General features: G+C 68.6%; 106 protein-coding genes, 1 rRNA gene and 1 riboswitch (1 of these 108 only partly in view). Of the genes, 51 read left to right on the top strand and 56 right to left on the bottom strand.

Annotation, left to right across the window (positions count from 1 at the left end; translation table 11 throughout):
* From ACSFA2_RS20210 to uvrA, 3 genes are all read right to left on the bottom strand, one after another.
* Positions 1-23, bottom strand: the start of a protein-coding gene (locus ACSFA2_RS20210) for a class I SAM-dependent DNA methyltransferase (RefSeq protein WP_435457120.1). Its footprint begins 1,534 nt before the window's first position; the window shows 23 of its 1,557 coding nt (coding positions 1-23); it begins with the start codon at positions 21-23; its stop codon lies off the left edge, out of view.
* 42 nt (positions 24-65) lie between these two features.
* The gene (locus ACSFA2_RS20205; protein WP_435457119.1) at positions 66-1,052 is read right to left on the bottom strand and encodes a tripartite tricarboxylate transporter substrate binding protein; all 987 of its coding nucleotides are present in this window, start codon (positions 1,050-1,052) and stop codon (positions 66-68) included.
* Positions 1,053-1,135: 83 nt separating this feature from the next.
* Complete coding sequence (gene uvrA / locus ACSFA2_RS20200) at positions 1,136-6,901, bottom strand: excinuclease ABC subunit UvrA (protein ID WP_435457118.1); 5,766 nt, start codon at positions 6,899-6,901, stop codon at positions 1,136-1,138.
* A 199-nt stretch (positions 6,902-7,100) separates the two neighbouring features.
* Here uvrA and ACSFA2_RS20195 point away from each other — a divergent pair, with 199 nt between their 5' ends.
* On the top strand, positions 7,101-8,213 hold the full coding sequence (locus ACSFA2_RS20195) for an ABC transporter substrate-binding protein (protein ID WP_435457117.1): 1,113 nt from the start codon (positions 7,101-7,103) through the stop codon (positions 8,211-8,213).
* A gap of 27 nt (positions 8,214-8,240) precedes the next feature.
* Here the strand turns inward: ACSFA2_RS20195 and ACSFA2_RS20190 are convergent, their stop codons facing one another.
* The 7 genes from ACSFA2_RS20190 to cynR all read right to left on the bottom strand — a co-directional run bounded on the left by ACSFA2_RS20190 (position 8,241) and on the right by cynR (position 13,722).
* Positions 8,241-8,390 carry a hypothetical protein gene (locus ACSFA2_RS20190; protein WP_435457116.1) on the bottom strand — a complete coding sequence of 50 codons (150 nt, stop codon included), beginning with the start codon at positions 8,388-8,390 and terminating at the stop codon, positions 8,241-8,243.
* Between the two features lie 125 nt (positions 8,391-8,515).
* On the bottom strand, positions 8,516-10,210 hold the full coding sequence (locus tag ACSFA2_RS20185; RefSeq protein WP_435457115.1) for an MFS transporter: 1,695 nt from the start codon (positions 10,208-10,210) through the stop codon (positions 8,516-8,518).
* 152 nt (positions 10,211-10,362) lie between these two features.
* Positions 10,363-11,004 carry a 2-hydroxychromene-2-carboxylate isomerase gene (locus ACSFA2_RS20180; RefSeq protein WP_435457114.1) on the bottom strand — a complete coding sequence of 214 codons (642 nt, stop codon included), beginning with the start codon at positions 11,002-11,004 and terminating at the stop codon, positions 10,363-10,365.
* Positions 11,001-11,267: a DUF1289 domain-containing protein gene (locus tag ACSFA2_RS20175; RefSeq protein ID WP_435457113.1), complete on the bottom strand. Its 267-nt coding sequence runs from the start codon at positions 11,265-11,267 to the stop codon at positions 11,001-11,003. Before ACSFA2_RS20175 ends, ACSFA2_RS20180 begins: the two co-directional genes overlap by 4 nt.
* 2 nt (positions 11,268-11,269) lie before the next feature.
* Entirely contained in the window at positions 11,270-11,758 is a 489-nt protein-coding gene (locus tag ACSFA2_RS20170; RefSeq protein ID WP_435457112.1) for a YbaK/EbsC family protein, read from the bottom strand.
* The gene (locus ACSFA2_RS20165; RefSeq protein WP_435457111.1) at positions 11,758-12,678 is read right to left on the bottom strand and encodes a hydroxymethylglutaryl-CoA lyase; all 921 of its coding nucleotides are present in this window, start codon (positions 12,676-12,678) and stop codon (positions 11,758-11,760) included. The genes ACSFA2_RS20170 and ACSFA2_RS20165 overlap by 1 nt, the downstream gene beginning before the upstream one ends.
* 132 nt (positions 12,679-12,810) lie before the next feature.
* Positions 12,811-13,722: a transcriptional regulator CynR gene (cynR, locus tag ACSFA2_RS20160; protein WP_435457110.1), complete on the bottom strand. Its 912-nt coding sequence runs from the start codon at positions 13,720-13,722 to the stop codon at positions 12,811-12,813.
* A 147-nt stretch (positions 13,723-13,869) separates the two neighbouring features.
* On the opposite strand from cynR, the gene ACSFA2_RS20155 reads away from it, so the two are divergent.
* The 6 genes from ACSFA2_RS20155 (at position 13,870) to ACSFA2_RS20130 (ending at position 19,548) form a co-directional block, all read left to right on the top strand.
* Complete coding sequence (locus ACSFA2_RS20155; protein WP_435457109.1) at positions 13,870-15,018, top strand: CaiB/BaiF CoA transferase family protein; 1,149 nt, start codon at positions 13,870-13,872, stop codon at positions 15,016-15,018.
* Between the two features lie 36 nt (positions 15,019-15,054).
* The gene (locus tag ACSFA2_RS20150; protein ID WP_435457108.1) at positions 15,055-15,963 is read left to right on the top strand and encodes a dioxygenase family protein; all 909 of its coding nucleotides are present in this window, start codon (positions 15,055-15,057) and stop codon (positions 15,961-15,963) included.
* Between the two features lie 16 nt (positions 15,964-15,979).
* Positions 15,980-16,786, top strand: a complete 807-nt coding sequence (locus ACSFA2_RS20145) for a citryl-CoA lyase (RefSeq protein ID WP_435457107.1) — start codon at positions 15,980-15,982, stop codon at positions 16,784-16,786.
* Entirely contained in the window at positions 16,783-17,745 is a 963-nt protein-coding gene (locus ACSFA2_RS20140) for a Bug family tripartite tricarboxylate transporter substrate binding protein (protein ID WP_435457106.1), read from the top strand. Before ACSFA2_RS20145 ends, ACSFA2_RS20140 begins: the two co-directional genes overlap by 4 nt.
* Positions 17,746-17,856: 111 nt before the next feature.
* Positions 17,857-18,822, top strand: coding sequence for a Bug family tripartite tricarboxylate transporter substrate binding protein (locus ACSFA2_RS20135; RefSeq protein WP_435457105.1), 966 nt, complete (start codon positions 17,857-17,859; stop codon positions 18,820-18,822).
* Between the two features lie 75 nt (positions 18,823-18,897).
* Positions 18,898-19,548: a hypothetical protein gene (locus ACSFA2_RS20130; protein WP_435457104.1), complete on the top strand. Its 651-nt coding sequence runs from the start codon at positions 18,898-18,900 to the stop codon at positions 19,546-19,548.
* Positions 19,549-19,557: 9 nt separating this feature from the next.
* Here ACSFA2_RS20130 and ACSFA2_RS20125 read toward each other — a convergent pair whose 3' ends face one another.
* The 9 genes from ACSFA2_RS20125 to ACSFA2_RS20085 all read right to left on the bottom strand — a co-directional run bounded on the left by ACSFA2_RS20125 (position 19,558) and on the right by ACSFA2_RS20085 (position 29,053).
* Positions 19,558-21,552, bottom strand: coding sequence for an acetyl/propionyl/methylcrotonyl-CoA carboxylase subunit alpha (locus ACSFA2_RS20125; RefSeq protein ID WP_435457103.1), 1,995 nt, complete (start codon positions 21,550-21,552; stop codon positions 19,558-19,560).
* The gene (locus ACSFA2_RS20120) at positions 21,545-22,219 is read right to left on the bottom strand and encodes a DUF4126 domain-containing protein (RefSeq protein ID WP_435457102.1); all 675 of its coding nucleotides are present in this window, start codon (positions 22,217-22,219) and stop codon (positions 21,545-21,547) included. The genes ACSFA2_RS20125 and ACSFA2_RS20120 overlap by 8 nt, the downstream gene beginning before the upstream one ends.
* 2 nt (positions 22,220-22,221) lie before the next feature.
* On the bottom strand, positions 22,222-23,007 hold the full coding sequence (locus ACSFA2_RS20115; RefSeq protein WP_435457101.1) for an enoyl-CoA hydratase/isomerase family protein: 786 nt from the start codon (positions 23,005-23,007) through the stop codon (positions 22,222-22,224).
* Positions 23,008-23,360: 353 nt separating this feature from the next.
* Positions 23,361-23,876, bottom strand: coding sequence for a DinB family protein (locus tag ACSFA2_RS20110; RefSeq protein WP_435457100.1), 516 nt, complete (start codon positions 23,874-23,876; stop codon positions 23,361-23,363).
* 4 nt (positions 23,877-23,880) lie between these two features.
* On the bottom strand, positions 23,881-24,270 hold the full coding sequence (gene vapC, locus ACSFA2_RS20105; RefSeq protein ID WP_435457099.1) for a type II toxin-antitoxin system VapC family toxin: 390 nt from the start codon (positions 24,268-24,270) through the stop codon (positions 23,881-23,883).
* Positions 24,267-24,530: a type II toxin-antitoxin system VapB family antitoxin gene (locus ACSFA2_RS20100; RefSeq protein WP_435457098.1), complete on the bottom strand. Its 264-nt coding sequence runs from the start codon at positions 24,528-24,530 to the stop codon at positions 24,267-24,269. The genes vapC and ACSFA2_RS20100 overlap by 4 nt, the downstream gene beginning before the upstream one ends.
* A gap of 48 nt (positions 24,531-24,578) precedes the next feature.
* Positions 24,579-26,201 carry a carboxyl transferase domain-containing protein gene (locus ACSFA2_RS20095; RefSeq protein WP_435457097.1) on the bottom strand — a complete coding sequence of 541 codons (1,623 nt, stop codon included), beginning with the start codon at positions 26,199-26,201 and terminating at the stop codon, positions 24,579-24,581.
* Positions 26,198-27,862, bottom strand: coding sequence for an AMP-binding protein (locus ACSFA2_RS20090; protein ID WP_435457096.1), 1,665 nt, complete (start codon positions 27,860-27,862; stop codon positions 26,198-26,200). The genes ACSFA2_RS20095 and ACSFA2_RS20090 overlap by 4 nt, the downstream gene beginning before the upstream one ends.
* Positions 27,863-27,871: 9 nt before the next feature.
* The gene (locus ACSFA2_RS20085) at positions 27,872-29,053 is read right to left on the bottom strand and encodes an isovaleryl-CoA dehydrogenase (RefSeq protein WP_435457095.1); all 1,182 of its coding nucleotides are present in this window, start codon (positions 29,051-29,053) and stop codon (positions 27,872-27,874) included.
* Between the two features lie 138 nt (positions 29,054-29,191).
* Here ACSFA2_RS20085 and ACSFA2_RS20080 point away from each other — a divergent pair, with 138 nt between their 5' ends.
* Complete coding sequence (locus ACSFA2_RS20080; RefSeq protein WP_435457094.1) at positions 29,192-30,217, top strand: AraC family transcriptional regulator; 1,026 nt, start codon at positions 29,192-29,194, stop codon at positions 30,215-30,217.
* A 7-nt stretch (positions 30,218-30,224) separates the two neighbouring features.
* Here ACSFA2_RS20080 and ACSFA2_RS20075 read toward each other — a convergent pair whose 3' ends face one another.
* Both ACSFA2_RS20075 and ACSFA2_RS20070 read right to left on the bottom strand, forming a co-directional pair.
* A complete protein-coding gene (locus ACSFA2_RS20075) occupies positions 30,225-30,521 on the bottom strand; it encodes a hypothetical protein (RefSeq protein WP_435457093.1) in 297 nt (98 codons plus the stop codon).
* A 121-nt stretch (positions 30,522-30,642) separates the two neighbouring features.
* Positions 30,643-31,488 (bottom strand): PA4780 family RIO1-like protein kinase, encoded by an 846-nt coding sequence (locus ACSFA2_RS20070; protein WP_435457092.1) that lies wholly within the window; start codon positions 31,486-31,488, stop codon positions 30,643-30,645.
* 113 nt (positions 31,489-31,601) lie between these two features.
* Here ACSFA2_RS20070 and ACSFA2_RS20065 point away from each other — a divergent pair, with 113 nt between their 5' ends.
* Complete coding sequence (locus ACSFA2_RS20065) at positions 31,602-32,273, top strand: hypothetical protein (protein ID WP_435457091.1); 672 nt, start codon at positions 31,602-31,604, stop codon at positions 32,271-32,273.
* Between the two features lie 9 nt (positions 32,274-32,282).
* Here ACSFA2_RS20065 and ACSFA2_RS20060 read toward each other — a convergent pair whose 3' ends face one another.
* Positions 32,283-33,503: an MFS transporter gene (locus tag ACSFA2_RS20060; protein WP_435457090.1), complete on the bottom strand. Its 1,221-nt coding sequence runs from the start codon at positions 33,501-33,503 to the stop codon at positions 32,283-32,285.
* Between the two features lie 233 nt (positions 33,504-33,736).
* Between ACSFA2_RS20060 and ACSFA2_RS20055 the strand changes: the two genes are divergently transcribed.
* Positions 33,737-34,420: a GntR family transcriptional regulator gene (locus tag ACSFA2_RS20055; RefSeq protein ID WP_435457089.1), complete on the top strand. Its 684-nt coding sequence runs from the start codon at positions 33,737-33,739 to the stop codon at positions 34,418-34,420.
* Between the two features lie 44 nt (positions 34,421-34,464).
* Here ACSFA2_RS20055 and ACSFA2_RS20050 read toward each other — a convergent pair whose 3' ends face one another.
* Positions 34,465-35,496, bottom strand: a complete 1,032-nt coding sequence (locus ACSFA2_RS20050) for a Bug family tripartite tricarboxylate transporter substrate binding protein (RefSeq protein ID WP_435457088.1) — start codon at positions 35,494-35,496, stop codon at positions 34,465-34,467.
* A gap of 150 nt (positions 35,497-35,646) precedes the next feature.
* Between ACSFA2_RS20050 and ACSFA2_RS20045 the strand changes: the two genes are divergently transcribed.
* The 5 genes from ACSFA2_RS20045 to ACSFA2_RS20025 are packed head-to-tail and all read left to right on the top strand — an operon-like array spanning position 35,647 to position 39,345.
* Entirely contained in the window at positions 35,647-36,621 is a 975-nt protein-coding gene (locus tag ACSFA2_RS20045) for an NAD(P)-dependent oxidoreductase (protein WP_435457087.1), read from the top strand.
* 8 nt (positions 36,622-36,629) lie between these two features.
* Positions 36,630-37,016 carry a RidA family protein gene (locus tag ACSFA2_RS20040; protein WP_435457086.1) on the top strand — a complete coding sequence of 129 codons (387 nt, stop codon included), beginning with the start codon at positions 36,630-36,632 and terminating at the stop codon, positions 37,014-37,016.
* 32 nt (positions 37,017-37,048) lie between these two features.
* Positions 37,049-37,831, top strand: a complete 783-nt coding sequence (locus ACSFA2_RS20035) for a class II aldolase/adducin family protein (RefSeq protein ID WP_435457085.1) — start codon at positions 37,049-37,051, stop codon at positions 37,829-37,831.
* Positions 37,832-37,841: 10 nt separating this feature from the next.
* Entirely contained in the window at positions 37,842-38,477 is a 636-nt protein-coding gene (locus ACSFA2_RS20030; protein WP_435457084.1) for a glutathione S-transferase family protein, read from the top strand.
* A 43-nt stretch (positions 38,478-38,520) separates the two neighbouring features.
* Positions 38,521-39,345 carry a VOC family protein gene (locus tag ACSFA2_RS20025; RefSeq protein WP_435457083.1) on the top strand — a complete coding sequence of 275 codons (825 nt, stop codon included), beginning with the start codon at positions 38,521-38,523 and terminating at the stop codon, positions 39,343-39,345.
* On the opposite strand, the gene ACSFA2_RS20020 is transcribed toward ACSFA2_RS20025, so the two are convergent.
* The 3 genes from ACSFA2_RS20020 to ACSFA2_RS20010 form a co-directional block, all read right to left on the bottom strand.
* Positions 39,342-40,937, bottom strand: a complete 1,596-nt coding sequence (locus ACSFA2_RS20020) for an MFS transporter (RefSeq protein ID WP_435457082.1) — start codon at positions 40,935-40,937, stop codon at positions 39,342-39,344. The two genes, ACSFA2_RS20025 and ACSFA2_RS20020, sit on opposite strands and share 4 nt — an antisense overlap.
* An 89-nt stretch (positions 40,938-41,026) precedes the next feature.
* Positions 41,027-41,701, bottom strand: a complete 675-nt coding sequence (locus ACSFA2_RS20015) for a glutathione S-transferase family protein (protein WP_435457081.1) — start codon at positions 41,699-41,701, stop codon at positions 41,027-41,029.
* A 96-nt stretch (positions 41,702-41,797) separates the two neighbouring features.
* Positions 41,798-42,259, bottom strand: a complete 462-nt coding sequence (locus tag ACSFA2_RS20010) for a RidA family protein (RefSeq protein WP_435457080.1) — start codon at positions 42,257-42,259, stop codon at positions 41,798-41,800.
* Positions 42,260-42,347: 88 nt separating this feature from the next.
* On the opposite strand from ACSFA2_RS20010, the gene soxR reads away from it, so the two are divergent.
* Entirely contained in the window at positions 42,348-42,818 is a 471-nt protein-coding gene (soxR, locus tag ACSFA2_RS20005) for a redox-sensitive transcriptional activator SoxR (protein WP_435457079.1), read from the top strand.
* 12 nt (positions 42,819-42,830) lie between these two features.
* Here the strand turns inward: soxR and ACSFA2_RS20000 are convergent, their stop codons facing one another.
* Both ACSFA2_RS20000 and thiC read right to left on the bottom strand, forming a co-directional pair.
* On the bottom strand, positions 42,831-43,526 hold the full coding sequence (locus ACSFA2_RS20000) for an HAD family hydrolase (RefSeq protein WP_435457078.1): 696 nt from the start codon (positions 43,524-43,526) through the stop codon (positions 42,831-42,833).
* A 38-nt stretch (positions 43,527-43,564) separates the two neighbouring features.
* On the bottom strand, positions 43,565-45,445 hold the full coding sequence (gene thiC / locus ACSFA2_RS19995) for a phosphomethylpyrimidine synthase ThiC (RefSeq protein ID WP_435457077.1): 1,881 nt from the start codon (positions 45,443-45,445) through the stop codon (positions 43,565-43,567).
* A 78-nt stretch (positions 45,446-45,523) separates the two neighbouring features.
* Positions 45,524-45,631: riboswitch (TPP riboswitch) on the bottom strand.
* 204 nt (positions 45,632-45,835) lie between these two features.
* Between thiC and ACSFA2_RS19990 the strand changes: the two genes are divergently transcribed.
* The 6 genes from ACSFA2_RS19990 to ACSFA2_RS19965 all read left to right on the top strand — a co-directional run bounded on the left by ACSFA2_RS19990 (position 45,836) and on the right by ACSFA2_RS19965 (position 52,385).
* On the top strand, positions 45,836-46,027 hold the full coding sequence (locus tag ACSFA2_RS19990; RefSeq protein WP_435457076.1) for a hypothetical protein: 192 nt from the start codon (positions 45,836-45,838) through the stop codon (positions 46,025-46,027).
* Between the two features lie 20 nt (positions 46,028-46,047).
* Positions 46,048-48,261, top strand: coding sequence for a phosphocholine-specific phospholipase C (locus ACSFA2_RS19985; RefSeq protein ID WP_435457075.1), 2,214 nt, complete (start codon positions 46,048-46,050; stop codon positions 48,259-48,261).
* A gap of 152 nt (positions 48,262-48,413) precedes the next feature.
* A complete protein-coding gene (locus ACSFA2_RS19980) occupies positions 48,414-49,190 on the top strand; it encodes a DeoR/GlpR family DNA-binding transcription regulator (protein WP_435457074.1) in 777 nt (258 codons plus the stop codon).
* Positions 49,191-49,222: 32 nt separating this feature from the next.
* Positions 49,223-50,629, top strand: coding sequence for an ethanolamine ammonia-lyase subunit EutB (locus ACSFA2_RS19975; protein ID WP_435457073.1), 1,407 nt, complete (start codon positions 49,223-49,225; stop codon positions 50,627-50,629).
* Entirely contained in the window at positions 50,626-51,417 is a 792-nt protein-coding gene (gene eutC / locus ACSFA2_RS19970) for an ethanolamine ammonia-lyase subunit EutC (RefSeq protein WP_435457072.1), read from the top strand. Before ACSFA2_RS19975 ends, eutC begins: the two co-directional genes overlap by 4 nt.
* A gap of 95 nt (positions 51,418-51,512) precedes the next feature.
* Positions 51,513-52,385, top strand: a complete 873-nt coding sequence (locus tag ACSFA2_RS19965) for a hypothetical protein (RefSeq protein WP_435457071.1) — start codon at positions 51,513-51,515, stop codon at positions 52,383-52,385.
* Between the two features lie 10 nt (positions 52,386-52,395).
* On the opposite strand, the gene ACSFA2_RS19960 is transcribed toward ACSFA2_RS19965, so the two are convergent.
* The 3 genes from ACSFA2_RS19960 to ACSFA2_RS19950 form a co-directional block, all read right to left on the bottom strand.
* A complete protein-coding gene (locus tag ACSFA2_RS19960) occupies positions 52,396-53,223 on the bottom strand; it encodes a DUF3047 domain-containing protein (protein WP_435457070.1) in 828 nt (275 codons plus the stop codon).
* A 123-nt stretch (positions 53,224-53,346) separates the two neighbouring features.
* Positions 53,347-53,775 carry a YchJ family protein gene (locus ACSFA2_RS19955; protein ID WP_435457069.1) on the bottom strand — a complete coding sequence of 143 codons (429 nt, stop codon included), beginning with the start codon at positions 53,773-53,775 and terminating at the stop codon, positions 53,347-53,349.
* Between the two features lie 61 nt (positions 53,776-53,836).
* Positions 53,837-54,652 carry an IclR family transcriptional regulator gene (locus ACSFA2_RS19950; RefSeq protein ID WP_435457068.1) on the bottom strand — a complete coding sequence of 272 codons (816 nt, stop codon included), beginning with the start codon at positions 54,650-54,652 and terminating at the stop codon, positions 53,837-53,839.
* A 100-nt stretch (positions 54,653-54,752) separates the two neighbouring features.
* Here ACSFA2_RS19950 and ACSFA2_RS19945 point away from each other — a divergent pair, with 100 nt between their 5' ends.
* The 4 genes from ACSFA2_RS19945 to ACSFA2_RS19930 are packed head-to-tail and all read left to right on the top strand — an operon-like array spanning position 54,753 to position 58,922.
* Entirely contained in the window at positions 54,753-55,745 is a 993-nt protein-coding gene (locus ACSFA2_RS19945; protein WP_435457067.1) for a Bug family tripartite tricarboxylate transporter substrate binding protein, read from the top strand.
* A 36-nt stretch (positions 55,746-55,781) separates the two neighbouring features.
* Entirely contained in the window at positions 55,782-57,290 is a 1,509-nt protein-coding gene (locus tag ACSFA2_RS19940) for a class I adenylate-forming enzyme family protein (protein WP_435457066.1), read from the top strand.
* Between the two features lie 31 nt (positions 57,291-57,321).
* Positions 57,322-58,101, top strand: a complete 780-nt coding sequence (locus ACSFA2_RS19935) for a citryl-CoA lyase (RefSeq protein ID WP_435457065.1) — start codon at positions 57,322-57,324, stop codon at positions 58,099-58,101.
* Complete coding sequence (locus tag ACSFA2_RS19930) at positions 58,098-58,922, top strand: SDR family NAD(P)-dependent oxidoreductase (protein WP_435457064.1); 825 nt, start codon at positions 58,098-58,100, stop codon at positions 58,920-58,922. Before ACSFA2_RS19935 ends, ACSFA2_RS19930 begins: the two co-directional genes overlap by 4 nt.
* Before the next feature lie 6 nt (positions 58,923-58,928).
* Here the strand turns inward: ACSFA2_RS19930 and ACSFA2_RS19925 are convergent, their stop codons facing one another.
* The 6 genes from ACSFA2_RS19925 to ACSFA2_RS19900 are packed head-to-tail and all read right to left on the bottom strand — an operon-like array spanning position 58,929 to position 64,447.
* The gene (locus ACSFA2_RS19925) at positions 58,929-60,059 is read right to left on the bottom strand and encodes an acyl-CoA dehydrogenase family protein (protein ID WP_435457063.1); all 1,131 of its coding nucleotides are present in this window, start codon (positions 60,057-60,059) and stop codon (positions 58,929-58,931) included.
* 46 nt (positions 60,060-60,105) lie between these two features.
* Entirely contained in the window at positions 60,106-60,735 is a 630-nt protein-coding gene (locus ACSFA2_RS19920) for a pyridoxamine 5'-phosphate oxidase family protein (protein WP_435457062.1), read from the bottom strand.
* 11 nt (positions 60,736-60,746) lie between these two features.
* Positions 60,747-62,003: a glutamate carboxypeptidase gene (locus ACSFA2_RS19915; RefSeq protein WP_435457061.1), complete on the bottom strand. Its 1,257-nt coding sequence runs from the start codon at positions 62,001-62,003 to the stop codon at positions 60,747-60,749.
* A gap of 4 nt (positions 62,004-62,007) precedes the next feature.
* Positions 62,008-63,192, bottom strand: coding sequence for an acetyl-CoA C-acyltransferase (locus ACSFA2_RS19910; protein ID WP_435457060.1), 1,185 nt, complete (start codon positions 63,190-63,192; stop codon positions 62,008-62,010).
* Between the two features lie 31 nt (positions 63,193-63,223).
* Complete coding sequence (gene can / locus ACSFA2_RS19905; RefSeq protein ID WP_435457059.1) at positions 63,224-63,988, bottom strand: carbonate dehydratase; 765 nt, start codon at positions 63,986-63,988, stop codon at positions 63,224-63,226.
* Between the two features lie 27 nt (positions 63,989-64,015).
* A complete protein-coding gene (locus ACSFA2_RS19900) occupies positions 64,016-64,447 on the bottom strand; it encodes a MerR family transcriptional regulator (RefSeq protein WP_435457058.1) in 432 nt (143 codons plus the stop codon).
* Between the two features lie 153 nt (positions 64,448-64,600).
* Between ACSFA2_RS19900 and ACSFA2_RS19895 the strand changes: the two genes are divergently transcribed.
* The 3 genes from ACSFA2_RS19895 to ACSFA2_RS19885 are packed head-to-tail and all read left to right on the top strand — an operon-like array spanning position 64,601 to position 68,633.
* Positions 64,601-65,665 carry an MBL fold metallo-hydrolase gene (locus ACSFA2_RS19895; RefSeq protein WP_435457057.1) on the top strand — a complete coding sequence of 355 codons (1,065 nt, stop codon included), beginning with the start codon at positions 64,601-64,603 and terminating at the stop codon, positions 65,663-65,665.
* Positions 65,662-66,981: a leucine-rich repeat-containing protein kinase family protein gene (locus ACSFA2_RS19890; RefSeq protein WP_435457056.1), complete on the top strand. Its 1,320-nt coding sequence runs from the start codon at positions 65,662-65,664 to the stop codon at positions 66,979-66,981. The genes ACSFA2_RS19895 and ACSFA2_RS19890 overlap by 4 nt, the downstream gene beginning before the upstream one ends.
* A 14-nt stretch (positions 66,982-66,995) precedes the next feature.
* Positions 66,996-68,633: a phospholipase D family protein gene (locus tag ACSFA2_RS19885; RefSeq protein WP_435457055.1), complete on the top strand. Its 1,638-nt coding sequence runs from the start codon at positions 66,996-66,998 to the stop codon at positions 68,631-68,633.
* Here the strand turns inward: ACSFA2_RS19885 and ACSFA2_RS19880 are convergent.
* Genes ACSFA2_RS19880 through ACSFA2_RS19870 form a run of 3 tightly spaced genes read right to left on the bottom strand, consistent with a single transcriptional unit; the run spans position 68,630 to position 70,499 of the window.
* The gene (locus ACSFA2_RS19880; protein ID WP_435457054.1) at positions 68,630-69,274 is read right to left on the bottom strand and encodes a YceI family protein; all 645 of its coding nucleotides are present in this window, start codon (positions 69,272-69,274) and stop codon (positions 68,630-68,632) included. The two genes, ACSFA2_RS19885 and ACSFA2_RS19880, sit on opposite strands and share 4 nt — an antisense overlap.
* 29 nt (positions 69,275-69,303) lie before the next feature.
* The gene (locus ACSFA2_RS19875) at positions 69,304-69,897 is read right to left on the bottom strand and encodes a YceI family protein (protein WP_435457053.1); all 594 of its coding nucleotides are present in this window, start codon (positions 69,895-69,897) and stop codon (positions 69,304-69,306) included.
* Entirely contained in the window at positions 69,894-70,499 is a 606-nt protein-coding gene (locus ACSFA2_RS19870) for a cytochrome b (RefSeq protein ID WP_435457052.1), read from the bottom strand. Before ACSFA2_RS19870 ends, ACSFA2_RS19875 begins: the two co-directional genes overlap by 4 nt.
* A 118-nt stretch (positions 70,500-70,617) precedes the next feature.
* Between ACSFA2_RS19870 and ACSFA2_RS19865 the strand changes: the two genes are divergently transcribed.
* A complete protein-coding gene (locus ACSFA2_RS19865) occupies positions 70,618-71,388 on the top strand; it encodes an SDR family oxidoreductase (protein ID WP_435457051.1) in 771 nt (256 codons plus the stop codon).
* Here ACSFA2_RS19865 and ACSFA2_RS19860 read toward each other — a convergent pair.
* The 5 genes from ACSFA2_RS19860 to ACSFA2_RS19840 all read right to left on the bottom strand — a co-directional run bounded on the left by ACSFA2_RS19860 (position 71,376) and on the right by ACSFA2_RS19840 (position 77,469).
* Positions 71,376-72,440 carry a serine hydrolase gene (locus ACSFA2_RS19860; protein WP_435457050.1) on the bottom strand — a complete coding sequence of 355 codons (1,065 nt, stop codon included), beginning with the start codon at positions 72,438-72,440 and terminating at the stop codon, positions 71,376-71,378. The genes ACSFA2_RS19865 and ACSFA2_RS19860 overlap by 13 nt on opposite strands.
* Positions 72,376-73,533, bottom strand: a complete 1,158-nt coding sequence (locus ACSFA2_RS19855; protein ID WP_435457049.1) for a serine hydrolase — start codon at positions 73,531-73,533, stop codon at positions 72,376-72,378. The genes ACSFA2_RS19860 and ACSFA2_RS19855 overlap by 65 nt, the downstream gene beginning before the upstream one ends.
* Positions 73,534-73,895: 362 nt before the next feature.
* Positions 73,896-75,725, bottom strand: coding sequence for an IlvD/Edd family dehydratase (locus ACSFA2_RS19850; protein ID WP_435457048.1), 1,830 nt, complete (start codon positions 75,723-75,725; stop codon positions 73,896-73,898).
* Entirely contained in the window at positions 75,722-76,741 is a 1,020-nt protein-coding gene (gene denD / locus ACSFA2_RS19845) for a D-erythronate dehydrogenase (protein WP_435457047.1), read from the bottom strand. The genes ACSFA2_RS19850 and denD overlap by 4 nt, the downstream gene beginning before the upstream one ends.
* Positions 76,738-77,469 carry a FadR/GntR family transcriptional regulator gene (locus ACSFA2_RS19840; RefSeq protein WP_435457046.1) on the bottom strand — a complete coding sequence of 244 codons (732 nt, stop codon included), beginning with the start codon at positions 77,467-77,469 and terminating at the stop codon, positions 76,738-76,740. Before ACSFA2_RS19840 ends, denD begins: the two co-directional genes overlap by 4 nt.
* 223 nt (positions 77,470-77,692) lie before the next feature.
* On the opposite strand from ACSFA2_RS19840, the gene ACSFA2_RS19835 reads away from it, so the two are divergent.
* From ACSFA2_RS19835 to ACSFA2_RS19820, 4 genes are all read left to right on the top strand, one after another.
* Positions 77,693-78,766: an ABC transporter ATP-binding protein gene (locus ACSFA2_RS19835; RefSeq protein WP_435457045.1), complete on the top strand. Its 1,074-nt coding sequence runs from the start codon at positions 77,693-77,695 to the stop codon at positions 78,764-78,766.
* A gap of 41 nt (positions 78,767-78,807) precedes the next feature.
* Positions 78,808-80,136, top strand: a complete 1,329-nt coding sequence (locus tag ACSFA2_RS19830) for an ABC transporter substrate-binding protein (RefSeq protein ID WP_435457044.1) — start codon at positions 78,808-78,810, stop codon at positions 80,134-80,136.
* Positions 80,137-80,203: 67 nt separating this feature from the next.
* On the top strand, positions 80,204-81,112 hold the full coding sequence (locus ACSFA2_RS19825) for a carbohydrate ABC transporter permease (RefSeq protein ID WP_435457043.1): 909 nt from the start codon (positions 80,204-80,206) through the stop codon (positions 81,110-81,112).
* Positions 81,109-81,984 (top strand): carbohydrate ABC transporter permease, encoded by an 876-nt coding sequence (locus tag ACSFA2_RS19820; RefSeq protein ID WP_435457042.1) that lies wholly within the window; start codon positions 81,109-81,111, stop codon positions 81,982-81,984. Before ACSFA2_RS19825 ends, ACSFA2_RS19820 begins: the two co-directional genes overlap by 4 nt.
* Here ACSFA2_RS19820 and ACSFA2_RS19815 read toward each other — a convergent pair.
* From ACSFA2_RS19815 to glyQ, 6 genes are all read right to left on the bottom strand, one after another.
* The gene (locus ACSFA2_RS19815; protein ID WP_435457041.1) at positions 81,974-83,839 is read right to left on the bottom strand and encodes a M48 family metallopeptidase; all 1,866 of its coding nucleotides are present in this window, start codon (positions 83,837-83,839) and stop codon (positions 81,974-81,976) included. The two genes, ACSFA2_RS19820 and ACSFA2_RS19815, sit on opposite strands and share 11 nt — an antisense overlap.
* A gap of 88 nt (positions 83,840-83,927) precedes the next feature.
* Positions 83,928-84,824: a M48 family metallopeptidase gene (locus ACSFA2_RS19810; RefSeq protein ID WP_435457040.1), complete on the bottom strand. Its 897-nt coding sequence runs from the start codon at positions 84,822-84,824 to the stop codon at positions 83,928-83,930.
* A 25-nt stretch (positions 84,825-84,849) separates the two neighbouring features.
* Positions 84,850-85,584 carry a lysophospholipid acyltransferase family protein gene (locus ACSFA2_RS19805; RefSeq protein ID WP_435457039.1) on the bottom strand — a complete coding sequence of 245 codons (735 nt, stop codon included), beginning with the start codon at positions 85,582-85,584 and terminating at the stop codon, positions 84,850-84,852.
* Positions 85,584-86,165, bottom strand: a complete 582-nt coding sequence (gene gmhB / locus ACSFA2_RS19800) for a D-glycero-beta-D-manno-heptose 1,7-bisphosphate 7-phosphatase (RefSeq protein ID WP_435457038.1) — start codon at positions 86,163-86,165, stop codon at positions 85,584-85,586. Before gmhB ends, ACSFA2_RS19805 begins: the two co-directional genes overlap by 1 nt.
* A gap of 22 nt (positions 86,166-86,187) precedes the next feature.
* On the bottom strand, positions 86,188-88,323 hold the full coding sequence (glyS, locus tag ACSFA2_RS19795; protein WP_435457037.1) for a glycine--tRNA ligase subunit beta: 2,136 nt from the start codon (positions 88,321-88,323) through the stop codon (positions 86,188-86,190).
* Between the two features lie 3 nt (positions 88,324-88,326).
* Positions 88,327-89,241, bottom strand: a complete 915-nt coding sequence (gene glyQ / locus ACSFA2_RS19790) for a glycine--tRNA ligase subunit alpha (protein WP_435457036.1) — start codon at positions 89,239-89,241, stop codon at positions 88,327-88,329.
* A 199-nt stretch (positions 89,242-89,440) separates the two neighbouring features.
* Between glyQ and ACSFA2_RS19785 the strand changes: the two genes are divergently transcribed.
* Genes ACSFA2_RS19785 through ACSFA2_RS19775 form a run of 3 tightly spaced genes read left to right on the top strand, consistent with a single transcriptional unit; the run spans position 89,441 to position 92,032 of the window.
* A complete protein-coding gene (locus tag ACSFA2_RS19785; RefSeq protein ID WP_435457035.1) occupies positions 89,441-90,409 on the top strand; it encodes a diacylglycerol/lipid kinase family protein in 969 nt (322 codons plus the stop codon).
* Positions 90,406-91,212: a metallophosphoesterase family protein gene (locus ACSFA2_RS19780; RefSeq protein WP_435457034.1), complete on the top strand. Its 807-nt coding sequence runs from the start codon at positions 90,406-90,408 to the stop codon at positions 91,210-91,212. The genes ACSFA2_RS19785 and ACSFA2_RS19780 overlap by 4 nt, the downstream gene beginning before the upstream one ends.
* Positions 91,205-92,032, top strand: coding sequence for a phosphatase PAP2 family protein (locus ACSFA2_RS19775; RefSeq protein ID WP_435457033.1), 828 nt, complete (start codon positions 91,205-91,207; stop codon positions 92,030-92,032). Before ACSFA2_RS19780 ends, ACSFA2_RS19775 begins: the two co-directional genes overlap by 8 nt.
* A 114-nt stretch (positions 92,033-92,146) precedes the next feature.
* On the opposite strand, the gene ACSFA2_RS19770 is transcribed toward ACSFA2_RS19775, so the two are convergent.
* The gene (locus ACSFA2_RS19770) at positions 92,147-93,217 is read right to left on the bottom strand and encodes a type II asparaginase (RefSeq protein ID WP_435457032.1); all 1,071 of its coding nucleotides are present in this window, start codon (positions 93,215-93,217) and stop codon (positions 92,147-92,149) included.
* Between the two features lie 228 nt (positions 93,218-93,445).
* Between ACSFA2_RS19770 and ACSFA2_RS19765 the strand changes: the two genes are divergently transcribed.
* The 11 genes from ACSFA2_RS19765 to ACSFA2_RS19715 all read left to right on the top strand — a co-directional run bounded on the left by ACSFA2_RS19765 (position 93,446) and on the right by ACSFA2_RS19715 (position 103,702).
* A complete protein-coding gene (locus ACSFA2_RS19765) occupies positions 93,446-94,090 on the top strand; it encodes a TetR family transcriptional regulator C-terminal domain-containing protein (protein WP_435457234.1) in 645 nt (214 codons plus the stop codon).
* A 163-nt stretch (positions 94,091-94,253) separates the two neighbouring features.
* Complete coding sequence (locus ACSFA2_RS19760) at positions 94,254-95,054, top strand: serine/threonine-protein kinase (protein WP_435457031.1); 801 nt, start codon at positions 94,254-94,256, stop codon at positions 95,052-95,054.
* Positions 95,044-96,144 (top strand): TAXI family TRAP transporter solute-binding subunit, encoded by a 1,101-nt coding sequence (locus tag ACSFA2_RS19755; protein WP_435457030.1) that lies wholly within the window; start codon positions 95,044-95,046, stop codon positions 96,142-96,144. Before ACSFA2_RS19760 ends, ACSFA2_RS19755 begins: the two co-directional genes overlap by 11 nt.
* 125 nt (positions 96,145-96,269) lie before the next feature.
* Positions 96,270-96,857, top strand: coding sequence for an NAD(P)H-dependent oxidoreductase (locus ACSFA2_RS19750; protein ID WP_435457029.1), 588 nt, complete (start codon positions 96,270-96,272; stop codon positions 96,855-96,857).
* 7 nt (positions 96,858-96,864) lie between these two features.
* Positions 96,865-98,139, top strand: a complete 1,275-nt coding sequence (locus ACSFA2_RS19745) for an amidohydrolase family protein (RefSeq protein WP_435457028.1) — start codon at positions 96,865-96,867, stop codon at positions 98,137-98,139.
* Between the two features lie 28 nt (positions 98,140-98,167).
* Entirely contained in the window at positions 98,168-99,049 is an 882-nt protein-coding gene (locus ACSFA2_RS19740; protein ID WP_435457027.1) for a creatininase family protein, read from the top strand.
* A 73-nt stretch (positions 99,050-99,122) separates the two neighbouring features.
* Complete coding sequence (locus tag ACSFA2_RS19735) at positions 99,123-100,118, top strand: ABC transporter substrate-binding protein (protein ID WP_435457026.1); 996 nt, start codon at positions 99,123-99,125, stop codon at positions 100,116-100,118.
* A gap of 72 nt (positions 100,119-100,190) precedes the next feature.
* Positions 100,191-101,027: an ABC transporter ATP-binding protein gene (locus ACSFA2_RS19730; RefSeq protein WP_435457025.1), complete on the top strand. Its 837-nt coding sequence runs from the start codon at positions 100,191-100,193 to the stop codon at positions 101,025-101,027.
* Positions 101,024-101,857 (top strand): ABC transporter permease, encoded by an 834-nt coding sequence (locus ACSFA2_RS19725; RefSeq protein ID WP_435457024.1) that lies wholly within the window; start codon positions 101,024-101,026, stop codon positions 101,855-101,857. The genes ACSFA2_RS19730 and ACSFA2_RS19725 overlap by 4 nt, the downstream gene beginning before the upstream one ends.
* A gap of 13 nt (positions 101,858-101,870) precedes the next feature.
* Positions 101,871-103,232 (top strand): FAD-binding oxidoreductase, encoded by a 1,362-nt coding sequence (locus ACSFA2_RS19720; protein WP_435457023.1) that lies wholly within the window; start codon positions 101,871-101,873, stop codon positions 103,230-103,232.
* Positions 103,229-103,702 carry a RidA family protein gene (locus ACSFA2_RS19715; RefSeq protein WP_435457022.1) on the top strand — a complete coding sequence of 158 codons (474 nt, stop codon included), beginning with the start codon at positions 103,229-103,231 and terminating at the stop codon, positions 103,700-103,702. The genes ACSFA2_RS19720 and ACSFA2_RS19715 overlap by 4 nt, the downstream gene beginning before the upstream one ends.
* On the opposite strand, the gene lnt is transcribed toward ACSFA2_RS19715, so the two are convergent.
* The 3 genes from lnt to ACSFA2_RS19700 all read right to left on the bottom strand — a co-directional run bounded on the left by lnt (position 103,687) and on the right by ACSFA2_RS19700 (position 106,972).
* Positions 103,687-105,288, bottom strand: a complete 1,602-nt coding sequence (lnt, locus tag ACSFA2_RS19710; protein ID WP_435457021.1) for an apolipoprotein N-acyltransferase — start codon at positions 105,286-105,288, stop codon at positions 103,687-103,689. The two genes, ACSFA2_RS19715 and lnt, sit on opposite strands and share 16 nt — an antisense overlap.
* Positions 105,289-105,296: 8 nt before the next feature.
* On the bottom strand, positions 105,297-106,175 hold the full coding sequence (locus tag ACSFA2_RS19705; RefSeq protein WP_435457020.1) for an HlyC/CorC family transporter: 879 nt from the start codon (positions 106,173-106,175) through the stop codon (positions 105,297-105,299).
* Positions 106,176-106,243: 68 nt separating this feature from the next.
* Positions 106,244-106,972 (bottom strand): GNAT family N-acetyltransferase, encoded by a 729-nt coding sequence (locus ACSFA2_RS19700; protein WP_435457019.1) that lies wholly within the window; start codon positions 106,970-106,972, stop codon positions 106,244-106,246.
* A 180-nt stretch (positions 106,973-107,152) separates the two neighbouring features.
* Here ACSFA2_RS19700 and ACSFA2_RS19695 point away from each other — a divergent pair, with 180 nt between their 5' ends.
* From ACSFA2_RS19695 to ACSFA2_RS19685, 3 genes are all read left to right on the top strand, one after another.
* Complete coding sequence (locus ACSFA2_RS19695; RefSeq protein WP_435457018.1) at positions 107,153-107,950, top strand: transporter substrate-binding domain-containing protein; 798 nt, start codon at positions 107,153-107,155, stop codon at positions 107,948-107,950.
* Between the two features lie 86 nt (positions 107,951-108,036).
* Entirely contained in the window at positions 108,037-109,734 is a 1,698-nt protein-coding gene (locus ACSFA2_RS19690) for an AMP-binding protein (RefSeq protein WP_435457017.1), read from the top strand.
* Positions 109,731-110,645: an MBL fold metallo-hydrolase gene (locus tag ACSFA2_RS19685; protein ID WP_435457016.1), complete on the top strand. Its 915-nt coding sequence runs from the start codon at positions 109,731-109,733 to the stop codon at positions 110,643-110,645. The genes ACSFA2_RS19690 and ACSFA2_RS19685 overlap by 4 nt, the downstream gene beginning before the upstream one ends.
* A gap of 70 nt (positions 110,646-110,715) precedes the next feature.
* Here the strand turns inward: ACSFA2_RS19685 and rrf are convergent.
* Positions 110,716-110,828: ribosomal RNA gene (gene rrf / locus ACSFA2_RS19680) — 5S ribosomal RNA — on the bottom strand.
* Positions 110,829-110,964: the final 136 nt, after the last annotated feature.

Genomic DNA, 110,964 nt, shown 5'->3' with positions numbered 1-110,964 from the left:
GTTTTCTTGAACGTTTCGATCATCTCGCCCGAGCGTAGCGCAAGCGCTCGGGCGATCCCGCGGGTCTATTGCCCCTTCGCCAGCCCCAGCTTCTCGATGATCACCTTCTCGCGCGCCACCGTGTCCTGCGCGAACTGGGCGTACTGGGCGCTGCTCTTGTAGTCGGGCAGCATGTCGTACTTGCCCAGCGCGGCGACGTAGCTCGGCTCCTCCATCGCCTGCTTGAAGGCGTCGTGCAGCTTCTTCACCACCTCGGGCGGCGTGCCCTTGGGGGCGCCAATGCCGAAGGGCGAGTTCTGGACGATGTCGTAGCCCAGCTCCTTCAGCGTGGGCGCGTCGGGGAACTTGGCCAGGCGCTTCTCGCCCCAGGTGTTGAGCACGCGCAGCTTGCCGGCCTCGACCAGCGTGGCGAAGCCGGTGCTGTCGGCGCCGGACATCAGCTGCCCGCTCTGCAGCGCGAGCATCAGGTCGGCGCTGCCCTTGTACGGGATGTGCTGCAGCTGGATACCGGCCTGCTGCGCGATGCGCTCGGTCGTCAGGTGCGGGCTGGTCAGCGTGCCGGTCGAGCCGTAGCTCAACTTGCCCGGGTTGGCCTTGGCGTAGTCGACGAAGTCCTTCCAGGTCTTGAAGGGGCTGTCGGCCGGCACCACGATGCCGAAGGCATAGCCGGTGACGTTGATGACGTAGCTGATGTCCTTGATCGGGTCCCAGTTGATCTTGGTCGTGTAGCCGAGCCGGAACACGCCGAGCGGAATCTGCGCCACGGTGTAGCCGTCGGCCGGCGTGCCCTGCAGCGCCTGGGCGGGCAGCGTGCCGCCGGCGCCGGGCTTGTTGTCGACGATGACCGGCTGGCCCAGGATCTTGCTGGCGTTGTCGGCCAGCTGGCGCATCGTGATGTCGGTCGGGCCGCCAGCCGGGAAGGCGATGACGAGCTTGATCGGCCGGCTGGGAAAGGCCTGCGCCTGGGCCGCGAACGGTGCGAGCAGCGCCGCGGCGCCGCCCAGCGCGGCTGTACCGATGGAGATGAGGGAAACGAGGGAACGACGTTGCATGAAGGGCTTCCTGGAGAAATATCCGAAGCCCTCCATTGGGCCGAGCGGGGCCTCACCGCGCAATCGGTGAAGTCCCGTGTCGGTCACCCCCGCGCCAGCACCGGCGCCAATGCCACGCCGGTGTGCGTGCCGAGCTTGACCACGTCCTCCGGCGGCGCCGCGGCCACGATGCGCCCGCCGCCGTTGCCGCCTTCGGGGCCGAGGTCGATCAGCCAGTCGGCTTCGGCGATGACGTCCAGGTCGTGCTCGATCACCACCACGCTGTGCCCGCCGTTCACCAGCCGGTGCAGCACGTGGATCAGCTTCTCGACGTCGGCCATGTGCAGGCCGACCGTCGGCTCGTCGAGCACGTAGAGCGTGTGCGGCGCCTTCTGGCCGCGGCGCGTGATGTCGTCGCGCACCTTGGACAACTCGGTGACCAGCTTGATGCGCTGCGCCTCGCCGCCGCTGAGCGTCGGCGAGGGCTGGCCCAGCGTGAGATAGCCGAGTCCCACGTCCTTCAACAGTTGCAGCGGGTGGCTGATGTTGGGCATGGCGGCGAAGAAGTCGACCGCCTCGTCGACCTCCATCTGCAGCACGTCGCCGATGCTCTTGCCGCGCCAGGTGACGGCCAGCGTCTCGGGGTTGAATCGCGCGCCGTGGCAGACCTCGCACGGCACCTTCACGTCGGGCAGGAAGCTCATGCCGATGGTGCGGATGCCAGCGCCGTCGCAGGCCGGGCAACGGCCTTCGCCGGTGTTGAAGCTGAAGCGGGCCGGCGCATAGCCGCGTGCCTTGGCTTCCAGCGTGTCGGCGAAGAGCTTGCGGATCGTGTCCCAGAAACCGATGTAGGTCGCGGGGCAGCTGCGCGGCGTCTTGCCGATGGGCGTCTGGTCGACTTCGAGCACGCGGTCGATGCTCTCGTAGCCATCGACCGAGGCGCAACCCGACCACGCGGCGCGCTTGCCCGCCGCGTCCTTGTCGCGGCCGGCCTTGGTCATGCGCTGGATGACGATCGCCTGCACGTTCGTCAGCAGCACGTCGCGCGCCAGCGTCGACTTGCCCGAGCCGCTGACGCCGGTGATCGCCACCAGGCGGTGCAGCGGCAGCGTGGTCGTCACGTCCTGCAGGTTGTGCAGGTCGGCGCCGTGCACTGTGAGCCAGTCCGGTGCGCCGGGCTCGGGTGGCGGCACGGGGCGACGCGCCTGCAACGGGTGCTTGATGGCATCGCGCAGGTAGCGCCCCGTCTGCGAATCGGCCGCCGCCTCGATGTCGGCCACCGTGCCCTCGGCCACCAGCCGGCCACCGCGCTTGCCCGCGCTGGGGCCGATGTCGATGATGTGGTCGGCACGGCGGATGGTGTCTTCGTCGTGCTCGACCACCACCAGCGTGTTGCCCTTCTCGCCCAGCTTGTGCAGCGCGTTGAGCAGGATGCGATTGTCGCGCGCGTGCAGGCCGATGGTCGGCTCGTCGAGCACGTAGCACACGCCCTGCAGGTTGCTGCCGAGCTGTGCGGCCAGGCGGATGCGCTGCGCCTCGCCGCCGGAGAGCGTGGGCGCGCCGCGGTCGAGCGTGAGGTAGCCGAGGCCGACCTCTTCGAGAAACTCGAGGCGGCTCTTGATTTCGGGCACCAGGTCGCGTGCGATCTCGGCTTCGCGGCCAACCAACTCAAGACCTTCGAACCACTGCCGGATGTCCATCACGCTCATGCGCGCGATCTCGGTGATGCCGATGCCGCCCGCACCGAAGGGGCCGGCGTGCGCGGCCGGATGCGTCGCGGGGCCGAAGCTCACCGCGCGCGCCGTCGCGTTCAGGCGCCGGCCTTCGCAGGTCGGGCAGGCCGTCTCGCCGACATCCTCCGCCTCGGGTTCCGCGAAGGTCTGTTCGCGGCCCTTCTGGTCGTCGGCCAGCACCGAGTCGTCGTAGACCTTGCGCTGGTCCTTGGTCAGCTTGACGCCCGTGCCCACGCAGTCGGGGCACCAGCCGTGCTTGCTGTTGTACGAGAAGAGGCGCGGGTCGAGTTCGGCGTAGCTGGTGCTGCAGATCGGGCAGGCGCGCAGCGTGGAGAAGACCTGCGTGCGGCCGATGCCGGCAGTCGGCTCGCCCGCTTCCATCGCGGGCTTGAGCGCATCGATGTCGCTCAGCACATGCACCACGCCCTTGCCGAGCTCAAGCGCCTTCGTCAGCGCCTCGCGCAACGCCGCTTCGTTCGACGGCGACACGTCGAGGCTCGCCACCGGCAGCTCGATGCTGTGTTCCTTGAAGCGATCCAGCCGCGGGAAGGGTGTGACCGGCAGGAAGCCGCCATCGACCCGCAGGTGCGTGTAGCCGCGCGGCCGCGCCCAGTCGGCCAGCTCGGTGTAGACGCCCTTGCGGTTGCTCACCAGTGGCGCGAGCAGGCCGATGTGCTGGCCCTTGAAGTTCTTCAGCAGCTGCGCCGCGATGCTGTCCGGCGTCTGCGGCTGCACCGCAGCGCCGTCGTGGATGCAGTGCTGCGTGCCCAGCTTGACGTACAGCAGCCGCAGGAAGTGCCAAACCTCCGTCGTGGTGCCGACCGTGCTCTTGCGCCCGCCGCGCGACAGGCGCTGCTCGATGGCCACCGTCGGCGGAATGCCGTAGACCGCATCGACCTCGGGCCGGCCCGCCGGCTGCACGATGCTGCGTGCATAGGCATTGAGCGATTCGAGGTAGCGCCGCTGCCCTTCGTTGAACAGGATGTCGAAGGCCAGCGTCGACTTGCCCGAGCCGCTGACGCCGGTGACCACGCTGAACTTGCCGCGCGGGATGTCGACCGAGAGGTTCTTCAGGTTGTGCTCGCGCGCATTGACGATCTGGATCGCCTCGCGGCCGAAGGCCGGCAACGCGCGCCGCGCCAGCTCGGCGCCGCTGCGTTCGCGCACCACATGGCGCGACGGACCGAGCGACAGTTCGTAGTCGCGCAGCGCATCGCCGGTGAGTGAACCCTTCATCTCGCGCACGTGCTCCGGTGTGCCGACGGCGACGACCTGCCCACCGCCATCGCCGCCTTCGGGGCCGAGGTCGATCAGCCAGTCGCTGGCCCGGATCACGTCGAGGTTGTGCTCGATGACGACCAGCGAATGGCCCGCGTCGAGCAGCTTGCGCAGCGCGCGCATCAGGCGCGAGATGTCGTCGAAGTGCAGGCCGGTGGTCGGCTCGTCGAACAGGAAGAGCGTGCCGCGCCGCGCCACCGACTGCTTGCTGGCCGTGCCGCTCTTCGCGGCCTCCGCCAGAAAGCCCGCGAGCTTCAGGCGCTGCGCCTCGCCACCCGACAGCGTCGGCACCGGTTGGCCCAGCTTCACGTAGTCGAGCCCGACGTCGACGATGGGCTGCAGCACGCGCAGCACGTCGCGGTCGTTCGCAAACGTCGCGGCAGCCTCGGCCACCGTGAGGTCGAGCACGTCGGCGACGTTCAGGCTGCGGCCGCCGCGTTCGATCTTCACCTCGAGGATCTCGGGGCGATAGCGCTGGCCATCGCAGTCGGGGCAGCGCAGGTACACGTCGGACAGGAACTGCATCTCGACGTGCTCGAAGCCCGAGCCGCCGCAAGTCGGGCAGCGCCCATCGCCGCTGTTGAAGCTGAACTTGCTGGCGGTGTAGCCGCGCTGGCGCGACAGCCCGGCGGTCGCGAAGATCTCGCGCACGGCATCCCAGGCGCCGACGTAGCTCGCCGGGTTGGAACGCGCCGTCTTGCCGATCGGCGACTGGTCGACGAAGACGACGTCGCTCAGATGGTCGGCGCCCAGCAGGCGGTCGTGCTCGCCGGGCGATTCGGTCGCCTTGCCGAAGTGGCGCATCAGCGCCGGCGCCAGCACGTCCTGCACCAGCGTCGACTTGCCCGAGCCGCTGACGCCGGTGACGACCACCAGGCGCTGCAGCGGGAAGTCGACGGTGATGTTCTGCAGGTTGTGCTCGCGCGCGCCTTCGAGGATGAGGCGCGGCGTGCTGTCGGTCACGGCGCGCTTGAAGCCCATGCCGATCTGCTTGCGGCCGCCGAGGTAGTCGCCGGTCAGCGTGTGGGCGTTGCGCAGTTCGTCGGTGGTGCCGTCGAACACGATCTGGCCGCCGCGGATGCCGGGGCCGGGGCCCATGTCGATCACGCGGTCGGCCGCCAGCATCACGGCCGGGTCGTGCTCGACCACCACCAGCGTGTTGCCCGCATCGCGCAGGCGCAGCATGGCCTCGGTGATGCGGTTCATGTCGCGCGGATGCAGGCCGATGCTGGGCTCGTCGAGCACGAAGAGCGTGTTGACCAGCGAGGTGCCGAGCGCCGTCGTGAGGTTGATGCGCTGCACCTCGCCGCCACTCAGCGTGCGGCTCTGGCGGTCGAGCGTGAGGTAGCCGATGCCCACGTCGTGCAGGTAGCGCAGGCGCGTGGTGATCTCTTCGAACAGCAGCTTGAGCGCCTGGGCGTCGCCTTCGTTGGCGTTCGCGCTGTTGCCGCGGTGCTCGATGCCGTCGAAGAACTTTCGCAGCCGCTCGATGGGCAGCAGCATCAGGTCGTGCAGGCACAGGCCGGGCAGCGCCTCGAGCTGCGCGCGCGACCACTTCGTGCCCGCCGGCAGGAAGCGCCTGGCCGGCGCCAGCACGCCGTCGGCGTCGTCCTTGCTGCCGATGCGCCACAGCAGGCTGTCGAGCTTCAGGCGCGCGCCGGCGCAGGTCGGGCATTGCGTGTAGCTGCGGTACTTCGACAAGAGCACGCGGATGTGCATCTTGTACGCCTTGCTCTCCAGGTAGCCGAAGAAGCGCTTGATGCCGTACCACTGCTGGTTCCACTTGCCGGTGTAGTTGGGCGAGCCGTCGAGCACCCAGTCCTTCTGTGCCTGCGTGAGCTTGGCCCACGGCGTGTCGCGCGGAATGCCGGCGTCTTCGGCGTGGCGCATGAGGTCGTCCTGCGCCTCTTTCCACGCGGGTGTCTGGATGGTCTTGATCGCGCCGGCACGCAGCGTGAGCTTGTCGTTCGGAATGACCAGGCCGAAGTCAACGCCGATCACGCGGCCGAAGCCGCGGCAGGTGTCGCAGGCGCCGACCGCCGAGTTGAAGGAGAACATCGACGGGATCGGGTCGCCGTAGCGGATGTCGCTCTCGGGGCAATGCAGGCCGGTCGAGAACTTCCAGATGGTTGGTTCAGCCCCCTCTTCCGCCGGCACCGCATAGACCGTGAGCCGGCCCACGCCGCGCTTCAGCCCGGTTTCGATCGCCTCCAGCACGCGGGCACGCTCGGCCCCGGCCAGGCGGAAGCGGTCGGCCACGACGTCGAGCACCTTGCGCGGGCCGGTCGGCGTCGCGACCTCGCGCTCGGCCTGCACGCGGGTGAAGCCGCTGGCCGACAGCCATTGCGTCACCTCGTCCGGCGTGGTCGTCGCCGGCAGCTCCACCGGGAAGGTCACGACGATGCGCGGGTCGCCGGCCGCAGCGGCGCGCTCGACCATCGTTGCGTAGATGGTGTCGGGCGTGTCGTGGCGCACCAACAGGGCCGTGTCGCGGTCGAACAGCTGCGCGGCGCGCGCGTAGAGCAGCTTCAGGTGGTCGTTCAGCTCGGTCATCGTGCCGACCGTGGAGCGCGAGGAGCGCACCGGGTTGGTCTGGTCGATCGCGATGGCCGGCGGCACGCCTTCCACCTTGTCAACCGCCGGCTTGTCCATGCGGTCGAGGAACTGGCGGGCGTAGGCGGAGAAGGTCTCGACGTAGCGCCGCTGCCCCTCGGCGTACAGCGTGTCGAACACGAGGCTCGATTTGCCCGACCCGCTGGGGCCGGTGACCACGGTCATCTCGCCGGTGCGGATGTCGAGGTCGAGGTTCTGGAGGTTGTGCTGGCGTGCGCCGCGAATCCGAATGGAGCCCTGTGTCATGCGTGCCTTGGGGGTGGGGCAGACATTCTAGGGAGGGGTCTGCAATGCTTTCCGGCCCGGCGTGACATGGCGCACGGCGGCTAAGGGTTTCCCCCGTGGAGTCTAAAAGACATTTAGTAACAAATGCGATCCACATCGGCGCTGCCTTCGGCGTTCTCTCGCGGTCATCTTTTCCCGTCATCTTTTCCGGAACTCCCTCATGAAGCATTTCCGTCAGCTCTGCACCGCCGGTCTCGTGTCGATCTGCGCACTGCCCGCATGCGCCCAGATCCTGATCGGCCAGACCGCAGGCATCTCCGGACCGGTCGCTGCCGGCGTTGCCGAGGCGATCACCGGCGCCCAACTGGTCTTTGACAGCGTGAACGCCCAAGGCGGGGTCAACGGCGAGCAGATCGAGGTGATTCGCCTGGACGACGGCTTCGACGTGAAACGTGCCGGAGAGAACGCCCGCGTGCTCATCGAGGAAAAGAAAGTGGTCGCGATGTTCCTGAGCCGCGGCACGCCGCACACCCAGGCCATCCTGCCTTGGCTCGACAAGCATGGCGTGGCGATCGTCGGCCCTTCGACCGGTGCGATGGTGCTGCACAAGCCGGTACAGAAGCATGTGTTCAACGTCCGCCCCACCTACCAGCGCGAAGCGGAAAAGGCGGTGCAGCACCTGCGCACCGTCGGCATGGAGCGGATCGCGGTGGTCCATGCCGCCGACTCCTTCGGCAAGGACGGGCTGGACGGTGCCAACACCGGTTTTGCCAAGGCCAAGCTGCAGCCGGTGGCGGTGATTCCGGCCGATCGCGAGAAGCCCGACTACACCGCCATCCTGCAGGCCCTCGCCAAGGCCAATCCGCAGGCGGTGCTGTGGATCGCCTCGGGGGATGCGGTGGTCGACGGCGTGAAGGGCTTGCGCGCTGCGGGTTCGGCGGCCCAGGTCGTCACCCTGTCGAACAACGCGTCGAGCGGCTTCATCAAGCAGCTGGGCACCGCCAGCAGCGGTGTGATCGTCACGCAGGTGTTTCCGTCGGAGCGCTCGAGCGCGCAGCCGATGGTGAAGGAAGCGATGGCGCTGGCGAAGGCGAAGAACCAGACCGAACTCTCGCCCCAGATGCTCGAAGGCTTTGCGGCCGCCAAGGTCATGGTCGAGGCGCTGCGCCGCGCCGGCCCGAAACCCACGCGGGCCAAGATCGTGGCGTCGCTGGACGGGCTGCGCAACTACGATCTGGGCGGCGGGCTCGACATCAACTACTCGCCCACCGACCACTCCGGCATCGACTTCGCCGACCTGTCCATCATCAGCGAGGGGAAGTTCAAGCGCTGAGCGACCGAAGACAGCGCTCGGGCGCCATCACTTCGGCGCGCTGGCCGCTGGCTCCGGCGCATGCACCGCGTCCCCCCCATGCTTCTCCCCCGACATGTCGACCTTGTCCCCCGCCATGTTGATGAAGTAGAGCGATACCGCGGCGAAGAGGATGAAGCCGACGACGAGTTTCCACATGGGTTGAGTCTCCTATTGAGGTAATGCGATGTTCAGGAAAAAGGCTTCATGCGGCCCCTCGGCTGGCATGAAGCCTCTGTGCTGAACAGCCTCGCCGCGCAGCCGCGGTCGAGGCCTGGTGTCGATCAGTCGTTCGCGTAGATGTCGACGTCCTTCGTTTCCTTGATGAACAGCGTGCCGATCACCAGGGTCATGCCCGCAATGATGATCGGGTACCAGAGCCCGTTGAACATGTTGCCGGTGCTGGCCACGATCGCGAACGAGATCGGTGGCAGCAGGCCGCCGAACCAGCCGTTGCCGATGTGGTACGGCAGGCTCATCGAGGTGTAGCGGATGCGCGTCGGGAACATCTCGACCAGCATGGCGGCGATGGGGCCGTAGACCATGGTCACCAGCAGCACCAGCCAGAACAGCAGCGCAACCATCATGCCCTTGTTCATCTTGGCGGGGTCGGCCTTCGAAGGGTAGCCGGCAACCTTCAGGTCATCGCCCACGACCTTCTTGAACGCGGCAATTTCCTTGACGGAGCTTTCGTCGAACTTGGAGCTGACGACATTGCCGACCGGCGCCTCGACGAGCTTAGTGCCGATCTTGACGACGGCCTTCGAACCCGGCGCACCCGCAATGTTCTCGTAGCTCACCGAGTTCTGCGACAGGTAGCGCTTGGCAATGTCGCACGAACTGCGGAAGTCGATTTCGCGGGCCACCGGGTTGCCCTGGAACGAGCAGGTCGCCGGGTCGGCGGTGACAGTCACCGCAGCGGTCGACTGCGCCTTCATCAGGTCGGGATTGGCGGCTTCGGCCAGCATTTTGAATACCGGGAAGAAGGTCACGATCGCCAGCAGGCAGCCAGCCATGATGATCGGCTTGCGGCCGATCTTGTCCGACAACGTTCCCCAGATCACGAAGAACGGCGTGCCGAGCAACAGCGACGCCGCGATCATCAGGTTGGCCGTGGTCGCGTCGACCTTGAGCTGTTGCGTCAGGAAGAAGAGCGCGTAGAACTGGCCCGTGTACCAGACCACGGCCTGGCCGGCGGTCAGGCCGACCAACGCCAGGATCACGATCTTGAGGTTCTTCCACTGCCCGAAGGACTCGGACAGCGGTGCCTTCGAGGTCTTGCCCTCGGCCTTCATCTTCTGGAAGGCGGGCGATTCAGACAGCGAAAGACGGATCCACACCGAGATGCCCAGCAGCGCGATGGACACCAGGAACGGAATGCGCCAGCCCCAGTCGCCGAACGCCTGTTCGCCGAGCCAGGTACGCACGCCCAGGATCACCAGCAGGCTCAGGAACAGCCCGAGCGTGGCCGTGGTCTGGATCCACGAGGTGTAGGCACCGCGCTTGCCGTGCGGCGAGTGCTCGGCCACGTAGGTGGCCGCACCGCCGTACTCGCCGCCGAGCGCCAGGCCCTGCAGCATGCGCAGCGCGATCAGGATGACCGGCGCGGCGACGCCGATGGTGGCGTAGCTGGGCAGCAGGCCGACGATGAAGGTCGACAGGCCCATGATCAGGATCGTGACCAGGAAGGTGTACTTGCGGCCGATCATGTCGCCCAGGCGGCCGAACACGATGGCGCCGAACGGACGCACCAGGAAACCGGCGGCGAAGGCCAGCAGCGCGAAGATGAAGGCCGCGCCTGCATCCAGTCCGCTGAAGAATTGCTTGGCGATGATCGCCGCGAGCGAACCGTAGAGGTAGAAGTCGTACCACTCGAACACGGTGCCCAGCGAGGAAGCGAAGATGACCTTCTTTTCCTCGGCGGACATGGGCCGGGGGGCCGGATGCGGCACCCCCCTCGAATCTAGTGTGGCTGCCATATCGATCGTCTCCTGTTGATGTACTGCGGCCCGGATTTCCGAGCCGTGGGGCATTCTTGGAGGACCGACTGACCGGAGCCTTTCGCGAAACTGAACCGTCGCTGACGATTTAGGGTGAAACCCGTGCCCGGGGTTTCAGGATGCAGGAAACGTCAAGAAATGTTGCGCGACGGGCCCGGGCGCTGGTCGGCGGTGGACCACTGCGGTCCGTCGAACCACGGGTCCTGCTGCGCTGCGGCACGCAGCATCGCCAACCCGTCGAAGCCCCAGAACAGGCGGCCATCCAGGGCGTAGGCCGGCACGCCGAAGGCACCGCGCGCGATGGCCTCGTCGGTGTTGGCACGCAGCGCCGCCTTCGCGGCATCGCTGCTGCCATCGCGTACCGACGTCAGCTGCGACGCCAGTGCCGCCAGCCTGCCAGCGTCCCCCGCGTCAGCACCGCCGCGCCACACGTCGCGAAAGATCGTCTCGGCCGCGTGGCGGCTGATGGCGCCGTCGTGCGTGGTCGACAACGCCAGCCGCAGATGCGGCAAGGGGTTGTAAGGGTGCGTGGCCGGCATCTCGATCGGAATCCCGTGCGCATGGCCCAGCCACAGCACCTGACGGTAGGTCCAGGCGCGCTTGCTCGGCACTTCGGCCGGCCCTTTCTGCCCGTGGTGCTTGAGCATGGCGCCCAGCAGCACCGGCTTGTAGGTCACGCTGTAGCTCAGCCCCTCGAGTGCTTCGGGCAGGTGCTCGAAGGCGAGGTAGGCATAGGGCGAGATGAAGTCGAGGTAGAAGTCGATGTGCTTCATGGCGGGATGTCTCCGGTCGTTGTCACACCGACGGCATGCGCTGCGGTACGCAGTTCGATGGCGCGCCACACGCTTCGCTTGCTGGCCGCGTCGGAGCGGCTCCATGCAGAGATCTCGGGGATCGTGCGCAGGCAACCGATGCAGAACACGCGCTCGGCGTCCATGCGGCAGATCGACACGCAAGGCGATGGCACGTCGTCGCCTGTGGTGCCGGCCACGTCGGCGGCACGTTGCGCGAGCGCGAGGGCGTCGAGCACGTCCATCGTCACACCACGTCCGCCACCGGCGCACCGGTCAGGCGTTCGAGGTCGTGCGGCGACAGCTTCACCACCGCATGCGGATGGCCGGCCGCGGCCCAGATCTCGTCGAAGCGAAACAGCTCGCGGTCGATCAGCGCGACCGGCGGCGTGACATGCGCGAAGGGCGACACGCCGCCGATCGAGAAGCCCGTCTTCGCCTTCACGAACTCGGCATCGGCGCGCCCCGTCTTGCCGACCAGGGCATCGACCTTCTTCTCGTCAACCCGCTTGTCACCCGAGGTGACGACCAGCACCGCGACGCCGTCACTCTTGCGACGGAACACGATGCTCTTGGCGATCTGCCCGACCGCGATGCCCAGCGCATCGGCCGCCTGCTGCGCGGTGCGGGCGGCGTCGTCGAGCATCTGCGGCGCATGCGCGTGGCCGGCGTTCTGCAGCAGCCGCGCGACGCGCTGGACGCCTTCAGGTAGTGCGTGGAGTTCAGAACCGCACATCAGCCGGCCCGCTTCGTCCGGATCGCCTTGGACACGCGCGAGCTCGGCTCGCGGCCCAGCGCCTGGCTGATGTACACGCCGGCGTCGATCAGCGCGTCAAGGTCGATGCCGGTCTCGATGCCCATGCCGTGCAGCATGTAAACCACGTCCTCGGTCGCGACGTTGCCGGTCGCGCCCTTGGCGTACGGGCAGCCGCCCAGGCCGGCCGACGAGGTGTCGTACTGCCACACGCCCATCTCGAGGCTGGCCAGCGTGTTCGACAGGGCCTGGCCGTAGGTGTCGTGGAAGTGGCCGGAGATGTCGTCGATGCCGTAGTGCGCCAGCGTGGCCTCGACGGCGCGCTGCACCTTGGCCGGCGTGCCGGTGCCGATGGTGTCGGCCACGCCGACGTGCTGCACGCCGATGCCCTTCATCAGGCCTGCCAGCCGGCCGACGGCCTCGGGCGCGATCTCGCCTTCGTACGGACAGCCCAGTGCGCACGACAGCGCACCGCGCACATGGATGCCCTTCTCGCGCGCCGCGGCGACGACCGGCGCGAAGCGCTCGATGCTCTCGGCGATGGAGCAGTTGATGTTCTTCTGGCTGAAGGCCTCGCTCGCCGCACCGAAGACCACGATCTCGTCCGGCCACTCGTTGCGGGGTGCCGAGAGCGCAGCCTCCAGGCCCTTCATGTTGGGCGTGAGCACCGAGTAGGTCACGCGCGGGTTGCGGCGGATGCCGTGCATCACCTCGGCGTTGTCGGCCATCTGCGGCACCCACTTCGGGCTGACGAAGCTGGTCACCTCGATGGCCGTGAGGCCGGCGTCCTGCAGGCGGTGCACCAGCTCGATCTTCACCGCGGCGGGCACGGGTTGCTTTTCGTTCTGCAGGCCGTCGCGCGGGCCGACGTCGACGATCTGGACCTTGGAGGGGAATTTCATGGGGTGTCTCTTGCTTCGCGGAGGGAAGGGATGCCGCCCTCGATTGTCGGCGACCCCGCAAGAGCCTGCGCGCCGCGCGGTCGGGCGGACGGTGGCAATCCCCGCCACCGCGGTTGCAAATGCCGACAGCCCTCAGGCCTTGGTGTCTTTCCGCTCCAGCAGGCTGGTGCGAAAGGCCACCTTGCGCACGATGGCCGAGAAGGCGCGCGTGGCCGCGGATTCGCGCGCTGGCGGCGACCACAGCATGCCTGGCGTGCGCACCGGCGTCGGGCTCTCCAGGCGCACGATGGCCAGCCCCGAATGCGGCAGCACGGCATTGGCCGCGACGATGGCGGCCAGCCGCGTCTTGGCGACCAGGCCCATGATCGGCGCCAGCGCATTGATCTCGGCCACCACCTGCGGCTCGGCGCCGCAGGAGCGGAAGCACTCGTCGAGCATCTGGCGCGTGACGAAGCTCGCCGGCAGCAGCACCATCGGCAGGCGGTGCAGTTCCACCATGCGCACCCGCTTGCGGCGCGCCAGCGGATGGCCCTGCGCCACCACCAGCACCATCTCCTCGTTGTAGAGCGGCTCGAACTGCAGCGCCCCGGGCGCCGCCGGCCGGTAGGCAATGCCCAGGTCCAGCGTGCCCTGCTGCAGCCGCTGCGCGATCAGGTCGGCCGCCAGCTCTTCCACCACCACGCGCACGCCGGGGTAGCGCGGCTGGAAGGCGGCGATGCAGTCGGGAATGAAGCCGAGGTTGAAGGTCGGCGTCGAGCCGATGCGCAGTTCGCCCGCGGCTTCCTGCGGGTTGTCGCGCAGCGCGCCCAGGCCGCGGTCGATTTCCTGGAGCGCCCGTGTGGCGTGGTGCAGGAAGGCCTCGCCCGATTCGGTCAGCGCCACGCGCTTGCCGCTGCGGTCGAAGAGCTGCGTGCCCAGCTCGTCTTCCAACTGCTTGATCTGGTGCGACAGCGTCGACTGCGTGACATGCAGCCGCTCGGCCGCGCGCGTGAAGTTGAGCGAACCCGCCAGGGTGCTGAAGTAGCGCAGGTGCCGCAGTTCCATGGGTGTCTCCGGGTGCCGTGGTGCATGCGCCCACGATCGATGCCGTCGATGGTATCCATGAAAAACCATCATTGTTAAAAATCGCCCGGCCTGCCTAGAGTTCGCACCCAGCCCCTCGACGGGCGAACGAACACAGGAGACAACGCGTTGCAAAAAGTCCTCAGCGGCATCAAGGTGCTGGAGCAAGGCACGTTCATCACCGGCCCGGCCGCCGGCATGTTCCTCGCCGACCTGGGTGCGGAGGTGATCAAGGTCGAGCAGCCCGGCAGCGGCGACCCGTTCCGCGCCTTCCGCGGCGGCCTCTACAGCCCGCACTTCCAGACCTACAACCGCAACAAGCGCAGCATCACGCTCAACCCCAAGCTGCCCGACGACGCGGCGGTGTTCGACGCGCTGGTGAAGGACTCGGACGTCTACATCCAGAACTTCCGCCCCGGCGCGGCCGAGCGCCTGGGTGCCGGCGCGGCCCGCCTGCGCGAGCTCAACCCGCGGCTGGTGTACTGCGCCATCAGCGGCTTCGGCCAGACCGGCCCGGCCGCCGGTCGCCCGGCCTACGACACCGTGGCCCAGGCCGCCAGCGCCTTCCTCAAGCTCTTGGTCAACCCGGCCAACCCGCGCGTCGTGGGCCCGGCGGTGGCCGACGCGATGACCGGCTTCTACGCGGCCTACGGCGTGATGGGCGCGCTGATCGAGCGCGGCCGCACCGGTGTCGGCCGCACGGTGGAGGTGTCGATGCTCGAGGCCATGTGCCACTTCAATCTCGACGCGTTCACGCACTACTTCTCCGAGAACGAGATCATGGGCCCCTTCAGCCGGCCCAGCGTGTCGCAGTCGTACGTGCTCGAATGCGCCGACGGCCTGTGGATCGCGCTGCACATGTCGTCGCCCGAGAAGTTCTGGCAGGGCCTGGCCAACGCCATCGAGCGGCCCGACCTGTTCCAGGACCCGCGCTTCGCCAACCGCGAAGGCCGCATCGCGCACCAGACCGAAATGATCGCGCTGCTCGACGGCCTGTTCCGCGAGCGCACCCGCGCCGACTGGTGCGCCCGGCTCGAAGCCGAAGACGTGCCGCACGCACCCATGTACGACACGCGCGAAGCGATGGAAGACCCGCAGGCGCGGCACCTCCAGCTGGAGGTGAGCGCACCGCATCCGGAAGGCGGCGAGTGGCGCACCATCCGCTCGCCCGTGAGCTTCGACGGCGAACGCCCACTCGACGTCACGGCACCGCCCACGCTCGGCGCCGACAACGACGCCATCGTCGAGCCGCTGCGACGGCGGCTGCGCGAGGCCTGAGCCCGCATCCCCCACAAGAAATCGGAGACAAGACCCATGACCCCCTCGAATGAAAACGAACTGACCCAGGCCGCGCTGCAGCGGCTCGAAGGCGCCACCGACCCGCGCTTCGCGCAGGTCATGACGTCGCTCATCACGCACCTGCACGCCTTCATCCGCGAGGTCGACCTGAAGCCCGACGAGTGGATGCGCGGCATCGAATTCCTCACCGCCACCGGCAAGGCCTGCGACGACAAGCGCCAGGAGTTCATCCTGCTGTCGGACACGCTGGGCGCCTCGATGATGGTCGTGATGCTCGACCAGCTGCGGGCAGCACGCGACGCGAAGCAAGCAGGCGCCACCGGCGACCTGCCCGTGACGCCGACCACCGAAGCCACGGTGCAGGGCCCCTACTACTGGGCTGGCGCACCGGAGATGCCCTGCGGATCGGACATCGCCCAAGGCACGCCGGGCGAACCGACCTTCTACAGCGGCCGCGTCACCGACACGCGCGGCCAGCCGATCGCCGGCGCGCTGCTCGACATCTGGTCGGGCGACGGCGAAGGCGTGTACGACATGCAGGTCGAAGGCGCCGGCATGGCCGCACGCGCCCGCATCCGCACCGACGCCGAAGGCCGCTACTGGTTCTGGTCGATCCGGCCGTCGTACTACCCGGTGCCGGTCGACGGCCCGGTCGGCCGCATGCTCGACGGCATGGGCCGGCACCCCAACCGACCCGGCCACATCCACATGATGGTGTCGGCCCCGTCGCATGTGCCGGTCACCACCCACCTCTTCGTGGCCGGCAGCCCGTACATCGACTCCGACGCGGTGTTCGGTGTGCGGCCCAGCCTGATCGTCGACTTCGAATCGCACCCCGCGGGCCGCGCGCCCGACGGCCGCGCGCTGGACACGCCCTACTGGTCCGCGCACTACGACTTCCACCTGCAACCCACGGCCGCCTGAGCGCGAAGAAGACACCATGAAGATCGGCAAATCCACCGTTCCGCGCACCGCCATCTGCACGTCGAACGAACACACCATCGTCGTGCGTGGGCAGGACCTGTGCAACGACCTGATCGGGCACGTCAGCTTCGCGGACTACTTCTTCCTGCTGCTGACCGGCAAGCGCCCCACCGCGGCCTGCAGCACGGTGCTCAACGCCACGCTGGTGGCCATCGCCGAGCACGGCCTGGTGCCGAGCGTGCAGGCCAGCCGCATGACCTACGCCGCCGCGCCCGATGCGCTGCAGGGCGCGGTGGCCGCGGGCATCCTGGGCTGCGGCTCGGTGATCCTGGGCGCATCGGAAACCGCGGGGCGGCTCTTCACCGAGGTCGCGGCCCGCGTCGATGCGGGCGAGGCGCTCGACGATGTCGCGGCCGACGTCATCCGCACGCTGAAGGCCGAGCGCCGATCGATTCCCGGCTACGGCCATCCGCTGCACAAGAGCAACGACCCACGCGTCGACCGCCTGATCGCCGTCGCCACCGAAGCCGGTGCCGACCTGCGCTTCGTGCACATCGCCCAGGCCATCGAGCGCGTGATCCCCGGCATCGTCGGCAAGGAACTGCGGCTGAACGTCTCGGCCGCGATCCCCGCCGTGCTGCTGGGCGTGGGCTTCCCGGTGGCGTCGCTGCGCGGCGTGCCGATCCTCGCGCGCACCGCGGGGCTGATCGCGCACCTGGCCGAAGAGGCCGAGACGCCGAGCGGCTTCGCGCTGTCGTACCAGGCCACGCGCGAGCTGCAGTACGAGGGCGAGGTGCCCGCCGGCTTTGGAGCCTCGACATGACGCGGCGCCTCATACGCCGTGTGCTGATCGCGAGCACGCTGCTGGCCGCCGGTGCAGCCATCGCACAGACGCCGTCGTCGCGTCCCCTCAAGCTGGTCGTGCCCTTCGGCGCGGGCACGACGACCGACATCGTCGGCCGCACGCTGGCCGACGCGCTCGGCCGGCAACTCGGCCAGGCCGTGATCGTCGAGAACAAGCCCGGCGCGGGCGGCGCCATCGGCAGCGAGCAGGTCGCCAAGTCGGGCACCGACGGCCAGACGCTGCTGCTGGGCACGGTGGGCACGCACGCGATCAACCCGACGCTCTACAAACGCCTGGGCTATTCGCCGCTGCGCGACTTCACGCCGCTGGGCTTCATCGGCGCCACGCCGACGCTGCTGGTGGTGCCGACCGCGTCGCCGTGGAAGAGCGTGGCCGACCTGCGGCAGGCCGGTGACGCGGCGGTCAACTTCGCTTCCGCCGGCAACGGCACTTCGGGCCACCTGGCGGGCGAGCTGCTCAACGTGCGGCTGGGCAAGCGCTTCGTCCACGTGCCCTACCGCGACGGCGCGCAGGCCATGACCGAGCTGGTGGCCGGCAACGTGCAGTTCATGTTCTATCACCCGGCCGCCGTACTGCCGCAGGTGCGCGCCGGCCGGCTGCGCGCGCTGGGTGCGTCGAGCGCCAAGCGCAGCGCGGCGGCGCCGGACGTGCCCACGCTGATCGAACAAGGTGTGGCCGACTTCGACCTGGTCGCCTGGTTCATGTTGTATGCACCGGCCACCATGCCGGCCGACCAGCGCGACCGCCTGCGCGAGGCCACGCGCCAGGTGCTGGCCCAGCCCGAGGTGCGCGAGAAGCTGTCGCAGCAGGGCATCGAGCGCAGCGACATGACCGGTGCCGCGCTCGATGCCTTCGCGAGCGCAGAGATCGCGAAGTGGGGCGAAGCCGTCCAGCGCTCCGGCGCGCAGATCGACTGAGGAGACACCCACCACCCACGGACACGATGAACTTCGGCGCGGCCACGCGGCCCGGCGAAGCGACGCGATTTTTCAAACAAGCGGGCAAGCGCCCGCCATAAGGAGACAGACATGCGTTCGAGAATTCAATGGTTGACGGCCCTCTGCCTGGGCCTGGCGTGCAGCCTCGCCGCCGCACAGCCCGCGGCCTGGCCCAGCAAGCCCATCCGCATCGTGGTCGGCTTCGCGCCGGGCACGCCGCCGGACATCTTTGCCCGGCTGTACGGCGACTATGCGTCGAAGCAGCTCGGCGTGCCGGTGGTCATCGACAACAAGCCGGGCACCGCCGGCAACCTGGCGGCCGACACCGTGGCCAAGGCACCGGCCGACGGCTACACCTACCTCTACAACCTCTCGACCGGGTTCACCATCAACCCGTACATCTACAGCAAGCTGCCCTACGACACGCAGAAGGACTTCGTGCCGGTGGCGACAACGATGCGCCAGGGCCTGGTGCTGATCGCGCCGGCCAATTCGCCGATGAAGTCGGTGAAGGACTTGATCGCCGCCGCGAAGGCCAAGCCGGGCACCATCTCGCATGCGTCGTACGGCGCCGGCAGCCCGTCGCACCTGATCATCGAGTGGCTCAAGGACGAGACCAAGACCGAGATGCTGCACGTGCCCTACCGCGGCAGCCCCGTGGCCGACCTGATCGGCGGGCAGGTCGACACGCTGATGGAACCCATCGCCACCGGCTACCCGCAGATCAGCGGCGGCCGCGTGCGGGCGCTGGCCTATTCCGGCGAGACGCGCCACCCCGCCATGCCCGACGTGCCGACGCTGTCGGAGGTGGTGCCCGGCCTCACCATGATGTCGTGGCACGGCCTGTGGGCAGCGTCGGCGACACCCGCGCCGATCGTCACGCGCTTCAACGCGCTGATGGTCCAGGCCAGCAAGGACCCCGACCTGGCCAAGCGCATCCGCGACCTCAACAGCGAACCGCTGGGGCTGACGCAGGACGAGATGGTGGCGATGGTGCGCCGCGACGCCGACATCTACAGCCGCATCGTCAAGGCGAAGAACATCCGCGTGGACTGACGGCGCTGTCATGCGACGGAAGGGTCGCTGCTAGGATGGAAAACACCTGTCGTCCATCCCTGCCCGAGAGCCTCCGTGCGCCCACCTGCCCGCTTCCCTGTCCTCTGGACGATCGCCGCCATCGCGGTCGGGGTCGCGGGTGCGCTGCTCTACATGCGCGGCCTGCCGTGGGGGTCGACCGAAGAACAGGTGCGCATGCTCGACCCGGCACAGGTCGTCGTGCTGCGCACCCCCGGCGGGTTCCTCGAAGTCTCCACGCTGGTGAAGACCGAGGAGTTCCGGTGGCGCTCGTCGTACACCTGCCTCGGGCAGGATTGCGGGGCGCTGGTCGGCGAACGCATCGGCCAGATCCGCGTGCCGGTGCACTACACCTACCGCCTTCCGCTCGCCGACACCTGGACGCTGACGCTCGACGGCGACGTCTACGTGCTCAGCGTGCCGGCCCCCAAGCCGCTGCTGCCGCCGGGCATCGACACGCAGAAGGCGCAGATCACCAGTGAACGCGGCGGCCTGCTCGCACCGGGTGCCGCCGCCAATCAAGAAAACCTGCTGAAGAACCTCGGCCCCGAACTGGCCCAGCGTGCGCAACGCATCGAGTACCTGCAGCAGCAGATGCCGGCGGCCGAAAAGACCGTGCGAGAGTTCGCCGAGAAGTGGATGAAGGAGCAGCGCACCGAGCCCACCCGGCCCGTGCGCGTCGAATTCCGGATGGGTGACAGCGGCTGAGGCCTGCGCTCAGGCGGCGATGCGCAGCAGTTCCGCGCCTTCAGTGACCTGGTCACCCGGCGCGTAGAGCAATTCCTCCACCGTGCCGTCGGCCGGCGCGGCGATGGTGTGCTCCATCTTCATCGCTTCCATCACGGCCAGCGGCTGGCCCTTGGCGACCTTGTCGCCGGCCTTGACGGCGAAGGACACGACCTTGCCCGGCATCGGTGCCGTGAGGCGCCCGCCCTCGGCCTGCGTGTCGCCCGCATGCGCGAGGCGGTCGATGGCGGCGATGCGCGTGGCGCCCTTGTCGGCGAAGACGTGCGCTGCGCCCTGGCGCTCGTACACGTCGAGCGTGTGGCGTGCACCGTTGAAGGCCAGCTCGATCTGCCCGTCCGGGAGGCGTCCGATGACGAGCGGACCGCTCGTGCCGCCAACGTCGAGCGTCAACGCGCCGTCGTGCAGGTAGCGCAGCGTCGCGGTCTGAGTCTCGCCGCGGAACTCGAAGGCGAAGATGCGCGCGGTGGTGCCGAGCGAGCGCCAGCCGTCGCGGCGGCTGAAGGGGTCGGGCGTGCCGATCGCATGCTCGTCGAGCAGCGTGCGGGCGATCGATGCGGCCGCAGCCAGCGGCAGGCCCAGCGGCTCGCGGTCGAACAGCACCGCGCGCTCACGCTCGATCAGGGCGGTGTCGAGGTTGGCCTTGGCGAACGATTCGGTGGCGAGGATGCCGCGCAGGAACTGCACGTTGGTCTGCACGCCGACGATGTGCGTCTGCGCCAGGGCCGCGTCGAGCCGGGCCAGCGCCTCGTCGCGCGTCGCGCCGTGGACGATCAGCTTGGCGATCATCGAGTCGTAGAAGGGCGAGATCTCGCCGCCCTCGCGTACACCGTCGTCGATGCGCACGCGGCTGCGCTGGAAGGCCGTCGCTTGCGGCTTGCGGTAGACGTGCAGCGTGCCGGTGGCCGGCAGGAAGTTGTTGTCGGGGTTCTCGGCGCAGATGCGCGCCTCGATGGCGTGACCGTGGATCTTGAGTTCGCTCTGCTTGAGCGGCAGCGGCTCGCCCGACGCCACGCGCAGTTGCCACTCCACCAGGTCGAGGCCGGTGATGGCTTCGGTCACCGGATGCTCCACCTGCAGGCGCGTGTTCATCTCCATGAAGAAAAAATTCATGGCGCCACCGTCGCGCTGCTCGACGATGAACTCGACCGTGCCAGCGCCGACGTACTTCACCGCCTTGGCCGCAGCGACCGCTGCCGCGCCCATCTGCTGGCGCATCGCCTCGGTCATGCCGGGCGCCGGCGCTTCTTCCAACACCTTCTGGTGGCGGCGCTGCACCGAGCAGTCGCGCTCAAAGAGGTAGACGCAGTCGCCCTGCGTATCGCCGAAGACCTGGATCTCGATGTGCCGCGGGCGCTGCACGTACTTCTCGATCAGCACCGCGTCGTCACCGAAACTGTTGATGGCCTCGCGCTGGCAGGACGCGAGTGCCGCCGCGAAGTCCGCCGATTTCTCGACCGCGCGCATGCCCTTGCCGCCACCGCCCGCGCTGGCCTTGATGAGCACCGGATAGCCGATGCGATCGGCCTCGCGCTGCAGCAGCGCCGGGTCCTGGTCGTGGCCGTGGTAGCCGGGCACCAGCGGCACGCCGGCCTTCTCCATCAGCTGCTTCGATTCGGCCTTCAGGCCCATGGCCTTGATCGCCGACGGCGGCGGGCCGATGAAGACCAGGCCCGCGTCGGCGCAGGCCTGCGCAAACTCCTCGTTCTCGCTCAGGAAGCCGTAGCCCGGATGGATGGCCTCGGCGCCCGTCGCCTTGGCGGCCTCGAGGATCTTTTCCCAGCGCAGATAGCTGTCCTTCGGCGCGCTACCGCCGATGTACACCGATTCGTCGCAGGCGCGCACGTGGTTGGCGTTCGCGTCGGCGTCCGAGTAGACGGCGACGGTGCGGATGGCCATGCGGCGTGCGGTCGCGGCGACACGGCAGGCGATCTCGCCTCGATTCGCGATCAGGATCTTCTTAAACATGGGGTGGGTCTCCGGGGACGTTCTTGGTCTTGAATGAGAAGGCGGACTGCACGCCCGGATCGGGCTTGCCGCTGAAGATGCGCGTGACGCGGTTCACCAGCCCGCGCAGAAAGCGCCAGCTTTTGCGGATGAGCCACACGCTGAGGATCAGCACCAGCACGAAGAGCACGACGAACACCAGCGGGTGCGCGACGGCCAGCCACAGGCCGGCCGGCACCATGCTGTCTTCGACCAGCGACGCGCCGACGTTGCTGAACGGCTCGGGCGATGTGTTGATGGCCGCGCGCGTCGTCGCCTTGGCCGCATGCGCCGTGGCCGCGAAGCCGCCGCCGAGCAGCGCCGCGACCAGCGCCATCACCGCATGGTCGCCGCCGAACACGCCGGCTGCGAGCGCGGCACCCGCCGGGATGCGGATGACGGTGTGCACCATGTCCCACAGCGAATCGAGCCCGGGAATCTTGTCGGCGAAGAATTCGATGAACACCATGAAGCCGCTGACCGCGAGCACCACCGGGTTGGCCAGCAGATGCAGGCCGCTGGGCAGCGGCACCCAGCCGAAGTAGCCCGCGAGGCCCGTCAGCAGCACGACGAGGTACAGCCGGATGCCGCTGGCCCAGCCGAGCGCCGCGGCCAGCGCGAGCAGTTGGGGCATGTCGAGTTCAGGCATGGTCATCCCAACCAAGCGGGTTTGCGCTTCTGCAGGAAGGCCTGCACGCCTTCGCGGCCTTCGTCGCTGGCGCGGATGTCGGCGATGCCTTCGACGGTCTTGGCGATCAGCGCGTCGTCGATCTCGCGGCCGGTGACGTCGGCGATCAACTGCTTGCACGAGCGCACCGCTGCCGGGCTGGCACCCGTGAGCGCCTTCAACAGTTCGTCGACCTTGGCGTCGAGCGCATCGGCCGCGACCACCTCATGCACGAAGCCGATACGGTGTGCCTCGGCCGCGGTGAAGCGCTCCGCGGTCAGGAAGTAGCGCTGCGACGCACGTGCGCCCATCGCGCGGATCACGTACGGGCTGATGGTCGCGGGGATCAGGCCGATCTTCACTTCACTCAGGCAGTACCAGGCGGTGTCGGCGCTCACCGCCATGTCGCAGGCCGCGACCAGGCCCATGCCACCGGCGTAGACGTCACCCTGCACGCGCGCGATCGTCGGCTTGGGACACTCGGCGATGGTTCGCAGCATGTCGGCCAGCTTGCCCGCATCGGCGAGGTTCTCGTCGCGCGTGTAGTCGGCCATGCGACGCATCCAGTTGAGGTTGGCACCCGCGCAGAAGGCGGGGCCGTTGGCACCGAGCACGATGGCTTTCACCTGCGTTGCACTGCCGGCCTCGAGGAAGGCCCGCGTCAGCTCGGCGATGACGGTGTCGTCGAAAGCGTTGCGCGTGTCGGGCTGGTCGAGCCAGATACGGGCGACGGGGCCTTCGGTTGTCAGTTTGAGTTTGGTGAAGGTCATGTGTCAGTGAATGCTGTGTGGATGCGCGCGTTCGGGGTGCGTGCACAGGCCACCGGGTACTCCCCTCCGCGAATGTCCCCCGGCTTCGCCTCCTCCTTTATTTCGCTGCGGGGAGCACCCGATACCCTGCACACGTGGACGCGTTCGGCGGGGGTGACCGTCGAGCACCACAGGCGCGTCCCGATCTCGTCGATGGGGTGCCTTGCGCAGCGAAATAAAGGAGGAGCCCGAAGGGCGGGGGACATTCGCGGAGCAAGGTACCCCGTCGGCGTGATCCCGTCCCGAATGCCGACTCGCATCGTTTCGATGCATGAAGCGGCAAGCGTCAACGCCAGCACAGGCCGTGTGTTCCATCATGCTTGTGGTCTCGCTTCGATCTGCAGAAGATGCGCCCAGTCGAGCGATGGGCCGGGATGACCCATCGCCGTCACGCCCGCCGTGATCTGGCCACGGTGATGCGTTGCGTGGTTGAAGACATGGCCAAGCGCCGGCGCGTAGGGAATGCGCACAGCCTCGCCGTCGGTGCGGGTGTAGATGAGATCGCCGTTCAGTCGCGTGGCATCCATCGCCTCGGCCCACGGCACCCAACGGCCCGCCGCTGCGGCCAACGCGGCGCAGAGCTCGGCACGGTCGGCGTGAAGCTCGGCATCGAGCGCGATGCGCAGTGAGGTGCTGTCCGCAAAGCGCGCGTACCAGATCGTGTCGGCCACCAGCAAATGGTTCACGGTGCGATGCACCGAGCCGAAGAGCAGGCGAAGGTCGCGGTGCCACTCGTCGTCGCTGAGCTGCGCGAGGTCCTGGGCCAGCAGCTTGTGGGTCGCCCATGCGTGGTAGCGCGTAAGGCCGGCGAAGTAGTGGCTCAGAGTCATGGCGTTACGACACCTCGGTCAGGCCGTCGATGCCGTGGAAGTCACGGTCCGCATGCACCAGCGCGCAGCCGTGCTCCAGGCACCAGGCAGCCACCATCAGGTCGATCGGGCTGCGGATGGTGATGCCCCGGCGGCGCTGCTGGCGATAGAGGTCGGCGGCGCGCAAGGCCACGGCCTCGCCACCGGCGGTGGCCAGGGGCAGATTCGCAAAGGCATCCCGGGCCAAGCGCCATTCATGATCGTGCGCAAAGCCGCGCAGCACTTCCATGAGGACCAGGTCGAGCACCACCAGCTGATCCTCGTTGCCCTCCATCAGCGCGCACAGCGTAGCCGTCTGCGGGGTGCTCCTGTTACGGAAAAAGTCGATCCAGACGCTGGAGTCCACGGTCATCATGGCCGTACCCGCCTCGTGTGTCCGTACGGCGGCGGCGCAGGCTCCTGAACGGTCTGCGGCTCGGCGGGCAAGCGCGTCCAGTCGATGCTTTCGTCGCCCATCCAGTGCAGCTTGCCGCGCAAGGCCAGGAGCTTCTGGTAGGCCTCGCGCCGCGCCAACAGCCGAAGGCCCTCTTCCACGGCTTCCTTCTTGGTCTTGAAGCCGCCTGCCCGCATGGCCGCTGCCATGAGGTCGTCGTCGATCACGATATTGGTTCGCATGGCACGCTTTATGTGTATGAAAATCAGAAATCATACACATTCATCTGATCACATGCGGAAGACGCCGAACTTCGGCTCCGGGATCGGCGCATTGCGCGCAGCCGCCAACCCCAACGCCAGCACCCGCCGCGTGTCCGCCGGATCGATGATCCCGTCGTCCCACAGCCGCGCCGTCGCGTAATACGGGTGGCCCTGGTCTTCGTACTGCTGGCGCAGCGGTGCCTTGAAGGCCTCTTCCTCCTCCTTGCTCCAACTGCCGCCCTTCAACTCGATGCCGTCGCGCTTGACCGTGGCCAGCACGCTCGCGGCCTGCTCGCCGCCCATCACGCTGATGCGCGCGTTCGGCCACATCCAGAGGAAACGTGGGCTGAACGCGCGGCCGCACATGCCGTAGTTGCCGGCGCCGAAGCTGCCGCCGATGATGATGGTGAACTTCGGCACGTTGGCCGTGGCCACCGCCGTCACCATCTTGGCGCCGTGGCGCGCGATGCCTTCGTTCTCGTACTTGCGGCCCACCATGAAGCCGGTGATGTTCTGCAGGAACACCAGCGGGATCTTGCGCTGGCAGCACAGCTCGATGAAGTGCGCACCCTTCTGCGCCGATTCGCTGAAGAGGATGCCGTTGTTGGCGACGATGCCGACGGGCATGCCCTCGATCTCGGCGAAGCCGCAGACCAGCGTGGCGCCGAAGCGCTGCTTGAACTCGTGGAACTCGCTGCCGTCGACGATGCGAGCGATGATCTCGCGCACGTCGAAAGGCTTGCGGGTGTCGGTGGGGATCACGCCGTACAGCTCCTCGCGCGGGAACTCCGGTGCACGCACATCCGGGTGCGGCGCCTCGGTCGCATCCTTGCGGTTGATGTTGGCGATGGCCGAGCGCGCGAGCGACAGTGCATGCAGGTCGTTCTGCGCCAGATGGTCCACCACGCCCGACAGCCGCGTGTGCACGTCGCCGCCGCCCAGGTCTTCGGCCGTGACGACCTCGCCGGTCGCGGCCTTCACCAGCGGCGGGCCGCCCAGGAAGATGGTGCCCTGGTTCTTCACGATGATCGACTCGTCGCTCATCGCCGGCACGTAGGCGCCGCCTGCCGTGCACGAGCCCATCACCACCGCGATCTGCGCGATGCCCTGCGCGCTCATCTGCGCCTGGTTGTAGAAGATGCGGCCGAAGTGGTCGCGATCGGGGAAGACCTCGTCCTGGTTCGGCAGGTTGGCACCGCCGGAATCGACGAGGTAGATGCAGGGCAGGCGGTTCTGCTCGGCGATCTCCTGCGCGCGCAGGTGCTTCTTGACGGTGAGCGGGTAGTAGGTGCCGCCCTTCACCGTCGCGTCGTTGCAGACGATCATGCAGTCGACGCCGCTCACCCGGCCGATGCCGGCGATCAGGCCCGCGCCGGGTGCCGACTCGGCGCCCTTGGCATCGAGGTACATGCCGTAGGCCGCGAGCGGCGCGATTTCAAGGAACGGCGTGCCCGGGTCGAGCAACTCGGCGACGCGGTCGCGCGGCAGCAGCTTGCCGCGTGCGACGTGCTTGGCGCGTGCCGCTTCACCGCCGCCGGCCTCGACCTTGGCGAACTGTGCGTGCAGGTCATCGACCAACGCCCGCATCGCTGCGGCATTCGCCTGGAAGTCGGCCGAACGTGCGTTGAGTTTGGTTTCGAGTTTGCTCATGCGGTCTTTACCTCGTCCAGCCCGAGCTGGGATTTCATCGCGTCGCGAATCTTGAATTTCTGGATCTTGCCGGTCACCGTCATCGGAAACTCGGTGACGAACTGGATGTACTTCGGCACCTTGTAGTGCGCGATCTGGCCCTTGCAGAAGTCGCGGATCTCGTCTTCCGTCGCTGTCTGCCCCGGCTTCACGATGACCCAGGCGCACAACTCCTCGCCGTACTTCTTGTCGGGCAGGCCGACGACCTGCACGTCCTGCACCTTCGGATGGCGGTAGAGGAACTCCTCGATCTCGCGCGGGTAGATGTTCTCGCCGCCGCGGATCACCAGGTCCTTGATGCGGCCGACGATGTTGACGTAGCCCTCGTCGTCCATGGTGGCGAGGTCGCCGGTATGCATCCAGTGCTCGGCGTCGATGGCTTCGCGCGTCTTCGGCGCGTCATCCCAGTAGCCGTGCATCACCGAATAGCCGCGGGTGCAGAGTTCGCCGGACTGGCCACGCGGCACGGTGGCGCCGGTCTCGGGGTCGACGATCTTGATCTCGATGTGCGGCTGCACCTTGCCGACCGTGGCCACGCGCTTGTCGAGCGGCGTGTCGGCCGCGCTCTGGCAGCTGACGGGGCTGGTCTCGGTCATGCCGTAGGCGATGGTGATCTCACCCAGGTGCATGCGGTCGACCACGCGCTTCATCACCTCGATCGGGCAGGCGGTGCCGGCCATGATGCCGGTGCGCAGCGTGCTCAGGTCGAACTCGGCGAAACGCGGATGGTCGAGCTCGGCGATGAACATGGTCGGCACGCCGTGCAGCGCCGTGCACTTCTCCGCCTGCACCGTCTCGAGCACGCTCAATGCATCGAAGCCGTCGTTCGGGAACACGATGGTGCTGCCGTGCGTGAGGCAGGCCAGGCTGCCCAGCACCATGCCGAAGCAGTGGTACATCGGCACCGGGATGCAGAGCCGGTCGGCTGGCGTGAGGCGCATGCACTCGCCGACGAAGAAGCCGTTGTTGAGGATGTTGCGGTGCGTCAGCGTCGCGCCCTTGGGGAAGCCGGTGGTGCCGCTGGTGAACTGGAGGTTGATCGGGTCCGTCGCCTTCAGCGTGGCGCCGACCTCGGCAATGCGGGGATCTTCCGGGTCACCGCTGGCGAGCAGTTCCGAGAAGCGCTGCATGCCGGCCTGGTCGGCATCGCCCGCCTTGTCGATCCACACCGTGTGCTGCAGCAGCGGCAGTCGCTCCGGGCCCAGCTCGCGCAGCATGCTGAGGTAGTCACTCGTCTTGAACTGCGCCATGGTCACGAGCAGCTTGCAGCCAACCTTGTTCAGCGCGTACTCGACCTCCGACGTGCGATACGCCGGGTTGATGTTGACCAGCACCAGCCCGACCTTCGCCGTCGCAATCTGCATCAGGATCCATGGCGCGTTGTTGTGCGACCAGATGCCGACACGGTCGCCGGGCTGCAGGCCCAGGTTCAGCAGCGCGCTCGCGAGACGATTCGATGCCGTCTGCAGTTCGCGGTAGGTGAAGCGCCGGCTTTCATGTCGGCTCACCAGCGCCTCGTGGTCCGGCTGCTTGCCCACCATGTCGTCGAAGAAGGCGCCGAGCGTCTGCTCGATCAGCGGCGTGTCGGTGGCGCCTTGGGCGTAGCTGAGGTTCGCGGCCATGGCGTGGCCTCAGGCAGTCTCGTTGAACAGCTCGCGGCCGATCAGCATGCGCCGGATTTCGCTGGTGCCGGCGCCGATCTCGTACAGCTTGGCATCGCGCCACAGCCGCTCGACCGGGAAGTCCTTGGTGTAACCCACGCCGCCCAGCGCCTGGATGGCCTCGCCGGCCATCCAGGTCGCCTTCTCGGCCGAGTACAGGATGGCGCCGGCCGCGTCCTTGCGGAAGGTGCGCGCGTGGTCGTTGCGGTCGCAAGCCTTGCCCACCGCATAGACGTAGGCGCGCGTGGCTTGCCACGTCGAATACATGTCGGCGATCTTGCCCTGCATCAGCTGGAACTCGCCGATGCTCTGGCCGAACTGCTTGCGCTCGTGCACGAAGGGGAGCACCGCGTCCATGCAGGCGGCCATGATGCCGAGCGGGCCGCCCGACAGCACCGCGCGCTCGTAGTCGAGCCCGCTCATCAGTACCTTGGTGCCCATGCCCTCACCGCCCAGCACGTTCTCTTCGGGCACCTCGCAGTTGTCGAAGAAGAGCGGGTAGGTGTTGCTGCCGCGCATGCCCAGCTTGTCGAGCTTGGTGCCGGCGCTGAAGCCCGCGAAGCCTTTCTCGACGATGAAGGCCGTCATGCCCCGCGCGCCCATCTCGGGATCGGTCTTGGCGTAGATGACCAGCGTGTCGGCGTCGCCGCCGTTGGTGATCCACATCTTGCCGCCGTTGAGCACGTAGCGGTCGCCCTTCTTCTCGGCGCGCAGCTTCATGCTCACGACGTCGGAACCCGCGTTGGGCTCGCTCATGGCCAACGCGCCGACATGCTCGCCACTCACCAGCTTGGGCAAGTACTTCTTCTTCTGCGTCTCGCTGCCGTTGCGATGGATCTGGTTGACGCACAGGTTCGAGTGCGCGCCGTACGACAGGCCCACCGAGGCCGAGGCGCGCGACACCTCTTCCATAGCGACGATGTGCGCCAGGTAGCCGAGCTCGGTACCGCCGTATTCTTCCTTCACCGTCATGCCGTGCAGGCCGAGGTCCCCGAGCTTCTTCCACAGGTCGTGCGGGAACAGGTTCTCGCTGTCGATGGCGGCGGCGCGCGGCGTGATCTCGTGGTGCGCGAAGTCGTCGATCGCCTCGCGCAGGGAATCGACGGTGTCGCCGAGGTCGAAGTTCAGGCCGGGAAGGCTCGGTGCGGGCATGGGCGTTGTCTCCTCTGGGGGCTGTCGCGCGATGCGCCACGGGGCGGCAACGCGCGCAAAAGCCGCAGCTTACGCCCGCCCCCGGCGCATTTGGCGCCACAATGGTTGCAAATCGCGCCAGCCCTTCTCTACCTCAGCATGACATCGCCCGCTTTCCTCAAGCCCGGTCGCGCCGCCACGCCGATGGCCTTCGTGCGAGCGATCGTGCAGGGCTACGCACGCTACGGCATGGACCCGTCGAAGGCCCTGCGTTCGGCACAGATCGCGCCGCGCGAAGTCGCACGGCCGAACGCGCACGTGACCGCGCTGCAGTTCGAGGCACTCAACGCGCATGCCATGCAGGAACTCGACGACGAGGCGCTCGGCTGGTTCACGCGGCGCCTGCCGTGGGGCAGCTACGGCATGCTGTGCCGCGCCTCGCTCACCGCCCCCGACCTGGGCGTCGCCATCAAGCGCTGGTGCCGCCATCACCGCCTGCTGACCGACGACATCGTGCTTGACCTGCAGGTGGCGGGCGGCGTGGCGACGGTGTCGATCACCGAGCACCGCGACCTGAGCGTGTTCCGCGAGTTCTGCTTGGTGTCGAGCCTGCGCTTTTTGCACGGCTACGCCTGCTGGGCGATCGACTCGCGCATCTCGTTGCGCAGCGCGCACTTTCCCTTCGCGCCACCACCGCACCGCGATGCCTATCCGCTGATGTTCACCGGCGAGCTGCACTTCGACGCGGCGCAAGCGAGCTACAGCTTCGACGAGCGCTACCTCCACCTGCCGCTGCAACGCGACGAGCCCGCCGTGCGCACGATGCTCAAGCGCGCCCTGCCGCTGACGGTGCTGCAGTACCGACGCGACCGTTTGCTGGGCGAGCGTGTGCGCGAGCTGCTGCGACTTCGGCCGGTGGAAGCCGCCACGGCTGATGCCATCGCCACGCTGCTCCACATGTCGAGCCGCACACTGCATCGGCAACTGCAGGAAGAAGGCGTGCCGCTGCAGGCCTTGAAGGACGAGGTGCGCCAGGCGCAGGCGGCCGACCTGCTGCGGCGCACAAGCCGCCCGATCAAGCAGGTCGCGCTGGCCGTGGGCTTTCGCAACGAGAAGAGCTTTTCACGCGCGTTCCGCGAATGGACCGGCACGACCCCCGGCGAGTTCCGGCGCGAAGGTCGCTGAACGCTGATCAGTGGCGGTACGGGTTGTTGGGCCGGCGGTCGTAACGGTTGGGCACGCCGTCGCGGTCGTTGTCGCGCCAGCCACCGCGGGGACCATGGCGGTCGTAACGGCGATGGTCGTAGCGGTGGTCATAACGATGGTCGTAGCCGGGGCGCACCACATGGCGCGGCGGTGGCGGCGGGACCACCACCACACGCGGCCGGTAGTCCGGCCGATGGTCGTAATGCTGGGCCTGGGCCGGCGCGCTCAGGGCGGCCAGTGCCAGAAGTGCGGCGGCGCCGATCGCAAGAGACATCTTCTTCATCATGGCAACTCCTTCGTGGCGTTGTGTTCAGGAGCCTCGATGTTGAAGGCCCGATGTGAACGCCACGTAAGGCTGCGACGAATTCTGATGAACAGGTGCAACGCGTCTGCACCACGGCGAATCAGCCGCCGGCCATGCGCACACGGCGCGCCGACTCTTCGGCCCGCGCATCGTCCACCTCGCGCAGCACGCCGCCCACGTCCACCGGCCCGGTGGCTCGGACGAACTGCCCCGTCAGCACCGTGCCGGTGTCGAGCTCGCCGCGTTCGTAGAGGTTCCACATCTCCTCGCCGTAGCGGCTTTGCAGCAGCTCGGGCGCGAACTGGCTGAAGAAGACCTTGAGGTTCTCCACGTCGCGCAACAGCATGCGCTTGGCGTGGTTGTTGCCAGCGGCGTCGACCGCCTGCGGCAGGTCGATGATCACCGGGCCGTCGGCCGCCAGCAGCACGTTGAATTCGGAGAGGTCGCCGTGCACGACGCCCGCGCACAGCATGCGGACGACCTCGGTGAGCAGCGAGGCGTGATGGCGGCGCGCATCCCCGGGCGTGAAGACCACGTCGTTCAGGCGCGGTGCGGCATCGCCCTCGGCGTCGGTCACCAGCTCCATCAGCAGCACGCCGTCGCAGAAGTTGTAGGGCACCGGCACGCGCACGCCAGCGGCGGCCAGACGGTAGAGCGCATCGACCTCGGCGCTCTGCCACGCGGCCTCGGTGGCCTGCCGGCCGAATTTCGTGCCCTTGGCCATGGCGCGCTGCAGGCGGGTGTTCTTGACCTTGCGGTTCTCGGTGTAGTCGACCGCCTGGCGGAAGCTGCGGTTGGTCGCTTCCTTGTAGATCTTCGCGCAGCGCGTTTCGTCGCCGCACCGCACCACATAGACCATCGCTTCCTTGCCGCTCATGAGCTGGCGCACCACGGTGTCGATCAGGCCTTCGTCGACGAGCGACTGCAAACGGGGAGGGGCTTTCATGGGGGCATTTTGCGCTGCGGCCGGGTCACCCCCATTGCCATGCCCCTCGGCCGCGCGTACCGTCCAGCCGGTTTCGCCCCGTCCCCGCCTTCCCACTTGCCCAGGAGCATCCCATGATCCGTCGTTCATCCTTCGTCGCCCTCTCCGCAGCCACCGCGGCCCTGCTGGCCGCGTGCGGTGCCATGGGGCCGTCGACGCCACAGGCCGGCATGGGCTTCTTCGTGACCAGCACCAACCCGGGCAAGGGCGCGGACTTCGGCGGCCTGGCCGGCGCCGACCGCTACTGCCAGTCGCTGGCCGCGAGCGCCGGCGCCGGCAGCCGCACCTGGCGCGCCTACCTCAGCGCCAGCGCCACGCCCGGCAGCCCGTCGGTCGATGCGCGCGACCGCATCGGCAGCGGGCCGTGGCGCAACGTCAAGGGCGACGTGATCGCCACCAGCGTGGCCAACCTGCACAGCGACACCAACAATCTCACCAAGCAGACCGCGTTGACCGAGCGCGGCAGCACCATCAGCGGGCGCGGCGACCCGGTCAACCTGCACGACATGCTGACCGGCTCGTCGCCCGATGGCCGCGCGGTGAACGACGGCAAGGACAACACCTGCGGCAACTGGACCAAGAGCGGCGACGGCTCCGCGCTGGTCGGCCACCACGACCGCATGGGCCTGCGCGACGACGCACCGTCGAAGTCGTGGAACTCGTCGCATCCCACGCAAGGATGCAGCCTGGATGCGCTCAAGAAGACCGGCGGCGGCGGTTTGCTCTACTGCTTCGCGCAGAACTGATCACTCGGATCAGACGACGGCTTCGGGCAGCCGCTGCAGCGTGCCGACCTGCGACCGCACGATCAGCAGCGCCTGCAGCGCGAAGCCCGCGAGCGCCAGCCACAGGCAGGCGGACTCGCCCCAGCGCGCACCGACCAGCCCGCCCAGCGCAGCCCCCACCGGCCGAGCACCCGCGTTGACCGTGAGGAACAGCGCGCCGACACGCCCGAGCATCGCGCCGGGCGTGAGGCTCTGGCGCAGCGTCGTCGACGTGATGGTCCAAACGATCGGCCCCGCGCCGAAGAGGAAGAAGGACAGCCCCGCGACCCAGGCGCTCGGCACGAACAAGGTGGCGACCATGGTCGCGGCCGCGGCCACCGACACCACCGGCCCCAGTTGGATCGCGCGGCCGAAGGGCATGGCGCGCACGAGGCGCGGCGCCAGCAGCGCGCCCACCACCATGCCCGCGCCGAAGGCGCCCAGCGTCACGCCGACCAGGCCGGCGCCCAGGCCGAGCACGCGGATCGCATACGGAACGTAGGCCGCCTGCAGCACGAACCACGCGATGTTCCAGGCGACGGCGGTCAACAGAATGGGCCGCAGCATCGGGTTGTGCCAGACGAAGGCCGCGCCGTCCTGCACCTCGCGCAGCGGGTGACGCGGTGCACGCGGCACCATCGGCGGCTCGACCAGCCGCCACAACAGCGCGATGGCTGCGATCGACAGCACCGTCGCCAGCACGAAGGCGGCCGACGCACCGGCCCACGCCACCAGCGCCCCACCGATCGCCGGCCCGCCGGCGTAGGCCGCGCTGCGGGCGAGCTCCAGCCGCCCGTTGGCTTGCGCCAAAGCGGCGCGCGGCACCAGCGCGGGCACGAGCGCAGGCGCCGCGACACTGAAGGCCACCGTGCCCACCGCGCCGATGAAGCCCAGTACCGCGAGGCCGCCGATCGACAGCCGACCGGTCGCCACCGCCGCGAGCAGCCCCACCAGCGACGCGGCGCGCAGCAGCTCCGCACCCACCATGAGCCGCCGCCGCGGCAAGCGGTCGGCCATCCAGCCGAGCGGCAGCGACAGCAGCAGGAAAGGCAGCGTCTGCAGCGCCGCGAGCAAGCCGATCTCGCCCGGCCCTGCGCCGAGCAGCAGGACGGCGACGAGCGGGACGGCCGCCAGGCTCAATTGCTCGGCCGACTGCGCGGCCAGGTTGGCGCCGGTGAGCGCGGCGAAGGTACGGGGAAGAGGGGCGGTCATGCGGGCCGTGGGAAAGCGTCGATCATCGGCGTGCCATCGCGTCTAGGCTGGCCATTTGCGGACATGGAAATTCACCGCACGCAATTGAATTAATAAAGCCATTGATTAGCGAAATCCCAATTTATTTGGGTTGAATTTAAAGCAATTATTTCAATATACATGCCTGCACTTAGGCTGGTATACTCACGCCCCACACACTTCGGCCCATCCGCGCCGCAATCAAGAGGCACCCGGTGACAGAGACATCCGACAGCATCGTCGCGCAGGTTTACGAAAAGTTGAAGTTGATGAGCATCGACTACAGCTTCAAACCGGGAGAGCGACTGAATGAAGGCACGCTCGCGCGCTCGCTCGGCGTGAGTCGGACGCCATTGCGCGAAGCCTTGACGCGGCTCTATACCGAAGGCCTTTTGCAATTCGTCTCCGGCAAGGGTTTCTATTGCCGCAACCTCGACGTGCAGGAAGTCTTTTCGCTGTACGAATTGCGAAAGGTGATCGAAGTCGAAGCACTGCGAATTTCCATCGACCGCGCCAAGGACGAGGACATCGATGCCCTGCTCGCCTTCCTGGACGGCACCGGCCCCGAGCCCGGTGACCGCACCGTCGACGAATTGGTCCGCCTGGACGAAGTCTTTCACGAGCGGCTGATGCAGATGTCGGGCAACGCCGAGATGCTGCGCGTGCTGGTCAACATCAACGCCCGGATCCGCTTCGTCCGCTGGATCGACATGGAACGCTGTGACCGCCCCCTAAGCCAGAAGGACCACCGCGACATCCTGCTGGGCCTGAAGGCGCGCGACCCGGACCGGTGCATTCCCATCATGAGCAAACACATCAATCGCCGCCTCGACCAGATCACGTCCGCCCTGAAGGAGGGCTACGCGCAGATCTACATGAGCGCCACGCCGGTTGCCTGAAGCGGCACCGGAGCGGGCCACCCGACCCGCTCCATCGCCGCGCGTCAGTCCACTTGCGCGCCCGAATCCTTCACGATCTTCGCCCAGCGCACCAGGTCGGCCTCGTGCACTTTCTTGAAGGCGGCCGGCGAGCCGTCCTCGATGGGCGCGATGCCCTGGCTGACGAGCCAGGCACGGAAGCTGTCGGTCTGGATGGTCTTCAGAACCGCCTGCGACATCTTGGTCTGGATGGCGGCCGGCAAGGCGGCCGGGCCGAAGAGGCCGTACCAGGTCGTGCTCTCGAAGCCCGCGAGGTCGCAGGCTTCGGCCGCCGTCGGCACGTTCGGCAGCGCGGCGATGCGCTGCGACGAGGTCACGGCCAGCGCGCGCGCCTTGCCCGACTGGACCACCGGGATGCTCGGCGAGCTTTGGTTGAAGAAGAAGTCGACCTCGCCCGACAGCAACGCCGTCATGGCCGGGCCCTGGCCGCGGTATGGCACGTGGGTGTAGCGGGTCTGCGATGCCCCGCCGAACTGCACGGCCGCCAGGTGGCCGGAAGCACCGTTGCCGGTCGACGCGTAGTTCAGTTCGCCTGGCTTTTTCTTGGCCAGGGCCAGCAGGTCCTTACAGGTCTTGATGTCCGGATGCTTTTCCGGGTTCACCAGCAGCACATTGGGTAGATTGCCGAGCAGCGCAATGTGCGTGAAATCCTTGACCGGGTCGAAAGGCAATTTCTTGTAGAGCGCCGGATTGATGGCGTGCGTGCCGGCCGTTCCCAACAGGAAGGTATAGCCGTCGGGCTTGGCCTGCGCCACGATATTCGACGCGATATTTCCGCCGGCACCCGTGCGGTTATCGGAAATGAACGACGTACTCAGAACGGGCGTCAATTCGGCGCCGAGTTTGCGTGCATAGATATCGGTAGCGGCGCCGCCCGGGAAGCCGCTGACGAAGGAAATGGGCTGGCTTGGCCAATTGGCATCTTGCGAAAATGCCGGTACGCCCACAAAGGCAACCAGAGACGCCAGAAGACAACGCAACTTCATACGAATTTCCTCGAAGAGTGGTGCGACGAAAGCGGCCTTTGCAACACGCAAAGCCTGCGCTCCGTCCTGTATACAGACTATAACTATTGCCTTGTATGCTGACAAGCGATATGCTTTCCGCACGTTTTCAAGAGGATGCGCACCGAGTTGGGTCGCATCTTTCTCCCTGTCCAGATTCCTCTTTTTTCGGAGAACCCGCCCGTGACGCCTTCTGTTTCCAACGCCACCGCCACGCCCGCCAATCCCCAATTTGGGGAATGGAAGGCCACCTTCGTCGACGCCAATCCCACGCTGTCCGCAGTGTTTTCGGGCCTGCATCGGGTCGACGACCTGCCGCTGCATATCAACCGCCAGCCCGACATCACGTCGGCCGAGCTGCCCGCCCTGCTCGCGGGCACGCCGATCGCCATCGTCGACCACACCTTCCTGCCGACCGCGATCGCGCGTGAATGCACGAGCCTGAAGCACGTCGTGTTCCTCGGAACCGGCCCGCGCAGCTACATGGACGTGGAAGAACTCGCGGCGCTCGGCATCAGCGTGCACACCATCAAGGGCTATGGCGACACGGCTGTGGCCGAGTGCGCCTTCTCGCTGATGTGGTCGGCCGCCAAGGGCTTCGCGTTGATGGACCGCGGCATGCGCGCCGGCCAGTGGCTGCGCACCGAGGCCGTCCAGCTCACCGGCAAGACCCTGGGCCTGATCGGCTTCGGCGGGATCGCCGAAGAGCTGGCGCGCCTGGCCATCGGCGCCGGCATGAAGGTGATCGCCTGGAACCGCTCGCCCAAGCAGCACGCGGGCGTCGAGTTCGTCGGCATCGACGAACTGCTGGCGCGCAGCGACGTGGTGTCGCTGCACCTCTTGCTCAACGACGAGACGCGCGCCTTCCTGTCGCGCGAGCGCATCGCCGCGATGCGCGACGGCGCGATCCTGGTGAACACCGCCCGCGGTGCGCTGACCGACGAGGACGCGCTGGTCGACGCCCTGCGCGCCGGCAAGCTCCGCGCCGCCGGCCTCGACGTGTTCATCACCGAGCCGCTGCCCGCCGACCATCCGTTCACGACGCTGCCCAACGTCACGCTGTCGGCGCACTCGGCCTTCCGCACGCCCGAAGCCAATGCCAACCTCGGCGAAGCCGCGCTGGCGCACTGCCGCCGCATCGTCGCGCAGAACACCTGAGGAATCGAATGACCACGTCTACACCCACAACCGAATCGGTCGCGCGCGAGATCGTTCGCCTCGACCAGAACGCCCGCCGCAGCCGCGCCGTGATCGCCGGCGGCATGGTCTACCTCGCCGGCCAGGTCGCCGACGACAAGTCGCTCGACATCGGCGGCCAGACGCGCCAGGTGCTGCAGAAGATCGACGACCTGCTCGCGCAGGCCGGCACCACCCGCGACCGCCTGGTCACGGCACAGATCTGGCTCGCCTCCATGAGCGACTTCGCCGGCCTCAACGCCGTGTGGGACGCCTGGGTCGTGCCCGGCGAGACACCGACGCGCTGCTGTGGCAAGGTCGAACTCGCCGACCCGGACTTCCGGGTCGAGATCGTGGTGACGGCGCTGCAGCCCTGAACCGACCTGCCTCTCACCGAAGGACACCCACCATGATCTCCACCACCGACCCCCATCGCAACCGCAAGCCGCGCAACATCAGCGACGAAGAATGGGCCGTGCGCACCCAGCTCGCCGCGTCGTACCGGCTGGCCGCCAAGTTCGGGCTGACCGACCTCATCTACACGCACATTTCGGTGCGCGTGCCGGGCCGGCACGACCAGTTCCTGATCAACCCGCACGGCTGGTTCTTCGACGAGATCACCGCATCGAGCCTGGTGAAGATCGACGTCGACGGCAACCCGATCGGCGACGACCGCTTCGAGGTGAACGCCGCCGGCTTCACCATCCACAGCGCGCTGCACCAGAGCCGGCCCGACGTCGAATGCGTGGTGCACCTGCACACCAACGCCGGCATGGCCGTGGCCGCGCTCGAATGCGGGCTGCTGCCGCTCAACCAGATCAGCATGCAGTTCTACAACCGCGTGAACTACCACGACTACGAAGGCATCTCGCTCGACCTCGACGAACGCGAGCGCATCGTGCAGTCGATGGGCAACGCGCACTATCTGATCCTGCGCAACCACGGCCTGCTGACCACGGGGCGCTCGGTGGCCGAGGCCTTCACGCGCATGTTCTACCTGAACCGCGCCTGCGAGATCCAGGTGCAGACACTGTCGATGGGCCAGAAATACGTGCTGCCCTCGCCCGAGGTCTGCGAGCACGCCGCCAAGCAGCACGACGACTACGCCTACCTCGACACGGTGCACCTCGACCGCGAATGGACCGCGCTGCTGCGTTTGCTCGACCGCGACGGCGGCGACTACAACTGCTGAAGGCATCGGCATGCTGAAGGTCTGGGGACGGCGCAGCGCGTTCAACGTGCAGAAGGTGCTGTGGCTGATCGACGAGCTCGGCCTGCCGCACGAACACGTGCCGGCCGGCGGCAGCTTCGGGGGGATCGACCAACCCGACTTCCTGGCGCTGAACCCGCACGGCCGCGTGCCGGTCATCCAGGACGTCGACGGCACGGTGGTGTGGGAGTCGCACAGCATCCTGCGCTACCTCGCGGCGACGTATGGCGCGGCTCACGGCGACGGCGTGCTCTGGCCGGCCGACGCGGCGGGCCGATCGCAACGCGACCGCTGGATGGACTGGTCGCTGAGCCGCCTGCAGCCCGCCCTCATCGACGGCATCTTCATGCCGCTGTGCCGCACGCCGGAGGCGCAGCGCGACCCCGCCCTGATCGCGCGGAGCATCGCGCAGTGTGCGGCCTCGTTCCAGGTGCTCGACACGGTCCTGCAGACGCGCGACTACCTCGAAGCCGACCGGCTCACGCTGGCCGACATCCCGGCCGGCACCTGCCTGTACCGCTACTTCGAACTCGACATCCCACGCCCGCCGCTGCCGAACGTCATGGCCTGGTACCGACGGCTGCAGGCGCGGCCGGCCTATCGGGACCACGTGATGATCGCGTTCTAGACGGCCCCTCCTTCGCCGTCGTTCCTCAAACACGAAAGCCACCATGTCATTGCCGCTGGACCACGTCGTCATCGCCGTCCTCGACCTCGAAACCGCCATCGCGGACTACACCGCGCTCGGCTTCCAGGTGCTGCGCGGCGGCGACCATCCCGGCCGCCCGACGCACAACGCGCTGGTCGTCTTCGCCGACGGCAGCTACCTCGAGCTGATCGCCTGGAAGTCGCCCGCGCCCCAGGAGCGCTGGTGGCCGCTGCTGCAGCGCCACGGCGAAGGCATCGTCGACTTCGCGCTGCTGCCGCAGGACACGGCCGAGACGGTGGCGGGCGCCGCGCGTCGCGGGCTGGTGCTCGAAGGCCCGCTCGCCGGCGGCCGCCTGCGGCCCGACGGCGAGCGCCTGCAGTGGCAGACCGCGCGCCCCTCTTCGGCCGACCTGCCCTTCCTGTGCGGCGACATCACGCCCCGCGTCCTGCGCGTGCCGGAAGGCGCGGCGCGCGTGCACCCCAACGGCACCGTCGGGGTAGCGCGACTGGACATCGCAGTGCGCGACCTCGACGCCAGCCTGGCGCGCTACCGCGCTCTGTTCGGCGAAGTCGCCTCCGCCGCGCAGATCGGTGCCGTGGCCACCGAGCCCGGCAGCGGAGTGCGCCATGCGCGGATCACCATCGGCAGCAGCACGCTGGTGCTGTCGTCGCCGACCGATTCAGGCGCCGCATCGTCGAACGTGGTCGCCCAGCGCCTCGCATCGCGCGGCGAAGGCCCCTCGGCGCTGGTGCTGCGGCGTGGCGACACCGCACGGGCCGGCCAGATCCTCGACATCGCACGGACGCACGGCGCGCCGATCTGCTTCGAAGCGAACGACGGCGCCTAGGATTTTTCCGCAGCGCCCGGCGCCGGCTTGCCGCCGATCCACAGCCACGCGCTCACCGCACTCAACACGGCCAGCAGCGCGCTGATGCCCATCACCCACCGGAAGCCCGCGACGAAGGCAACCTGTACCGCCGACTTCACGGCCTGTGCGCTCGCTGCGTCGATGCCGGCGGGTGCCTCGGCGGCGGCAAGCCGGCTGCGCTGCGCCTGCAGGTGGGCGACGAGCTCGGGCGAGGCCTGCATGTCGCGCAGGCCCGTCGCCAGGCTCGCATCGAAGGCCATCGCCATGACCAGACCGAACACGGCGACGGCCAGCACGGCCGCCGTGCGCGACACCGCGTTGTTCACGCCCGAAGCGATGCCCGCCAGGTCGGGCCCGACCGCGTTCATCACGGTGGTGGTGAGCGGCGCGACGGTGATCGTCATGCCGATGCCCAGCACCACCACGGCAGGGAAGAAGGCTGTCCAGTAGTTCGCGCCCGTGCCCGGCAGCGCGAACAACGCGAATCCGACACCGGCGATGACCGGCCCGACGACCAGCGGCAGGCGCGGGCCGAAGCGGTCGACCAGCTGCCCTGCCTTGGCGGAGAACAGGAATATGATGACGATGAAGGGCAGCAGCGCCGCGCCCGCCACCGTGGCCGAGTAGCCCTGCACCTGGATCAGGTTGAGCGGAAAGAAGTACAGGCCGCCGCCGAGCGCCGCGTAGAGCAGCAGCGTGAGCACGTTGGCGCCGCCAAAGTTGCGGCGTGCGAACAGGTCGAGCGGCAGCATCGGCGCACGGGCGCGCGACTCGACCCCCACGAAGGCCGCGCTGGCCGCGATGCCAATGACCAGTGCCGCGATCACCGCGGGTGCATGCCATTGCTGCACCGGTGCCTCGATGAAGGCGTAGACGATGCCGCCCAGGCCGACCGTCGCGAGCACCGCGCCCCCCACATCGAGGCCGCTGGCCGACGGGCTGCGGCTTTCGGGCACGCGGCGCCACACCACCCACAACACCACCGCCGCCATCGGCACGTTGATGAGGAAGGCCCAGGTCCACGAATACTGGTCGACCAGCCAGCCGCCGATGACCGGACCGATGGCTGCCGTGATGCCGCTCGCGCCCGACCAGGTGCCGATCGCCTTGCCGCGCTCGCCTTCTGGGAAGGACGCGCTGATGAGCGCCAGGCTGCCTGGCACCAGCAGCGCGGCGCCGATGCCCTGCACCGCGCGCGCGGCGATCAGTTGCTGCACCGTGGCCGATGCGGCGCACGCTGCCGACGCGACCGCGAAGAGCGCGACGCCGACGGCGAAGATGCGGCGCCGACCGAAGTGGTCGCCGAGCGACCCGCCGACCAGCAGCAGCGCCGCGAGGAAGAGCGCATACGACTCCACCACCCACTGCGCCTGGAAGGCATCGGCGTGCAGGTCGCGCTGGATGGCCGGCAACGCGACATTGACCACGGTGCCGTCGATGAAGGCCATGCTCGAGCCGAGGATGGCGGCCAGCAGGATGCCGCGCTTGGCCGCGTCGGAACAGGGTGCGGCGACATCGTGGCCGCTGCGGATGATGGCGTCATCGCAGGGCGGTTTTCCGATCTGGGTCATGGGGCTCCTGGGTGCGCCGCACGAAGACAAAGCGATGGCGCCCGCGCACTGTGGTGCGAAGCGCCGCGCGCGTCAATCGCCTGTCGGGGTCAGACCTGGCCGGTCGCGGGCGCCACCGACACGCCCTGCCCGATCGCCGCGGTCGCCTGAGCGGCCATGGCGCGTCCGAAAGCGTCACGCTGCTGCAGGCGCCCCCAGTAGGCGGCCACGTTCGGCGGGAAACGCGGGACCAGATCAAGGTGGCTCGCGAGCAGCAAGGCATAGCCGACCGAGACATCGGCCGCAGTGAAGCGGCCCGCACAGAGCCAGTCGTTGCCGCTCACTGCGGCTTCGATGCCGCGCAGGCGTGCGATGAACCACTTGGCATAGTCGTCCGCCGCTTGCGGCAGGCGGCGCTCGACGGGCTCGAAGCGGCCGTAGCGCAGCACGATGGTCTGCGGAAAGGTCAGCGTCGCTTCGCCGTGGTGCAGCCAGTTGAGCCACATGCCGTAGGCCGGCTCGTCGCGCCGCACGGCGAGGCCCGTCGTTCCTTCGGGGTCGCAGCGTTCGGCAAGGTACTGGCACATCGCTGCGGATTCGGTCATGCGGGTGTCGCCATCGACCAGCAGCGGCACGGTGCCGAGCGGATTGAGATCGAGGTAGGCGCGCGCCTGCACGCGCGGTGGAAAGGGCAGCATGCGCAAGTCGTACGCCGCGCCGAGCTCCTCGAGCATCCAGAGCGGACGAAAGGACCGGGCGCTGACGCAGTGGTGAAGAACGATCATGCGGCGAATCTAGCCGACCACATGCAACGCCGCCACGATGGCATTCCCCATGTGCCCGGTACCGACGACGCCTGCCTTGCGCATCATCACGCCGGCTCAAGCGCCGCGTGCCATCCCCTTCACCGCCGTGGCCTCGATCTCGAACAGCATGCCGTCGAGCGCCAGCCGCGGCACCGGGATCAACGTGCAGGCCGGTGGCGGCTCGTCACCCCACGCGGCGGCCAGTGCGCGGCCGAGCACCGCCAGGCGCGCCTCGCTGTGGTCGACCACCAGCACGACGAGGCGCACCACGTCGAGGGGTTCGGCGCCCGCGGATTCGAGGGCGATGCGCAGGTTGCGCAGGGCCTGGTCGACCTGCGCGGCAAAGTCTGGCGACAGCGCACCCGACGCGTCTTCTCCGCCCTGACCCGCCACATAGATGAAGCGTGCCGGCGCGGTCGCCACGGCCACGTGCGAATAGCCGTTGGGGCGCGGGTCGTAGAGGCGCGGCGGGTTGATGAACAACGGCAGCGGCCGAGCTGCCGGTACGGTGGCCGTGAAAAAGGACAAGGTGGTCATGGCGAGAGGACGAGCGATGGAAAGGCGCTAGTATCAAATCTCAACTTAACTTGAGGTCAAGCGTTTTCGACACGCCTTCCTCCCCGCCATGACGTCTGCCATCGACCCCTTCTCCAACGCGCACGCCCCGGCGCCCGAACTGGCCGTCGGCGAAGTCGCGGCCCGCAGCGGTGTCGCCGTCTCGGCGCTGCACTTCTACGAGAGCAAGGGGCTGATCCAGGCGGCCCGCAGCGGCGGCAACCAGCGGCGCTATCCGCGCGCGATCCTGCGCCGCGTGGCCTTCATCAAGGTGGCGCAGCGCGTGGGCATCCCGCTGGCCGAGATCGCGCAAGCCCTGCAGGCACTGCCCGAAGGACGCACGCCAACGGCCACCGACTGGCGGCGGCTGTCACGCGAATGGCGCACCGAACTCGACGAGCGCATCCGCACGCTGACGCAACTGCGCGATCAGCTGGACGGCTGTATCGGCTGCGGCTGCCTCTCGCTCAAGGCCTGCCCGCTGCGCAATGCGCAAGACGCGCTCTCGCAGGAAGGGCCGGGGCCGCACTTCGAGGATTAATGCGTTGCGCTGTCAGGCCGCAGGCGGGCGCCAGGCAGCCAGCACCGCCGGCAGCTCGGCCATGTCGGTGAAGACCTCCGCCACACCTGCCGAACGCAGCGCGTCGGCCCCGCTGTGGCCCAGGCCGCCAGGGCTGTAGCCGAACACGGTGGCGCCCGCAGCAACACCGGCGGTGGCGCCGGTCACCGTGTCCTCGACCACCGCGCAGCGCGTCGGGTCAACGTCCAGCGCGGCGGCGGCTGCGAGGTACACGTCCGGGTAGGGCTTGGAGCGCGGCGTCTCGTGGCCGCTGAAGATGCGGCCTTCAAAGGCATCGAAGAGCCCGATCTTCTGCAACTGCAGTTCGACCTTCCTGCGGTCGGCACCCGACGCGCACGCGATGCGCCCGCCCAGCGCGGCATGCAACGCGCGCACGGCAGCCGGCGCACCGGGGATCTCGACCAGGTAGCGGTCGAGCTGCACGTTGCGGCGCGCCCAGAAGCTGCGCAGCCATTCGTCGGTCACGGGCGCACCGGTTTGCGCCTCGATCAGCGCGCGCTCGTCCTTGACCGCTTTGCCGACGAAGATGCGCATGCATTCGTCGGGCGTGAGCACCCAGCCACGCTCCTCGAGCATGTCGCGCAGCACGCCGTTGGTGATGGGTTCGGAGTCGACCAGCACGCCGTCGCAGTCGAACAGCACGGCATCGAAAGGAATGGAAAGCGTCATGGGGCGATCGTAGCAACCGCCCAAGGCACCTCACACCGCTACGAGCGCTCGGTCCGGATCGGGATGTACATCTCCCCCCCGCCCGCCTTGAACTCCGCCGACTTGGCGTGCATGCCGTCGAACACCGCCGTGCCTTCGTCGAGCCCGCGCTGCGCGGCGTACTCGCGCACTTCCTGCGTGATCTTCATGGAGCAGAACTTCGGGCCGCACATGGAGCAGAAGTGCGCGGTCTTGCTGGCGTCCTTCGGCAACGTCTCGTCATGGAAGTCGCGCGCGGTGTCGGGGTCGAGGCCGAGGTTGAACTGGTCCTGCCAGCGGAACTCGAAGCGCGCCTTGCTGAGCGCGTCGTCGCGCGAGCGCGCACCCGGGTGGCCCTTGGCGACGTCGGCGGCATGCGCGGCGATCTTGTACGCGATGATCCCCTGCTTCACGTCGTCGCGGTCGGGCAGGCCCAGGTGCTCCTTGGGCGTGACGTAGCAGAGCATCGCGGTGCCGGCCCAGCCGATCATCGCGGCGCCGATGGCGCTGGCGATGTGGTCGTAGCCCGGCGCGATGTCGATGGTCAGCGGGCCGAGCGTGTAGAACGGGGCCTCGTGGCAGTGCTTGATCTGCTCGTCCATGTTGGCCTGGATCATGTGCATCGGCACATGGCCCGGCCCTTCGATCATGGTCTGCACGTCGTGCTTCCAGGCCACCTGGGTGAGTTCGCCCAGCGTGCGCAGTTCGGCGAACTGGGCCTCATCGTTGGCATCGGCACCGCTGCCGGGCCGCAGGCCGTCGCCGAGCGAGAAGCTCACGTCGTAGGCCTTCATGATGTCGCAGATGTCCTCGAAGTGCGTGTAGAGAAAGCTCTCCTGGTGGTGCGCGATGCACCACTTGGCCATGATCGACCCGCCGCGCGAGACAATGCCGGTCATGCGGTTCGCCGTGAGGTGGATGAAGGGCAGGCGCAGCCCCGCGTGGATGGTGAAGTAGTCGACGCCTTGCTCGGCTTGCTCGATCAGCGTGTCGCGGTAGATCGCCCAGGTGAGGTCCTCGGCCACCCCGCCCACCTTCTCGAGCGCCTGGTAGATGGGCACCGTGCCGATCGGCACCGGCGAGTTGCGCACGATCCAGTCGCGCGTGGTGTGGATGTTCTTGCCGGTGGAAAGATCCATCACGTTGTCGGCACCCCAGCGGATCGCCCACACCAGCTTCTCCACCTCTTCCTCGATGCTGGAGGTGACGGCCGAGTTGCCGATGTTGGCGTTGATCTTCACCTTGAAGTTGCGGCCGATCGCCATCGGCTCGACCTCGGGGTGGTTGATGTTGGCCGGGATGATGGCGCGGCCACGCGCCACCTCGTCGCGCACGAACTCGGGCGTGATGAGGCGCGGAATGCTCGCGCCCATGGGGTTGCCGGCCACGCGCTTCGCGCGCTCTTCGTTCGCCAGGTACTCGGCCATCCATTCGCGCTTGCCGTTCTCGCGCAGCGCCACGTATTCCATCTCGGGCGTGACGATGCCGCGCCTTGCGTAGTGCATCTGCGTGACGTTGGCACCGCGCTTCGCGCGGTGCGGCGTGCGCTGCAGCGCGGCCGCATCGGCCCGCAGCTGCGCGACGCGCGCGTTCTCCTCGCCCTTGACGCCATCGTCGAGCGCGGCCAGCTGACGACCTTCGTAGCGCTCGGTGTCGCCGCGCTCCGCGATCCATGCGCCGCGCACATCGGGCAGCCCGAGGCGCACGTCGATGGCAACCGCCGAATCGGTGTACGGCCCCGAGGTGTCGTAGAGCGACACGCACTCGCCATTGGTCAGCGCCACGTCGCGAACCGGCACGCGCAGGTCGGGCCGGCTGCCGACGATGGCGGACTTGGTGGAGGCGGGGAAGGGCTCGCGCGTGAGCGTGAGCAGCGAGGCGAACTTGTCGATGGCGTTCATGGGGCACTCCGGTGGGATGAGGGTGCTCCGCAATCGCTCGACGGACCCATGGCCCGAAAAGAAACGGGACCTGTGGATCAGGGGAACTGCAGCTCTTCTTCCGCCGGTACTAACCGGTTCAAGTTCGCGGGTTCGGCGATTCGATCGCCATCTCAGCACGTCACACGTGCGCCCCGGAGCGGGTTGGATTCTAGGGGCCGAGCAAGGGCCGACGCAAGGGCCGTGATGGGCGATTCGTGCATCGGTTGCCCCTCGTCGGCTGTCAAAGGCTTGTCATGCATGCGGATGAAGATCGTGGCACGAATGGTAGTTGTGGATTTGGTTGCACTTTCGACGCAACTGCAATTCGCCGGATTCACCGCATCGACCCACCCCTTTGAAAGCCCCCCGATGAAACCTCTCTCATCTTCGCTGCGTGCAACGCCGCGTCGGCTGGCCGCCGGCGCCGCGCTGGCCCTGTTGACCCTCGTGCTGACCGCTTGCGGCGGCGGCAGCGACAGCACGCCGACCACCCCCACGACACCGACCGCGCCCACCACGCCTGACACCACCGTCAAGCCCGAGATGCGCTGCGCCCCCTGACCCTTTAGCGAGCACACACCATGACGACATCCCGCCGCAACTTCCTGCGCAACACCGCCACCACCGGCATCGCCGCCGCCACGCTGGCGGCCTTTCCGCCGAGCATCCGCCGCGCCCTGGCCATCCCCGCGAACAACAAGACCGGCACGATCAACGACGTCGAGCACATCGTGATCCTGATGCAGGAGAACCGTTCCTTCGACCATTACTTCGGCACCATGAGGGGCGTGCGCGGCTTCGGTGACCGCTTCACCATCCCGCTGCCTGGATACCGAAGCGTCTGGGAGCAACTCGACGACACCGGCAAGCCGGTGCTGCCCTATCACCTCGACGGCACGCAAGGCAACGCTCAGCGCGTGTCCGGCACGCCGCATTCGTGGAACGACGGCCAGAACGCCTGGGACGGTGGCCGCATGTACCAATGGGCGCGGTACAAGAAGACGGGGACGGCGCCTTTCACGCAGTCGATGGGCTACCTCCAGGAAGCCGAGCTGCCGTTCCAGTTCGCGCTGGCCAACGCCTTCACGGTCTGCGACGCCTACCACTGCGCGATGCACACCGGCACCAACTCGAACCGCATGTTCCTGTGGACCGGTACCAACGGCCCGACCGGCGCCGGCGTCGCCACGGTCAACAACGAATGGGACGACATCGGCCCCTCGACGCTCGGCTACGAATGGAAGACCTACCCCGAGCGCCTGGAGGCAGCCGGCGTCAGCTGGATCGTCTACCAGAACATGCCGGAGAACTACACCGACAACTCGCTGTCCGGCTTCAAGCAGTACCGCAAGGCGAACGAGGATTCGGGCAAGCCCGTGAGCCACAACAGCAACGTCGTGTCGCCAGCCTACGACCCGGCCAGCGACAACACCGGCAACCCGCTTTACAAGGGCATCGCCAACACCATGCCCGACGGCGGCTTTCTGCAGACCTTCAAGCAGGACGTGCTCGCCGGCAAGCTGCCGAAGGTGAGCTGGGTGGTGGCGCCGTCGACCTACTCCGAGCACCCCAGCCCGTCGAGCCCGGTGCAAGGCGCCTGGTACACCCAGGAGGTGCTGGACGCGCTGACCGCCGTGCCCGAGGTGTGGAGCAAGACGGTGCTGATCGTCAACTTCGACGAGAACGATGGCTACTTCGACCATGTGCCGTCGCCGGCCGCGCCATCGCTCAACCTCGACGGCACAACCGCGGGAAAAACCACGCTGCCCGATGCGGACATCGCGGTCGAGCGCTTCACGCACCCGGCTCCGGCCGGCACCACCAAACAGCCGCAGCCCGATGGTCGCGTCTATGGCCCAGGCGTGCGCGTGCCGGCCTATGTGATTTCGCCGTGGAGCCGCGGTGGCTGGGTCAACTCGCAGGTGTTCGACCACACCTCGGTGCTGCGTTTCATCGAGCAGCGATTCGGCGTGAAGGAGCCCAACATCGGCGGCTACCGCCGCGCGATCTGCGGTGACCTGACGAGCGCTTTCAACTTCGAGACGCCGAACGCCGAGGTGCTGCCGACGCTGGCCGGCCGCAAGAGCAAGAGCGACGCCGATGCACTGCGTGTCCAGCAGGAGTCGCTGCTGCAGATCTTTCCGCCCACGACGCAGCAACGGCCACAGCAGGCGACCGGAACGCGCCCCTCGCGTGCCCTGCCCTATGAGCTGCACACCAGCGCCCGCAGCGACAGCGTCGGCGGCAAGCTGCAACTGCTGTTCGCCAACACGGGCAAGGCGGGTGCCGTGTTCCACGTGTACGACCGACTCAACCTCGGCCGCCTGCCGCGCCGCTACGCGGTCGAAGCCGGCAAGACGCTGGACGACACGTGGAACGTCGTGACCGACAACGCCGGCCACTACGACCTGTGGGTGCTCGGCCCGAACGGTTACCACCGCCACTTCAAGGGCGACCTGAACACGCTGCGCGCAAGCACTGCGGCTGCCCCGGAGGTGCGCGTCTGCTACGACATCACCAACGGCAACGTGTACCTGAGCATGATGAACACCGGCAAGAGCGCGGCCACGTTCACCATCCGCGCCAAGGCGTACCGGGCGGATGGACCGTGGACGGCGACGGTCGCCGCCGGCGCGACGGCCGAGCAGCACTGGGAGCTGGCGGACAGCGGGCGCTGGTACGACTTCGAGGTGACCTGCGACGCCGACATCAACTACTACCGTCGCTTCGCCGGCCGCGTCGAAACCGGCAAGCACTCGGTGAGCGACCCGGCGATGGGTGTGACCGACGTCTGAGCCCGACCTGAAGCCAGCGGTCCGCCCCGTGCGGACCGTTGCCGTTTCAAGCGCGGGCGTTCGGCGCGTCGGCTCGCGGTGGCATTGCTATTGCATCAGCCCGTCCGACAATCCATGCTGTACGCGCATCTGGTGCACGCAACCATCGACCCATGCTCCAAGAAGAACGATTCCTCCGCATCCGCAGCCTGCTGGCGACCTTCTCGCGGGTGAGCGTCGACCGCATCGTGCAGGACCTCGCCGTCTCGCGCGAAACCGTGCGGCGCGACCTGCTCGAGCTCGAAGGCAGCGGCGAGCTGCGCCGCGTGCACGGCGGCGCGGTCGCCACCGGCCCCGAGCCCGAGCCGCCGCTGTCGGTGCGGCTGGTGGCACGCCAGAAAGAGAAACGCGCCATCGCCAAGGCCGCGGTCGGCCTGCTGCGCCCTGGGCAGACGCTGTTTCTCGACGCGGGCAGCACCACGTCGACGCTGGCCGAAGAGATCGCTACGCTCAGCGGCATGACGGTCATCACCAATTCGCTGACCATCGCGCTCAAGCTGGCCGGCGCCGACGAGGGCCGCAGTTCACGCAACGACGTGCGCCTGCTCGGCGGCCAGATCGACGTGAAGACGCAGGCAACGCACGGCGAAGGCACGCTGGAGGACATCCGGCGTTTTCGCGTCGACGTGGCGCTGATGTCGCCGGTGGGCCTGCACGCCAGGCACGGCGCCATGAGCTTCGAGCACCACGAGGCCGCCGTGGCCCGCGCCATGGCCGAGCAGGCGCAGCAGGTGGTCATCCTGGCCGACCACAGCAAGATCGGCCTGGCGAGCCGCGTGACCTACGCGCGCGGCGCCGACATCGACATCGTCGTGACTGACGCCAAAGCGCGCGACGTCGCTGGCCTGGCCGCGCTGCGCAAGGCCTGCGAACGCCTCGTCATCGCCTGACGCACTGACAGACATACAGAGGCCGACACCCCATGCCCTACCGCCACGCCGCCGGCGACACCACCTGGCACTTCGCCGACCTGCGCACGCTGATGGCCAAGGCCACGCCCGCGCGTTCGGGCGACGTGCTGGCCGGCGTCGCGGCAGAAACGGCGGTGGAACGCATGGCCGCGCGCATGGCGCTGGCCGACGTGCCGCTGCGGCGTTTTCTCGACGAGGCGCTGGTGCCCTACGAAGACGACGAGGTCACGCGCCTCGTCATCGACACGCACGACGCCGCCGCCTTCGCACCCATCGCGCACCTGACGGTCGGCGACTTCCGCGACTGGCTGCTGTCCGACGCGGCCGACAGCGCCGTGCTGGCGCGCGTGGCGCCCGGCATCACGCCCGAGATGGCGGCGGCGGTGAGCAAGCTGATGCGCAACCAGGACCTGATCCTGGTCGCGCGCAAGTGCCGCGTGGTCACGCGCTTTCGCAACACCCTCGGCCTGCCCGGCCACCTGGCGGTGCGACTGCAGCCCAACCACCCGACCGACGACCTGCGCGGCATCGCGGCGTCGATGGTCGACGGCCTGCTCTACGGTGCCGGCGACGCGGTGATCGGCATCAACCCCGCCACCGACAGCGTGCCCGCGCTGACGCGGCTGGTGCACATGCTCGACGAGGTGATCGTCAAGCTGGGCATCCCCACGCAGTCCTGCGTTCTGACGCACGTGACCAACACCGTGCAGATGATCGAACAGGGTGCGCCGGTCGACCTGGTGTTCCAGTCGGTCGCCGGCACCGAAAAGGCCAACACCAGCTTCGGCGTGAATCTGGCGGTGCTGAAGGAAGCGCACGAGGCGGCGTTGTCGCTGAAGCGCGGGCCGCTGGGCGACAACGTCATGTACTTCGAGACGGGCCAGGGCAGTGCGCTGTCGGCCGGCGCGCACCACGGCGTCGACCAGCAGACCTGCGAAGCGCGCGCCTATGCGGTGGCACGCGCCTTCCGGCCGCTGCTGGTGAACACCGTCGTCGGCTTCATCGGGCCGGAGTACCTGTACGACGGCAAGCAGATCATCCGCGCGGGGCTCGAGGACCATTTCTGCGGCAAGCTGATGGGCCTGCCGCTGGGCTGCGACGTCTGCTACACCAACCACGCCGAGGCCGATTCCGACGACATGGACACACTGATGACGCTGCTGGGCACGGCAGGCCTGACCTTCATCATGGGTGTGCCGGGGGCCGACGACATCATGCTCAACTACCAGAGCACCTCCTTCCACGACGCGCTCTACCTGCGCGAGGTACTCGGCCTGAAGCGCGCGCCCGAGTTCGAGGCCTGGCTGCAGCAGATGCAGCTGGCCGATGCACAGGGCCGCGTGCTGAGCGTGACGGCGCAGCACCCGGCGTTGCAGCAGCTGCGGCAGTTGCGCCTGGGTGACGGGAGCAAGAAATGAGCACGCCCGACCCCTGGGACGACCTGCGTGCCTACACCGCCGCCCGCCTCGCGCTCGGCCGCGCCGGGTCGAGCATGCCGACCGCCGAGCTGCTGCGCTTCGGCTTCGCGCATGCCCAGGCGCGCGATGCGGTGCACATTCAGCTCGACACGCAGGCGCTGGCCGACGCGTTGGCCGCCGACGGCCTGCCCACGCTCCAGGTGCACAGCGCCGCGCCGGACCGCGCCAGCTACCTGCTACGCCCGGACCTCGGCCGCCGGCTCGACGACGCCAGTGCAGAGCGGCTGCGCGAAGCCGCCGGCCCGAGCCCCACGGCGGGTTGCGACCTGTTGCTGGTCGTTGGCGACGGGCTCTCGTCGCTGGCCGTCGAGCGCAACGCGCGCGCCATGGTCACGGCCATCCGCGCCGGCCTGCCGGCGGGCTGGACGCTCGGCCCGGTGGTGATCGCGCAGCAGGCGCGCGTCGCGCTGGCCGACGAAGCGGGCGCGCTGTTCGGCGCGCGCCTGGTCGCGATGCTGATCGGCGAACGCCCGGGCCTGAGCTCGCCCGACAGCCTGGGCCTGTACCTCACCTGGGAGCCGGCCGTCGGCCGCCACGACGCCGAGCGCAACTGCATCTCGAACATTCGCCCCGAAGGCCTCGCGCCCGCGGCCGCCGCCGGCCGCTTCTGGTGGCTCGCGCAGGAGGCACGGCGCCTGCAGCTCACCGGCGTGCAGCTCAAGGACCGCAGCGACGCCGTGGTCATCGCGGCCCCGCCATCGACCGCTTTGCCGGCCGGGCCGGACTGAACGCCCACGTTCCCTGCCGGCACGGGAATTCGCCCGGGCCGGCCCTTGTCGTCGGTGGCCTCGCGCCACCTTGTTCCCTGAAAACTGGAGTTGCCATGATCCGCACCCTTCGACCCCTGGTCCTCACCGCCTTCGTCGGCTCGTTGCTGACGGCCTGCGGGACCACCGGCCCCTCGGCGCCCGCCATCGACAACAGCGCCATCGGCCAGCCCGATTTCCGCGCGCACAAGACCACCTACGGCGTGGTCTACAAGCTGCCCAAGGACGTGAACGACGTGCTCGACGCACGCGTGTACCCGACGCTGCGGCAAGATCTGGTGCGCCTGGGCCTGCAGGCCGAAGCGCAGAACGTCAACATCCCGCACGTGACGGTGGTGCACATCCACAGCGCCGATCCGACGACGCCGCAGAAGATGCTCAAGGCGCTGCCCAAGCCGCCCGCGCCGATCCAGCTCACGCTGAAGAACTTCTACACGACCGAGGCCGCCAAGGACGCGGGCCGCCCGTGGTGGCTCGACCTCGGCATCGTCAAGACCGGCCCTGGCTTCGAGTCCCTGATGGCCTACAACACCGTGACCACCGCCGCCATGGCTCCGCTGCGCGACGGCCCGCTGCCGCGCGTGACCGGCCCGGTCTACGCCAAGATGGGCGACGCCGGCAAGGATCTGGTGAAGACGGTGGGCGTGAGCGGCGTGAACGTGCTGAAGGACGGCAAGGAACTGCGTTCGCACAACCCGCACAACACGCTGGTCTACAGCATGACGCCGTTCACGCCGGCGCTGCAGGCCTCGATGAACCAGGTGGCGGCCAAGTTCAACACCGTGCTGCCCAACGGCATCGACACCACCTTCCGCAACGTGTCGATCGTCGAGCTGGCGTTCTCCGGCAACGTGACGCGCGAGATCTACCGCGTGAGCCTGGTCGACGGCAGCGTGCTCGACGTGGCGACCGGCCAGGTCATGAAGTAGCCACGCCGGCTCAGGGCGCGTGCGTCGCCTGCATCTGCGGCACGGCCGGCGTGCCCTGCATGTCCAGATCGGAGAAGAAAGCGAGCCCGTGCCCTTCGGTGTTGTCGGCGTCGGCAGAGATGGCGACACCGACGATGTCGGGCTGCAGGCCGCCGGCCTCGTCGCCGAAGGCACGTTGGTAGTCGGCCAGCAGGTTGCGGCGCTCGCCGCGCCAGCTGTCGATGCCGGCACCGGCCGGGCCCGACTCGAGCACCAGCATGCGGATGCGCCGGGTGAAGGCGTTCGGCAGCAGCGTGCTCTTCGCCTCCTTCGCGTCCCACACGTAGCACAGCGTTTCGCTCGGCACGTCCTCGCCGGTGGCCGAACGCGCCAGTGCCAGACGGGTGCGTTCGCCGAAGGGCAGCCGGTCGGTCGGCAGCGCGAAGAAGACGCACAGCTTGGCCGCGCCGTCGTCGCCGCTGCGGCTGCGCAGGTCGGTGCCTTCGACGAAGCGCTCGACGCGCCAGCGCCAGGCGAGCGAAGCGGCGCCATCCAGCGCCACGCGCACCGGATGCACCAGGTTGCCGTAGGAGTCGTCGGCCTGGACCTTCAGCACCGACTTGCCGTCCTGCCGCACCACCTCGAAGCTGGTCGGGTTCTTGTGCGGCAGGGTGGTGAAGTGCCAGGATTCGGGCACCGCGCCAGGCGCGGCGCTCGAGAAGCTGGTCAGCCAGGCCCGGGCCGTGGCCTGTGCCTGCGCCGGGCCGGCCACGGCCCAGGCCAAGGCGCCGGCCAGCAGCCAGGCAAACCCCGACCACGCGCGGGGAAAGGACCGATTCGCCGGGGGTGCGGATGGCATGGGGCAGCTCCTGTGCCGTCGGACGGCTGGAAAGTGGCCAGTGTGCCGCGGCGCCGCAGGCAGATAAATACGCCGAAAGGAACCGCGGTGTCTCTCTCCTCGAGACAATGCCGCGCCGTCGTCCTACCCGGCCTCGCCGTCGACGTAGTACCAGCGCGCCAGCTCGCCGTCGGGCTCGCGCTGGAAGTTGCTGCGCTCGTGCAGCCGGCTGGCGGTGCCGGCGGCATCGCGCTGGCGGGCGACGAACTCGACCCGCGCATGGTCGGCGTCGAGCACTGAGCGCGAGCGCACGTCCAGGCCGAGCCACTTGGTGCCGGGCTCGAAGGTCAGCGCGGCCGGCCGGGTCGACGCATGCCAGGTGGCCAGCAGGTAGTCGGCCTGCTCGCGCACGAAAGCGGTGTAACGGGAGCGCATCAGCGACTCGGCATCGGGGGCCGGCGTGCCCGCGAAATCCTCGAGATAGCGTCCGCAGCACAGCGCGTACTGGAGCGGACGCGCACGCTGGTCGGTGCGTCCGCAGGGGCAGGGGCCGGGGAGTGGTTTGGTGCTCATCGAAGCCTCCATTGGAACACCTGCGGCGGCACGGCCGCCCGAAAGCGTGCGCTGGGGCCTCTCATGCGCCGTCCGGGAGCAGTTCGGCGAGGCTCTCGCGGATGGTCCGCGCGATGAGCTGCTGGCGCTCACGCGGCATGCGCGGCAGGGTCGACGCCACGCTGATGGCGGCCACCGGCTCGCCGCCGGCGTTGCGCACCGCCATGCCCGCCGCGAGCACGCCACGGGTGGCATGGTTGCCGATGACCGACCAGCCACGCTCCCGGGTGGCGCGCACCAGGATCCGCATCCGCTCGGGCGTCATGCCACCGTAGGCATGCAGCCGGGGCGCGTTGGCCGTGACGATGGCGTCGACCTGCGCGTCGGGCAGCGCGGCCAGCAGCGCCAGCCCGGCGGCCCCGACGCCCAGCGGCTGCTGCGTGCCCACCTGGATCACCAGCACCTGCACCGGGTGCGTGCCGACCTGCCGGGCGATGCAGTGCGACAGCGGCCCCTCGCGCACCACCGCGAAAGCCGCATCGCCGCAGGCCGCGCTGATGCGGGCCAGCACCGGCTGCAGCCGCACCGCCATGTTGGGCAGCGCGTCGGCCGGGGCCAGGGCCGCCACACGCGGGCCCGGCACGTAGCGGAAGCGGCCCTGCGGCGCGACGTAGCCGCGCTCGACCAGGGTGGCCAGCAGGCGGTAGACGGTGGCGCGCTCGAGGGCGGCCGCGCGGCACAGGTCGACCACGCGCACGCCGTCGCGGCCGCCCGCCAGCACCGCATCGAGCAGCTGCAGGCCGCGGCGCAAGGTGCGGCTGCCGGCGTCGTCGTCCGCGGCAACGGAGCGCAAAACGTCCGCTGAACGAACGTTTGAATTGGAGGTGCGCGCGGTCATGGCGAAGAATTTGGGCGTCGACGAGGTCATCGCCAGTGTGCCGCAGGCTCACCGCGGCGCAGCCCCGGGACATTCTCGATACACAAAAGGAGACATCGCCATGCGCCTCGAAGGCCCCCTCTCGCGCCGGCATCTGCTGGCCCTCGCGTCCGGCATCGCCTGCGCCACCGCCCTGCCGCTGCAGGCCCAGACCGACGCCTGGCCGACCCGCCCCATCAAGCTGGTGGTCGGCTATGCCGCGGGCGGCGCCACCGACGTGATCGCGCGCCTGGTGGCCGTGAAGCTGGGCGAGCGGCTCGGCCAGCCCGTGGTGGTGGACAACCGTGCCGGCGCCAACAGCAACGTGGGCGCCGAGGTGGTGGCGAAGTCGCCGCCCGACGGCTACACGCTGTACGTCTTCACCATCGCCAACACCATCAACGCGTCGCTCTACGCCCGGCTGGGCTACGACCCGCAGAAGGACTTCGAGCCGATCGGCCTGATCGCCAAGATCCCGAACATCCTGGTGGTCAACAACCACCTGCCGATCAAGAGCATCGCCGACTACCAACGCTTCGCCAGGGAATCGAAGGACGGCATCACCTTCGCGTCGTCGGGCAGCGGCTCGTCGATCCACCTGTCGGGCGAGATGTTCAAGATGCAGGCCAAGCTGAACATGCTGCATGTGCCCTACCGCGGCAGCGCCCCGGCCGTGACCGATCTGCTGGGCGGCCAGGTGCAGTCGATGTTCGACAACACGCCCTCGGCGCTGCCGCACGTGCAGGGCGGGCGGCTGCGCGCGATCGCCATCACGAGTGCCAAGCGCTCGCCGCTGCTGCCCGACGTGCCGACGGTGGCGGAATCGGGCTTCCCCGGCTTCGACGTCCAGTCGTGGTTCGGTCTGGCCGCGCCGGCTGGCACGCCCAAGCCCGTCATCGACCGGCTCAACGCCGAGCTGAACAAGGTGCTGGCCGCACCCGAGCTGCGCCAGCGCTTCCAGGACCTGGCGGCCTCGCCCGAGCCCGGCACGCCCGAGCAGATGCGCAGCTTCGCCGCGGCCGAGACCCAGCGCTGGCGCGAGGTCGTGAAGACCTCCGGCGCCAAGGCCGAATAAGGCCACCCGCACCCATCACCAGGAGCCTCCTCGCCCATGTACCCGATCGATTTTTTCTGGCGCGCCGCCGAGCGCTGGCCCGAGCGCATCGCCATCGACGCCCCCGAAGGCACGACGCGCTACGACACGCTCGCCGCGCGCGTCGCGGCGCTGGCGGCCGCGCTCGTCGCCATCGACCCGGCGCCGCAGAGCCGCGTGGGCATCTGCGCGAAGAACAGTGCCGAGCACATCACGGCGCTGCTCGCGGTGCTGGCCTGCGGCAAGGTGTGGGTGCCGCTCAACCCCAAGAGCACGCGGCCCGAGATCCGGCGCATCGTCGACGCGACCGCGCCGTCCATCCTGGTGCTCGACGGCGACTGCGCCGGGCTGCTCGACGGCGCACCGGGCGAGCGCATCCACACCCACGGCCCAGACGGGGATGGCACGCACACGGTGGCCGGCCTGGTGGCGCGCCATGCCGGCGCGGCGCGGCCGGTGTTCGCCCTGCCCGACGACGCCACGCAGGCCATCAAGTTCACCGGCGGCACCACCGGCGCGCCCAAGGGCGTGATGCAGCCCTACCGCGCCTGGATGGCGAACATCGCCAACCAGATCCATGCGTGGGGCTTCGACGAACACGAGCGCTACATCGTCGCCGCGCCGATCACGCACGGCACGTCGACCTACATCGTGCCGATCCTCGCGCAGGGCGGCTGCCATGTGGTGCTGGCCGAGGCCGGCGCCGAGGCGGTGCGCGCGGCGTTCCGCGAACGCGGCGGCACCGTGTGCTTCATGCCGCCCACGCTGGTCTACATGCTGATGGCGCTGCCGGGCGCGAGCCGTGCCGACTTCCCGCAGCTGCGCCGGCTGATCTACGGCGGCGCACCGATGCCGCCGGAAAAGATCCGCGAGGTGCGCGCCTTCTTCGGCCCGGTGCTGGGCACGACCTACGGCCAGACCGAGGCGCCGCAGATCCTCACCGTGATGCGTCCCGAGGACTTCGAGGACGAGCGCAACTGGGCCGCGGTGGGCCGCACCGCCTGGTTCAGCGACGTGGCGGTGATGGCGCCCGACGGCCGCCTGCTGCCGACCGGCGAAGTGGGCGAAGTGGTGGCACGCGGCGACCTCGTCATGACCGGCTACTGGCGCCTGCCCGAGAAGACGGCTGAGACCCTGATCGACGGCTGGCTGCACACCGGCGACCGCGGCCTGATCGACGCGCGCGGCTACCTCTACCTGAAGGACCGGCTCAAGGACATGGTGATCACCGGTGGCTTCAACGTCTACCCGGTGGATGTCGAGAACGCGCTGGGCCAACACCCGGCGGTGCACGAGTGCGCGGTGTTCGGCATCCCCGACGACAAGTGGGGCGAGACGGTGCAGGCCGCCGTGCAGCTGCGCCCCGGCCAGCAGGCGACCGAGGCCGAGCTGATCGCCTTCGTCCGCGAGCGGCTCGGCCCGGTGCAGACGCCCAAGCGCGTGCACTTCCACGACAGCCTGCCGCGCTCGCCCGTCGGCAAGGTACTCAAGACCGCCGTGCGCGAACAAGCCCTGGCCACCGCCTGACAACCTCTTTCACGAACACGGAGACATCCCCATGGCATCGACAACGAACCCGCCCGTCACGCGCCTGTGCACGCACACGCTCACCAGCCTGCACTACCGCGACGCCGACCTGGTCGAGGACCTGATGGGCAAGCGCACCTTCACCGAGGTGATGCTGATGCAGATCCTCGGCCGCACGCCGCGTCCGGTTGACCTGCGCATCACCGACGTGGTGCTGATCGTGCTGATGGAGCACGGCCTCACGCCCAGCGCCATCGCCACGCGGCTCATCTACATGAGTGCGCCGGAGAACCTGCAGGGCGCCGTGTCGGCCGGCCTGCTGGCGGTGGGCAGCTCCTTCGTCGGCACGATGGAGAACTGCTCGCGCCTGCTCGACCGGATCACCGCCGCGGCCGACCCTGCCGCCGAGGCGCTGGCGATCGCGCGCGAGCACAAGGCCACGAAGAGCGCCATGCCCGGCTTCGGCCACCACCTGCACAAGCCGGTCGATCCGCGCGCCTACAAGCTGCTCGAACTGGGCCGCGCCGAGAGCGAACTGGCGGGCGACAAGATCCGCGCGCTGGAGACGCTGTCGAAGGCGGTGGACGACGTAGCCGGCCGGCCGATCACCATCAACGCCACCGGCGCCGTGGCCGCACTGCTGGGCGAGATCGGCGTGCCGACGAACGTGATGCGCGGCTTCGCCGTGATCTCGCGCGCGGCCGGCCTGGTGGCGCACATCGTGGAGGAGCAGCAGAGCCCGTCGGGCCGCTTCATCTGGGACACGGTGGAGCACGCCATCCCGTACGTGGGCGAAGGCGGCAAGGCATGAGCAATACGCGCGCTCCGGCGCTGCCACTCGACCTGAGCGGTCGGGTCGTGTTCGTCGCCGGCGGTGGCTCGGCCGGCCCGGGCTGGAGCATCGGCCGCGCTTCCTGCGTCACCTACGCGCGCCAGGGCGCACGCGTGTGCGTGGCCGACCGTGACGCCGCCTCGGCCGAAGAGACCACCGCGTTGATCCGCGCCGAGGGCGGCGAGGCCGCGACCTTCGTCGGCGACGTGGCGCTGCCTGCGGAGGTCGAACGGCTCTTCGGCGAAGCCCGCGCGCACTTCGGCGGCATCGACGTGCTGCACCACAACGTCGGCATCGGCCAGACCGGCGGCCCGATGGAGACCAGCGCCGAGGATTTCGACCGCATCCACGCCGTGAACGTGCGCAGCCTGCTGCTGTGTTCGCAGCAGGTGCTGCCGGGCATGGTGGAGCGCGGTCGCGGGGCGCTGATCGCCATCTCGTCGGTGGCCGGCATGCGCTACATCGGCTACCCGCACCTGGCCTACAGCGTGACCAAGGCCGCCGTCACGCAGTTCACCCGCATGGTGGCGCAGCAGTACGCGCCACACGGCATCCGCGCCAACACCGTGGTGCCGGGGCTGATCGACACGCCGCGCATCGCCACCACGGTGGCGAAGATGTTCTCGGACGGCAGCCTCGACGACGCACGCGCCGCCCGCGCGCGCCAGGTGCCGATGGGCCGCATGGGCACGGCCTGGGACGTGGCGCATGCCTGCGCCTTCCTGGCCTCCGACGCGGCGGCCTACGTGACGGGCACCGAACTCGTCGTCGACGGCGGCATCACCGGAAAGTACGTCTAGCGGCGTTCAGGCCAGCGCGCGCTGGATCAGCAGCTTCTGGATGTCCGAGGTGCCTTCGTAGATCTGGCACACGCGTACGTCGCGGTAGATGCGCTCCAGCGGGAAGTCGTTGACGTAGCCGTAGCCGCCGAGCGTCTGGATGGCGGCGCTGCACACCTTCTCGGCCATCTCGCTGGCGAAGAGCTTGGCCATCGCGGCTTCCTTCAGGCAGGGCCGGCCGGCGTCGCGCAGGGCGGCGGCGTGCCAGATGAGCTGGCGCGCGGCCTCGAGCTGCGTCGCGCATTCGGCGAGGCGGAAGCCGACCGCCTGCTGGTCGAAGATCGATCCGCCGAAGGCCTGGCGCTCCTTGGCGTAGGCCAGCGCCACGTCGAAGGCGCTGCGCGCCATGCCCACGCTCTGCGCCGCGATGCCGATGCGGCCGCCTTCGAGCGCACCGAGCGCGATCTTGTAGCCCTCGCCTTCGGCACCGATCAGGTTCTCCACCGGAATGCGGCAGCCGTCGAAATTGATCTGCGCCGTGTCGCTGCTGTGCTGGCCGAGCTTGTCTTCGAGCCGGGCGACGTGGTAGCCGGGCGCATCGGTCGGCACCAGGAAGGCGCTCATGCCGCGCTTGCCGGCGCCCTTGTCGGTGACGGCGATGACGATGGCGACGTGGCCGTTCTTGCCGCTGGTGATGAACTGCTTGACGCCGTCGATCACGTAGGCGTCGCCGTCCTTGCGGGCGGTGGTGCGCAGGCTCGACGCGTCGCTGCCGGCCTGCGGCTCGGTCAGGCAGAAGGCGCCGAGCATCCGGCCCTGCGCCAGCGGCCAGAGCCACTGCTTCTTCTGCGCGGCGTTGCCGTAGCGCATGAGGATCGCGTTGACGGGACAGTTGGTCACGCTGATGGCGGTGCTGGTGCCGCCGTCGCCGGCCGCGATCTCTTCCAGCACCAGGGCGAGCGTGAGGTAGTCGAGGCCGGCGCCGCCGTCTTCCTCGGGCACGCAGATGCCGTAGGCGCCGAGTTCGGCCAGGCCCTCATGGGCGGCCTTCGGGAAGGCGTGCTCGCGGTCCCACGCGGGGGCGTGCGGCCACAGTTCCTTCTGTGCGAAGTCGCGCACCGCGTCGCGGATGGCTTCCTGGTCGGGGGTCAGCAGCATGGTGTGTCTCTCGTTCTTGTAGGTCTGATGTCGGCAGTGCAGCGGTTCAGCGCGACGGCGTCTGCTCGTCGGCCAGCTGCTGGCGGTAGCGCACCGCCATGTCGGCCGCCGGCTCCGGGGCTTCGGCCAGGCCCAGCTGGTCGTGCAGCATCTGGTTGAGCGACGGCAGCAGGTCGCGTGCGGGCCAGTCGGCCGGCTGCCACAGCTGCGAGCGCATGAAGGCCTTGGCGCAGTGCAGGTAGGCCTCTTCGACGTGGACCTCGATCACCAGCTTGGGACGCTGGCGTTCCGCGGCGAACGGATCGATGAACGCTGCCTCGTCACGCAGGCGCGCGGTGCCGTTGATGCGCAGCGTCTCTTCGAAGCCCGGGATGACGAACAGCAGGCCGATGCGCGGATCGACCAGCAGGTTCTCCAGCGTGTCGAGCCGGTTGTTGCCGCCGGAGTCCGGCAGCAGCACGGTGGACGGGTCGGTGACCTTCGCGAAGCCCGGCGCACCGCCGCGCGGCGAGGCGTCGAGCAGTTGACCCGACGGCCCGGCGCTGGCGACCACGCAGAAGGGCGACAACGTGATGAAGCGCGCGGCGTGCCCATCGAGGCGCGGGAGCTGCTTTCGCACCGCGCGCTCGCCGGGTTGCGCATAGAGCGCGCGAAGCTGGTCGCGTGTTTCGATCATCGTCTTGCTTCCTACTTTCCAGATCCCAAGTCCATGATCAGCCGCGCCGCCATGTAGAGCCGGCGCGGGATCGCGTCGATCATCACGTACTCGGCCTTGTCGCTGTGGTACCCGAAGCCCGGCAGGCCCAGGCCTTCGATCACCGGCTTGCCGGCCAGCGCGGCATAGGCTGCATCGGTGCCGCCGCCGCTGCGCTCGTCGACCTCGAGCGAACCACCGGCCTCGCGGTAGAAGGCGCTGGCCTTGTCGATCAGCTTGCGGCCCTCGGCGCCGGCGTTGAAGGCCGGGCGGCCGCGCGTGACGGTGAGCTTGACCTCGGCGGCCGGCAGCTTCTTCTGCTGGGCGCGTTCTTCCAGCGTCTTCAGCATGGCCTCGAGATCGTCGTTCTGCGCGTAGCGCACGTCGGCATTGACGGTGGCGCTGTCCGGGATGATGTTCGACACGGTGCCCGCCTTGGCCACCGTCCAGTTGAAGCGCAGGCCGCGGGCCTTGTCGTCGAGATCCATGGTGCGCAGCACCAGGTCCGACGCCTCGACCAGCGCATTGACGCCCGCCTCGGGCGCGGCGCCCGCATGCGAGGCCTTGCCCTTGATGTCCGCCTGCACGTAGGCGATGCCGGAGGTGCCGAGGTAGAAGCTCTCGCGCTCGGCGCTGGTGGGCTCGAAGGACAGCACGTAGTCGGCTGCGCGTGCCTCCTGCTGGATCAGGTCGCGCGAGCCGAAGGAACCCTTTTCCTCGTCGACGTTGAACAGCACGGTGATCGATGCGAAGTCACGGAAGCCGTAGGTCGTGAGCAGCTTCAGCGCATGCAGGATGACCGCGCTGCCGCCCTTGTCGTCGGCGATGCCCGGCCCGTAGGCCTTGTTGCCGTCGACGCGGAACGGCGCCTTCGCGAGCATGCCGCGCGGGTAGACCGTGTCCATGTGCGACAGCAGCAGCAGGCTCTTGCCGCCGCGGCCCTTGAGCCGGCCGACGATGTTGTCGCCGACCACGTTGCCCGCGGCCTTCTGCCGCGTGACCGTGAAGCCCAGTGCCTTGAGTTCCCCTTCCAGCAGCGCGCCCGCCGCGGCAATGCCCTCGGCATCGCCGGTGCCGCTCTCGATCTTGACCAGGCGCTCCAGCGTCTTCACGACCGCCGGCTGCTCGCTCGTGGCCGCATCGAACAGCACGTTGTCGCGCTTCTGCGCCCAGGCCGCGGGCGCGAACCCGGCGCTGCCCAGCAGCAGCGCGGTGGTCAGGGCGAGCGCGTTCTTCTTCGAAACGATCATGCGGTCAGACGAGTTCGATGGCGACGGCCGTGCCTTCGCCGCCGCCGATGCACAGCGTCGCGACGCCACGCTTCTGGCCGCGCGACTGCAGCGCGTGCATGAGCGTGACCATGATGCGGGCGCCGCTGGCGCCGATCGGGTGGCCCAGCGCGCAGGCGCCGCCGTGCACATTGACGATGTCGTGCGCCACGCCCATCTCCTTCATCAGCGCCATCGGCACCACGGCGAAGGCCTCGTTCACCTCCCACAGGTCGACGTCCTTCACGCCCCAGCCGGTCTTGGCGAAGAGCTTCTGCACGGCACCGACCGGCGCGGTCGAGAACCACTCGGGCTGCTGCGCGTGCGTGGCGTGGCCGACGATGCGCGCGAGCGGCTTGGCGCCGATCTTCTTGGCGTGCGAGGCGGTCATCAGGACCAGCGCTGCGGCGCCGTCGTTGATGGACGAGCTCGACGCAGCGGTGATGGTGCCGCCGTCCTTCTTGAAGGCCGGCTTGAGCGTGGCGATCTTGTCCAGCTTGACCTTGCCCGGGCCTTCGTCGATGGCCACCACCGTTTCGCCGCTGCGGCTCTTGACCGTGACCGGCACGATCTCGGCCTTGAACAGGCCATCGGTCGTGGCGTGCCTGGCGCGCTCGACGCTGGCGGTGGCGAAGGCGTCCTGCTGCTCGCGCGTGAAGCTGTACTTCGCGGCGCAGTCCTCGCCGAAGGTGCCCATCGAGCGACCTGGCTGGTAGGCGTCTTCAAGGCCGTCGAGCATCATGTGGTCGAAGATACGGTCGTGGCCCATGCGGTAGCCGCCGCGGCCCTTGAGCATGAGGTAGGGCGCGTTGGTCATGCTTTCCATGCCGCCGGCGACCATCACGTCGTGCGTGCCGGCCATCAGCATGTCGTACGACAGCATCGCGGCCTTCATGGCCGAGCCACACATCTTGCTGAGCGTGACCGCGCCTGCGCTGTCGGGCAAGCCGCCCTTGTAGGCCGCCTGGCGGGCCGGTGCCTGGCCCTGGCCGGCCATCAGGCAGTTGCCGAACAGCACCTCACCGACAACCGCCGGGTCGATGCCCGCGCGCTCGACGGCGGCCTTGATCGCGGCACCGCCGAGGTCATGGGCCGAGAGGGAAGCGAAGTCGCCCTGGAACGCACCCATGGGGGTGCGGGCGGCGCCGACGATGACGATGGATTCGGACATGCGGGTCTCCTTCGAAGTGAAATGAAATGACTCAGGCGGTGGGGGACATCGAATCGGCGGCACCGTCCAGCGCGGCGGGCTGCGACGGCGAACCTTCGGCCTTCGAGCGCGGCGCGATGGTCAGCGCCTCGCCCGGCTTGCTCCACTTGTAGCGGATGCGCTGAACCGCGGCCTTGTAGATGGCGTCGAGCGGCTTGCTGCCGTCGACCGACATCTGCAGGTCCTGCAGCAGGCCGTCGTGCACGCCGAAGCTCCAGCCGTGGATGCGCACCTTCTGGCCGCGGCTCCAGGCGTCGACCATCACGGTGCTGACGGCCACGTTGACCACCTGCTCGGCGACGTTCAGCTCGCACAGCGCGTCGACGCGCACCTCTTCGGGCAGCGATTCGAGCATGGCGATGTGGCGGTCGCGCACGTCCTGGATGTGGCGGATCCAGTTGTCGGCCAGGCCGATGCGTGCACCGCTGAGTGCCGCCTTCACGCCGGCGCAGCCGTAGTGGCCGACCACCATGATGTGCTCGACCTTCAGGTGCTCGACGGCGAACTGGATGGCCGACAGCGCGTTCAGGTCGGAATGGACCACGATGTTCGCCACGTTGCGGTGCACGAACACCTCGCCGGGCTCCAGGCCGGTGATCTGGTTGGCCGGCACGCGGCTGTCGGAGCAGCCGATCCACATGTACTTGGGCGTCTGCTGCTTCACCAGGCTGGTGAAGAAGCCGGGGCGGTCGCGCTCCATCTGGGCCGACCAGGCGCGGTTGTGGGCAAACAGGTCTTCGAGGGATTCGTTGGGCATGGTCGTTCTCGGCTTCGTTAGGTGCGCTCAGTGCGCACGGGTCTTTTTCGGGGCGCGGGGCGCCTTCGTGGTCTTCAGGGCGCGCGCCAGGGCGGTGCGCGCCTGCTTCTCCTGGGCCTGCACCTCGGCGAGGTTGGCCTGCAATTCGGCCATCTGCGCTTCGAGCTGCCCGCGGTGGACGCCCAGGACATGGAGGAACTTCTGCAACTGTGCCGCGGTATCGCGCGGGCTGTCGTAGATGTCGAGGATATCCTTTGCCTCGTCCAGGCTCAGCCCCAGCCGCTTGGCGCGCAGGGTGAGCGCCAGCCGCGTGCGGTCGCGCGCGCTGTACACCCGCTGCAGGCCGCCCGCGCCCGAGCGTTCGGGCGCCAGCAGGCCCTTGTCCTCGTAGAAGCGGATCGCCCGGGTGGTGAGCTCGAACTCCCGGGCCAACTCGCTGATGGAATAGGTCGATTGCATGGGCACGAAAAAAACGATGTTCCTGGTGCGTCCACCCTGGCGGGCCAATGGTCTTCGAGGGCCGTTGCGGGCGCGACAGCGGGCTTGGGCTGCGCTGCCTACAATGAAGGCCTCTCCTGTGACGTTGACGTTAACGTCAACCTCCAATCCTACATGAACCTCCTCGAACGCGAACTCCATTACCCGCTGGGCGACCAGTTGCCGGCGCCCGGCGAGACGATCGAGGTGGCGCCCGGCGTGCGCTGGATCCGCATGTCGCTGCCCTTCGCGCTCGACCACATCAACCTCTGGCTGCTGCACGACCGCATCGACGGCGTCGAGGGCTGGACGGTGGTCGACTGCTGCATCGACCGCGGCGAGGCGCGCGAGCAGTGGGAGCGCATCTTCGAGACGCAGCTGCAGGGCCTGCCCATCCTGCGCGTGATCGTGACGCACATGCACCCCGACCACATCGGCCTGGCCCACTGGCTGTGCGCGCACTGGAAGGCGCCGCTGTGGATGAGCGCCACCGACTTCTACGTGGCGCGCAACATGACCAGCGCCGGCGGCATGGACAACGCCGCGGGGGGCGACTCGGCAGCGCGCTTCTACGCGTCGCACGGGCTGGTCGACCCGGAGGCGGTCGCGAAGATCCGCGAGCGCTCCGGCTACTACCGCCACATGGTGCCCGCGCTGCCGAGCCAGTACGTGCGCCTGATGGAAGGCACCACGGTGCACATCGGCGGGCGCGCCTGGCGCTGCATCAGCGGCTACGGCCATGCGCCCGAGCACATCGCGTTGTACTGCGACGAGATCAACGTGCTGCTGGGCGGCGACATGATGCTGCCGCGCATTTCGACCAACGTGAGCGTGCACGCCGACGAGCCCGAGGCCGATTCGCTGCGGCTCTTCCTCGACAGCATCGCGCGCTTTCGCGAACTGCCGGCCGACGTGCTGGCGCTGCCCTCGCACGGCAAGCCCTTCACCGGCGTGCACCGCCGCATCGAGCAGCTCGAAGAACACCACCGCGACCGCCTGGCCGAGCTGCTGGCCGGTTGCCGCGAGCGGCCGCTGTCGGCGGCCGATGGCGTGCCGATCATGTTCAAGCGCGCACTCGACCTGCACCAGCTGACCTTCGCGATGGGCGAGACCATCGCCCACCTGCACCTGCTGTGGCATGCCGGCCAGCTGCGGCGTACGCGCGGCGACGACGGCATCTACCGCTTCGCCACCCGATGACGACCGGGCCGGAGGGGACCCTCGCGCGCCTGCGCCGCGGCGCCCTCGCCGGCACGCAGCGGCTCGACCTGCGCGATGCCGGGCTCACCGAATTCCCGCGCGAGATTTTTGCGCTGGCCGACACGCTGGAGGTGCTCGACCTGTCGCGCAACGCGCTCGACACGCTGCCCGACGACCTGTCCCGGTTGCACCGCCTGCGCGTGATCTTCTGTTCCGACAACCGTTTCACCGACCTGCCTGCGGTGCTGGGCCGCTGCCCGCAGCTCGAGATGGTCGGTTTCAAGGCCAACCGCATCCACACCGTGCCGGGCCATGCGCTGCCGGCACGTCTTCGCTGGTTGATCCTCACCGACAACGCGGTCGAATCGCTTCCGCCAGCGCTCGGCCAGCGCCCGCGCCTGCAGAAGCTGATGCTGGCAGGCAACCGCCTGAGCGCGTTGCCCGACACGATGGCGACCGGTAGCACGTCGCTCGAGCTGTTGCGCATCGCGGCCAACCGCTTCGGCGCCCTGCCCGACTGGCTGGGCGAGCTGCCGCGGCTGGCCTGGCTGGCGCACGGCGGCAACCCGCTGACCGCGGCGCGGGAAGCGCGCGCACTCGACGGCCATGCGCTGCCGGACATCGACTGGTCGCGCCTGGACACCGGGGCCGTGTTGGGCGAAGGCGCGTCAGGCGTGATCCAGCAGGCCGCGTGGCAGCAGCCCAATGGCACACGGCAACCGGTGGCGGTCAAGCTCTTCAAGGGCGCCATGACCAGCGACGGCTCGCCGTCGAGCGAGATGGCGGCCGGCATCGCCGCGGGCCTGCACCGCGGGCTGATCGGCGCGCTGGGCCGCGTCGTCGGCCATCCCGAGCGCGCGCAGGGCTTGGTCATGCCATTGATCGACCCGGCCTTCCGCGTGCTGGCCGGGCCACCGAGCCTGGACTCGTGCACGCGCGACGTCTATGCGCCCGACACCCGCTTCACGCCCGACGCGGCGCTTTCGCTGGCCGCGGGCATCGCGTCGGCCGCGGCGCACCTGCATGCGCAGGGCCTGATGCACGGCGACCTGTACGCGCACAACATCCTGCACGACGGCGCGGGCGGCGCGCTGCTCGGCGACTTCGGCGCGGCGTCCTTCCACCCGTCGCCGATGGCCGACGCGCTCGAACGCATCGAGGTGCGCGCCTTCGGCTGCCTGCTCGAGGAACTGCTCGCGCGCTGTGGCGCCGCCGACCCGGCACTCGGTGCGCTGCAAGCCCGTTGCGTGCAGCCGACGGTCGCGCTGCGCCCCGGCTTCGCCGAGATCAGCGCGCAGATCGACGCACGGCTCTGATACAAACGGCGCCGATGCCGCCGTCTGCCCTTCACGCCCCGAACGCCCGCGCCGCCACGGCATTGCAGCGCCTGATGCGCCGATGTGCCGCGGCTCTGCTCTTGCCGCTGCTGCTGATCGCCGGTGGCTGCGCGAGCCTGCCGGGCGGCCTGCAGGGCGCGCCATCCGCGGCGCTGGCCGCCTCGAACACCACGGCGCTCGGCCGCCTGGCGCTCGCCGTGCAGCCCGACCCCGACCTGAGCGGCTTCCGCCTGATGCCCAGTGGCGACTTCGCGCTGCACGCGCGGCTCGAACTGGCCCGGCGCGCCCAGCGCACGCTGGACGTGCAGTACTACCAGATCGAGAACGACGAGACCGGCCGCTACCTGCTGCGCACGCTGCGCGACGCCGCGGCGCGCGGCGTGCGGGTGCGCCTGCTGATGGACGACCTCTACACCTCGGGCGAGGACGAGTTGCTGCTGGCGCTGGCCGCGCACCCGAACGTGGAACTGCGGCTGTTCAACCCCTTCCCGGCCGGGCGCGACAGCATGAAGCAACGCTTCGCCGCTTCGCTGCTGGACTTCGGCCGGGTGCAGCGGCGCATGCACAACAAGCTGTTCATCGCCGACGGCGCCATGGCGGTGGCCGGTGGACGAAATATCGGCAACCAGTACTTCACGCGCACCGCCGGCGAGAACTTCATCGACCTCGACACCTTCGTGGCCGGCGCGCTGCTGCCGCGGCTGGGCACGCTGTTCGACCAGTACTGGAACAGCGACTACGTGCTGCCGGTGCAGGCGGTGGCGCGCACGGCGCTGTCGCCGGACGAACTGCGCGCGCGCTTCGAGGCGCTCACCGCGCCCGCCACCACGCCGCCGCCGCCGCGGCCCGCGCCGAACGACGTGCTGGGCTACAGCCCGATCGCCGAGGAGATCGATGCCGGCCGGCTCGGCCTGATCTGGACGCGCGCCGAGGCCTATGCCGATTCGCCCGACCGCGTGATCGGCAAGACCGCCTCCTACGGCGGCGTGCCGCTGCTCGATGTCGACAGCGTGCGCTACAACGTGGTCGAACAGATGCGCCGCGCACGCCAGGACATCGTGCTCAGTTCGCCCTACCTGATCCCCGGCCCGGCCGGGCTCGAGGTGATGCGCGAGGCGCGCCAGCGCGGCGTGACGATGAGCCTGGTGACCAACTCGCTGGCCGCCACCGACGAGCCGCTGGTGCACACCGCCTACCGGCGCTACCGCGCCGAGATGCTGCAGCTGGGCATCCGGCTGTACGAGCTGAGTTCGGTGCGCACGCGGCGCAGCGTGCGGCTCGGGCTGTTCGGCACGTCGACCGGGCGGCTGCATGCCAAGACGGCCGTGATCGACGGCCAGACGCTGTTCGTCGGCTCGATGAACTTCGACCCGCGCTCGGACGTGCTCAACACCGAGATCGGGCTGATCATCCGCAGCCGCGAGATGGCACAGCAGGTGATCAAGCTGCTGGAGGTGCTCAAGAACCAGGGCGCCTACCGGCTGCGGCTGGACGACGACCGCCGCATCGAATGGGTCAGCGACGAGGACGACGGCCGCGAAGAGGTGCTGCGCCAGGAGCCCGACTCGAGCCTCTGGGAGCGCCTCATGCTCGAGCTGCTGGCACCGCTGATGCCCGAGAGCCTGCTCTAGCGCGTCGGCGGTGCAAGGTTGATCGCCTCCACCTGCACCAGCAGCCGCACCTTGTCCTCGAAGCCGAAGTTCAGCCCCCAGGTCAGGCCCCAGCGGCTGCGCTCGATGGTGGTCTCGAAGTCGCCGCCGCACACCTGCCGGTTGATGAGCGGGTTCAGGTAGCAGTTGAAGCGGTCGGCCTTGAGCACGACGGGCAGGCTCTTGCCCATGAGCGTGAGCGTGCCGGGCACCTCGGCCACCTTGTCGCCCGTGAAGGCGATCTGCGCGGCCGTGAAGCGGGCCGTGGGGAAGTCGGCGACGTTGAAGAAGTCCTTGCTCTGCACATGCCGGTTGAGCAGGTCGACGCCGGTGTTGATGGAGCTCATGTCCATCACGATGTCGATCTTGCCGTTGCGGGCCGTGGCGTCGAGCGTCACCGAGCCGTCCTTGGTGCTGAAGCGACCGCGGTTGGTGGTGGTGCCGTAGTGGCCCATCTCGTAGTTGACGAAGGTGTGGGTCGGGTCGATCACGTAGCTGGCGTTGGGGACCGGCCCGCCCGAGGCCACGGCAGCCACCGGCGGCGCGGTGTACTCGGGCGCGGTCTGGGCGAAGGCCGAGGTGGCGAGCAGCAGGGCCGTACAGGCCGGGAGGCGAAGGTTCATGCAATGGCTTTCGATGGGGGCGACGTGGCTCAGAGGGGCCCGAGACCCGTGAAAAGAAGTTTGAAGCGAACCTGCACGTCGTTGGCGACGACCGAGGTGTCGGCCCACTCGCCCTCGCCGACCTGGAAGCTCAGGCGCTGCAGCACGAAGCTGCCGGTCGCCACCGACTGGCCGCCGCTCTGCGCGATGCTCACCGGCACCGTCAGCGGCTGCGCGCGGCCCTTGAGGGTAAGGGTGCCCGCCACGTCGAAGCGCCCGTTGCCCAGCGCCTTGATGCTGGCGGCGTCGAACCGGGCCGTGGGAAATCGGGCCACGTCGAACCACGGCGGCTTGGGCAACTCGGCATCGCTCATCGGCACGCCCAGGGTGGCACTGCCGATGTCGATCTGCAGGGCCACGGTGCCGCCTTCGGGCTTGCGTGGGTCGAAGGCCACCTGCGCGGCGAAACGCGTGAAGCTGCCGTCGACCGGCACGCCCATCTGCTTGCTTGTGAAGACGATCTGGCTTTGCGCAGGCAGCAGCGTCGCGGGCGGCTCGGCCAGCGCGGGGGCCCGCATCGCCAGGGCCAGCAACCCGGCCGCGACAGCATGCGCCATCACCCGGCCGAAGACGGCGACTCTCATGGGCTTTCCTTCTTGCGCGGTGCCGGCCACATGCGGGCCAGCAGACCGTCATGGTCGATGAAGTGGTGCTTCAACACGGCGGCCAGGTGCAGCAGCACCAGCCCGGCCAGCAGGAAGGCGCCGGCGCGGTGCAGCGGCCCGAACACCTGGTCGGCCAGGCCGCGGTCGACCGGCACGAAGTCCGGCAGCGGCCACACGCCGAACCACACGACCGGATAGCCCCGCGCGGAGGTGGCGGCCCAGCCCATCAGCGGCACCGCGATGAACAGCACATACATCGCGCCCAGCGTGGCCTGGTGGGCCCAGCGTTGCCAGCGCGGCATGGCCGCCTCGATGCGCACGCCCAGCGGCGGCGGCCGGTGCGCGAGGCGCCAGAAAAGGCGCAGCGCCGACAGCAGCAGGATGGTGACGCCCGCCCACTTGTGCCAGTTGTAGAGGCGCAGCCGCGTCATCGAGAACGGCAGGTCGACCATGTACAGGCCGACGAAGAACGAGGTGGTGAGCATCAACGCCAGCACCCAGTGCAAGGCCATGGCCACGCGGCCGTGGCGCAGGACGGAAAGGGTGGCATCGGCGGCAGGCATCGGCGGGGTCGGCAGCATGGGCCCAGGAAGAAGCATCGATCGTACCCGCGCAGGCCGGCGCGTGGCGCCTTGGTGACGGCGGCTGCCGGCAGCGGCCACTAAGCTGGCGCGGCACGCACCCACCCGGAGACACACCATGGACACCACCCACCTCTTCTCGCTCGAGGGCCGCACCGCGCTCATCACCGGCGGCTCGCGCGGCATCGGCCGCATGATCGCCGAGGGCTTTCTGGCGCAGGGCGCGAAGGTCTACATCTCGGCGCGCAAGGCGGCCGCCTGCGACCAGACCGCGAAGGAACTGTCGGCCTTCGGCCCCTGCGTCTCGCTGCCGGCCGACGTGTCGACCGTCGAAGGCGCGCATGCACTGGTCGCGGCTTATGCCCAGCACGAGGAATCGCTCGACATCCTGGTCAACAACGCCGGTGCCGCCTGGGGCGCGCCCTACGACGAGTTCCCCGAGAGCGGCTGGGACAAGGTGGTCGACCTGAACATGAAGGCGCCCTTCTTCCTCACGCAGGCGCTGACGCCGATGCTCCGCAAGGCCGCGACCGACCACCTCGCCAAGGTGATCCACATCGCATCGATCGACGGCCTGTCGGTGAACCCGTGGGAGACCTACTCGTACGCCGCGAGCAAGGCCGGCCTCATCCACCTCACGCGGCGCATGGCGCTGCGGCTGGCACCCGACCGCATCGCGGTGAGCGCCATCGCCCCGGGCGCCTTCGCGTCGGACATGAACAAGGAAGCGCGCGACCACGGCGACGAGGTCAAGGGCCGCATCCCGGCCGGCCGCATCGGCACGCCGGAGGACATGGCAGGCGCGGCGATCTTCCTGGCCTCGCGCGCTGGCGACTACGTGATGGGCTCCACGCTGGTGGTCGACGGCGGGGCCGCCTACGGGCGCTGAGCCTTCGCCTGCAGCACGTTCGCCGTGATGGCGCGGCCGACGCGCTCGAACACCTTGCCGGCCTCCTTCTGTTCGTCGAGGCCGGCGGCGCAGGCGACGACCACGATCGCGTCGCGGCCGCCGCTCCCGGGGTTGATCACACCCGAGTGGCAGGCCGTTCGGTACTGCGTGCCGGTCTTGTGGATGAAGCGCACGCTGCGCGGCAGGCCGGCCTGCAGGCGGTAGTTGGTGAAGACGTCGATCTTCATGTCCTTGAAGATGCGCTGCGTGCTCTGTGGCGACAGCAGCTCGCCACGCACCAGCTTCTCGAGCAGGCCGCCGTAGGCCACCAGCGTGGCCGAGTTCGCCCCCGTCTTGTAGTAACGCGCATACGCCTCGTCGATCGTCTTCGCCTGCAGCGCCGACGCCGGCACGCCGAGCGCGCGCCGCACTGCGTCGACACGCTGCGGACCGAGCGGGGCGGAGGCCACGCGCACCAGCTGGTCGTTCGTCAGCTTGCGCGCATCGGGATGGATCTCGGCGTACACGTCGTAGCGCACCTGCGCCAGCGACGTGAGCCGCTTGAGGCCGTCGGCGCCCATGGCGGCGCGCGCGCTCTCGTTCATCCGGTCCTCGCCGACGATGCGCACCAGCATCGTGGCGGCCGTGTTGTCGCTGTCGACGAGCATGCGGTTGAGCAGGAAGTCGATCGTCATCGGCGTGCCGACCGGTCGCCACACCAGTTGCCCGGCCTCGATGCGGTCGGTGGGCTCGAGCTTGCGCGTGTCCGACAGCTTCAGCCGGCCGGCATCGACGGCCTGCAGCGTGGCGATGGCGATCGGCACCTTGGCGGTCGAGCCGAGGTACCAGAAGCGGTCGGCGCCATAGGAAAAGGCCTCGCCGCCGTTCAGCCGCTTGACGTACACGCCGAGCGTGCCCGGCGAATCGCGGTCGATGCCTTCAACCGCACGCGCAAGCGCATCGGACCAATCGGCGGCACGCGCCGCATCAACGCTCAGCAGGAACGGCAGGCAGGCGATCAGCGCCCGGAAGCACAGGGCAGGACGACGCATGGGTGACCCCTTCGTTGAGCAGGCCGGACCTGCAGATGGCGGCCCCGACTTGCGCCAGGGCCATTTCGGAACGTTCGAGCGACGGCTCGTCGCGCGTGCAGGCGACGACCAGAATGCGGCGCGGAGTCGACGCGGCGGCCTGCGTGCGAATGAGCCCGCCGTCGCAGATGCGGCCACGCTGCGTGCCGGTCTTCTGCGCGAAGCGCACGTCTTTGGGCAGGCCCAGCTGGATGCGGCGCTTGCCGGTGACGACGCGTTCCATCATCGCCAGCAGGTAGCCGGTGTAGGTGGGCCGCAGCGCCTTGCCGTCGACCAACGCCTCGAGCAGCTCGCCGTAGGCGTCGAGCGGTGCGGCGTTCAGGCCGCTCGCGTAGTAGACGGCGTAGGCCGCGTCAAGGCTGGGCTGGCGGAATTCGGCGACGGGCGTGCCTGTGAGATGCGACAGCAGCTTGAGCCGCTCCGCATCGTTCGCCTGACGGCGCAGCGCGAGCAGGTCTCGCCCTTCGAGCCGCTCCGCACGCGGCGTGAGCTGCCCATAGATCGCGCGACGCACATCGGACAGGCGCGTGATGCGGCCGAACCGGCCGGGCACCAGCGACTCGACCACCGCATTGACCTCGGCGATGCCCACCAGGTCGATCAGCATGTCGCTCGCGGTGTTATCGCTGTAGAGAATCATCTGCTCCAGCAGCGCGCGGATGCGCACCGAGGCGCCCACCGGCCGGTGGTTGGTGCTGCCCGCGCCGTCGACGTAGTCGGACGCGCGAAGCGTCACCGGCGTGTCGAGCGTGAAGTCGCCGCGCTCCACGCCGCGCAGCACGGCGATGGCGACCGGCACCTTGACCATGGAGGCGAGGTACCAGCGCTGCGTGGACTTGTGCGACACGGTCTCTCCCGTGTCGAGGTCGCGCACATAGACGCCGATGCGGGCCGAATGGTCGGCGTCGATCTGCGAGAGCGAAGCGGACAGGCGCGTCGCCCAGGGCGAAGGCGCCGATGTCTGCGCCGTGCCGACGCCGTGGAGGCCCAGCGAGAGCACGGCGGCGACGGTCAGTCGGCGGCGAGGAAAAAGAGTCTGCAGGATGGAAGTCACTGCGTGACCTTGCCGCAAGACGGCGGCGGGTCACCGATGAATGCGCCTACATCGCTTGCAGGCGGATGCCGGGGATTCTTGGACTTCGCGCTGGGATCAGGGCGCCACGGTGCACTGCTCCGCGAATGTCCCCCGGCCTGCGGCCTCCTCCTTTATTTCGCTGCGCAGTACACCGCACCGCCCTGATCCGGGTAGCGGCGGTGGTGCCCCCCTGAACACCTACAGCGCGTCCCCGGGCCGCGGGTGGTGGATGGCCCCTGCAGCGAAGTCAAGGAGGAGCCGCAGGCGGGGGACATGAGCGGAAGGGGCCACCCGCCGCCCGTGGCCCGCGCCCCACCACGCAGCCAACGAAACAACAAAAATCAGTGGTTGTCCCGCGGCACCCCAAACGTCGCATGGATCTTCTGGTACTTCACCGCCGGCTTGAGCACCATGCCTTCGGACAGCTCGTCGACCACGGCGCGCTGGATCTCCTGCCACGGCGTCTGACTCGGCGGGTAGGGGTATCCGCCGGCGGCATCGAGCTTCGCCCGGCGCTTGGCCAGCTCGTCGTCCGACACCAGCATGTTCGCCGTGCGCTTCTTCAGGTCGATGCGCACGCGGTCGCCGGTGCGCAGCAGCGCCAGTGCGCCACCGGTCGCGGCTTCGGGCGAAGCATTCAGGATCGACGGCGAGCCCGAGGTGCCCGACTGCCGGCCGTCGCCGATGCACGGCAATGCGGTGATGCCCTTCTTCAGCAGGTAGCTCGGCGCGCGCATGTTCACCACCTCGGCCGCGCCGGGGTAGCCGACCGGGCCGACGCCGCGCATGAAGAGCACGCTGCGTTCGTCGATCTTCATCTTCGGGTCGTCGATGCGCGCGTGGTAGTCCTCCGGCCCGTCGAACACCACGGCCGTTCCCTCGAAGGCCATCGGGTCGTTGGCATCGTTGAGGTAGCGCGCCTGGAACTCCGGCGTGATCACGCTCGTCTTCATGATGGCCGAGTCGAACAGGTTGCCCTTGAAGTTCAGGAAGCCGGCGTTCTTCTTCATCGGCTTGGCGTACGGGAAGATCACCTTCCGGTCTTCGGTGAAGCGGCCTTCGCAGTTCTCGACGATCGTCTTGCCGTTGGCCGTGAGCGCGGGCTGGATCAGGCCCTTGGCGATCAGCTCGGCCACCACCGCCGGCACGCCGCCGGCGCGGTAGTAGTCCTCGCCGAGGTATTCGCCGGCCGGCTGCATGTTCACCAGCAGCGGGATCTTGTAGCCGTACTTTTCCCAGTCGGCCGTGTGCAGCTCGACGCCGATGTGGCGCGCGATCGCGTTCAGGTGGATCGGCGCGTTGGTCGAACCGCCGATGGCCGAGTTCACGATGATCGCGTTCTCGAAGGCGGCGCGGGTCATGATGTCCGAGGGCTTCAGGTTCTCGCGCACCATCTCGACGATGCGCTTGCCCGTCATGTACGCCATCTCCTGGCGGTCGCGGTACGGCGCGGGGATCGCGGCGCTTCCCGGCAGCGTCATGCCGAGCGCTTCGGTCAGCGAATTCATCGTCGACGCGGTGCCCATGGTGTTGCAGTGGCCGGTCGACGGGGCCGAGGACGCAACGAGTTTCAGGAAGCCCTTGTCGTCGATCTCGCCGGCGGCGAGCAGCTCGCGCGCCTTCCACACGATGGTGCCCGAGCCGGTGCGCTCGCCCTTGTACCAGCCGTTGAGCATGGGGCCGGAGTTGAGCGCGATGGCCGGGATGTCGACCGTGGCGGCCGCCATCAGTTGCGCCGGTGTGGTCTTGTCGCAGCCAGTGGTGAGCACCACGCCGTCGATCGGGTAGCCGTAGAGGATCTCGACCAGCGACAGGTACTGCAGATTGCGGTCGAGCGCGGCGGTCGGGCGCTTGCAGGTCTCCTGGATCGGGTGGATCGGGAACTCGAAGGCGATGCCGCCCGCATCGCGAATGCCTTCCTTCACGCGCTCGGCCAGCACGATGTGGTGGCGGTTGCAGGGCGCGATGTCCGAGCCGGTCTGCGCGATGCCGATGATCGGGCGGCCCGACTGCAGCTCGTCGAAGCCCAGGCCGTAGTTCATCGTGCGCTCCAGGTAGAGCGCGGTCATGTCGGTGTTGGCCGGGTTGTCGAACCAGGCCTGCGAGCGCAGTTTCAGTGCGCCCGCAGGCTTCTTGGGTTGGCTGCGGGGCGTGGGGCTTTTCTTTTTCACAGGGAGAGTCCCTTCAGGGTTTGATCGGCGTTCGGCTGCGCCTTGCAGTCGTCGATGTACAGCCGAATGATGTCGGCGAAGTTGTCGTGCGGGTGCAGGCCGAGCCGGCCGGCACGCACCGCGGTCGCACCGCTCGGCCAGTTGGCCACGATGCCGGCCACGCGCTCGTCGCGCTCGAAGCGCACCAGCGCGCGCACCTTGGGGCCGGCGACTTCTTCCAGCGCGTCGAGCATGTCGGCCACGCGCACGTTCAGGCCGGGCAGGTTGAGCGCGGTGCGGCCGACGAAAGCCTCGCGCGTGGCTTCGTAGACGGCGATGAGCCCTTCGACGGTGCGGGTGGGCGAGGCCATCGGGTGTGACACGTCGGGCGACACCGGGCAGATCGATTCCATGCCCGCCAACGGCTCGCGGATGATGCCGCTGAAGAAGGACGAGGCGGCGCCGTTGGGCTTGCCGGGGCGCACCGTCACCGTCATCAGGCGCGCCGCGCGGCCGTCGAGGTAACCCTTGCGCGTGTAGTCGGCGATGAGGTGTTCGCAGATCAGCTTCTGCGTGCCGTACGAGGTCTGCGGCGTGGGCAGCGTGTCGTCGGCCACCAGCTTGGGAAAGGGCACGGCCGGGTCGGGCCCGAACACCGCGACCGAGCTCGAGAAGACGAAGCGCGTCACCTTGCCGCCGGCGTTCACGTGGGCGCGCAACGCGTCGAGCAGCGCGCGCGTGCTGTCGAGGTTGGAGCGCAGGCCGAGGTCGAAGTCGGCCTCGCATTCGCCCGATACGGCCGAGGCCAGGTGGAACACGCCGTCGAAGGCCTCGGTCTTCAGGGCGTCGGTCTGCGTCAGCAGCGGGCCGGTACGGGCCTCGACGCGCGGGTCGGCCACGAGGTCGGCCGGTGGCGGTGCGATGTCGGTCAGCACCAGGCGTTCGATGCGCTGGCCGTCGAGGGTGCCGCGGGCCAGCAGGGTGCGCGCGAGCCGCGCGCCGAGAAAGCCGCCGCCGCCGGTGATGAGTAGTTTCATGGGTCAGTCTCCTTTGAGGTTTTTCGTTTGCGGCGCCCCGAGATGACGCCGCCTTCGACCAGCCGCTGCTCGCCATGCAGGATGTGGTGCGTGGCGCAGCGGCGGGCTTCGTCCGGGTCGCGCGCGGCGATGGCCTCGACGATGGCGCGGTGCTCGTGCTGCACCGCTTCCATGAAGTCGAGCCGCCGCGCTTCGTTGCCGCGCGTGATGCGCATGCCTTCGCGCAGGTACTGCTCGAGAAAGCCGAGCAGCAATCGGAACTGCGGGTTGCCGCTCGACTCGCCGATGACGCGGTGGAAGGCCAGGTCTTCGGCCACGCCGTCCTGGCCGGCCGCGACTGCGGCATCGATGGCCTTGAGGGCGCGCCGAAGCGATGCGATCTGCGCACGCGTGGCGCGTTCGGCCGCGAGCGCGGCGATCTCGCCTTCGAGCACGCGGCGCACCTCGACCACGTGCACCACGGCCTGCACCGAATCGAGCACCGTCGGGTCGAAGGCCAGCGGCTGGTGGGTGGGCGTCTGCGCCACGAACACGCCCGAGCCCTGCCGTGACACCAGCAGCGCACGCGAGCGCAGCTGGTGCACCGCCTCGCGCACGACCGTGCGCGACACGCCGTGCGCGACGGCGAGTTGCTGTTCGGTGGGCAGGCGGTCGCCGGGCCGCAGCGCACCGGAATCGATCTGGTCGCCCAGGCGCTGCGCGAGGCGATCGGACAGCCGATCCGCCATGAGGCGGAGCGGTTCGGCGGAAGGGCGGACAGGAGAGCGGTTTGCCTGCACGGCAGCGGAGTTTTGGCGCACGGTTATCGGGTGATCATACAAATCACCGGGGGTTTTCTCCTACCGGTTTGCCCTGATACCGGTTGCATGAGAGCGGCAGATACTGCGCGGGCTGCTGCGACGCGGAGGTCTCCACGTCGCCTTCCCTCGCGAACCCACAGGATTGCATTGCATGGCCAGTGTCACGATTCAGGCGGTCAAGAAGAGCTTTGGCGACGTCCCCATCCTCCATGGCGTCGACATCGATATTCCCGACGGTTCGTTCACGGTGCTGGTCGGCCCGTCGGGCTGCGGCAAGTCGACGCTGCTGCGGATGATCGCGGGGCTCGAAGAAATCCACGGCGGCGAGATCCGCATCGGCGAGAAGCGGGTGAACGACCTGCCGCCAAAAGAGCGCGACATCGCGATGGTGTTCCAGAACTACGCGCTCTACCCGCACATGACGGTGCGCGACAACATGGCGTTCTCGCTGACGCTGGCCAAGGCCGACAAGGCGACCATCACGAGCAAGGTACAGCGCGCGGCCGAGATCCTCGCGCTCACGCCGCTGCTCGACCGCTACCCGCGCCAGCTCTCGGGCGGCCAGCGCCAACGCGTGGCGATGGGCCGCGCCATCGTGCGTGACCCGCAGGTCTTTCTCTTCGACGAGCCGCTATCGAACCTCGACGCCAAGCTGCGCGTGGCGATGCGCAGCGAGATCAAGGAACTGCACCAGCGGCTCAAGACCACGTCGATCTACGTCACGCACGACCAGATCGAAGCGATGACCATGGGCGACAAGATCGTGGTGATGCGCGACGGGCGCATCGAACAGACCGGCACACCGCTGGATCTGTACGACCACCCGGCCAACCAGTTCGTGGCCGGCTTCATCGGTTCGCCGGCGATGAACTTCCTGCCGGGCACGCTGCGCCGCAGCGGCGGCGCGGCGCGCGTTGAATTGAAGGACGGCACGCAGCTCGACGCGCCGCTGCACGCGGGCGGCGCCGACGGGCAACCGGTCGTCTACGGCACGCGGCCCGAGCACCTCGCCCTGGCGTCGAGCGGCGGCATCCCGGCGCGCGTGGCGGTGATGGAACCCACCGGCATGGACACCTTCGTCGCGTGCCGGCACGAAGGCACCGAGCTGTCGGCCGTGTTCCGCGAGCGCCACGACTTCGCGCCCGGCAGCACCATCCACCTGCAGCCAGACCTGCAGCGCGCCCACCTCTTCGACGCGGCCAGCGGGCAAAGACTCGCGGCTTGACTTTCGCTTCCCGGTTCGTTCAACAAGACAGGAGACATCGAATGAGTGATTTCAATCGCCGCAAGTTTCTCGAAGGCACGGCCGGCGTGGCCGCAGCCGCGTCGGTCGGCGCCGGCACCGCTCTCTTCGCGCCCTTCGCCCATGCGCAGAACATGACGTTCAAGCCCGAGAAGGGCGCCAAGCTGCGCGTGCTGCGCTGGAGCCGCTTCGTGCAGGGCGACATCGATGCCTACATGGCCAACGTCAAGAAGTTCACCGAGGCCACCGGTGTCGAGGTGCGCGTGGACAACGAAGGCTGGGAAGACGTGCGCCCGAAGGCGGCCGTGGCGGCCAACACCGGCGCCGGGCCGGACATCATCCTGTCAACCAACGACGACGCCAACCTCTACCCCGACAAGCTGCTCGACGTGACCGACCTGGCCGAGTACCTGGGCAAGAAATACGGCGGCTGGTACCCGGCCGGCGAGACCTTCATGCGCCCCGACGGCAAACGCTGGCTGGGCCTGCCGCTGGGCGCCTCGGGCTCGCTCATCGTCTACCGCGAGAGCATGGTGAAGGCGGCCGGCTTCGCGACCTTCCCGAAGAACACCGACGACTTCCTCAAGCTCTACAAGGCGCTCAAGGAAAAGGGCACGCCGGGCGGCATGGCGCTGGGCAACGCGACCGGCGACAGCACCTGGTGCAACTGGCTGATCTGGTCGCACGGCGGCAAACTGGTGGACAAGACCAACAAGGTCGTGATCGACAGCCCCGAAACGCTCAAGGCGCTGGAGTACGGCAAGGAGCTGTACGCCAACTTCATCCCCGGCACGCTGTCGTGGCTGGACCCGAACAACAACAAGGCCTTCCTCGACGGGCAGATCAGCGTGACGAACAACGGCATCTCGGTGTACTACGCCGCCAAGAACTCGGCCGACCCGAAGATCAAGGAGATGGCCGCGGACATCAACCACGCCGTGTTCCCGATCGGGCCGGTGGGCGTGCCGACCGAGTCGCACCTGTTCTTCAACCAGATGATCATGAAGTACACGAAGTTTCCGCAGGCCTCCAAGGAGTTCCTGCGCTTCATGATGGAGAAGGAGCAGTTCGACCCCTGGCTGCAGGGCGGCGGCGGCTATGTGGCCCAGCCGCTGCGCTACTACGAAAACAGCGTGATCTGGAGTTCGGACCCGAAGAACACGCCCTACCGCGACTCGGTGAAGAACCTGCGCCCGGGCGGCTACGACGGCAAGCTGGGCTACGCCTCGGCCGGCGCCGCAGCGGACTTCATCATCCCGAACATGGTGGCCGAGGCCGCAAGTGGATCGAAGACGCCGAAGGAAGCGGCCGAGCGCGCGCAGAAGCGCGCCGAGCGCTACTACAAGCTCTGAGCGTCCCCGCCCGTCCGGCATCGCGGTGCCGGGCGGGCGCCCCTGTCTCTCGACCACTCCTCGTCCCATGAACCTCCTGGTCCGATTCCAGAACAGTCGCAACGCGCTCGGCGCCATGTTCATGCTGCCGGCGGCGCTGTTGCTGCTGGTGTTCCTGACCTACCCGCTCGGGCTGGGCACCTGGCTCGGCTTCACCGATGCCAAGGTCGGCCGGCCGGGGCAGTGGATCGGCCTCGAGAACTACGAGTACCTGTGGGGCGACGCGGTCACGCGGCTCGCGTTGTTCAACACGCTGTTCTATACCTTCGTGGCGAGCGTGTTCAAGTTCCTGCTCGGGCTGTACCTCGCAATCCTGCTGAACAAGAACATCCGCTTCAAGACCTTCTTCCGGGCGGTGATCCTGCTGCCCTACATCGTGCCGACCGCGCTGTCGGCCATCGCCTTCTGGTGGATCTACGACTCGCAGTTCTCCATCGTCAGCTGGGCGTTGGTGAAGATGGGGCTGATCGACCACTACATCGACTTCCTCGGCGACCCGTGGAACGCGCGCATCTCGGTGATCATCGCCAACGTCTGGCGCGGCGTGCCCTTCGTGGCGATCACGCTGCTGGCCGGGCTGCAGACGATTTCCCCTTCGTACTACGAGGCGTCCGCCATCGACGGCGCGACGCCCTGGCAGCAGTTCCGCCACGTGACGATGCCGCTGCTCACGCCCATCATCGCGGTGGTCATGACCTTCTCGGTGCTGTTCACCTTCACCGACTTCCAGCTGATCTACGTGATCACCCGCGGCGGCCCGCTGAACGCGACGCACCTGATGGCCACGCTCTCGTTCCAACGCGCCATCTCCGGCGGTGCCCTGGGTGAAGGTGCAGCGATCGCGATCGCGATGGTGCCCTTCCTGCTGGCCTGCGTGATGTTCAGTTTCTTCGGCCTGCAGCGTCGTGCATGGCAACAAGGTGGGAGCGACAAATGAGCAATCCGAGCCAAGCCGACACCGTCGGCATGAGCTACCTGGACTCGATCCCGCGCAAGGCGGTGACGGTCTACATCCCGCTCGTGCTGTTCCTGATCGTGCTGCTGTTCCCGTTCTACTGGATGGCCGTGACCTCGGTGAAGCCCGAGGCCGAGCTGCTGGCGCGCGACGGCAACCCGTTCTGGGTCATCAAGCCGACGCTGCAGCACTTCTACAAGCTGCTGTTCGAGACGGCCTACCCGCAATGGCTGTGGAACACGGTGCTGGTGTCGGTGGTGTCGACCTTCGTGTCGCTCGCCGCTTCGGTGTTCGCGGCCTACGCCATCGAGCGGCTGCGCTTCAAGGGGTCCAAGCAGGTGGGCCTGTCGATCTTCCTGGCGTACATGGTGCCGCCGTCGATCCTGTTCATCCCGCTGGCCAACGTGGTGTTCAACCTTGGCCTGTTCGACACGCGCTGGGCGCTGATCCTCACCTACCCGACCTTCCTCATCCCTTTCTGCACCTGGCTGCTGATGGGCTACTTCCGCTCCATTCCGGCCGAGCTGGAGGAGTGCGCGCTGATCGACGGCGCGAACCGCTGGCAGATCCTGGTGAAGATCGTGCTGCCGCTGGCGGTGCCCGGCCTCATTTCGGCGGGCATCTTCGCCTTCACGCTGTCGTGGAACGAGTTCATCTACGCGCTGACCTTCATCTCGTCGTCGGAAATGAAGACGCTGCCGGTGGGCGTGGTGACCGAGCTGGTGCAGGGCGACGTGTACCAGTGGGGCCCGCTGATGGCCGGCGCGCTGCTCGGCTCGCTGCCGGTGGCCTTCATCTACTCGTTCTTCGTCGAGTACTACGTGTCGGGGATGACGGGGTCGGTCAAGGAGTGATCACCTCCCGCGCCGCCTGCTGCGCGCGCATCACCTGATGGCGGTGCCAGTATTGGCTGACCACCGCCTTGAATGTGGCTTCGTCCTTCCCCAGGCCGCGCAGTTTGATCTTGGTGGTGCGTGAACCCAGCACGCCCTTGTCGAAGTGGGTCACCACCAGCGTGTTGCCGAAACTGCTGTTGCTGAAGGCCAGGCCCTTGACCTCGTCCCACCCGATGGGCTGGCCGCCGTCAGCGGTCGCGTGCATGCCCTGGTAGCTCACCTCGATGCGCGCGTCGTTCTTGAGCGCGAACGCGACCGGCGGGAAATGGCGCAGCACCACCGCACGCTCCTCCTCGTTCGCGGGTTCGTAGCGGTAGGCCAGGCTGCGTTCGTGCGATTCCGAGAACTGCTGCTCGTAGCGGGCCCAAAGTCGCTGCTCGATCTCGTGCGCCGTCGGCATGTCGTCGACCCATGACGCCTCCGGCACGGTGGTGACGATGGCGCCATAGTCCTGCTCGCCCACCGTGTGCCCCACGTTCCGCATGCGCTCGAGCAGCGGGGGGTGGCTGTCGTACGGATGCGGCACGCCGGCCGTCTGCATGGTGGCGATGAACGCGTCGGACCGCGCGTAGGGCTGCAGGCCCTCGGCCACGTAGCCGGCGATGCCGAGCGAGGCGCCATGCTGGCGATCTTGCGCGAACAGCCGATGTTCCACGTCGTTGCGGTAGCTGGCATACGCCGATATCTTGATGAGGGACTGCACGATCGCGCGCGGTGCGGTCAGGCCCGCCGCCACCCGGTCGGCGGTGTACTCGCGCTCCCGGCTGTCGCGTGACAGCGCAAAGGAAAAGATCATGCGGTAGAGCCGCAGCACGTAATGCGCAACGATCGTCAGGCCGCCGCCGCGCATTTCCCAGGTGTACTGGTCGAACTGCTGCAGCTTCGGTCCGAGCATGGCGCTGCTCTTCGTGTCGCCACCGCCCAAATGCGCGAGTTCATGCGCCAGCACGGCGTCGGCCTCCTGCGTGTCGAGCACCCGCAACAGCGGAATGCTGATGAAGAGCGTGCGGCCCTGAACCGCCTGGCCCTGCACCACGCAAGGCGCCTCGGTCACGAAGAAGTTGGTATCGATGCCGGCGATCACCTGGTCCGGCGGCGCCGTCTCGACCTGTGCGGCCAGCGTGCGGATGCGCTGCCAGAGCCGTGGTGCGGCCTCGGGCGTGAGCAGGTCTCCCTCGATCTCGTTGGCGCTGGCCGACTTCTTGAACAAGGTGTAGATCGCGAAGAACACGGCGGCCGCCGCCGCGACGCCGGCGATGCCCACCAGCTTGATGTAGTAGCGCTCCCAGAAATAGGCGGTGACCCAGAACGACAGCCAGACCACCATCGCGCTCTGCAGCACCACCTCGACCGCGCTGCCGACCGTGATCACCCGCCAGCCGGCGACGAAGCTCGCGTAGCGCAGGCCGCGGTTGACGAAGGCCAGCGCGCCCAGGGCGAGCGCGGTCAGCAGCAGCGCGACACCGAGCCACAGCGTTGCCCGGGCCGCGCGCTCTGCCCCATGGAACTGCCAATGCATCGAATAGGTTTCGCAGACCTGGTCGTGGAATGCCTGCTCGTCCGGCCCCGACGCGCTGCAGGCCGCCGAGAGCGGATGCGCACGGTAGAACCCGATCAACTCGCGCTTCTCGTCGGGAGAACGGCGGGTGTCGGCGGCGACCCGCTGCTCGACCCGCTCGAGGAAGGCCGCGTCCTGCGTGCGCAACGCGTAATCGATAAAGAAGAGCGTGGCTGCGGGAATGACGAACAGCCATGCCACGGTCAGCAGGAAGACCTTCACAAGGTCGGCCCGAACAGTCGATTCAGCTGTCATTCAGCACTCCATCTGGTCGTTGTTGTGACCAGATGTTGCCAGAACTCGATGACGGTGTGCGCCGTCGACCTGGGCGCGATGGCGCCGATTACCAGCGCGGAACCGGCTCGTCCTTGAGTTGCTGCCGCAGCGCGCCGTAGTCCGGCACCACGCTCTCGACCGTTTCCCAGAAGCGCGGGCTGTGGTCCATCACGCGCAGGTGCGCGAGCTCGTGCACCACCACGTAGTCGATCACCGGCATGCGGTAGTGCACCAGCCGCCAGTTCAGGCGGATGGCGCCGTCGGCGCTGGCGCTGCCCCAGCGCGTGGCGGCGTTCGACAGCGACATCTTGGTCCAGCGCACGCCGAGCTGCGGCGCATACAGCGTCAGCCTTTCCTGGAAGATGCGCTTGGCCTGGCGCATGAGCCAGGCCTGGGCGGCGTCGCGGATCTGCGCCGTGGTCGCATTGTTCGCCACCGACAGGTGCAGCGCGCGCGCCCCGCTCTCGCCCGGCTCGGCGTCGAGCATCGCGCCGACGCCGTCGAAGGCATGGCGCGGGTCGAGCCGCACCGTGACCTGTTCGCCGAGGAACGGGATGCGTGCGCCGTCCTTCCATTCGATGCGCGCGGATTCGAGCCGCTCGTGGCGCTGCTGCGCCTCGTCGAGCTTGCGCACGATCCAGTCGGCCTTCTCCTGCAGCGCCGCGTCGACGTCGCGCAGCGCGACCCAGCGCGGCGCACGCACCGACAGGCCTTCGGCACCGACCACGAAGCCGATGGTGCGACGCTTGCCGCGCGCGAATTCGTAGGCGACCTGCGCATGGCCCAGCACCGCTTCGCGTGTGGCGCGCGGATGGACGAAGCGCTGGAGGCGCAACGTGTCGGACAGCGGCACGGCGGGCAGCGACGGGCCGTGGGGCTCGACGGCCTTCGGCGCTGCAGGCGCCGCCGCGGGCGCAGGCACCTCGGCGCGCAGCTCGTCGAACAGGTCCAGGGTGAATTGCATCAGGCCGCGCATCGCACGCACCCGCTCAGCGGTAGGCCTCGGGGTCGAGCCGGCGCATCTCGGCTTCGATCCACGCTTCGACCTCGCGCATCAGTTCGTCGGGCTTGCGGCCGACGCTGGAGATGGCCGGGCCGATCGACACGTCGACGATGCCGGGCCGCTTGACGAAGGCCTTGCGCGGCCAGACCTTGGCCGAGGTGACGGCGATCGGGATCACCGGTGCGCCGGTCTCCACCGCGAGGCGCGTGCCGCCACTCTTGTAGGTGCCCTGCTGGCCGCGTGGGATGCGGGTGCCTTCGGGGAACATGATGATCCAGATGCCTTGCGCCAGCAGCGCGCGGCCCTGCTTCACCACCTTGTTGAACGCCTGCGCGCGCTGGCTGCGGTCGATGTGGATCATGTCCAGTCGCGCCATCGCCCAGCCGAAGAAAGGCACGTAGATCAGTTCCTTCTTGAACACGTAGGCCAGCGGGTGCGGCATCAGCGTGGGCATGAGGAAGGTCTCGAGCGTGGACTGGTGCTTGACCAGCAGCACCGCGCCCGCACGCTGCTCCTGCGGCAGGTTCTCCATGCCGGTGACGCGCGTGCGGATGCCGAGGATGACCCGCGCCCCGCCGATGGCCCAGCCGAGCCAGCGCGCGGCCATCCAGTACAGCGGCTCGCCGCGGCGCCAGATCGACGCCACGCACATGATGATGCCCCAGGGAATCACGGTGACCAGCATCCACCCCATGTGGAGCACCGAACGCACGAAGGCCATCAGACGGCCACCTGCAAGGCCGCCTTCTGCGCCTCGCGCGCGAGCAGGAAATCGACGAAGGCCGACAGGTCGTCGTGCACCCGCGTGTTGGCCGGGTAGTCGGGCGGCAGCGGGTCGACGTTGCGGCAGGCCGCGCCCATGCCGGTCAGCAGCAGGTGCGGCTCGCAGCCGGCCGCCGCCCCGGCCTGCAGGTCGCGCAGGCTGTCGCCGGCGGTCGGTACGTTGGCCAGGTCGACGCCATAGCGCTCGCCGATCTGCAGGAACAGGCCGGGCTTGGGCTTGCGGCAGCCGCAGTCCTCGTCGGGGCTGTGCGGGCAATAGAAGATCGCGTCGACCCGGCCACCGACGGCGGCCAGCATCTTGTGCATCTTCGCGTGCATGGCGTTGAGCGAGACCACATCGAACAGCCCGCGGCCGAGGCCCGACTGGTTCGACGCGATCACCACATGCCAACCCGCATGGTTGAGCCTGGCGATGGCTTCAAGGGCCTGCGGCAGCGGCGTCCACTCGACCTCGCTCTTGACGAAGTCGTCGCGGTGCAGGTTGATGCTGCCGTTGCGGTCGAGGATGACGAGTTTCATGATGGGCCTCGCGTGGATTCGATCAGGCTGCCAGCCGCTCCAGCAGCGCCACGCGGTTCATCGCCGCGTGCAGCAGCTTCAGCAGCCCGAGGCGGTTGAGGCGCAAATCGACCTGTTCGGCGTTCACCATCACATCGTCGAAGAAGGCGTCGACCGGCGCGCGCAGGGCGGCCAGGGTCTGCAGCGACGCGGTGTAGTCGCCAGCGTCGAACTGGGCGTCGGCCGCGGGCACGATGCGTTCCATCGCGGCGTGCAGCGACTTTTCGGCCGGCTCCTGCAGCAGCACCGGGCTGACGTGCGCGTCGGCCTCCGGGGATTTCTTCAGGATGTTGCCGATGCGCTTGTTGGCGGCGGCCAAGGCCGGCGCCTCGGGCAGTGCGGCGAAGGCGCGGACGGCCGCCAGCAGCTTGGGCACATCGCCCAGGCGCTGCGGCTGCGGGGCCAGCACGGCGTCGACTTCCTGCGCGCTGGCGCCCTGCTCGCGCAGGCTGCCGGCGAGGCGGTCGAGGATGAAGCCTTCCAGGTCGACCACGGCGCGGTCGCGGTCGAAACCGTCGATGCCCTGGAACACGGCGGCGGCGCCGGTCAGCAGCGCTTTCAGGTCCAGCGGCAAATCCTTCTCGATCAGCATCCGCACGACACCCAGCGCATGCCGGCGCAGCGCGAAGGGGTCGCGGTCGCCGGTGGGCAGGTTGCCGATGCCGAACATGCCCACCAGCGTCTCGAGCTTGTCGGCCAGCGCCACCACCACGCCGACTTCGCCGCGTGGCAGGGTGTCGCCGGCGAAGCGCGGCTTGTAGTGGTCCTCGATGGCGTCGGCCACGTCGACGGCCAGGCCGTCGTGCAGCGCGTAGTAGCGGCCCATGGTGCCCTGCAGCTCGGGGAACTCGCCGACCATGTCGGTCACCAGGTCGGCCTTGGCGAGCTGCGCGGCCTGGGTCGCCTGCGCGGCGAGCGTGCCGTCGCCCAGTTGCTCGGCGATGGCGCGCGCGATGTGCATCACGCGCGTCACGCGTTCGCCCTGCGTGCCCAGCTTGTTGTGATAGACCACCTTGCCGAGCGACTCGACACGCGAAGCCAGCGACTTCTTGCGGTCCTGGTCGAAGAAGAACTTGGCGTCGGCCAGGCGCGGGCGCACCACGCGCTCGTTGCCCTGGATCACCGCGCTGGCGTCGTCGGGCGTGATGTTGCTGACGACCAGGAACTGGTTGGTGAGCTTGTCGGCCGCGTCGAGCAGCGGGAAGTACTTCTGGTTGGCCTTCATCGTGAGGATGAGGCATTCCTGCGGCACGTCGAGGAACTCGCGCTCGAAGCTGCAGACCAGCACGTTGGGCCGCTCGACCAGCGCGGTGACTTCGTCGAGCAGCGCGTCGTCGTCGATCGGCTTGGCGCCACCGCCGACCTTCGCGGCGGCCAGCGCCAGTTGGCGGGCGATCTCGGTGCGGCGGGCTTCGAAGCCGGCGATCACGGCACCCTCTTCTTCCAGCTGCAGCGCGTAGCTGCTGGCATCGCGCAGCACCACCGGGTCGACCTTGGCCTCGAAGCGGTGCCCGTGCGTCTCGCGGCCGGCCGCAAGGCCCAGCGCCTCGACCGGCACCACGTCACCGCCGTGCAGCGCGACCAGGCCGTGCGCCGGGCGCACGAAGCTCACGCTGGTCCAGCCGGGCAGCTCGCCGTTCTCGAGCTGGTAGCTCATGACCTTGGGGATCGGCAGCTTGGCGATGGCGTCGGCCAGCGCCTTCTGCAGGCCGTCGGCCAGCGTGGCGCCCTGGGCGGTGCTTTCGTAGAACAGCGCCTCGGCCTTGCCGTCGAGCGCCCGCTTGAGCGTGGCCACGGCCGACGCGTCGGCGCCCAGCGCACCCAGGCGCTTGAGCAATGCCGGCGTGGCGTTGCCGCCCGCATCGAGGCCGACCGTGACCGGCATCAGCTTCTGCGACACGGCCTTGTCGGCGGCCTGCGCCACGACGTTCGTCAGGTGCGCACCCAGGCGGCGCGGTGAGGCATAGGACGTGAGCACCGAGTTGGCATCGGCCAGGCCAAGTGCGACGAGCTGGTCGCGCAGCACGCCGGCGAAGGCCTCGCCCAGCTTCTTCAGCGCCTTGGGTGGGAGTTCCTCGACGAACAGTTCGACGAGCAGGTTCTTGGAATTCGTGGTCATGGATCAGGCCGCCTTCTTCGTGATGGGCGCCATCTGCGCCACCCACTCGCGCGGGGCCATCGGGAAACCGAGCCGTTCGCGGCTTTCGTAGTAGCTCTGCGCCACGGCGCGTGCCAGGTTGCGGATGCGACCGATGTAGGCGGCGCGTTCGGTCACGCTGATCGCGCCGCGCGCGTCCAGCAGGTTGAAGCTGTGCGCGGCCTTGAGCACCTGCTCGTAGGCGGGCAGCGCCAGCTGCTCGGTCATCAAATGCTTGGCCTGCTTCTCGTGCGCGTTGAAGGCGGTGAAGAGGAAGTCGGCGTCGGAATGCTCGAAGTTGTAGGTCGACTGTTCGACCTCGTTCTGCTTGTAGACGTCGCCATAGCTCAGGCCATCGGTCCACGTCAGGTTGTAGACGTTGTCCACGCCCTGCAGGTACATCGCCAGCCGTTCCAGGCCGTAGGTGATCTCGCCGGTGATCGGCTTGCAGTCGATGCCGCCGACCTGCTGGAAGTAGGTGAATTGCGTCACCTCCATGCCGTTGAGCCAGACCTCCCAGCCCAGGCCCCAGGCGCCGAGCGTCGGGTTCTCCCAGTCGTCCTCGACGAAGCGGATGTCGTTCTTCTTCAGGTCGAAGCCGAGCGCCTGGAGCGAGCCGAGGTACAGCTCGAGGATGTTCGACGGCGCGGGCTTGAGCACGACCTGGTACTGGTAGTAGTGCTGCAGGCGGTTCGGGTTCTCGCCGTAGCGGCCGTCCTTGGGGCGGCGGCTGGGCTGCACGTAGGCGGCCTTCCACGGTTCCGGGCCGAGGGCGCGCAGGAAGGTGGCGGTGTGCGAGGTGCCGGCACCGACCTCCATGTCGTAGGGCTGGAGCAGCGCGCAGCCCTGGTCGGCCCAGTACGACTGCAATTTGAGAATGATTTGCTGGAAGGTCAACATGGAAGCTGGCCGGCGCAGGCCGGACATTGGACAGTCGGCGGGCCGGGGCCCGCGAGGCGCCGATTTTACGGGCCGGGCGGCTGCGGCTTTGGCGTCTCTCCCACACGAGGCCGGGCGCTTGCCCGCCGGCTCGTCGGCCGCGACGATGCGATAACGCGATATGCGCCCGCCATGGGCGTCCATCCGCCCTCCGATGCCCATGACGCCACCCGACCTCGCGCCCGACGCGCCCCTCTTCATCGTCCTGAACGCCGGGTCGGGCAAACACGCGACCGCGCCGGTGCGCGCCGCGGTCGAGCAGGCCTGCGGCGCGGTGGGGCGGCGGCACCGCATCTTCCTGGTCGAGGCGCCGGGCCAGTTGCAGGCCTTCGCGCGCGAGGCGGTGGAGCGGGCGCGTGCCAACGGCGGCATTGTGGTGGCGGCCGGCGGCGACGGCACCATCAACGCGGTGGCGCAGGCCACGCTGGGCAGCGGCTGCGCTTTTGGCGTGTTGCCGCAGGGCACCTTCAACTATTTCAGCCGCACCCACGGCATTCCGGCCGAGAACGAGGCGGCGCTGCAGGTGCTGCTGAACGAGCCGCCGCGTGCGGTGCAGGTCGGGCTGGTGAATGACAAGGTGTTCCTGGTCAACGCCAGCCTCGGGCTGTACGCGCAGTTGCTGGAGGAGCGCGAGGCCTTCAAGCGCGACTACGGGCGCAGCCGGCTGATCGCGCTCGGCGCGGCCGTGGTCACGATGCTGCGCGGCGGGCATCGCTCCTGGCGGCTGCGGCTGGCGCTGCGCGGGCAGGAACGCGACGTGCGCACCCGGTCGCTCTTCGTCGGCAACAACGCACTGCAATTGCATCAGGTCGGCATCGACGACGCCGACGCGCCGGAGGAAGGCCAGCTCGCCGCCATCGCGGTCAAGCCCGGCCGCTGGTGGTCGCTGCCGGGCCTCTTGGTGCGAGGCGCGCTCGGCAAGCTGGGCGACGCCGACCACATCGTGACCTTCCCCTTCGCCTCGCTGACCGTGAAGCCGGCCGGCACGCATGGCCGGCGCCGCATCAAGGTGGCGACCGACGGCGAGCTCAACTGGCTGGACATGCCGCTGCTGTTCCGCGTGGCACCCGAGCCGCTGTGGCTGATCAAGCCGGTCGTGGCGCCGGAGCTGGAAGCGGCGCGGGCATGAGCGTATTGATCCAAATCTCCGACACGCACTTCGGCACCGAGCAGGCCCCCGTGGTCGCGGCGCTCGAGGCGCTGGTGCACGACACGCAGCCGGCGCTGGTGGTGCTGTCGGGCGACATCACCCAGCGCGCGACGCGGGCGCAGTTCGCCGCGGCGCGCGCCTTCATGGACCGGCTCGGGGTGCCGTGGCTGGCCATTCCGGGCAACCACGACATTCCGCTGCTTCAGGTGGGCGCGCGGCTGTTCGACCCCTACGGCCGCTACGCCGACGCCTTCGGCGCGAATCTGGAGCCCGAGTTTTCGTCGCCCGACTGGCTGGTGCTCACCGTCAACACGACGCGCTGGTACCGGCACGCGGACGGCGAGGTGTCCGAAGCGCAGATCGCGCGCGTGGCGCAACGGCTCGCCAGCGCCACGCCCGGGCAGCGACGCGTGGTGGTCACGCACCAGCCGGTGCTGGTGACGCGGCCCGAAGACGAAAGCAACCGACTGCATGGCGCCGACGCGGCCCTGCGCCGCTGGGCCGCGGCCGGGGCCGACCTGGTGCTGGGCGGCCACATCCACCTGCCCTTCGTGCGGGCGGCGCACGAGGCCGACGCCGGCGTGTCGCGCGCGCTCTGGGCGGTGCAGGCCGGCACGGCGGTGTCGTCGCGCGTGCGCGGCGGCCAGCCCAATTCGGTCAACCTGCTGCGCGGCGCTGCGTCGGCGCTGCGCAGTTGCACGGTCGAACGCTGGGACCATGCCGCCGCCGAGGGCCGCTTCGTACCGGGCAAGGTGCACACGCTGGCGCTGGCCGATGTCTGAAGCGTCCGGAACGCCGCTGCTGATCTGGGTCGCGGGCGCCGCGGCGCCGCGTGCCTTGCCGATCTTCCTGCTCGTGCTGCTGACGGCCGTGGTGGCCGGCGGCCTCGCCTGCGGGGGGCTTCAGCGACGGCGCGCCGCCCTCGCGGCCGAGACCGAAGCTCGACCGCCGCGGCTCGTGCTCAGCCTGGCACTCGGCTTCGCTGCCATCGTCACCGCCGCCGCCCTGTTCGCAGGGATCGCCGAGCGGGCGACGCCGACGCACACGCTCGGCCGCGCCGACCAGGTGCTGGCCGACGGCATCGCCGCGACGCTGCCCTGGGCCGCGCTGCGCGCCTTCAGCCTGCTCACGCACTTCGGCGACCGCGACGTGCTGGTCGCGATCGGCGTCGGCGTGGCCGTGTGGCTGCTGTGGCGCCGCCACACCGGCCTGGCGCTCGGCTGGATGCTGGCGCTGGGCGGCAACGCCGTGCTCAACCCGACGCTCAAGAACCTCTTCGCGCGGGCCCGGCCGGTGCACGAGCACGGCCTGGCCTTCGAGGAGAGCTACAGCTTCCCCAGCGGCCACAGCTCCGGGTCGATGGTCGTCTACGGGATGCTCCTGTACCTCGCACTGCAGCTGCTGCCGCCGCGCTGGCATGCGCCGGCCGTGATGGCCGCCATCGCGGTGATCCTCACGACCGCCTGCAGCCGCATCTTCCTGCAGGTGCATTTCGCGAGCGACGTGGCGGCCGGGCTGCTGTCCGGTGGCACCTGGCTGCTCGTCTGCGTGAGCAGCGTCGAACATGCGCGCTACCGCAAGCGCCGCCACGCCCCCCGCTGACCCCATCCACAGCATCCCCTTCCAGAAACACCGCGGAACCGGCTTCGCCGGGCCGCCGGTGTTGCCCCCTTGAGGGGGAGGCGGCCACACGCAGTGAGCCGCATTGGGGGTGGGTCAATACTCCCAGAAGATGCGCTGGAGTTCTTTCGTGTCGCTTGTCTTAGTGAGGGCCACCATCGCCAGGATGCGAGCCTTCTGCGGCCGCAGGTCGTGCGCCACGACCCAGTCGTACTTGTCGTCCGGTTGCTCGGCATTGCGGATCACGAAGCCGTCGGGCACGCGCGAACTGCGGATCACGACGATGCCGTCGGCACGCACCTTCTGCAGGCTGGGCACGATGCGGTCGGCCACCGAGCCGTTGCCCGGGCCGCCGTGGACCAGCGCCTTGATGCCGCTCTTGCCCAGTGCGTCGATGGCCGTCGAGGCCACGCCCTCGTAGCCCATGGCGATTTCCACGGGCGGCAGCGACTTGATGGTGTCGATGTCGAACTCCGAATTCATGGTGTGGCGCTTGACCGGGGCGCGGAACCAGTAGTTGCGGCCTTCGACCACCATGCCGAGCGACCCCCACTGGCTCACGAAGGCGCTGGGCTTGATGTTGAAATTCTTGCTGACGTCGCGGCCGCTCTCGATGCTGTCGTTCATGGTGAGCAGCACACCCTTGCCCATGGCGTCCTTGCTGCCGGCGACGCTGACGGCGTCGTAGAGGTTCAGCGCGCCGTCGGCCGACAGGGCCGTGCCCGGGCGCATCGACGCGACCATCACGATCGGCTTGTTGGTGTGCACCGTGAGCGTCAGGAAGTACGCGGTTTCTTCCACCGTGTCGGTGCCGTGCGTGATGACGATGCCGTCGACGTCCGGCTGCTTGGCCAGTGCCGAGACGCGCTGGGCCAGCACCAGCAGGTTGTCGTTGGTCAGGCTTTCCGATGCCACCTGGAACACCTGTTCGCCGCGCACGTTGGCGACCTTGCCCAGCTCGGGCAGGCCGGCAATGAGCTTCTCGACGCCGACCTTGGCCGCCGCGTAGGTGGCGCTGTTGACGGCCGATGCGCCAGCCCCGGCGATGGTGCCGCCGGTGGCGAGGATCACGACATTGGGCAACGCGGCCTGGGCGTGGGCCACGGCGGCGGCGGCCAGCAGCACCGCGGAAGCGGCGAAGCTGCGCAGGCGGGAAGAGGAGATCATGGTGCGTCCTTCTGTGGGTTGGGAGAAATCGGAAAGCCGCCATTGGGATACAAGAACGGTGCCCGTTGCGACACCCGTCCATGCAGAGACGACATCGGCCCATGCGCCGCCTGCAACACAGGGGGCGTCGATGCGGGGCGGTACCATCGCCATCACGCCGCGCCTGGCGCCGCCGCTCACCTGCCTACTGTGGAAACTCCTGCCGACACCGCCCTGCCCCCCGTGGACATGCCTGCACCCGACGGGCCGCTGTCGCGGGCCCGCCCCGGGCGTGAGCGCATCATGGCGGCGATCCGCGAAGCGGCCATCGCCGAGTTCAGCCTGCACGGGCTCAAGGGCACGTCGACCCAGGCCATCGCGCTGCGCGCCGGCATCACCAAGCCGCAGCTGCACTACTACATCGCCGGGAAGGAAGAGCTCTACGAAGAGCTGCTGATGCAGGTGTTGCACGCCTGGAAGGTGGTGTTCTCCTTCGACCAGGCCGCCAGCGGGCCGGCCGCGGTGCTGAGCGACTACATCCGCAAGAAGCTCGACCACGCCTTCGACCATCCGGAGATGTCGCGCATCTTCACGCGCGAGGTGCTCGACGGCGGCAGGAACCTCGAGGGCTACTGGCCCAACTCGCAGGCCTGGACGCAAAAGAAGATCGACATCATCAACGGCTGGATCGCGCGCGGGCTGATGCGCCCGCTCGACCCGCGCCTGCTGCTGCAGCACATCTGGGCCATGACCCAGTACCACGCCGACTACGCACTGCAGGCGCGCGTGATGATGGGCGTGGGCACCGAAACGGCGATCGACCGCGAGCAGGTGGCGCGCGAGCTGATCGCGTTCGTGCTCGGCGGCTGCGGCATCCAGACCGCGCCGAAGTAGCCTCGCCGACCCAGCACGTCGTGGCACCACGGCCGCTGCCGCGGCTTTCACCTTGAAACATCTGCGGCGGCCCCTCTATGGGTAGTCCCTGATGACCGCCCCGGGCAAAGGGCGAAGGATGCATTCTTTTCTACTACTTCCGTTCACACGCGAAGGGTCGAAGATGTCCACCTCACCCACCGGTATCCTGTCGTACGGATGGATGCCCGGCCCGCACCCGGCGGACGAGCCGCGTGACGATGCGGCGTTGGCGCAGTCGTTGCGCGACCTCGGCCAGAGCGCCGCCGACGCCCCGGACACCGTGCTGCCGCTCGACGATGCGGACGAGCCACCGCAACAAGCCATGCCGCCCGCGGCGGTGGTGACCTACCTTCCCGCCGCATCGACGGCGCACCCCGTCCTGGAGCGCGGCGCCACGCCGGCCCGCGACGCGTCGTCCGGCTGGTCCGCCGACGCCCAGGCCACCCGGCGCCTGATGGTCAGCCTCGCGCTCGTCCTCGGCCTGTTCGGCATGGGGCTCGCACTCGACTACGTCTATTCCGGGCGGCAGGGCCACGGCGCGGCGCAGCATGCGTTCGAGACCCGCGTGACGCAGATGCAGGCCGCCGTGGCACGCGGCGACTTCGCTGCGGCGAAACAGGCGCTCGGCCTCGTCGGCACCGCGCACGCCGACGACCCGCGGGTGCAAGCGGCGCGGCAGGCCCTCGGCCAGCACGAACAGGCACAGGCGCAGCGGCGCGAGCGCTTGCACGAGGCGGCACGTCGCGCGTCGCTGGCGCTCGGTTTCCATGCGCCGGCGCGCCCCGAACCCGAGCCGGCGGCTGCCGACGACACCGTGCACATCGTCGGCGCCATCACCGCGCCACCCACCACCGCGGCGCCGCCGGGCGCCTGCAATGCCGCCCTGGTCGCGCTGGCGCTGTGCCAGCCGACGAACACCGCGAGGAGCGCGTATGCCCCTTGATGTCCGCATCCTGCTCCGGCGCATCGCACGGGCCGCATTGCTGCCGGGCCTGGCGCTGATCGGCGCCCTCGGGGCTTCGGCCGCCGACTACAAGATCGTCACGGCATCGAGCGCCGGCACGTACATCCAGATCGGCCGCGACCTGGCCAAGTGGGTGGCGCCGCCGGCCGGCATCGGGCTGGAGGTGCTGGAGTCGAAGGGCTCGGCCGAGAACGTGCTGCGCATGCGCTTCGAGCCCGGCGTGAAGCTCGCGCTGGTGCAGTCCGACGTCTACCAGGCCTTCCTCGACGAGGCCAAGGCAGGCAACGCGGAAGCGGGCAACATCATTCGGCCGCTGCGGCTCGTCATGCCGCTGTACGAGGAAGAGATCTACTTCGTGGTGCGGGCCGATTCGCCGCTGAACGCCATCCACGAGATCCGCGACAAGAAGATCGGCGTCGGGCCGATCGGCAGCGGCACGGCCCTGACCGCGCGAACCCTCTACCAGCGCATGTTCGACGTGCCGCTGCCGGCGAACAGCGCGCAGTACCTCGCCAACGAGGAGGCGCTGGCCCAACTGACGGTGGAAAAGAGCATCGACGTGGCGGTCATCGTGGCCGGACAGCCCGCGAAGCTCTTCACCGAGATGAAGCCCGAGGCGCGCCGCTTCATCAAGCTGCTTCGGCGCGACGACGCCGCCCCCGAGAGCGGGCGCGCCCTTGGCACCTACCAGGCCGCGACCATCCGCGCGGCCAGCTACGCCAGCTGGCTGGGCGCCGACGTGCCGACGCTGAGCGTGCAGGCCTACCTGGTCACCTACGACTACGGCTTGCGCGCGACGGTCGGCGACCTCACGCGCTTCGCCGATGCGCTGTGCGCCAACTTCGACCAACTGCAGGCGCAAGGCCACCCCAAGTGGAAGCAGGTGCGGCTCGAGCTGCCGCCGCTCGGCCCGGGCTGGCGCTATTTCGCGCCCATGGAAAAGCGCCTGCGGGCCTGCGCGTCGCAGCGCGCGGTGGCGTCGGTCGGCCTGCCGCCCCTGGGCATGACGCCGGCGCGCACCAAGCCCTGCACCGAGCAGGAAGTCGTGCTCGGCATCTGCCGCCGCTGAATCCGTCGACCGGCTGAAGCGGCCGACCCATCCGCACCCGGGCAGCCGCTCCGTTTCGGTGCGTCCGCCCTGGCACGCCCTTTGCATGAATCTGACCACTTGCTCTGATTAAGTGGTCAAACACCATGCGCGTGCTCGTCGTCTACTGCCATCCGGTCGAAACCAGCTTCGCTTCCGCCCTGCACCAGGAGGTGCTGGCCAACCTGCGCGCCGCCGGGCACGAGGTGGACGACTGCGACCTGTACGCGGAGGGTTTCAACCCGGTGCTCTCGCGCGAGGAGCGGCTGGGCTACCACGAGGTGCCGAGCAACCGCATTCCGCTGCAGCCCTACATCGACCGGCTGAACCGGGCCGAGGCCATCGTCTTCTGCTTCCCGACCTGGTGCTTCGGCCTGCCCGCCATGCTCAAGGGCTTCTTCGACCGGCTCTTCATGCCGGGCGTGGCCTTCGACATCAGCGACCCGGCCAACGTGAGGCCGATGCTCACGCACATCAAGCGCATCTCGGCCGTCGTGACCTACGGTCGCCCGCGCTGGGTCGCCTGGTACATGGGCGACCCGCCGCGCAAGATCGTCACGCGGTACATGAAGCGGCTCACCGGCCAGGCCGCACGTGTCGACTACCACGCGCACTACCACATGAACATCGCGACCGAGCCGCAGCTGACACGCTTCAAGGCGCGCGTCGGGCAGGCGATGGCGCGCTTTGCCTGAACGCCCCATGCACACGCCGACGCTGATCGACAACCTGCGGCTGCCGCGCTGGCTGCTGCCGACGGACTGGCCGCAGCCAGACGGCGTGCCCGTGCTGGCGCGCCTCGCGATCGAAGCGGGCCGCGTGCAGTCGGTGCAGCCGGCCACGCAGGCACCCGCACCATCGGCCACGACCTGGGACGCCGCCGGCACGCTGGCCCTGCCCGGCTTCGTCGACGCCCACACGCACCTCGACAAGGCCTTCACGCTGCCGCGCATGAAACAGGTGCAGCCGGGCCTGCTCGGCGCCATCGACGCGATGCTGAACGACCGCGTGAACTGGACGCCTGCCGACGTGCATGAGCGCGCCGCGCGTGGCCTGCAGTGGGCCTGGGAAAGCGGCACCACGCACCTGCGCACGCATGTCGACTGGTGGGAGCCCGACGCGACGCCGATGGCCTGGCCCGTGATGGCCGCGCTGGCGCAGGAGTGGGCGGGCCGGGTGCGACTCGAACAGGTCAGCCTGATCAAGCTGCCGCTGTTCGAAGACGCCGACCAGGCGATGCGCCTGGCGAAGCAGGTGAAGGCCACGGGAGCGCACGCGCTGCTGGGCGGCTTCGTGCATTCCACCAACTGGAGCGAGACGGCGCTGCGCCACCTGCTGGTGGCGGCGCAGGCCTGCGAACTCGACATCGACCTGCATGTCGACGAGGAACTCAACGCCGCGGCCGTCGGCCTTTCGACCACCGCCCGCCTGCTGCGCGAGATCGGCTACGAAGGCCGCGTGGTCTGCGGCCATGTCTGCGCGCTGGCGGCGCAGCCCGAGTCGCAGGCCCTGGCCACGCTCGACGCGGTGGCGCGCGCGCCGATCACCATCGTCTCGCTGCCTGCCACCAACCTGCTGCTGCAGGACGCCGTCACCGGCCGCACGCCGCGCCTGCGCGGCATCACGCTGGTGAAGGAGGCGCGCGAACGCGGCATCCCGGTGATGTTCGCGAGCGACAACGTGCAGGACCCGTTCTGCCGGCTCGGCAGCTTCGACCCCGTCGAGGCGATGGGCACGGCCGCACTGGTGGCGCAGCTCGACGAGCCCTTCGACACCTGGTCGGAGGCGCTGTGCCGCAGCGACTGGCTGTCGCGCGCGCCTGCAGCAGTGCGCCCGACGCTGGTCGGCGCGCCGGCCGACCTGGTGCTCTTCACCGACGCCGACCGCCACGGCTGGCCCTCGCGCAGCGCCAAGCGCGTGGTGCTGCGCGACGGCCGCGTGGCCCAAGGCGACGCCACGCCCTTCCTCCCCCGATAGCGACACGACACGAACGACAAGGACCCCCATGCTCCACGGCTACATCCCCCCGCACCGCTTCCTGCCCTACCTGAGCTGGACCGAAATCGACGCGCTGCCCGACCGCGAGAACACCGTCATCGTGCTGCCCTGCGGCGCCATCGAGCAGCACGGCCCGCACCTGCCCTGCTCGGTCGACAGCGTGATCAGCTCCGGCGTGATGGGCAAGGCGCTCGAGAAGCTGCCTGCCGAGGTGCGCGCCTTCGCGCTGCCGACCATCACCTATGGCAAGTCGGAAGAGCACCTGCACTTCCCCGGCACCATGACGCTGACCGGCACCACGCTGCTCTCGACCATCATCGAGATTGGCGAATCGGTCTACCGCTCGGGCTTTCGCAAGCTGCTGTTCGCCAACGGCCACGGCGGCCAGCCGCAGGTGCTGGAGATGGCCGCGCGCGAACTGCGCCTGCGCCATGGCGACTTCGTCGTGGTGCCGCACGGCGTGTCGCGCCTGCCCAATGCGTCGAGCAAGCAGATCAGCGATCAGGAGAAGCGCCTGTCGATGCACGCCGGCCATTCCGAGACCGCATTGATGCTCGCGCTGGCGCCCGACACGGTGCACATGGAACGCGCCGCCGCCAACTTCCCGCCGCCCTTCCCGATCAAGCTGCTGTCGCCCGACGGCCGCCCGGCCTGTGCCTGGACCGCGCGCGACTTCGGCCCGAGCGGCGTGATCGGCGACCCGACCAGCGCCACGCGCGAACAGGGCCTGGAGATCCTCGACACGCTGTCCGACAGCTGGGTGCAGGCGCTGACCGAGCTGTACGCGCTGCGCTGGATCGTGCGCGACGAGCCCACCTGGGGCCGCGGCCACGAGACCGGCTTCATCCAGACCGCCGAGGGGCTGCCGACCCAGCGCGAGCCCGCCTGAGGCGCGCTCCTTGCATTGCTCCTTCGTCTTTCCCTTGCATTTCCTTCACCCCGCACTTCGAGAGGTCCACTCCATGCGCCAACCTTCCGTCTTCCGTCTCGCCTCCCTCGCCGGCGCCGCCGCGCTGGCCTTCGCCGCCGCAGCGCCCGCCCAGGCGCAGGACAAGTTCACCTACATGACCAACTGGTACGCGCAGGCCGAGCACGGCGGCTTCTACCAGGCCGTGGCAGAAGGCATCTACCAGAAGCACGGGTTGGACGTGACCATCAAGATGGGCGGCCCGCAGGTCAACATCACGCAGATGATGGCCGCCGGCCAGGCCGACTGCATCATGGGATCGAGCGACATCCAGATGATGCAGGTGCGTGAGGGCGGCGTGCCGGTCGTCACCGTGGCCGCTTTCTTCCAGAAGGACCCGCAGGTGCTGATCGCGCACGAGGACGTCAAGAAGTTCGAAGACCTCAAGGGCAAGACCCTGCTGATCGGCGCCCAGGCGCAGCGCGGCTACTGGCCGTGGCTGAAGGCCAAGTTCGGCTTCACCGACGAGCAGACCCGCCCCTACACCTTCAACATCCAGCCCTTCGTGGCCGACAAGAACGCCGCGCAGCAGGGCTACCTGACGTCGGAGCCTTACGCGATCCAGAAGGCCGGCGTGAAGGCCAACGTGCTGATGTTCAGCGACCACGGCTTCCCCGCGTACGCCACCACCGTGTCGTGCATGGACAAGACCGTGAAGGACCGCAGCAAGCAGGTCGCCGCCTTCGTGAAGGCCTCGGCCGAAGGCTGGAAGAGCTACCTGGCGAACCCGGCGCCAGCCAATGCGCTGATCAAGAAGGACAACCCCAACATGACCGACGACCAGCTGGCCTACAGCGTGGCGAAGCTCAAGGAGATGGGGATGATCACCGGCGGCGACGCGGCCAAGCTGGGCATCGGCGTGATCACCGACGCACGGTCGAAGGCGAGCTACGACTTCCTCGTCGCCTCGAAGCTGCTCGACCCGGCCAAGATCGAACTGGCCAAGACCTACACGACCGAGTTCATCAAGGACGCCAAGGTCCTGCCCTGAGCGCGCTACGCCCCACGCCCTGAAACCCAGGGGCCGGCCGCACGCGGCACGGCCCCCTCGAAAGGCTCTTGAATGAACCGCGTCGAACCCGACACCCTCGCACCGCCGACCGCGTGGGCCCACGCCACGCCGGCGGTGGAGATCCTGTCCGCCGAGAAGACCTACCCAAACGGCACACAGGCCCTGCTGCCGGTGGACCTGAAGATCGCCGAGGGCGAGTTCATCACCCTGCTGGGGCCCTCGGGCTGCGGCAAGAGCACGCTGCTCAAGATGGTGGCCGGCATGCTGGAACCCACCGACGGCCGCCTGCTGCTGTGGCGCCGGCCGGTGGCGGAGCTGCACACCTGTGCCCACAAGATGGCCTTCGTGTTCCAGTCGCCCACGCTGATGCCCTGGGCCAGCGTGCAGACCAACGTGCGCCTGCCGCTCGACCTGGCCGGCGTGCCCCGCAAGGAGGCCGACGCGCGCGTGACCGAGGCGCTGGAACTCGTCGGGCTCGACAAGTTCGCCGGCGCGCTGCCGCGGGCGCTGTCGGGTGGCATGCAGATGCGCGTGTCGATCGCGCGCGGCCTCGTCACGCAGCCCGACCTGCTGCTGATGGACGAGCCCTTCGGCGCGCTCGACGAGATCACGCGTCACAAGCTCGACGCCGACCTGCTCGACCTGTGGCGCAAGAAGAAGCTCACGGTGATCTTCGTGACGCACTCGATCCACGAGGCGGTGTTCCTGTCGAGCCGCGTGATCATGATGGCCGCGCGACCCGGCCGTGTGGTGGAGCAGTTCACCATCGACGAACCCTATCCGCGCACCCCCGACTTCATGGTGTCGCCGCAATTCAGCCGCTACGCCAAACAGCTGCAGGACAGCCTGCTGCGTGCGAGCAACGCCCACGAGGAGTTGAGCCGATGAGCGCCGTCGTCACCCGCACGCGCCCAGCTGCGCGCGTGCCTTTTCTCCAGCAGCCACGCGTGCAGCGCGTTTTCTATCCGCTGCTGGTCGGCGTCGTGCTGGTCGCGATCTGGCAGGGTCTGGTGACCGGCATGGAACTGCCGCCCTACCTGGTGCCGTCGCCCTACCTGATGATGGAAACGCTCATCAAGGACTGGGTACCGCTCGGCAACGCCCTGCTGGTCACGCTGAAGATCACGCTGCTGTCCTTCGTGCTGGCGACCGTTGCGGGCGTGCTGATCTCCTTCCTGTTCGTGCAGAGCAAGCGCATCGAGACCGCCCTGTTCCCGTATGCGGTGCTGCTGCAGGTGACGCCCATCGTGGCGGTCGCGCCGCTCATCATCATCTGGGTGAAGAACCCGGTGGCGGCGATGACGGTGTGCGCGGCGCTCGTGGCGCTGTTCCCGATCATCGCCAACACCACGCTGGGCCTGCGCAGCATCGACCCCGACCTGCAGAGCTACTTCAAGCTCAACCGCGCGAGCCGGTGGCAGCAGCTGGTGCGGCTGCGCATCCCGAGTGCGCTGCCGTATTTCTTCGGTGGGCTGCGCATCTCCAGCGGCCTCGCGCTGATTGGCGCGGTGGTGGCGGAATTCGTCGCCGGCACCGGCGGCTCCGGCGCGGGCCTGGCCTACCAGATCCTGCAGGCCGGCTTCCAGCTCAACATCCCGCGCATGTTCGCGGCCCTGCTGCTCATCTCGCTCACCGGCGTGGGCCTGTTCGTGCTGATGGCGTGGCTCTCGAAGCTCGCGCTCGGCTCCTGGCACGCCAGCGAGTTATCCAACGACTGACACGACCCTTGCCATGAACGCTCCCGTCTCCGCCATCGAGCAACTGCAGCTCGAACTCCCCGACCTCGACTGGATCAACGACCCGGGCCGCGTCGCCCGCCTGTCGCAGGACTTCGCCTGGTTCAGCCCGGTGCTCAAGCGCCAGCTGGAAGACAAGCGCGCCGACACCGTGGTGCGCCCGCGCACCGAAGACGAGATCCGCCGCCTGGTCGGCGCCTGCGCGCGCCGCAAGCTGCCGATCACCATCCGCGGCAGCGGCACCGGCAACTACGGCCAGACCACACCACTGGCCGGTGGCGTGGTGCTCGACATGACCGGCTACAACGCGATGTGCTGGGTGCGCGGCGGCACGGCCCGCGCGCAGGCCGGCATCCGGCTGGGCGACATCGAGAAGGCGACGCGGCCCACCGGCCACGAGTTCCGCTGCATTCCGTCGACCTTCCGCAGCGCGACGCTCGGCGGTCTGTTCGGCGGCGGCTTCGGTGGTGTCGGCTCGATCAACTACGGGCCGCTCGGCGCGCCGGGCAATGTGCTGGGCATCCGCGCGATGAGCATCGAGCCCGAGCCGCAGATCGTCGAGCTGCGCGGTGCCGAGGCGCTGCGCATGCACCACCTGTGGGGCACCAACGGCCTGGTGCTGGAGGTCGAAGTGGCGCTGGCGCCGGCGCGGCCCTGGCTGGAAACGCTGGTCACCTTCGAGCGCTTCGACACCGCGCTGGCCTTCGCCGATGCGCTGGCGCGCGCACCGGGCATCGACAAGCGCGAAGTGGCCTTCTTCGGCAGCCCGGTGCCCGACCACCTGGGGCAGCTCGCCGAGTACCTGCCGAAGGGCTGCCATGCGGTGCTGTCGCTGGTCGACGAGCCGGCGGAGGATGCATTGAAGGACCTGGTCGCCGCGCACGGCGGCACCGTGACCTACCGGCGCGACGCCGCCGAGGTGGCCAAGAGCAACCGCACGCTGATGGAGTTCACCTGGAACCACACGACGCTGCATGCGCTGCGCATCGACAAGTCGCTGACCTACCTGCAGAGCAGCTTCACGCCCGGCCAGTACATCCAGCAGATCACCGAGATGGAAGCGCTGCTGGCCGGCGAGGTGATGATGCACATCGAGTTCCTGCGCAACATGGACGGCCTCCTGACCTGCAGCGGGCTGCAACTGGTGCGCTTCACGACCGAGGAGCGGCTCAACGAGATCATCGCCATCCACCGCGAGCGCGGCGTGCGCATCAACAACCCGCACACCTTCATCGTGGAGGACGGCAAGGCCGGCGGTGCGCTGCCGCCAGAGATCCTGGCGGTGAAGCAGCGCTTCGACCCGCTGGGGCTGCTCAACCCGGGCAAGCTGCGCGACTGGCCGGTGGTGTCTTCATGAGCTCGGGCAACGTGCCGGTCATGGGCGCGCCCATGGCGAACTACGCCGCCGCCAAGCGCGTCGGCGACTTCGTCTTCATGAGCGGCGTGGTGGCGGTTGACCCGGCACGGCGCCAGGCCGTCTCTTCGTACGACGACCTGCCGCCGATCGCCCGGGACGAGCTGCGCACGCTCGGCTACGTCACGGGCCAGATGTCGGTCGACGTGTACGAGGCGCCCATCGTCGCGCAGAGCTGGTTCGCGCTCGAACGCATCCGGCAACTGGCGGCGGAACACGGCGGCACGATGAACGACGTGGTGAAGCTGGTGCAGTACTTTCGCGACATCCGGCAGTACCCCGCGTACAACCGCGTGCGTGGCTTGTTCTACCCGGGCGAGCCGCCCGTCAGCACGGTGGTCGAGGTGTCGCGCTTCCTGCCCGGGGACGCGCTGGTGATCGAGATCGAGGCGACGGCCTACCTGCCGCGCTGATCGCGCCGGCGCTGCCACACGGCGGCAACCACTGCCAGCAGCGACAGGCCCCACAACGGCCACAGCCCGAGGCGCGAGACCCACACCGCATAGGGCGTGAGGCCCGCCCGGCCTTCGACCTCGGCGGTGAGCACGCCGCGCGTCAGGCGCGGCAGCGCATCGGTCACGCGGCCACGGTGGTCGATGACGACGGTGGCCCCCGTGTTGGTCGAGCGCACCATCGGCCGTGCGAACTCGAGGGCCCGCATGCGCGAGATCGCCAGGTGCTGGTCGATGGCGACGGTATCGCCGAACCACGCGATATTGCTGACGTTGAGCAGGATCGTGGGGGCCGTCGCCGCGTTGCGGAAGTTGGCGCCGATCTCGTCGCCAAACAAGTCTTCGTAGCAGATGTTCGGCGCGATGCGCTGGCCCTGCCACACGAACGGCGCCTGCGCCAGCCCGCCGCTGCGGAAGTCGCCCAGCGGGATGTTCATCAGGTCGGTGAACCAGCGGAACACGCCCGGCACGAACTCGCCGAAGGGCACGAGGTGGTGCTTGTCGTAGCGATACGGTCGCGCTTCACCCGGCTTGAAGCCCATCACGGAATTTCGGTAACCGGCGAAGTCGTGGCTCGCACCGCCCATGCCGACCACCGGCAGTCCGACGATGGCCGCCTGCGTGCCGCTGCCGTAGCGCGCTGCGATCGCCTCGAGATAGCCCGGCGGCAGTTGCGATGACAGCAGCGGCAGCGCGGTCTCGGGCGTGATCACCAGCGCTGCCGTCGCGTCGCGCAACTGCTCGCCGTACCAGCGCAGCGCGGTGGCGATGCCGCCGCTGGGGATGAACTTCTCATCCTGCGGGATGTTGCCTTGCAGCAGTGCGACGCCGAGCTTGCCCCGCGCGTTGGACGGGGCATCCGGGTCGTCGCGCAGCAGATCGAGCGCGTACGGCACCGCGACCAGCACGACGATCAGCACCGCGGCGCCGTGCCATGTTCGGCGGCGCAGCGCCAGGACGGCCAGCGCCGCGATGGCCGCGGCGACCGCGCCGATGCCGTACACGCCCAGCCAGGCGGCATGCACGGCCAGCGGGCCATCGACATGCGCATAGCCACCCGCGCCCCACGGAAAACCGGTGAACCAGCTGCCGCGCAGCAGCTCACCCAGTGTCCAGAGCGCAGCGAACACGATCGCAGCGCCCATCGGGTGCTTCGGCGCGACCGCCACGAACACGCCGCATGCCACCGCGTAGTACAGCGCGAGCGCCGCCGCCAGGGCCAACACCGCCGTGGCGGCGATGGGCGCCGCCATCCCGCCGTAGGTGTGCATCGACACGAAGAGCCACCAGAAGGTGCCGCAGAGCCAGACGGTGGTGAAGAGCCAGCCATGGAACGCAGCGCTGCGCCAGCGCTTCGGTCGCGGATCGGCACGCAGCACGTCGAGCTGCCACACCAGTACTGCCAGCGACAGCAGCTGCAGCCACCACAGCGGGCGACCGTTCCACGGCGCCGCGATGGCAGCGGCCTGCGCGAGGCCCGCCCCGGCGAAGAGCACGATGCGGGCAATGAAGGCGGCGCGCGTAGGCACGTGGGCCACCGCGGCCATCGACGCGCTCAATCGGATGCGTCGCTGCCGCGCGCCGGCGAGACCTTGAACCAGCGCACCGCGCCGCCCTTGGTGTGCAGCACGACGAAGTCGAAGCCGCCGAGCGCATGGTGCTCGCCCTTCTTCGGCACGTGGCCCATCTCGTGGGCGATCAGGCCGCCGATGGTGTCGAAGTCTTCGTTGAGCGCTTCTTCGTCGAAGGTGATCCCGAAGGCCTCGGCCACACGCTCGATGGGTGTGTCGCCCGACACCCGGTAGGTGTGGTCGGCCAGGCCGAAGATGTCGCCCTCGTCCTCGGCGATGTCGAACTCGTCCTCGATCTCGCCGACGATCTGCTCGAGCACGTCTTCGATGGTGATGAGCCCGGCCACGCGGCCGAACTCGTCGATGACGATCGCCAGGTGGTTGCGGTTGCCGCGGAACTCGCGCAAGAGGTCGTTCAGGCCCTTGCTCTCGGGCACGAAGGTGGCCGGTCGCAGCAACGCGCGGATGTTCAGGCCCGGCGCCCGCTGCAGCTTGAGCAGGTCCTTCGCCAGCAGGATGCCGATGATGTTTTCCTTCTCGCCCTCGTACACCGGGAAGCGCGAGTGCGCGGTGTCGATCACCCCGTGCAGCAGGGTGTCGTACGGCGAGTCGATGTTGATCAGGTCCATGCGCGGTGCGGCGACCATCACGTCGCCGGCCGTCATGTCGGCCATGCGCAGCACCCCTTCGAGCATGACGCGCGACTCGGCACCGATCACATCGTTGTCTTCGGCGTCTGCGAGGGTTTCGATCAGCTCGTCCCGGGAATCCGGTCCGGGGTGAATGAACTCGGCCAGCTTCTGAAGGAAGCCGCGTTTGTCTTCCCGTTCGACGGGCGTGCGTTCAGGGTGAGGGTCGGCCACTGCGGGAGGGCGAAGTTGGGGAGGTGCAAGGATACCGGATTGATTTGACACCGGCGCCCGCGGCTCGGTCAGGGCGCGGATTTCTCGCGCGCTGCCCGCATGCCGCTGCGCACTTCCTGCACGCCGGCCAGGAAAGACCAGAACTGCTTGGCACGGGCCTTGAGCTGGTAGTCGACTTCGGCGAAGTGCTCCAGGGCGATTTCGTTCAGCCGGCTGTCGAGCGTGGGCGACGGCAGTTGCAGGTGCGCTTCCGATTCGGAACCGCTGCGCACCACGGTGGCACCGGCCTTGCGGGCGATCTTCAGCATGGCGGCGTTCTCGCTCAGCGCATGGATGAAGAGCATGCCGACGCCTTCGTTGCGGGCGACCACGACGGCGCGCTCGAACAGGCGGGCGCCGTAGCCGCGACCCCGTGCATGGCTTGCCACGGAGACGCCGAATTCGGCGCATTCGCGCGGCTGGCCACTCGGCGCGAAGGCCACGTGCGCCATGGCGATCAATTCGAGGCGGCGGTTGTAGATGCCGAAGAGCTCGTCGCGCTCGAAGTCGAGGCCGTCGGCGTAGCGTTGAACCTGTTCGTCCGACGCGGCGTAGCCGAAGCGCAGGTAGCGGTCCTGCGGGCTCAGCGCCAGCAGGTGCGCGGCGATGCGACCGCGCTCGCGCGGGCCGATGCTGCGGATGGGCACCATGACTGGTGCCGGCGTGGTGCGGCCGCGCGCCTGGGCGTCGACAACCGGGGCCTTCAGGAAGGATCCGAGGCCGAGCGAGGCGCGGAGAAAGGCCTTGGCGGGGTTCATGCGTCAAATATAAGGGTTTATCCCTAGATCACAAGATACCGGTTTCACAGAGCGAGACGGAGCGCACGGATTGGGCTGTTTGCTCCAGAAAACGCCGTGAAACGTTGCGTTCGCGCATCCTTTGGCGCCGCAACCGTCCCGCGCACAATGGCTTTTTTTCTGCCCTTCGAGGAGTCACCGATGTCCCGTTTTTTCTGCTCCCCATCTCTTGCTGGCCTGGCCCTCGCGGCCGTGCTCGGCGGATGTGCCTTGGCGCCGACCGCCGGCACCGCCCCCTCGCGCCTCGACACCGTGCAGAAGTCGACCACGCTGCGGGTCTGCTCGCCCGGCGACTACAAGCCCTTCAGCTTCCAGCAGGCCGACGCGCCCTTCGAAGGTATCGATGTCGACCTGGTGACCGCGTTCGCCGGCAGCTTGGGCGCAAAGCCGGTGTGGGTCAAGACCACCTGGGCGAACCTGCTACCGGATCTGGTCGCCGACAAGTGCGACATCGCCGTTGGCGGCGTGTCGGTGACGACCGAGCGCCAGAAGCGCGCCTTCTTCAGCACGCCCTACATGGTGAATGGCAAAACGCCGATCGCGCGCTGCACGGACGTCGCGAAGTACCAGACGGTCGCGGCCATCGACCAGCCGCAGACGCGCGTGATCTTCAACCCGGGTGGCAGCAACGAGCGCTTTGCCCGCGCGAACTTCAAGCGCGCGAAGATGACGATGCACGGCGAGAATGTGACGATCTTCGACGAGATCCTCGCCAATCGCGCGGACGTGTTCGTCACGGAATCGGCCGAGGCGATCACGCAGCAGCGGCTCAAGCCGGGCCTGTGCGCGATCAACCCCGAGAAGCCGCTGCAGTACGGCGAGATGGGCTGGATGCTGCCGCGCGACGACGTGGCCTTCAAGGCGTATGTCGACCAGTGGCTGCACCTGTCGCAGGCCGGTGGCGACATGCAGCGCGTGATGGACCGCTGGCTCAAGTAGCCTAGCGCAGGCGCGGTCGACCCTGGGGCAAGCCCCGGGGTGGCGTGGGTATGGCGCCTCGCACAATGGGCTGCAAAGGAGCCCCCATGCAACCCTCCGTGTTGAAAAGCTATCCGGCCGGCGTGCCGCACGAGGTCCACCCCGAGCAATACCGCTCGCTCGGGCAGATGTTCGACGAGTCGTTCCAGCGTCACGCCGAGCGGCCGTTCTCGGTCTGCATGGAACGCTGGACGAGCTACGCTGAGCTGGACCAGCAGTCGAAGGCACTGGGCGCTTGGCTGCAGTCGTTGGGTCTCGAGCCAGGCGCGCGCGTGGCCATCATGCTTCCGAACATCCCGCAGTTCGCCGCCACCATGTGTGCCGTGCTGCGCGCCGGTTACACCTGCGTGAACGTGAACCCGCTGTACACGGCGCGGGAGCTCGAGCACCAGTTGAAGGACTCGGGCGCGACGGTGATCGTCATTCTGGAGAACTTCGCGGCGACGCTGCAACAGGTGATCGATCGCACGCCTTTGCGGCACGTGGTCGTGACGGCGATGGGCGATCTTCTGGGCGGCCTGTACGGCACCTGGATCACGGTGGCCGTGCGGCATCTGGCGCGCATGGTGCCGCCGTACAAGCTGCCGCTGGACGGGCGGACGGTGACCCCCTTCACACAGGCGCTGGCCGACGGCGCGGGCCGTGCGCTTGGCCCCGACACGAGCACGCTCGACAGCATCGCCTTCCTCCAGTACACGGGCGGCACCACCGGCCTGTCGAAGGGCGCCGTGCTGACGCACCGGAACATCGTTGCCGCAACGCTGCAAGCCGAGGCCTGGTTCACGCCTGCGCTGAAACGCGTGGGCGATCTGGGCAAGGTCAACAGCATCGCAGCGCTGCCGCTGTATCACATCTTCGCGCTCACGCTGTGTTTGCTGGCGATCCGCCAGGGCTCCCACCTGACGCTGATTCCGAACCCGCGCGACTTCGACAAGTTCGTCGCCGTGCTGAAGAAGCGGCCGTTTCACATGCTGCCGGCGGTCAACACGCTCTTCAACGCGCTGCTGATGCACCCGGAGTTTGCCAAGCTCGATTTCTCCACCTTGTTCGTGTCGCAGGCCGGGGGCATGGCAGCATCCGAGGGCACCGCGCAGCGCTGGTTCGAGGTCACCGGCTGCCCGATGATCGAAGGCTGGGGCATGAGCGAGACCTGCGCGATCGGCACCAACAATCCCGTCGCCAATACCGAATTCACCGGCAGCATCGGGTTGCCGCTGCCGGGCATCGAGATCGCGATCAAGGACGACGAAGGCCGCACGCTGCCCGAGGGCCAAGCCGGCGAGCTGTGCATCAAGGGTCCCAATGTCATGGTGGGCTACTACCAGCAACCTGCCGAGACGGCAGCCGCCTTCACCGCCGATGGTTTCATGCGCACGGGCGACATCGCAGTGATGCAGCCTGATGGCTACAGCCGCATCGTGGATCGCAAGAAGGACATGATCCTGGTGAGCGGCTTCAACGTCTTTCCGAACGAACTCGAGAACGTGATTTCGCTGTGCCCGGGCGTGCTCGAGTGCGCGGCGATCGGCATTCCGGACGAGAAGCAGGGCGAGGCGATCAAGGTCTTCGTTGTCCGCAAGGACCCGGGGCTGACGGAAGACGCCGTGCTGCGCTATTGCGCCCAGGCCCTGACCGGCTACAAGCGTCCGCGAAGCATCGAGTTTCGCGATGCGCTGCCCAAGAGCAACGTGGGGAAGATCCTGCGGCGGCAGCTTCGCGTGAGCATGGCATCCGTTCAGCCGTGACGACAGGGCTGCCCCGCGGGGTGACCGTGTTCGAGCGCGGCTGGTTGTCTTCGAACAATGTGCTGCTGGATGGCGATGCGCCCGTGCTGGTCGACAGCGGCTACGTCACGCACGCGGCGCAAACCGTTGATCTGGTGGAGCGTGAATTGGACGGGCGGCCGCTCGCGCTGTTGTTGAACACGCACCTGCACAGCGATCACTGCGGTGGCAATGCGGCATTGCAGGAGCGATACGCATCACTCCGCACCGAGATTCCTCCGGGTGACGCGGACGCTGTCGCGCAATGGGATGAAGCCGCGCTCAGCTACCGCGCGACGGGACAACAGTGTCCCCGCTTTCGCGCGGAGGGCGTGCTCCTGTCAGGCCAGCGACATCGTCTCGGCATGCACGACTGGGAAGTTCACAGCGCGCCGGGCCATGACCCGCACTCGGTCGTGCTGTTCGAGCCCGAGAGCCGCACCCTGATCTCCGCGGATGCGCTGTGGGGAAACGGCTTCGGCGTGGTCTTCCCCGAACTCGTGGGCGAGCCGTCCTTCGACGAGGTCGCCGCGACGCTCGACCTGATCGAAGCCTTGAATCCCCGGAAGGTGATTCCGGGACATGGGGGCGTCTTTGGCGACACGGCTGCCGCACTGGACCGAGCGCGTCGACGTCTGGACGGCCTGATGTCAGATCCTGGAAGACATGCCCGGCATGCTTTCAAAGTATTGATCAAATTCCAACTGTTGGACGCGCAGTGCATGCCGAAGGCGGAGTGGCGCGCCTGGCGAGACGGGACATCCTACCTTCAGGCAATTCACAAGCGATTCTTCCCCGAATGGGAATTCGAGGCGCTTGCAGATGACGTATTGGAGGACCTCATCCGCTCAGGCGCCGCGAGACGATCGGCTGACACCATCCATAACGTCTGAGTGGCGCCAGTTTGCGCGACACAAATAAGAAAGCCCCAACCGACTGGTTGGGGCTTTCTAGGCTGTAAGAGCCTGACGATGACCTACTTTCACACGGGAACCCGCACTATCATCGGCGCTGACGCGTTTCACTGTCCTGTTCGGGATGGGAAGGAGTGGTACCACGTCGCTATGGTCATCAGGCATAAAGGGTTGTCTGCTTGATCGAATGATCAAGCAAACGAATTCATAGAGTTTGGAATCAGCTTTTGGCGAATTATTTTGAATGCGTCAACTTGGCATAACACCTTGATCTGATTGATCAAAGTTATAGGGTCAA

Source organism: Variovorax cryoconiti (genome assembly GCF_051216395.1).
Lineage (GTDB): Bacteria > Pseudomonadota > Gammaproteobacteria > Burkholderiales > Burkholderiaceae_C > Variovorax.
The sequence above is the reverse complement of the archived record's forward strand: the minus strand, read 5'-3'. Positions and strand labels throughout refer to the sequence as shown.

Excerpts from the sequence above, each read along its gene's own strand:
- ACSFA2_RS19695 (WP_435457018.1), top strand. The coding sequence starts at position 107,153 with ATGTCCCGTTTTTTCTGCTCCCCATCTCTTGCTGGCCTGGCCCTCGCG.
- ACSFA2_RS19860 (WP_435457050.1), bottom strand. The coding sequence starts at position 72,440 with ATGCGTCGTCCTGCCCTGTGCTTCCGGGCGCTGATCGCCTGCCTGCCG.
- ACSFA2_RS20065 (WP_435457091.1), top strand. The coding sequence starts at position 31,602 with ATGATCCGTCGTTCATCCTTCGTCGCCCTCTCCGCAGCCACCGCGGCC.
- ACSFA2_RS20170 (WP_435457112.1), bottom strand. The coding sequence starts at position 11,758 with ATGTGCGGTTCTGAACTCCACGCACTACCTGAAGGCGTCCAGCGCGTC.
- ACSFA2_RS20075 (WP_435457093.1), bottom strand. The coding sequence starts at position 30,521 with ATGAAGAAGATGTCTCTTGCGATCGGCGCCGCCGCACTTCTGGCACTG.
- ACSFA2_RS19730 (WP_435457025.1), top strand. The coding sequence starts at position 100,191 with ATGAACCGCGTCGAACCCGACACCCTCGCACCGCCGACCGCGTGGGCC.
- ACSFA2_RS19830 (WP_435457044.1), top strand. The coding sequence starts at position 78,808 with ATGAGTGATTTCAATCGCCGCAAGTTTCTCGAAGGCACGGCCGGCGTG.
- ACSFA2_RS20205 (WP_435457119.1), bottom strand. The coding sequence starts at position 1,052 with ATGCAACGTCGTTCCCTCGTTTCCCTCATCTCCATCGGTACAGCCGCG.
- glyQ (WP_435457036.1), bottom strand. The coding sequence starts at position 89,241 with ATGTTGACCTTCCAGCAAATCATTCTCAAATTGCAGTCGTACTGGGCC.
- ACSFA2_RS20125 (WP_435457103.1), bottom strand. The coding sequence starts at position 21,552 with ATGTTTAAGAAGATCCTGATCGCGAATCGAGGCGAGATCGCCTGCCGT.
- ACSFA2_RS19765 (WP_435457234.1), top strand. The coding sequence starts at position 93,446 with ATGCCTGCACCCGACGGGCCGCTGTCGCGGGCCCGCCCCGGGCGTGAG.
- ACSFA2_RS20190 (WP_435457116.1), bottom strand. The coding sequence starts at position 8,390 with ATGTGGAAACTCGTCGTCGGCTTCATCCTCTTCGCCGCGGTATCGCTC.
- ACSFA2_RS19735 (WP_435457026.1), top strand. The coding sequence starts at position 99,123 with ATGCGCCAACCTTCCGTCTTCCGTCTCGCCTCCCTCGCCGGCGCCGCC.
- ACSFA2_RS19720 (WP_435457023.1), top strand. The coding sequence starts at position 101,871 with ATGAACGCTCCCGTCTCCGCCATCGAGCAACTGCAGCTCGAACTCCCC.
- ACSFA2_RS19925 (WP_435457063.1), bottom strand. The coding sequence starts at position 60,059 with ATGCTGCTGACCCCCGACCAGGAAGCCATCCGCGACGCGGTGCGCGAC.
- ACSFA2_RS19755 (WP_435457030.1), top strand. The coding sequence starts at position 95,044 with ATGCCCCTTGATGTCCGCATCCTGCTCCGGCGCATCGCACGGGCCGCA.
- cynR (WP_435457110.1), bottom strand. The coding sequence starts at position 13,722 with ATGGAACTGCGGCACCTGCGCTACTTCAGCACCCTGGCGGGTTCGCTC.
- soxR (WP_435457079.1), top strand. The coding sequence starts at position 42,348 with ATGACGTCTGCCATCGACCCCTTCTCCAACGCGCACGCCCCGGCGCCC.
- ACSFA2_RS20135 (WP_435457105.1), top strand. The coding sequence starts at position 17,857 with ATGCGTTCGAGAATTCAATGGTTGACGGCCCTCTGCCTGGGCCTGGCG.
- ACSFA2_RS19740 (WP_435457027.1), top strand. The coding sequence starts at position 98,168 with ATGCTCCACGGCTACATCCCCCCGCACCGCTTCCTGCCCTACCTGAGC.
- ACSFA2_RS20030 (WP_435457084.1), top strand. The coding sequence starts at position 37,842 with ATGCTGAAGGTCTGGGGACGGCGCAGCGCGTTCAACGTGCAGAAGGTG.
- ACSFA2_RS20035 (WP_435457085.1), top strand. The coding sequence starts at position 37,049 with ATGATCTCCACCACCGACCCCCATCGCAACCGCAAGCCGCGCAACATC.
- ACSFA2_RS19865 (WP_435457051.1), top strand. The coding sequence starts at position 70,618 with ATGGACACCACCCACCTCTTCTCGCTCGAGGGCCGCACCGCGCTCATC.
- lnt (WP_435457021.1), bottom strand. The coding sequence starts at position 105,288 with ATGGCCGCGGTGGCCCACGTGCCTACGCGCGCCGCCTTCATTGCCCGC.
- ACSFA2_RS19895 (WP_435457057.1), top strand. The coding sequence starts at position 64,601 with ATGAACCTCCTCGAACGCGAACTCCATTACCCGCTGGGCGACCAGTTG.
- ACSFA2_RS19990 (WP_435457076.1), top strand. The coding sequence starts at position 45,836 with ATGAAACCTCTCTCATCTTCGCTGCGTGCAACGCCGCGTCGGCTGGCC.
- ACSFA2_RS19960 (WP_435457070.1), bottom strand. The coding sequence starts at position 53,223 with ATGCCATCCGCACCCCCGGCGAATCGGTCCTTTCCCCGCGCGTGGTCG.
- ACSFA2_RS19875 (WP_435457053.1), bottom strand. The coding sequence starts at position 69,897 with ATGAGAGTCGCCGTCTTCGGCCGGGTGATGGCGCATGCTGTCGCGGCC.
- ACSFA2_RS19915 (WP_435457061.1), bottom strand. The coding sequence starts at position 62,003 with ATGATCGTTTCGAAGAAGAACGCGCTCGCCCTGACCACCGCGCTGCTG.
- ACSFA2_RS19935 (WP_435457065.1), top strand. The coding sequence starts at position 57,322 with ATGGCATCGACAACGAACCCGCCCGTCACGCGCCTGTGCACGCACACG.
- ACSFA2_RS20140 (WP_435457106.1), top strand. The coding sequence starts at position 16,783 with ATGACGCGGCGCCTCATACGCCGTGTGCTGATCGCGAGCACGCTGCTG.
- ACSFA2_RS19880 (WP_435457054.1), bottom strand. The coding sequence starts at position 69,274 with ATGAACCTTCGCCTCCCGGCCTGTACGGCCCTGCTGCTCGCCACCTCG.
- ACSFA2_RS20020 (WP_435457082.1), bottom strand. The coding sequence starts at position 40,937 with ATGACCCAGATCGGAAAACCGCCCTGCGATGACGCCATCATCCGCAGC.
- ACSFA2_RS19985 (WP_435457075.1), top strand. The coding sequence starts at position 46,048 with ATGACGACATCCCGCCGCAACTTCCTGCGCAACACCGCCACCACCGGC.
- eutC (WP_435457072.1), top strand. The coding sequence starts at position 50,626 with ATGAGCACGCCCGACCCCTGGGACGACCTGCGTGCCTACACCGCCGCC.
- ACSFA2_RS19780 (WP_435457034.1), top strand. The coding sequence starts at position 90,406 with ATGAGCGTATTGATCCAAATCTCCGACACGCACTTCGGCACCGAGCAG.
- ACSFA2_RS19930 (WP_435457064.1), top strand. The coding sequence starts at position 58,098 with ATGAGCAATACGCGCGCTCCGGCGCTGCCACTCGACCTGAGCGGTCGG.
- ACSFA2_RS20150 (WP_435457108.1), top strand. The coding sequence starts at position 15,055 with ATGACCCCCTCGAATGAAAACGAACTGACCCAGGCCGCGCTGCAGCGG.
- ACSFA2_RS19945 (WP_435457067.1), top strand. The coding sequence starts at position 54,753 with ATGCGCCTCGAAGGCCCCCTCTCGCGCCGGCATCTGCTGGCCCTCGCG.
- ACSFA2_RS20175 (WP_435457113.1), bottom strand. The coding sequence starts at position 11,267 with ATGGACGTGCTCGACGCCCTCGCGCTCGCGCAACGTGCCGCCGACGTG.
- ACSFA2_RS20185 (WP_435457115.1), bottom strand. The coding sequence starts at position 10,210 with ATGGCAGCCACACTAGATTCGAGGGGGGTGCCGCATCCGGCCCCCCGG.
- ACSFA2_RS20060 (WP_435457090.1), bottom strand. The coding sequence starts at position 33,503 with ATGACCGCCCCTCTTCCCCGTACCTTCGCCGCGCTCACCGGCGCCAAC.
- ACSFA2_RS19890 (WP_435457056.1), top strand. The coding sequence starts at position 65,662 with ATGACGACCGGGCCGGAGGGGACCCTCGCGCGCCTGCGCCGCGGCGCC.
- ACSFA2_RS19690 (WP_435457017.1), top strand. The coding sequence starts at position 108,037 with ATGCAACCCTCCGTGTTGAAAAGCTATCCGGCCGGCGTGCCGCACGAG.
- ACSFA2_RS20110 (WP_435457100.1), bottom strand. The coding sequence starts at position 23,876 with ATGACTCTGAGCCACTACTTCGCCGGCCTTACGCGCTACCACGCATGG.
- ACSFA2_RS19825 (WP_435457043.1), top strand. The coding sequence starts at position 80,204 with ATGAACCTCCTGGTCCGATTCCAGAACAGTCGCAACGCGCTCGGCGCC.
- ACSFA2_RS19810 (WP_435457040.1), bottom strand. The coding sequence starts at position 84,824 with ATGCAATTCACCCTGGACCTGTTCGACGAGCTGCGCGCCGAGGTGCCT.
- ACSFA2_RS20000 (WP_435457078.1), bottom strand. The coding sequence starts at position 43,526 with ATGACGCTTTCCATTCCTTTCGATGCCGTGCTGTTCGACTGCGACGGC.
- uvrA (WP_435457118.1), bottom strand. The coding sequence starts at position 6,901 with ATGACACAGGGCTCCATTCGGATTCGCGGCGCACGCCAGCACAACCTC.
- ACSFA2_RS19820 (WP_435457042.1), top strand. The coding sequence starts at position 81,109 with ATGAGCAATCCGAGCCAAGCCGACACCGTCGGCATGAGCTACCTGGAC.
- ACSFA2_RS20115 (WP_435457101.1), bottom strand. The coding sequence starts at position 23,007 with ATGACCTTCACCAAACTCAAACTGACAACCGAAGGCCCCGTCGCCCGT.
- ACSFA2_RS19725 (WP_435457024.1), top strand. The coding sequence starts at position 101,024 with ATGAGCGCCGTCGTCACCCGCACGCGCCCAGCTGCGCGCGTGCCTTTT.
- ACSFA2_RS20025 (WP_435457083.1), top strand. The coding sequence starts at position 38,521 with ATGTCATTGCCGCTGGACCACGTCGTCATCGCCGTCCTCGACCTCGAA.
- thiC (WP_435457077.1), bottom strand. The coding sequence starts at position 45,445 with ATGAACGCCATCGACAAGTTCGCCTCGCTGCTCACGCTCACGCGCGAG.
- glyS (WP_435457037.1), bottom strand. The coding sequence starts at position 88,323 with ATGACCACGAATTCCAAGAACCTGCTCGTCGAACTGTTCGTCGAGGAA.
- ACSFA2_RS19775 (WP_435457033.1), top strand. The coding sequence starts at position 91,205 with ATGTCTGAAGCGTCCGGAACGCCGCTGCTGATCTGGGTCGCGGGCGCC.
- gmhB (WP_435457038.1), bottom strand. The coding sequence starts at position 86,165 with ATGAAACTCGTCATCCTCGACCGCAACGGCAGCATCAACCTGCACCGC.
- ACSFA2_RS20080 (WP_435457094.1), top strand. The coding sequence starts at position 29,192 with ATGACATCGCCCGCTTTCCTCAAGCCCGGTCGCGCCGCCACGCCGATG.
- can (WP_435457059.1), bottom strand. The coding sequence starts at position 63,988 with ATGCCCAACGAATCCCTCGAAGACCTGTTTGCCCACAACCGCGCCTGG.
- ACSFA2_RS20090 (WP_435457096.1), bottom strand. The coding sequence starts at position 27,862 with ATGGCCGCGAACCTCAGCTACGCCCAAGGCGCCACCGACACGCCGCTG.
- denD (WP_435457047.1), bottom strand. The coding sequence starts at position 76,741 with ATGAAACTACTCATCACCGGCGGCGGCGGCTTTCTCGGCGCGCGGCTC.
- vapC (WP_435457099.1), bottom strand. The coding sequence starts at position 24,270 with ATGATGACCGTGGACTCCAGCGTCTGGATCGACTTTTTCCGTAACAGG.
- ACSFA2_RS20100 (WP_435457098.1), bottom strand. The coding sequence starts at position 24,530 with ATGCGAACCAATATCGTGATCGACGACGACCTCATGGCAGCGGCCATG.
- ACSFA2_RS20010 (WP_435457080.1), bottom strand. The coding sequence starts at position 42,259 with ATGACCACCTTGTCCTTTTTCACGGCCACCGTACCGGCAGCTCGGCCG.
- ACSFA2_RS19835 (WP_435457045.1), top strand. The coding sequence starts at position 77,693 with ATGGCCAGTGTCACGATTCAGGCGGTCAAGAAGAGCTTTGGCGACGTC.
- ACSFA2_RS19965 (WP_435457071.1), top strand. The coding sequence starts at position 51,513 with ATGATCCGCACCCTTCGACCCCTGGTCCTCACCGCCTTCGTCGGCTCG.
- ACSFA2_RS19955 (WP_435457069.1), bottom strand. The coding sequence starts at position 53,775 with ATGAGCACCAAACCACTCCCCGGCCCCTGCCCCTGCGGACGCACCGAC.
- ACSFA2_RS19870 (WP_435457052.1), bottom strand. The coding sequence starts at position 70,499 with ATGCTGCCGACCCCGCCGATGCCTGCCGCCGATGCCACCCTTTCCGTC.
- ACSFA2_RS19815 (WP_435457041.1), bottom strand. The coding sequence starts at position 83,839 with ATGACAGCTGAATCGACTGTTCGGGCCGACCTTGTGAAGGTCTTCCTG.
- ACSFA2_RS19785 (WP_435457035.1), top strand. The coding sequence starts at position 89,441 with ATGACGCCACCCGACCTCGCGCCCGACGCGCCCCTCTTCATCGTCCTG.
- ACSFA2_RS19770 (WP_435457032.1), bottom strand. The coding sequence starts at position 93,217 with ATGATCTCCTCTTCCCGCCTGCGCAGCTTCGCCGCTTCCGCGGTGCTG.
- ACSFA2_RS19980 (WP_435457074.1), top strand. The coding sequence starts at position 48,414 with ATGCTCCAAGAAGAACGATTCCTCCGCATCCGCAGCCTGCTGGCGACC.
- ACSFA2_RS20120 (WP_435457102.1), bottom strand. The coding sequence starts at position 22,219 with ATGCCTGAACTCGACATGCCCCAACTGCTCGCGCTGGCCGCGGCGCTC.
- ACSFA2_RS19750 (WP_435457029.1), top strand. The coding sequence starts at position 96,270 with ATGCGCGTGCTCGTCGTCTACTGCCATCCGGTCGAAACCAGCTTCGCT.
- ACSFA2_RS20180 (WP_435457114.1), bottom strand. The coding sequence starts at position 11,004 with ATGAAGCACATCGACTTCTACCTCGACTTCATCTCGCCCTATGCCTAC.
- ACSFA2_RS19950 (WP_435457068.1), bottom strand. The coding sequence starts at position 54,652 with ATGACCGCGCGCACCTCCAATTCAAACGTTCGTTCAGCGGACGTTTTG.
- ACSFA2_RS19910 (WP_435457060.1), bottom strand. The coding sequence starts at position 63,192 with ATGTCCGAATCCATCGTCATCGTCGGCGCCGCCCGCACCCCCATGGGT.
- ACSFA2_RS19700 (WP_435457019.1), bottom strand. The coding sequence starts at position 106,972 with ATGAACCCCGCCAAGGCCTTTCTCCGCGCCTCGCTCGGCCTCGGATCC.
- ACSFA2_RS19840 (WP_435457046.1), bottom strand. The coding sequence starts at position 77,469 with ATGGCGGATCGGCTGTCCGATCGCCTCGCGCAGCGCCTGGGCGACCAG.
- ACSFA2_RS20070 (WP_435457092.1), bottom strand. The coding sequence starts at position 31,488 with ATGAAAGCCCCTCCCCGTTTGCAGTCGCTCGTCGACGAAGGCCTGATC.
- ACSFA2_RS19715 (WP_435457022.1), top strand. The coding sequence starts at position 103,229 with ATGAGCTCGGGCAACGTGCCGGTCATGGGCGCGCCCATGGCGAACTAC.
- ACSFA2_RS19805 (WP_435457039.1), bottom strand. The coding sequence starts at position 85,584 with ATGGCCTTCGTGCGTTCGGTGCTCCACATGGGGTGGATGCTGGTCACC.
- ACSFA2_RS20040 (WP_435457086.1), top strand. The coding sequence starts at position 36,630 with ATGACCACGTCTACACCCACAACCGAATCGGTCGCGCGCGAGATCGTT.
- ACSFA2_RS20095 (WP_435457097.1), bottom strand. The coding sequence starts at position 26,201 with ATGAGCAAACTCGAAACCAAACTCAACGCACGTTCGGCCGACTTCCAG.
- ACSFA2_RS19745 (WP_435457028.1), top strand. The coding sequence starts at position 96,865 with ATGCACACGCCGACGCTGATCGACAACCTGCGGCTGCCGCGCTGGCTG.
- ACSFA2_RS19885 (WP_435457055.1), top strand. The coding sequence starts at position 66,996 with ATGCCGCCGTCTGCCCTTCACGCCCCGAACGCCCGCGCCGCCACGGCA.
- ACSFA2_RS20145 (WP_435457107.1), top strand. The coding sequence starts at position 15,980 with ATGAAGATCGGCAAATCCACCGTTCCGCGCACCGCCATCTGCACGTCG.
- ACSFA2_RS20015 (WP_435457081.1), bottom strand. The coding sequence starts at position 41,701 with ATGATCGTTCTTCACCACTGCGTCAGCGCCCGGTCCTTTCGTCCGCTC.
- ACSFA2_RS19760 (WP_435457031.1), top strand. The coding sequence starts at position 94,254 with ATGTCCACCTCACCCACCGGTATCCTGTCGTACGGATGGATGCCCGGC.
- ACSFA2_RS19920 (WP_435457062.1), bottom strand. The coding sequence starts at position 60,735 with ATGATCGAAACACGCGACCAGCTTCGCGCGCTCTATGCGCAACCCGGC.
- ACSFA2_RS20165 (WP_435457111.1), bottom strand. The coding sequence starts at position 12,678 with ATGAAATTCCCCTCCAAGGTCCAGATCGTCGACGTCGGCCCGCGCGAC.
- ACSFA2_RS19940 (WP_435457066.1), top strand. The coding sequence starts at position 55,782 with ATGTACCCGATCGATTTTTTCTGGCGCGCCGCCGAGCGCTGGCCCGAG.
- ACSFA2_RS20195 (WP_435457117.1), top strand. The coding sequence starts at position 7,101 with ATGAAGCATTTCCGTCAGCTCTGCACCGCCGGTCTCGTGTCGATCTGC.
- ACSFA2_RS20085 (WP_435457095.1), bottom strand. The coding sequence starts at position 29,053 with ATGCCCGCACCGAGCCTTCCCGGCCTGAACTTCGACCTCGGCGACACC.
- ACSFA2_RS19900 (WP_435457058.1), bottom strand. The coding sequence starts at position 64,447 with ATGCAATCGACCTATTCCATCAGCGAGTTGGCCCGGGAGTTCGAGCTC.
- ACSFA2_RS19975 (WP_435457073.1), top strand. The coding sequence starts at position 49,223 with ATGCCCTACCGCCACGCCGCCGGCGACACCACCTGGCACTTCGCCGAC.